Raw genomic sequence first — 114,298 nt, 5'->3', positions numbered from 1 at the left:
TTCGAGTAAAAAGCGTAAATTATCAATCAGTTCCTCTCAATATACTTTAAAAACTCTTTTTCGTATCCAGGAGTGATCAGTAACTGAATACTACGAAAGCGGAAGATGTTATATCCTCCGCTTCCTATCCATCACCTTACAATACACCACCGCCACCAACGTACTCACTGCTGTCGCCGCAATCCCGGCCCCTACGATTCCCGCCGGATTCACGCTTCTGTACTGGCTCCGGTACGGTTGTGTCAAGCTAAGACTAAAAAATTTGATGGTTACATATTTTTTAACCAGTAGATGAGTAGGTTGAAAAATTTATTATTTTTGTTTTAATAGATCCCATAAGGTCATTTCTTTTCTACGAATTTTTGATATCCGTCTATATTCATGCAACGCATTTATTAAGATATTTATATCAGAAAAATATTCATAAATAAAATCATAACTTTTTACTTTGCTATATTTCAAAGCACGCTTACAATATGTACTTGGTTTCTCTCCTGAATTTTTAAAATCTTTGTATCTGTCTTCATTACATATTATAAGCATTTCAATTTCAGGAGCTGTAACTACATTTATAACATCTACCTTCTTTTCATATGCTTTGCGTAGCTTAAAATTTTCATTTCTTGAATCTAAAATTCGATAAACTGTTATTTTTTCGGAAAAGCCTTTCTTTAGGTACTTTTCTTCAAAATCTCTTCCTCGTCGGCATTTTAACACTTCTTCTTCAATTAGATCTTCTCTCTCAAAAACTAAGCTATGGTTGTCCAGTAATAAATCTAATATTGCGTGTTCGGCACCGCCTTCGCATATACATGCTAAATATTTTGCCATTTTAAAGCCTCCTATCTTAATGATATTAGCGCTTTTTTCAGAGCAATATAAGATTCATAAGCAGGTACGGTTCCCTCAAGAAAATCACTATCGTATATCTCACTTTTTTTAATATCATTTCTTTTCAAAATACCAGAAAGTTTTTCGGCAGTAATCCCATCTTTGTTTTTTGTAATATAAATACTGTCGTTCCTTTCAAATTCATCTAGCAATTCTGAATAATGAGTTGAAAAAATCAGAGTTGCCCCTTTTTTATTGACTTTTTTATCCATGAAAAATCGTATTAATGTTGAAACAATTTCTTTGTTAAAATGATTTTCTAATTCATCTACAATCAAATATCCCCCTTCCAAAAATGAAAATACTGCCCCCATAAATACACTCAGACCTTTTATTGTACCTGAAGAAAGATATCTGTTAAGTGCTAACGGACTATTTAACGTTAGCTCTTCTTTTTCATAAAATTTCAATCTGATATCAACTTTTTTTTCAGTTGGTTCACAGCTAAGGGTTTCGATGCTAGGATCCAAAAAAGTTAATATTTCTTTCGGATACTGGCCTAAAAAATTCAACATATTATGATCTGTGAAATCTGACATATCATATAAGGAAAAATTCGTGTCTTGTTCTTTATTTAAAGCAACTATAATACTAACATCTTCTATTAGATACTGTTCATTTTTATTTCTTCGGATTTTTACTTGGGCATCATTAAAATCATAAAGTCTTTTTTTCGTTTTTATCTTATGAATTTCTTTTTCCCATAATGTTTCATCTATAATTACAAATTTTGTATTGCCATCAATAGCATTTCTTTTTCTTCCTACTATTGTTTCCAATTTATATACAATGCCATTATGATAAAAATAAGCAGTAAAAATCATATTTTGTTTACTATCTAAGTCGTCCAAAAATTTTTTAGAGGAAATACTATTAATAGGTTCATTATTTAATAATCCTATAGCAAAAGAAATCAATTTTAGGATTGTTGTCTTACCAGATGCATTAATCCCAATAAAAGATAATGTTGGACTTGTATAAACATTAGAAAACACATTGAACATTTGTTCTCTGGCATCATTGTCTACTCTTTGTTGTGCAACGAAGTCCACATCTAAAGTATTTTTTAAATTTTGTAAACCTTTTATGGATAGTTTTAAGATTTTCATGTCCTTCCCCTTTTTTCCACGTTATTTACGTTTTTATTATGTTATTATATATACTTTTTTGTGTTATTTCAACTATTATTTCCGATATTTTTGTAATTATACTGATTTCCTATAAAGGGGAATTTTTTAAAGAAAGCAGGGAATTCTACGTTCCCCGCTTCCTATCCATCACCTTGCAATACACCACCGCCACCAATGTACTCACCGCCGTCGCCGCAATCCCTGCCCCTACGATTCCCGCCGGATTCACGCTCCCGTACTGGCTCCGGTACGGTTGTGTCAAGCTAAGACTAAAAATTCCTTATCCTTTTCAGATATGTTTTAACTGTGATACATCTTTTACATTTTAGCGAAATGCCCTATCGTATCTTTCAAATCATCACTAAAATCATTCAGATCATCCATCGTGATTGCACCATCGTTCAACAATGACATCATAACTCAAACTTCGCACTTGAATAAGTGCCTATGCCCCTTGAAAATTCAATAAAAACTGGCAATAAAATAGCATGAAACACTCTGTTTTTGGTATAATTGAATTGTCCAGAAACAACATACCAGCGGAGGCTCATGCTATGAATAACAGTATAACACAAGACAACCAGAATGATAACCAGATTTCTAAAACCATCAAAAGATTTTTCGCCAGATTCCATGTGGCGTCTGCCCTGAAAACGGCGGGCGTTTATCATAAGAAAGGTACACCTGTGACACAGATTTTTCTGTATCTGTTCCTTCTGATCTTTTCAAACAGAAGCATGTACATGAATCTGCTGTCGGGAAGAAATACGCCGGCTTTTGCTAAAGATACGGTATACCGCTTTATGAAATCAACACAGATCAACTGGATCAGGTTCACAACGATACTTGCATCAAGAATTATCAAGGATGCCGTTGTCCCACTAAATAACGCGGACAGGGAAAATGTTCTCTGCATTGATGATTCTATGTTTGAAAGAAACCGCTCCAAGAAGGTGGAACTCCTTGCAAAAACTTACGACCATGCAAAACATGCTTATAAGTTTGGGGTCCGTATGCTGACCCTGGGATGGACTGACGGAAGTACGTTTCTTCCAGTCAACAGCATCCTTTTATCCACGGATAATAAGAAAAACCGTGTGAATGAAGCCGTCAGCCTTGATAAAAGGGCCATCGGTTATAAGCGCCGCAAGCTTTCCATGACCAAAGGGACGGAAGCTATGTTAGAACTTCTGAAAGCCGCTAAAACAACAGGGATTCCTGCAAAATATGTCCTCTTTGACAGCTGGTTTTCTTCTCCCAAATCGCTTCATGCTGTAAAAAATCTTGGCTATGAAGTGATTGGAATGATTAAGAAAACCCCGAAAATGTTCTTCCGGTACAATGGAGAAGAACTCTTCCTTATCGATATCTACAAGAGGAACAAAAAACGCAGGGGACGTTCCAAATACCTCTTATCAGTGGATGTGGAAGCCATCAAAGATGAGAAAGCGATCCCGGCCAGGGTTGTTATATGTCCGCAACAGGAATAAGCGCAAGGAATACCTCTGCCTTATCACAACAGATACATCCTTATGTGAAGATGAAATCATCCGCCTTTATGGAAAACGCTGGGATATCGAAGTATTCTTCAAAGTCTGCAAGAGTTATCTCAGGCTCAGCAAAGAATGCCATTGCCTTTCTTTTGATGCAATGACCGCCCATACGGCAGTTGTTTTTACCAGGTATATGATGCTGTCCATCGAAAACAGGGAATCAAACGACAGCCGCTCACTTGGAGAACTGTTTCTGTACTTTTCTGACGAAATGTCTGACATCACATGGATGCAGGCATTTCAAATGCTGCTTCAAATGTTCCGGAAACTTTTAGAGGAACACTGTGATCTTGTTGATGAAAAGATAGATGAACTGATTGACACTTTTATCAGCACCCTGCCATCCCTGCTACAATCCCAATTAATAGTAGCATAGTGTTCCAAAAGGCTGTTCTTTGATAATAAAATTATTGCCAGATATTGAATTTTCAAGGTGCATAGCTAAAATCCATGTGCGAGGTTTGAGTTTATAAATTTTTCCATTCTTGTGAAAGCGGAAATTTATAAGCCATGTCAAAGGCAGCAATGGCAGCTCTATTTACATCTAAAATTTCTGTAAAATCTCTGTCTTGCCCTCTGATTCCTTTTTCACTCAAACCGGCTAACAACTGCTCCGCCGTTGCTAGCATTACTAAATGAGCATTTTTTGTCTCTTGATAAGTGCTTCTTACACTACCCTGACATTGTTTTCTTAAACAATAAAGATAATGCCTAAATGCCTCTTTTTCACTAAAACCGGTAGACGACGGCAAACTTCCTTTAAAAAGCATTTCACTGTGTGAATTTTTCATTATATCTGGTGGTTCTATTCTGTCCAGCAACTTCATACGTTTTGCAATATCCAAAAAAGGAATCTTATACTCCGATAATGCCTGAGGACAATAGTACCACACCGCACGCCGACTGGGTTGATTTTCATCTATTGTTTCAAAATGCTCTGGTTGAAACCACCTTAAATTCAGAAAATTGCCCGAAGCTATCGCATCACATTTTGCTAATGCCATGCATAACAATTGATGGCTTGCATACCCCACAATAACTTTTTTTTGTTGCCTTTTTATTCCTGCAACTAAAGACATAATATTTGAAACCCATAATGGCCTATCAATTAAATAATATTTTCCCGGATGCTCACAAACAATATATACACCTTCCACATCCCATTCTTCAACATACGATATTACTTTTTCAATTTGAGTTTCATCATTAACAACATCACTCGACAATGCAACTGTGTGTATATAACCCATATCAAGTGCATATTGTTTAGCATTTTCTATTATCATTCGCTGTACTTTATCCCATAAATCATCAACCTTTTTTGCTGTAATTGATGGTAATAAAAAAACATCTGCATTACATTCTTTATTCAGCATTGATAATTCTTTTACAACTTTATCAAACTGCCCTAACTCTAAAGAGGTAATATTGTCTTGTGGCCAATATGTATATTGTGTTAATTTTTTCTGAAACTGTCTTGGATAATATAGCTGTGGATCAATAATAACTTTTCCGTTTTTCTTATGTACTTTTGAAACATAATTTTTCATGTTCTTTGGTAAAATATTCATAGGGCTAATAATAATAGTCCCTTCACCAAATTCATCTAAATGCTCTAATGCTAAAGACTGCGTACCATGCCCCATTTGTATAAACAGTTCCATATCCCTTTCCTCCTCATTTTTATCCGTAAACAAATGTCATTTTCGCCGCTTCAAGCCATTCCAATGCCTGGTCTGCAGTTTTAGGTCTACGCGAAGGATACTTTCCCATCATTGCTCCAAGTAAAGCCATAAATTGGCTTTGTGTATCCCCTTTGATTGTATGATGTACTGGTGTAATAGTCTCAGTTCTTTGTAAAACTTCAAGTGCATTTGAAGAACCTTCCCTAAACGGATTTTTTCCTGTAATACACTCGTATGTAACAACACCAAGCGAAAAAATATCTGCTCTGGAATCAATTTCTTTTTTCAAATTATTAAATTGTTCTGGAGCAGCATATCCCGGTGTATGCGGTCCCATTATCGCCTCTGTCCGTGTTAGTGAATCTGCCCCTAGTATGCGTGCTATTCCAAAATCCAAGAAAAACACATTTCCATCATCTTTTAGAATAATATTTTCCGGCTTTATATCCCTATGAACAATACCCTTCTTTTCTATACTTGCAATAAAATTAAGTCCCTGTTCTAAAAAGAATACCGCCTCTTTTAATGAAAAATGCAGTCCTTCATTAAGTACTTTTCTCAATTCCACTCCGCATACCTTTTGTTCAACTATATACAATGTTTCTGTATCTTCATATTCTATTGTACCAGTTTCATATATCCGAGGTACCATTGGCAAGTTTAAACCTTTTTCAATTTCTATCTCTCTCAATGAACGAGAATCATTAAGATGAAAATACAATTTTATAACACATTGTCCGTAAGATTTATGCACTGCATCAAATACAACTTTCTGCCCACCTCGTGCCAATAATTTCACTTTTTCAAATTCATTCTGACACATATCCTGAAATTTTTTCATATGCGTTTTCTCCTAACATAAATGTGAAACTGTTTTTCCAATCCATTCATTAAACTGTAAAGACTGGTAACTTGATGGTAAACTCAACTTCCTTGCCTCAACTATTTTCTTAAAACTTTTCTTTTTACAATATAACCCTATTCCTTGTCTTTCAAAATTTTTTATAGTGCCACTCTGTGGATTGGCAGAATTAGTCAGAGCATATGACTGAGAAGCAAACCATGTATTAATCAATGATTGCTCAGCTACTTTTTTCATATCCGTCATTTTGGCTTCTACTGAAACCAACTTTTTTATATTATATATCTTTCCTATATTTACTGGTTTCCACAATCCATGGACTCGGCAAATCAAATTTGCGTCTAGCAAATTCTCTATAGACTGCAATGTTACTCTTTCAGACATTTTTAGTCCTGATATTAAATCACTTCCTGTACTTCCTCCTGTCATAATCAAGTGGGACATCACCTTTAAATCATTAACAGTAAGCTTCTCTCTTTCCTCAGACCAATTATCCAATATTTTAGGTGAATAAGATGCAAATACAATATCTGGAAAACCCGATGCCACTTTAGGTTCAACAAATACTGCTAAATTATTTACTTTATTATTTTTTAAAAAGGCATGGATATAATAATCAATGAACTCTTCCACTAACTCCAATTCTTCCCCTTGAGTTGTTGGTCGCGTGAATAAACCAATATTTTCTATATTGTGGTCAAACATCATTATCCTATCCATACTATACATCTTCCTTCTCCATAATCTCGTATCAGTTATTTCTTAATTCAATTATATGATGCTGGGGTCAAAACATAGTGTTTTCTATGTTTGATACTCTGCAAGAACCTTGAAAATTTAATATTTTATAGTAGATTTTTTGTAAAAGAATTCATTGCCTTGGAATTGTTGATGTACTTCCGGCTTATTTCTATGCCAACACCGGGTTTTGTGCATAATTCCCCAAGCCCTTTCGGAATCCAAAGAGCTTTCTGAAGTTTAAGGCTGCTATTTTACTTCCAAAAAAGAATTTACCCCGTTGTTTACCTCTTGGAAGTTTGTCCAGATGGTAATTCTTTCGGATATTGGCCGGAATGGTTTCTACACCATTTCTCAGCCTTGCTAAATTGCTGAATTCCTCACTTTGCATATATCTCTGGCTTTTTGCTCTGTTGGATGCATTTTTTGAGGTAATAAAAGTGGCAACTTTTTTATAAATCTTGGGGCGGCACTGATCCTGATATGGACAGCCGACACAATGATTCCGGTCAAATGAGACTCTGCATTGCCTTGTTGTTTTGGTATAAGACTGGCTTGCCGGTTCATGACCCGCAGCACATTTCAGAAGACGGGTTCCATCTTCATTAAATTCGAAATCAGCCAAAGCATCCGGTGCTTCTTTGCCAATTAGTGCTGTAGTTACCAGTTTCACATTCTTTTCTTTCGCGAGAGCTACATTGTCCTGGCCATCATAACCGCCATCTGTAACCAGAATGATTTCTTCTTCAGACTTTTCCATTGCTGAAAGAGATTCCTGAAGGAAATGACTGTCCGTATGAGTGTTTTTATCAAACTGATAATCCGTTACTACAGAGCCATTCTTGCCAACCGTTTCTTCTATGTTTGCGGCATATCCTCTGTATGACTTGCCGGATTTGTTTCTGTAAGTGGCATCCGGATCAGATGGATTTTGAAGTGCCGATGAATTCATGGTGCCATCTTCCTTGGTCCTCAGACGACGTTTATTATTTTCAACAACTGTCTGGTCAGAAAGACATCTGACAAAAAGCTGGTATTCTGTCGTTTCTTCAAAATCTGTTTTGCACAGTTCCAGTAAACAGTCACTGTCTGCCAGCAAGGTTTGAATAATTGCTTCCATGTCATCATTTCTCTGATGATAGAAGATACGGTTATAATCATTCGGGTCTGCGTAATGCTTTAGTGGCTCAGGAACCATATCTGGCTGCTTCTTTGTAAGATAAACAACCAGTTTAAATATACAGGTATAGATCAGCTCCATACGGCTCAGAAAACGAATGTTAGCTTCTATCATCATGGAATCCATACGGCGTATGCGTCCATTCAGTTTCATTATCTTAGCGATTTTACCGCTGAGATCTTTTACACAGTCGTGGTATAAGTCCACACCATGAAGTGTCTCATAGTCATAGCATCTTTTACGGAAACGACTCAGGGTTTTGTCTGATATCGGCTGTTCTGCAAAGCTTGTGGTATGCAACGCGTATTGAAGGTGGAGATCAAGCATCAGATTCTCAACGATTTCATCATCAGAATAATCAAAAAGTTCCTTGATGATGAGCGCACCGATAATAACGTTTACAGGTGCATTAGGTCTGGATGCTTTATCACAGTACAGGACAGAAAAGCGTTCTTCATCTATAGATGGAAAAATTTCATCAGCAAAAATCTTCGCCCATGATTTTTCCAAAGCTTTTCTTTCGCGTTCAGTAAGAGCCGTAAAACTATCATCTAATGATAATTGCTGACAATCATTTGTTTTAAAAGACATAGAACATACCACCTTTCAGAAGTTATTATTATTATAACTTATAAAGCGATGAAATGCTTGTATTTACTGTAAAATATTAAATTTTCAAGGTTCTATTTCGTGGGCTTTTGACCCCAGCATCATTATATCAATTTAAAAATAGAAAAGCGATCAACAAACAATCCTTATCCACGTTTTCTGGATCTAATGAATCAACCACAGTACCTTCAATTGTAAGCTAATGTGTGATCATTTAACATATACTAAGATTTGTTTCTGCAATTTTCGCTTGAAAAAACAGGTACTTTGTATAATATTACCAAAGATATACCATAAATACAATTGACATTTTGCACGAATTATATAAATCATTTATATCATGTGTTTTCTGGCGAACATATTAACCTTGTCAAAAGTGTAATAAGAACTTCAAACTTTACATTACATTACCTACTTTTATCCATAATTTTGCAATATAAAACTGCTACAAATGTACTCACCGCTGTAGCTACAATCCCTGGCCCCACAATTGCCGTTGGATTCACGCTCCCATATTGTGACCGATACGGTTGTGTCAAGCTAAGACTAAAAAATTGTTCTCCTATCTGCCTAATTATTTTCCATTATCATAACAGCACTCCGGCTCTTCACGAAAAAGCGATTCATCTTTTCTAGATACTAAGTATCGAAATTTATAATATCTTAGGCTGGTGAATAATAATATAAATGTGCTTGTCTTTCATCTTTTCTTCATAACTGCTCTTAAAATTACAAGGGTTATCAATCAATTTTTCTTTATCATATATGAAAAAATAAATATTCTTAGCGCTATAATGTACCATATCTGCTTCTATTTCCTCGACCAGCTTCTTCAATACCATTCCTTTTCTCGTGCACTTTACTTCAATAGTATTTTTCGAATCCAACAAAATATCCGACCTGACTGCACCATATCCCGTATCCTCATTTACCTCTGCTCTTGCCATTGGATAGAGTGGTTTAAGATATGCATACAACAAATGTTGGACATCGTACTCATTTTTTATTCTTAATCCTTCTAACTGCTCTTTTTGAATCCCTCCTTTTTTATGAAGTCTCCTTTCGAAAAGATTTTCCAAAAAAAGATAAAAATTTTCCAGTACATCCAAAAGCAATCTGCCGTTTTCATTTACATTCATAATCTCATTCATGTACTCTATCACTCTCTTTTTGGCTTCAAGCATCTTTTCTTTTGTATCTTTATCAGAATATTCATTCGGGAGATAGTAGGCCCTTCTTTCCAAATCAATTAAATATTGCGAATCCATTCCTGTTCTTTTCATCTGCTCTTTTAAAGCGCTTATCGCGGCTTGAAATGACTGACTGTCCTTTGCGCACACCAATATTTCCATAGCTTGTTGTATGCTACCGGAATTACTAAACATCTTTATTTCCGCCCCCTTCCCAGCGTAAATAGAACAAAAATAAAGGGTCTAAAATATACAATACTCCTTCCTTCCAATCAAGAACTTTGAATATATCCTCCCGGCCATCCAATAATTCTTGTAGCTTAACCAAACTTTCTTTTATAGCTTGCGGAGTAGGTTTTTTACAATCATCAGCAATCAAACAATAAATACGCTCTTTAACATCCTCAAATTCCAATTTCATAATAGGTGGATTTTCTGCAATGGATTTTACAATCAATTCATAAAGATCATAATCCTTCCCATTATCTGCTCGAAATCTGTTTCTGCTTTTTCCTCTCATGTTTGGACCCTTTTGCATCAGGGATACCACATCACCATATTCAAAATTTGCAGTTGTATATCGATATGCAATATTCAAAATTTCCGGTTTTACACACGAAGCATCTCTACCTGACATTTCCAAAATCGTACAGATATTTAAGCAGATGTACTGCATCAACTGCGGAGAAGATAAACTTTCTACCGCAATCTGTGTTGCAACATTATCTTCAATCTGTATGCCCAGTTTTTCAAATCCTACTTTTGCAATTTCTTTTAGATCATTTACTTCCCATGATTCCATATTGATCATGCTTAATCGTCCTGAAAGGTCTGCGTTCCTGCGAATTGCTTCATCTGCCCTGTGGGGCAAAGAAACAACAATTGCCTTAAATCCTCTTCGGATTGCATCTTTAAGTTGCTGTGCAATCTGCATTCGTTTCTCTTCCTGCGCGTAATGGAAATCATCGATAACCAAAACCAGATTTTCTTTTTTGTAGTATTCTATAATTTTATCTTTTGTCAAAGAATAGGTTTCTTTTTTCGAATATTTATCTTTGGTATCAGCAATCATTTTCTCAGAAGAAAACTCTCCTTCATAAGCCAAACCAACTTTTGCGGCAACCACTTTCCAAAAATCTGTCTCTAAACTAAAATCTGCTCCTGAGACTTCCACAATCTTTTCAAATCCTATAACCTTTTCACATAAAATCGTTTTTCCCATTTTAGAAGGGCCTACCAAAGAAGTCAAAAAGCCAGACACCTTTATTGCCTGCATTAAACGAAATTCATATGGCAGATCTGAAACTGCAGATTTACGTGATATATAAGTATATTCAGGAAATGCACCTGGTCTGAACACATCTTCCGCCTTTAATCCCATCATCAGTTTCTCCTTTTCCATTTTTATTTATTATACCACTTATATATTATAATTAAACCTTTTTTATCCAATTTAATACATTTTTATTAGTTTTATACACTATAAATTATTTTTATCACAAAAACGGAGAGCCTCACACTCTCCGCTTCCCATCCACCATCTTACAATACACCACCGCCACAATCGTACTCACCGCCGTAGCCGCGATCCCCGGTCCCACGATTGCCGCCGGATTCACGCTCCCGTACTGGCTCCGGTATGCAATCACATTCACCGGGATTAATTGCAGTGACGAGATGTTGATAATCAGGAATGTACACATCTCATTGCTGGCAATCCCCTTTTTCCGTGCTTTCCCCGGCAGCCGTCCTTTCCTGCGGTCATCCTCAAGCTTAGAAAGCTCTTCCATCGCCCGTAATCCTGCCGGCGTTGCCGCCCACCCAAGCCCCAGCACATTGGCAATGATGTTCGTGGTAATATGCTCCTGCGCCGGATGATCCCCGGGAAGTTCGGGGAACAGGAAGCGTACAAGGGGGCGTATCCTGCGGGACGCCCCGCGGATGATCCCGGCTTTTGACGCAATCTCCATCAACCCCACCCAAAAAGACATGACGCCCATCATGGTAATACAAAGGGTAATTGCTTCTTTGGATGAATCAAGGGCCGCATTTGTAATATCCGGCATCCGTCCGGTAAAAGCGGCAAAGATAATCCCAATCAAGATCATACCCGCCCATAGGTAATTCAACATTTACTGCACCTTCTTATGGCTTTTACTTCTACCATATGCAGCTCATTTCCGTAATAGAATATAGTTGATTTCCGTATATTTTCATATTATATTATTATAACAGACGCGGCTGAGATAAGAGAGACTTGGAGGGGATATTGTGGAAAATCTACGAATCGAACTGCCTGAGAGAGTAGACAGGATTATTACCATATTACAAAATCACGGATACGAGGCATATGCAGTGGGCGGCTGCGTCAGAGATTCCGTCCTCGGAAGAGAACCGGAAGACTGGGACATCACTACGTCGGCGACGCCTGAGGAAACGAAAGCGCTGTTCTGTAAGACTTTTGATACAGGAATCCAGCATGGGACAGTCACGGTACTCATGGGGGAGGAAGGCTTTGAGGTGACGACCTACCGGATTGACGGGGAGTACGAGGACAGCCGCCACCCCAAGGAGGTGACGTTCACCCGCAGCCTGCGGGAGGACCTGCGAAGAAGGGATTTCACGATCAATGCCATGGCATATAATGAGAAGGACGGGCTGGTAGATATCTTCGGCGGAATACGGGATATTCAGGCAAATATAATCCGGTGCGTGGGAAATGCAAAGGAGCGGTTCTTAGAGGATGCGCTTAGAATCCTGAGAGGGCTTCGTTTTGCGGCACAGCTTGATTTCGGCATTGAGGAGGATACAAGGCGGGCAATGGGGGAGCTTGCCCCCACCCTAGGGAAAATCAGTGCGGAGCGGATTCAGGTGGAGCTTGTGAAAATGATTACGTCGGACAGGCCGGAGTTTTTAAGGGATGCGTACGAATTGGGCGTCACCCGGGTATTCCTGCCGGAATTTGACCGTATCATGGTAACAGGACAGGAAACGCCCCACCATATGTATTCCGTGGGGGAGCACACGCTTCATGCGATGAAAAATATCCGGGCGGATAAGGCGCTAAGACTTACGATGCTGCTGCATGACATGGGTAAACCTGCACGAAAGACGGTGGATGAGCAAGGGGTGGCACATTTTAAAAAGCATGCCGCGGAAAGCCAGATAATTGCAAAGGATGTGCTGAAAAGGCTGAAATTCGACAATGACACACTGAATAAAGTAACAAGGCTGGTCTGTTACCATGACTACCGGATGCCTGCGGCGGCGAAGAATGTGCGCCGTGCAATGAACCAGATTGGGGAAGATATATTCCCTTACTATATGGAAGTCCGCCGTGCAGATGTCTTGGCACAGAGTATGTACCGGCGTGATGAGAAGATAAAGAATCTGGATGAGATTGAGGCGTTATACCGGGAGATTATAAAGGAGAAACAGTGTGTAACCCTAAAGGGGCTCGCCGTATCCGGGAAGGATTTGATAGCCCTGGGAATGAAGCCGGGGAAGGAGATTGGAGCTTGTCTGAACCAATTATTGGAACGGGTCATTGAGGAGCCGCAGTGGAATGAGAAAGAGAAATTATTGGAGTTGGTATCTGCTGTTAACGCGGAAGCAGACCATGATAGAAAGAGCATAGAGTAAGCCGCTTAGGTAAATAACACCCGGGAACCTTGCATATTTCCCCGCATTCAATCATACGTTAGAGAGAATATGTAATGTAAGTGCAGGGGATGGATATGCAGGAGTATGAACTAAATGTATTAGAACAGTATGATGTAGAAGTCAGCGGCACCCGCAAGACGAGGGGTGCTGTTTTATGCGACTCAGACCAGGGGCTTCTGCTGCTGAAGGAAGTAAAAGTGTCAGAAAAGCGTATTCCTGCGTTGTATGAGTTGCATGAGTATCTGAATGCCCAGGGATATACCAGGACGGACAGAATCATACGGACGAAGGAAGGGGAATATCTCGCCGTGTCGGAAGACGGAAGCCAGTATTTGCTGAAATCCTGGTTCCAGGGGCGGGAGTGCGATATTAAGAAACCGGCTGAACTGCTTGCGGCGTCAGGAAACCTTGCCAAGCTGCATGTGTTGATGTGCAAGAGGTTAGAAAACAGCGTGGCTCCGGGGGCGCATCTGGGGGAGGAATACCTCCGGCATAACCGGGAACTAAAGAAAGTGCGGAAATTCATGCGTGGGATATCGCCTAAGGGAGAGTTCGAGTCGGCTTTCCTGAAATATTTTGAGCAAATGTATCAGTGGGCGGACTGTGCCGGCCATGAGCTGAACGAATCCGGCTATGACGAGATTTACCGGGAGAGCGTGGAGAAAGGATGTATGACCCACGGGGAGTACAACTACCACAATATTTTAATGCTCTCGGGAGAACACTGTTACAGGAAAGAGCCATGCCAGATTGCGGTTACGAACTTTGAAAAATTTAAAAGAGATGTACAAGTGGAAGATTTGTACTATTTCCTGCGGAAAGTGATGGAAAAACAAGGATGGAAAGTCAGGCTGGGCGATAATATGCTGAATGCTTACTCGGCAATCCGCCCGCTTTCCAGGGAAGAGATGGAATATCTCAAAATCCGGCTCATTTACCCGGAAAAATTCTGGAAGGTGGCGAATTCCTACTATCATTCCAACAAAGCATGGATTTCTGCGAAGAGTATTGAGAAACTTAGCATGGCTATCCGGCAGACAGAGGAAAAGAAGAGGTTTTTAGAAGAGATATTTTCTTTTCATTTGTAGATTCCTGTTGTATAATAGAATCATTAAGGACAGGAGGTACAAAAATGGAATACCGTGAAAGATATGAGGGATGGTTGAACGACCCATATTTCGATGAAGCAACAAAGGAAGAATTAAGAAGCATTGCAGAGGATGATAACGAGATCAAGGAACGTTTTTATAAGGATTTGGAATTCGGGACGGCTGGTCTTAGGGGAATCATCGGTGCGGGGACGAACCGCATGAACATTTATACGGTAAGGAAGGCGACTCAAGGGCTTGCAAACTATATTATCAGCAAGGACGGACAGAAAAAGGGGGTCGCAATCGCGTATGATTCCCGCCGGATGTCTCCGGAATTTGCAGATGAGGCGGCGCTTTGCCTTGGGGCGAATGGAATCAAGGCGTATGTATTCGAGTCTCTGCGCCCGACGCCGGAGCTGTCTTATGCAGTGCGCTCTCTGGGATGTATCGCAGGAATCAACATTACGGCAAGCCACAACCCGCCGGAGTACAACGGATACAAGGTCTACTGGGAGGATGGCGCCCAGATTACGCCGCCCCATGATAAGGGTATCATGGATGAAGTGAAGGCTGTTGTGGATTACAGCACGGTCAAGACCATGGGGCTTGAGGATGCGAAGGCAGCAGGCGTGTATGAAGTAATCGGTGCGGCGGTGGATGACGGTTACATAGCAGAGCTGAAAAAGCAGGTTATCCATCAGGATTCGATTGATGCGGTGGGGAAGGAACTCAAGATTGTATACAGCCCGCTCCATGGAACAGGGAATATTCCTGCAAGGCGGATTTTGAAGGAGCTTGGATTCGAGAATGTCTATGTTGTAAAAGAGCAGGAGCTTCCCGACGGTGAGTTCCCGACGGTTTCTTATCCGAACCCGGAGGCAAAGGAAGCTTTTGAGCTGGGACTTAGGCTTGCGAAGGAAGTGGACGCGGACTTGGTGCTTGCCACAGACCCGGATGCAGACCGGCTTGGCGTGTACGTGAAGGATGCGAAGTCAGGTGAGTACAAGGTACTGACCGGCAATATGTCCGGCTGTCTCCTTGCCGATTATGAGATTGGGCAGCGCAAGGCTTTGAAGGGGCTTCCGGACGACGGCTGTCTGATTAAGACGATTGTTACGTCCAATCTGGCGGACGCCATTGCGAAGGGGTATGGAATCGGCTTAATTGAAGTGCTGACTGGATTCAAGTTCATCGGGCAGCAGATTCTTGGATTCGAGACGACAGGCAAGGGTTCCTATCTCTTTGGGTTTGAGGAGAGCTACGGCTGCCTGATTGGAACCCATGCAAGGGATAAAGATGCGATTGTTGCGACTATGGCGCTGTGTGAAGCTGCGGCTTACTATAAGACTCAGGGCAAGACGCTGTGGGATGCAATGGTGGACATGTATGACAAGTATGGCTATTATAAGGATGATATTCAGTCTATCACGCTGAAGGGAATCGAAGGCTTGCAGAAGATTCAGGAGATTCTCGAGACGCTGCGCAAGAATCCGCCTACAGAGGTTGGAGGTTATCAGGTTGTGAAGGCAAGAGATTATCAGGCTGAGACGGTCAAGGATATAGCGACAGGGGATGTGACAGGAACAGGCCTGCCTAAGTCCAATGTCCTGTACTATGACCTGACAGACGATGCATGGCTGTGCGTAAGGCCGTCCGGAACGGAGCCGAAAGTGAAGTTCTACTATGGCATTAAGGGAAGCTCTCTTGCGGATGCAGATGAAAAATCGGCAAAGCTCGGAGAAGAAGTTCTGTCTATGATTAACAAGATGCTGTAAGAGTCCCAAAAACCTTGAAAATAGCTGAAAATACGGCGAAAACCCAAGAATTTGCCTTGACATTTATCGGGAAAGAAGTTATAACTGTATCTATAGGTCTTCATGCGACATTTGTATGAGGCCGCAGAATAGATAATAGAATAAAAATAAGGGATTCTATGTGTAGACAAGAGGAGGAAATTATCCATGAATAAGACAGAATTAGTGGCAGCGATTGCTGATCAGGCAGAATTATCCAAGAAGGATGCTGAAAAAGCGTTAAAGGCTTTTATTGATGTGGTAACAGATGAATTAAAGAAAGAGCACAAGGTTCAGTTGGTTGGATTCGGAACTTTTGAAGTGAGCAAGAGAGAGGCAAGAGAGGGAAGAAATCCGCAGACTGGAGAGACGATGAAGATTGAGGCTTGCAAGGCTCCTAAGTTCAAAGCCGGAAAAGCATTGAAAGACGCTGTCAACGAGTAATTCATTTTGTATAGGAAACCGGCGCGGGATGGAGTTGGATTCGGATGAAAGGAAGAGCTGATTCCGTGGCGGGGACTGACATGGGGATTAGGATGCCGCGGGGGTCGGATAAGACCTCTGGGCATCTTTTTTGTTGTAGGAAAGGAAAATGATTCATGAGATTAGATAAGTTTTTGAAGGTGTCACGGCTGATTAAGCGCAGGACCGTGGCAAATGAAGCGTGCGACGCAGGACGTGTGACCGTCAACGGGCAGGTGGCGAAGGCCTCTGTGAAGGTGAAGGTAGGAGACGTAATCGAGATTCAGTTCGGCACGAAGACCGTAAAAGTGGAAGTTTTAGACATTCAGGACACCACAAAGAAGGAAGAAGCAAAAGACTTGTTCAAATATTTGTAATATTTGGCGTCAGCCTTTCATATGATTATTAAGAAAGGTTGTGAAGCGCATGGAAGAAAGAACCATACAGAAAAATCATAAGCTGGTAATCAATAACCGGAAGACCAGCATGGTGACCGGGGTAATCGACGTGTTATCTTTTGACCTGAATGAAATCCTTCTGGAAACGGAACAGGGGATGATGATGGTGAAAGGGTCGGATCTGCACGTCAACCGGCTGAGTGTGGAAAAGGGAGAAGTGGATCTCTCGGGAAATATTGACAGTGTCGCCTATTCTGATGTCCAGGCGCACGCAAAACAGCAGGAGAACCTGTTCTCGAAGTTGTTCAGGTGACGCTATGCCGGGAATCAGGGAGGAAATGATGGTGTTTCTGGCAGCAGTGGTGTCCGGTGCCATTGTCCGGCTTGTCTATCAGTGCATCCGGTGTTTCCGCCGGATTGTCAGCCATACCCTTGCGGCAATCGGCGCGGAGGATTTGATTTTCTGGCTAGGCTCTGCTGTCTATCTATTTGTGCAAATTTACCATACAAGCGATGGTAGTATCCGTTGGTATTTTGTACTAGGTGTTGTGCTTGGCGTGGCTTTCATGTGGGTTTTCCTTGACAGGGAGGAAAAACTGTTCAAAAAGATTTACGGCAGGAAACAAGAAAGTTATCGTCAGGGACTTGATAAAAAAGAAGAAAAAAGTTAAGATAAGAAAGAATAAGGGTGAGTATAACAGGCAGGGGTGCCTGTGAATAAGGGTGAATCGCATATGGGGAATACGGAAAAGAGACGTCCGAAAAGGCATCGGAAGAGACGTATGCAGCGTCATAAGAGGAGCGTACTGGCGGTCAGCGCGGTCGTTCTCCTTTTGTTTGCAGTCGTGACGGCGAATAGTATATCGCTTAGGGCCAAGGAGAAGGAGTACTTGGACCAGGAGCAGGATTTGGAACAACAGATCGAGGAAGAGAAAGCGCGCGCAGAAGAGATAGAGGAGCTTCGGGAGTACGTGGGGACAGACCAGTATGTAGAAGACATTGCGCGGGAGAAACTAGGGTTAGTTCACGAGAACGAGATCATACTGAAAGAAAAATAATGGACAGAGGATAAGCTTTAGGATAGGTTCCTAAGGCTTTTTATTTTTTGTTTTTTGAAAATTATGTCTGAAAACCGTTGAAAGGGGAGCAAAGAATGGTGGAAATAAAGGAAAAGACGGCATTTATCAACCCATATGTCGTACAGATGGACAAGTTTGCAGATTCTTTGGTGCATTTGTCAAAAACATTCCTTACGCTGGAGGATTATAAGGGGACATTTTCTAAGGATGAGGTCGAGGAAATGTTCCAAAAGGTCACGGATAAAGTTTGTGAGAACTGTGAGAAGCGGCAGTGGTGCATGGGGGAGAACCGTGTCCATACATACCAGATGCTATATGAGATTCTATGCACGGTGGAGGATTTCGGCGCAGAGCTGAGCGTAGAATTGAAACGAAGCCTGCAGAAACGGTGTATACGGGCGCCCAGATTCTTGCGGGAGACGTTGGAGACATATGAGAACGCCAAGAAGATTATGATGTGGAGCAATAAGATGGTGCAGAACCGGGAGGGGTATGCGCAGCAGCTGAACCGCTTTGCGGAAATGATCCAGCATACGACCCGTGAGCTGGACGCCGGTATTTTTGAGGACGAGCATCTGGAAAAGCGGTTGAAAACCCAGCTTCGCAAAGGCGGGGCGAGGATGCTGTCGTCGGTGTTCTATATGACGGCCCAGGGGAAGTATGAGATTCATCTTACCGTGAAATCTATGAAGGGGCATATGATTGCCACGAAGGAGCTGGCGTCTGTCGTGGGGGCATGTACGGGAAGGACGATGACGCCCCAGATGGGGGAACGCCCGCTGGTGGGGGAGGAATATTGTACGGTGGCGTGCGTGGAGAGCGCCAGATACCATACGCTTCAGGGCGTGGCGAAGATAGGGAAGGGGTGTGCCAAGATATCCGGGGATACTTTCCTTATGACGGACTTGCCCGGGGGGAAGAAAGGGATTGCGCTGTCGGACGGCATGGGTTCCGGGGAGGAGGCTTTCAAGGAGAGCAAGATGGTGGTGGAGATGTTAGAAGAGCTTCTGGAAGCTGGCTTCCCTGTGACGATGGCGATCCAGCTTATGAATACGGCGCTGGTGATTGCCCGGGAGGAGGTTCGCTTCTCTACCATTGACGCAAGCCTGTTCGATTTGTACAGCGGGACTTGCGAGTTTGTCAAGGCGGGGGCTTCGACTACATTTATCAAGCGGAAGGACGAGGTGGAGACGATTACTTCTACGTCCCTGCCTGTGGGAGTAATCCGGGAGCTTGAGTTAGAACCGGTGGAGCGGCAGCTTGAGTCGGGGGATTATGTGATTATGGTGACGGACGGGGTGCTGGATGCATTGCCGGTAGGGGAGCAGGAGACGTTGATGCGCAAATTTATAAAGGATGCGGATATCGTGAACCCGAAAGAGCTGGCGCACCATATTCTTGAGCAGGTGTTGGCATGGACGGAAGAAGAGCCGGTGGATGATATGACGGTGTTGGTAATTGGAATGTGGAAACTGTAAAGATATATAAAATACTTGATTTTTACACAGGATTTATTTATATTATAACTGTTTTCCAGGGTAAAAATGTACAGAATCAGATAGAAGGATAAATATATGTATCAGCGGGTGAAAGAGTATATCCGGCGTTATCATATGCTGGATGGGAAGGATAGGGTAATAACAGGCGTATCGGGAGGTGCAGATTCCATATGCCTTCTTTTCATGCTTAGTAAGATGAGCCTGGAGTCAGGGTTTACGATAGTTGCCGTCCATGTGCATCACGGGCTGCGGGGCGATGCGGCGGATGGGGATGCGGCATATGTGGAGGATATCTGCAGGGAACTGGGGATTAAGCTTCGGACATTTCATGAAGATGTGCAGGGATACGCCCGGAAAAAGGGGCTGACTCTGGAAGAGGCGGGACGGGATGTAAGACGGAGGATATTTGAAAAGGTGTTGGAGCAGGAGAAGGGGACGAGGATTGCGCTTGCACATCACCAGAATGATAATGCGGAGACGCTGGTCTTGAATCTGTGCCGGGGATGCGGGCTTCGTGGGCTTGGAGGGATTGCGCCGATTGCCGGGGCGTGGATTCATCCTCTTTTGTGCCTGAAAAGGGAGGAAATTGAATCATATCTGGGAAATCGGGGAATATCTTATTGTACGGATGAGTCGAACCTATCGGATGATTATACCAGGAACCGGGTCCGTGCTCATGTGCTCCCGTATCTTGAGGACCAGGTCAACAGCCAGACTGTCCGCCATATGTCGGAGACGATGGAGCAGATGCGGCTGGTGGGGGAGTTCGTGGATCAGGAGGTCAGCCGGTATGAGGAGAGGTGCGTCCGGTACGGGGGAGGCAAAGCCGTACTTATGGAAGCGGAATTCCGGCAGGTTCCGGACGCACTTCGCAGGTTCGTGCTTCAAGAAATGCTTTGCCGGATAGCGGGAAGAAGGAAAGATATAGGGAGTGTCCATATTACAGCGTTGGAAGAGCTGGGGAAACGTCAGGTGGGCAGGCAGGTAGATTTGCCTTATGGGATGCGTGCAAGGCGATGTTATGAGGGAATCGAAGTGTTTATCCGTAAACCGAACGGAGAAGGGTGTTTGGAATTCGAGCTGTCTGCAGAGAAAGGGCTGATAAGCTGTAAAGAAATGACGGAAGGTGCAGTTTGCGAATGCCCTGCCGAGGCAAGGGTATTTGAGCGGACGGCAGATATGGTAATATTTCCGGAAAACCCCTACACGAAATGGTTTGATTATGATATAATTGAAAATACTGTTAAAATCAGGCATCGCCGGCCAGGAGATTATATTACCATCTCGAAGGAAGGCGGCACCCAGAAGCTGAAACAGTATTTTATTAATGAAAAGATACCGGGCGGCCTGAGGGACAGGATATGGCTTGCCGCAGACGGGCAGCATATTATGTGGGTTGCCGGGTACAGGCAGAACCAGAAGTATCAGATTACAGACAAGACCAGGAGAATCCTGGAATTGAAATTTTACGGAGGACAAGACGATGGGAGAAAGCGTCAGAGTGATGATTTCGGAGACGGAGGTTGCGAAAAGGATTGAGGAAATGGGACGGCAGATCAGTGAGGATTATGCAGGAAAGCAGATTCATCTGATTTGTATCCTGAAAGGGGGCGTGTTCTTCATGTGCGAGCTTGCGAAGCGTATCAGCGTCCCGGTGTCTATGGACTTTATGAGCGTGGGCAGCTATGGAGACGGGACGGCTTCCAGCGGCGTGGTAAGGCTTGTGAAGGATTTGGATGAGTCGTTAGAGGGCAAGGACGTGCTTGTGGTGGAGGACATCATTGATTCCGGAAGGACATTATACTATCTGCTGGATGTACTGAGGAAGAGACAGCCGAATAGTATGAAGTTATGTACGCTTCTTGACAAGCCGGACAGAAGGGTAAGGGATGTCAAGGTGGATTATGTGGGATTTGAAATCCCAGATGAGTTCGTAGTGGGTTATGGGCTGGACTATGCCCAGAAGTACAGGAATCTGCCGTATATCGGGATTGTAGAAGGCGTGGAATAGAAAGGGGCTTGAGACATTGAATGATAGGAAGGTAAGGGGACTGAGCGGAGCCACGGTCCTGACGTTAGTAGTATTTCTGTTTGTCATATTGTGGCTGACCAATCAGTTCGACCAGAAGGAAGAAGAGATAAACTGGAAGGAATTTGAGGAGCTGGTGACGAGCGATAATCTGGGAAATGTGGTCGTGAACCAGAACAAGAATGTTCCGACAGGGCGGGTGGACATTGAGCTGAAAGATAAACTGGGCGAGCTGAAATATCTCTATGTGTCGGATGTGAATCAGGTTCAGGATTATCTGCAAGAGAAGAATATCAGTTATGAGATGCCGGACGTCCATGAAGACAGCTGGTTTGTGACGGTGGTTGTGCCGGTCGTGCTGACGCTGCTTGGAGTGATGCTGATTTTTACCGTGATGAACCGCCAGAGCGGAGGCGCAAACGCAAAAGCGATGAACTTTGGGAAGAGCCGTGCAAGGCTGAGCATGGGCGGCGATAAGAACATTACGTTTTCACAGGTTGCAGGCCTGAAAGAAGAGAAGGAGGAATTGGAGGAAATCGTGGATTTCTTAAAGTCTCCTAAGAAATATATCCAGGTGGGAGCGAGGATTCCCAAAGGCGTGCTGCTGGTGGGACCTCCGGGAACAGGAAAGACGCTGCTTGCCAAAGCGGTGGCCGGTGAGGCGGGAGTGCCGTTCTTCACGATTTCCGGTTCTGATTTCGTGGAGATGTTCGTGGGCGTTGGCGCGTCCCGTGTCCGTGATTTGTTCGAGGAGGCGAAGAAGAATTCTCCATGCATCATCTTTATTGACGAGATTGACGCTGTGGCGAGACGGCGCGGAACAGGAATGGGCGGCGGCCATGACGAGAGAGAGCAGACGTTAAATCAGCTTTTGGTGGAGATGGACGGATTCGGCGTCAACGAGGGCGTCATCGTGATGGCTGCTACGAACCGTGTGGACATCCTCGATCCTGCAATCCTGCGTCCCGGAAGGTTCGACCGCAGGGTCATGGTGGGCAGGCCGGATATTCAGGGAAGAGAGGATATTCTCAAGGTCCATGCCAAGGGCAAGCCGCTTAGTGAGGAGATTGATTTAAGGCAGATTGCCCAGACCACGGCTGGGTTTACGGGGGCAGATCTTGAGAACCTGCTGAATGAGGCGGCGATTCTGGCGGCGAAGGAGAACCGGATTTATCTGAAACAAGAGGATATCAAGAGGGCGTTCGTCAAAGTCGGAATCGGTGCGGAGAAGAAGAGCCGGGTGATTTCGGACAAGGAAAAGCGGATTACGGCGTTCCATGAGGCGGGACATGCGATTCTGTTCCATGTGCTGCCGGATGTGGGACCGGTCTACAGTGTGTCGATTATTCCCACCGGAGGGGCAGGAGGGTATACTATGCCGCTGCCGGAGAATGACGAGATGTTCAATACAAAAGGAAAGATGCTGCAGGATATCACAGTCGCACTTGGGGGACGTGTGGCGGAGGAGGAAGTGCTGGACGACATTACCACCGGCGCATCTCAGGATATCAAGCAGGCAACCAGCCTTGCGAAGTCTATGGTCACGAAGTTCGGGATGTCCGAAGCGGTCGGCTTGATTAATTATGACAATAACAGTGACGAGGTGTTTATCGGCAGGGATCTTGCCCACGCGTCAAGAGGCTATGGGGAGAGCGTGGCTACGACCATCGATCAGGAAGTGAAGCGTATTATCGATGAGTGCTATGTCAGGGCAAGGAATGTGATTAAGAAATATGACGATGTCCTGCATGCGTGCGCAGATTTGTTGTTGGAGAAGGAGAAGATTTCAAGAGAAGAATTTGAATCATTATTTGCAGGAGAGGTTTCGGAAGCTTAATAATTAAACAGAGTACAGAGAATAATAATTAGGGGGATTACGGCATGAATACACAGGCATTATTTTGTGATGGGACAGCAGGTTATGTGATTCCACAGGAGCCCCGGGAAAATGAATCTGTGAGATTACGTTTCCGCACAGCCAGAGATGATGTAAAAAGAGTACGTCTCATGACGGCTGTCGGCGGTTATGATATGGAGAAAGAAAATGGAAACGGCAACGGCAGTGAATTTGATTATTATGCGATTACATGGCGGTTAAATGAGAATCCGTTCCGTTACTGTTTTGAGATTCAGGATGGAGAAGAGACATGGTATTATGGAAGATGCGGCGTGTCGAAGGAGATTGTGGAGTTCTATAATTTTGTTATCGTACCAGGATTTTCGACGCCTGACTGGGCGAAGGGCGCGGTGATGTACCAGATATTTACCGACCGTTTCTACAATGGAGACAAGTCTAACGATGTGGAAACGAATGAGTATTATTATATCGGCGGGTACAGCCGGAAGGTGACGGACTGGTACAAATACCCGGATGCGATGGGAGTCCGGGAGTTCTATGGGGGCGACTTGAAAGGCGTCATGGAGAAACTGGATTATTTGCAGGAGCTTGGGGTAGAGGTGCTGTACTTTAATCCATTGTTCGTGTCTCCGTCGAACCATAAATATGATATCCAGGACTATGATTATATTGATCCGCATTACGGAGTGATCGTAGAAGACGGCGGAGAGGTCCTGCCAGAGGGAGAGACGCAGAACCGTAAAGCGACGAAGTACCAGAAGCGGGTCACGGATCTTAGGAATTTAGAGGCGAGCAATCAGTTATTTATTGAGCTTGTGGAGGAACTGCACCGGAGAGGGATGAAGATTATCCTGGACGGTGTGTTCAATCATTGCGGTTCTTTTAATAAGTGGATGGACCGGGAGCGGATCTATGAGGGACAGGAGGATTATGAGCCTGGGGCTTATGTGTCGCCGGATAGCCCATATAAGAGTTATTTTCATTTTAACAATGACAGTGAAGAGAACTGGCCTTACAACAATAGCTACGACGGGTGGTGGGGGCATGATACGCTGCCGAAACTGAATTATGAGGATTCTGTGAAACTTGAGAATTACATTTTATATATCGGAAGAAAATGGGTGTCTCCGCCCTACAATGTGGATGGATGGAGGCTGGATGTGGCGGCAGACCTTGGGCAGTCCAATGGGTATAACCATCATTTCTGGAAGAAGTTTCGTAAGGCGGTCAAGGATGCCAATCCCAATGCGCTGATTCTTGCGGAACACTATGGGGACCCCAGCGAGTGGCTTCAAGGAGACGAATGGGATACGGTGATGAACTATGATGCGTTCATGGAGCCGGTCACTTGGTTCCTGACTGGGATGGAGAAGCACAGTGACGAGCATCGGGAAGAACTGCGGGGAAATACGGATAATTTCGTTGGTTCGATCACACACCATATGGGGAATATGCTGACGCCGTCCTTGCAGGTGGCGATGAACGAGCTGTCAAACCATGACCATTCCCGTTTCCTGACGCGTACCAATTATATGGTGGGACGTGTGGAGAATCTTGGACCGAGGGCGGCGAATGAGTATGTGAACCTTGCCGTCATGCGGGAGGCGGTGGTGATGCAGATGACTTGGATCGGCGCTCCTACCGTGTATTATGGCGATGAGGCCGGGGTCTGCGGATTCACGGACCCGGATAACAGGCGGACGTACCCGTGGGGGTATGAGAATCAGGAATTGATTGCATTTCATAAGGAGATGATTCGGATTCATAAGGAGCATCCGGCGCTGCGGACGGGGTCGCTGAATATATTAAGCGGCTCGATTGGGGTGTCGAATGGGGATGAACATAATATACTTGCATATGGGCGGTTCGAGGGGGAAGACCGGGTCGTGGTGATTGTGAATAATCGGTGCGAGCTTGCAGAGGTGACTGTTCCGGTGTGGCTTGCCGAAGTGCCGGTGAAATGCAGGATGAAGAAGCTGATGTATTCCTATCAGGAGGGGTATTCTGTGGATTATGAGGAATATCTGGTGGAAGATGGGGAAGTGGTTGTGAATATGGGAGCGTATTCAGCGTTGGTGCTGTGCGGGTAAGGAAGAGGGCGTGGTTGCGCCCTCTATTTCTACTTATAATCTCTTTTTTGATTTTTAACAATTCCATAGCGCAAATAAAATCAGCAGCCTGTAGGAGCCTATATTTTTGTGGCGCAGCCTTTCTAAACTCAACACTTGAAAACTGTATCGAAAATACAGCGTTTAGAATTGCACTAAGCTCGTTCTGGCCATTGTCATAATATACAATAATCTTATCAAAATTTGCAAAGAAATCTTGATGTATATCAATTTCCTTATTAATTGCCTTAGCCAATTTACCTGACAAAGAAACTTTGTCTTTTGCTTCTTTTCTATCCACAACAACTGTCAGATAAGTAATCGGACATGTATTAACGAAATTTAGCATCTTATATAGCAACTTTCTTCTTTCATTAATAGAATATCTTGCAAAGACTTCTTCTCTGCGAATGACGGGTCCTGTATGTATATACTCCACATCAAATCCCGAAAGTTTTATACTCTCCTCCAATTTTGCAACTTGCTGATCTATGTTATTCTCTTGAGCGTGAAAAACAAAGGTAACCAAATAGTATGCAGGACGTTCCTTTACCTCTCCAAAATCACCGGATTCATCAATAAAAACACTTAATTCTTGCATCTGAGTTCTCCAATATATTAGAAATGGCGGGAAATTCTTCCCGCCTACGGTGGTCCAAAGAGCTTCTGCCCAGACCGAACTGTAATGCATTACAGTTTTATTCTATTCACACTATACCATATTTATGTATAGCTTACAAGTATATTTTTAGGAAATCTGTTATTTTGATAACACTTCAATACCGGTTTCCGTGACCAGCACCATATATTCCACCTGTGCGGACAGCCCGTCGTCGATGGTATAAACGGTCCAGTCATCATCCTCGTCAACAAAAAAGTCAGGGCTTCCCTCATTGACCATAGGTTCGATGGTAAACATCATACCAGGAACCAAAACCATCTCACTGCCCTTCGGCGTTACATAGCTGACGAAAGGTTCTTCGTGGAAGTCCAACCCGATTCCATGGCCGCCGATGTCTTCAACTACGGAGTAACCATGCTTTTTGGCATGGCTGTTGATTGCATAGGCAATGTCGCCCAAATGCCCCCAGGGCCTTGCCGCTTTTAATCCAAGGTCTACGCATTCCTGGGTCACACGGACAAGCCTCTCGGCTTCCGGGGAGATGTCTCCGATGGTGAACATCCGGGACGCGTCGGAATAATAACCGTTCAAGATGGTGGATACGTCTACGTTGAGGATGTCTCCTTCTTGCAGGATTTCATACTCGCTTGGGATTCCGTGGCAGATGACGTTATTGAGGGAAGTACATACGCTCTTGGGAAATCCGTCATAATTCAGCGGGGCGGGGATGCCGCCATGTTCTGTGGTAAAGTCGTAGACCAGGCGGTCGATTTCTTCCGTACACATGCCTTCGTGGATATGGGACGCTACATGGTCTAAGACGGCGGTGTTTAACGCCGCGCTTCTTTTGATGGCTTCGATTTGGCGGGGCGTTTTGAGCATGGAACGTTTTGGAACGATCTGGCCTTTGGCTGCCAGTTTCCATAATTTTATGTCTAATTTATCCAATGTGATACCTCTTTCTGACTGAACATATTCTCATCTACTATTATATCACCCTTGTCAAGAGGGAAAATTTGTAAATCATGTATGTATAAAAAAATTAATGTATGTATAGGTGAAAATTGGTATAAATATTTACAAAAAGGTGTATTAAAAGTGTATTTCATAGTATAATCCTTTTATAAGAGACGATATATCAATGTAGAATGAATCGGAAAGGAGGTCACTTTTTATGGAATATACATTTAGCTCAGTTTTTTCATCCGCAACTTTTCCTGAATATACTTATGTTAATAGGAAAAGTTCCGGAGATTTTACATATGAAGAGAGATTAAGGATGGCACTGGAACAAAGGGGGCATTTGATTGTCATAGACGGTCCGTCTAAAATTGGGAAAACGGTGTTATGCGAGGCAGTAATAGGAAGAAATCTTATAGCAATGACGGGAAATGATTTCAAAGGAGAAAAAGATTTTTGGACGGTGGTCGCGAAGAAGGTGGATATTCCGCTGATGGGCGAAGTACAGAATGAAAATACTGTCCATGACCAAGGCGAGCAAATCGGAACGAGGTATACTTCTCAATACCAGACGAATAAAGAGCGTGTAATGGAATATTTCCTAAACAACAATAAAGTACTTTTGCTGGATGATTTTCATTATGCGGATGAAAAAATGCAGCATGATGCGGCTTGTCAGCTGAAGGAGGCTATTCGGTATAATTTAAAGGCAATTGTAGTGTCGCTTCCCCATAGAGTGGATGAGACGGTCAAGAATAATCCGGATTTACAGGGAAGGATTATGAATATTACGATGCAGCCATGGAAAAGTAAAGAATTGGCGGAAATCCCAGAGAGGGGCTTCCATATGCTTGGCGTATATGCAACGCAAGATTTAATTGAAAGGCTTGTGATGGAATGTATTGATTCTCCGCAGACTATGCAATCTATTTGTGAGAGTATTGGATATTATATTGATGAAGACAAGGTACTAAAAGAAGAAGATATTGTAAAGAGCTGCTATTTAAGAGCTGATTTCCTCACATATCAGGAATTATATGCGAAACTGTTGGCCGGGCTTTCGTCCAGAGGGCAAAAGCGTGCAGTTTATTATCTGGCTGATGGTTCAGAAGTAGACCGCTATGGCCTTGTGCTAGAGGCGTTGAAAATAGACCCTCCGTTAAAATCGATTTCCATATCGGAGATTTACGAGCGGGCAAAGAAGATTTTGGATAAGACGAAAGAGATGCAGAAATTGACCACCCAGACAATCAGAGGGACGATGAACTCTATGTTGGTGATATTGGAAGAGAGTGGTTATGAAGCGGATAGAGTATTTGAGTGGAATGAAAATGTTTTGACTTTTAGGGAACCACTGTTTTTGTTTTATTTAAGATGGAGGAGAGATGAATAAGGAGCAATTAGTTCAAAAAGGGTGGGAAATAGATAAAATTACAGAGTTGAAAGAACTTTGTGGAAAGTATGAAGAGTGGAAAACAGAAGTTTTACGATATGCAGAGGCAAGTGGGACGGATGTGGGAAAGTATCGGATGGCATTGCACGCGGTTAACGTCCCGTATGAATCTCGGGAAGATAAAATTGGCAAATACCGTACTTCTATAAAGAAAGCAATCTGTTTTTTGCAGGACGAAAGTCAAAGCGTTAGACAGGATGAGGATGCTTTAGAAACAATTGTCAGGAATTTTGAGGAAGTGGATGCCATAATTGAGATAAAATGTACCGGCAAGAATCATACGGAGAAAAAAATCTTTCGTGAATTGGGCGAGGATGCATTTTTTTATAAATGTGAAAAATTAATCATGTATGTATATGACAAGCACAATATCATTCATGATATAGATAATTTTGTCAGGGCTTTAGAAAAAAATAAAGGATCGGCGGGAAAAAATATTAAAGTATATGTGGAACAAAATAGAAAATTAATTTGACTTGGGGATTCTATGCATTTTTATATATTGCGGAAATAAAGAGGATATTGTATGTATTAAGAAAATAGGTTATAATCAGAATAAGTGTTCAGCAGCAAAGCTTACCGCTGCCCATATGACACAAAGAATGTAGAATGACGGAAAGAAGAAAGGAGCGCCACATGTTAAGAATAGGAATGCTTACAAGCGGAGGAGACTGTCAGGCTTTGAATGCCGCTATGCGCGGCGTCGTAAAGGGAATCTGTTCCAAGAGGGACGATGTTGAGATTTACGGGTTTCAGGAGGGGTATAAGGGACTGATTTATTCCAATTTCAAGATGTTGACTTCCAGAGATTTCTCGGGAATACTGACCGTAGGAGGGACGATCCTTGGGACATCCAGACAGCCGTTCAAGATGATGCGGGTGCCGGATGAGAATGGCCTTGACAAGGTGGAGGCTATGAAGCATACATATCATAAGCTGAACCTTGACTGTCTGGTGGTACTTGGAGGGAATGGCACCCATAAGACGGCAAATATGCTGAGGGAAGAGGGACTGCATGTTATTACGCTTCCTAAGACGATCGACAATGACCTGTGGGGAACGGACATGACCTTCGGGTTCCAGAGTGCGGTGGATATTGCGACGGATACCATAGACAAGATCCATACGACTGCAACGTCCCATAGCCGGGTATTTATCGTTGAAGTTATGGGGCATAAAGTGGGCTGGGTGACTCTGCATGCCGGTATTGCCGGAGGCGCCGACATCATTATGCTTCCAGAGATTCCTTATGATATTAACGTGGTCGTTGACGCTATCAATAAGCGGAAGGCCGCGGGCAAGAAGTTTACGATTATTGCGGTGGCAGAGGGCGCTATTTCCAAAGAAGATGCGAAACTGTCTAAAAAAGAGCTGAAAGCAAAGAAGGAGAAGCAGAAATATCCGTCTGTTGCCTATGAGGTGGCGGAGAAGATTCAGAAGAGGACCGATCAGGAAGTGCGTATTACGGTTCCGGGACATACCCAGAGGGGCGGTTCTCCATGTCCGTACGACAGGGTGCTTTCTACAAGGCTTGGCGCTGCGGCGGCAGAAGCGATTCTGGACGGTGATTATGGATATATGCTGGGCGTCAAGAAGAATGACATCGTGCGCGTCCCGCTTTCCGAAGTTGCCGGAAAACTAAAATATGTCGATCCGAAATCCAGCATTATCAAAGAGGCTGAGATGACGGGCATCAGTTTTGGTATCAAAGAAAAGTGAAAGATGACGGGGAGTATGATAAGGGGAGGAGCTGTGTAGAAGATGTCTTATATGGCATTGTACCGGAAGTTCCGTCCGGATGCGTTTGAGGATGTGAAGGGGCAGGACGCCATTGTGAAGACCTTGAAGAACCAGATTAAGGCAGAACGTATCGGACATGCCTATCTGTTCTGCGGGACGCGGGGGACGGGGAAGACGTCCGTTGCGAAGATATTTGCAAAAGCGGTGAACTGTGAGCATCCGGAGGACGGAAGTCCTTGCGGATCGTGTGCCATGTGCAAGGCAATCGCGTCGGGGGCGTCCATGAATGTAATTGAGATTGACGCGGCGTCCAATAACGGCGTGGACAATATCCGGGAAATCCGGGAGGAAGTTGCGTACCGCCCGACGGAGGGCCGGTACAAGGTATATATTATCGATGAAGTCCATATGCTGTCTATAGGGGCTTTTAACGCATTGTTAAAGACTCTGGAGGAACCGCCGGAGTATGTAATCTTTATTCTGGCGACGACGGAGGCTCACAAGATTCCGATTACGATATTGAGCCGGTGCCAGCGGTATGATTTCAAGCGTATCACGATTGAGACCATTTCCGGGCGGCTAAAGGAGCTGATCGGGAAGGAGCAGTTGGATGTGGAGGATAAGGCGGTCCGCTATATCGCGAAGATGGCGGACGGTTCCATGCGTGATTCCCTGAGCCTTCTGGACCAGTGCGTGGCTTTCTATATCGGGGAGCGGCTGACTTATGACCATGTGCTGGAAGTCCTGGGGGCTGTGGATACGGAGGTGTTCAGCAGGCTCTTGCGGGAGCTGATTTCCATGGATGTCCACAGGGTAATCGGGACGGTGGAAGAGCTGGTGATGCAGGGCAGGGAACTGTCCCAGATGGCGGCTGATTTCACTTGGTATCTGAGGAATCTTTTGCTGGTGCAGGGGTCGGAGCATATGGAGGATATTCTGGATGTATCGACGGAGAATCTTGCCCAGTTGAAAGAAGAGGCGCAGATGATAGACAGTGATACGCTGATACGGTATATCCGGATTTTTTCTGAGCTTACGAATCAGCTAAAATATGCCACCCAGAAGAGGGTGCTTCTGGAGGTAACGTTAGTCAAGCTGTGCAGACCGGCGATGGATATGAACCAGGACGCGCTGCTGGATAGAATCCGGGCGGTGGAGAAGCAGTTAGAGGCTGGTGTCTCCATGCAGGCGGCGCAGATGAAGGAGGCTTATGCCGGTCAGGAGGGTGCTTCCTCTGTGACCCAGGCGAAGCCGGAGCTTCCTAAGGCGCTGAATGAGGATGTTAAGGCGGTGGCGAAGGATTTCCGTTCGATTGTGAATGATGCTTCCCAGATGCTGAAAGTCTACTTGAAAAAGGCGAGGCTCAGCGCAGGGGAAGGAAACCGTCTGTTGATTGTAATGCCGGATGAGATGAGCGCAGGCGTGGTCGGTTCTGAGGAGCATAAGGCTGAGATTGCGGACTTGATTCGGGAGAAGATTGGGAAACAGGTGGATATCGAAGTTCGTCAGATGGAGGAAGGAAGAAGGTTCGAGGATCATTTTGTGGATATTGAGAATCTGGAGAGTCTGATTAATATGGAGATTACGGTGGAAGATGAGTGATGCCGCAGGATTTGGAGAATGACAGTGAAAAGATAGAATTCAGGAGGGTATGGATATATGGCAAAAAGAGGTGGATTCCCGGGAGGCGGAGCGATGCCGGGGAATATGGCGAATCTGATGAAGCAGGCGCAGAAGATGCAGCGTCAGATGGAAGAGCAGGCGAAGGAAATGGAGACAAAGGAATTCAGCGCGACGGCGGGAGGCGGAGCGGTGGAGGCTACGGTTTCCGGAACGAAGCAGCTTATGAAGATCAGCTTGGATGAGGAAGTGGTTGATCCGGAGGATATTGAGATGCTGGAAGATTTGATCGTGGCGGCTGTGAACGAGGCGCTAGAGAAGGTGGATGAGGCTTCTGCTTCCGCAATGTCGAAATTTACCGGCGGTATGGGCGGACAGATCCCGGGATTATTTTAATACAGGAGCGTAGGAGATGGATTACTATAGTAACCAGATTAGCAGGTTAATTGAGGAGTTGTCATGTCTCCCGGGCATAGGTTCAAAGTCAGCGGCAAGGCTGGCTTTTCATTTGATTCATATGCCTGTAGAGGATGTGGGCCGTCTTGCGTCTACCATGGTGGAGGCGCGGAAGAATGTACGCTACTGTAAGGCTTGCTGTACGCTGACCGACCAGGAGCTATGCCCCATCTGCAGTAACAGCAAGCGTGATCATAAGACGATTATGGTGGTGGAGAATACCCGGGACTTGGCTGCGTATGAGAAGACGGGGAAATATGATGGGGTCTACCATGTGCTTCACGGGGCAATCTCTCCCATGCTTGGAATCGGGCCTGAGGATATTAAGCTGAAAGAGCTGATTGAGCGTCTTCAGGGGGAGGTGGAAGAGGTAATCATTGCGACGAATTCAAGCCTTGAGGGGGAGACTACGGCAATGTACATCAGCAAGCTGATTAAGCCTGCCGGAATCAAGGTCAGCCGGATTGCCAGCGGAGTCCCTGTGGGCGGAGATTTGGAGTACATCGACGAAGTGACGCTGCTTCGGGCTTTGGAGGGGCGTACACAGCTCTGAGCCGATATACCGGGGATGGAGGCTGGCGTCTGGAACGATACGGGACAGTAAGTATACCGGAGACGGCGGGGCGGAGGTGGAAAGGTGAAGAAGAAAGTCACATCAACAGATATTGCAAAAGCGGCGGGGGTTTCCCAGTCTACCGTGTCGATGGTCCTGAATAAGAAATATAATGTTTCATTCTCCAAAGAGACCATAGACAAAGTAGAACGTGCGGCGAAGGAGTTAGGATATGTCCCGCCGAAACGTAAGACAAAAAAGGGAGTAAAAAAGGAAAAGCTTCTGGTGGTGTTCTGCTCGAATCTGACGAACCCTTACTATGTCATGCTGCTGCAAGGCATTGAGCTTAGGGCAAAAGAGCAAGGTTTCGGGCTGTTCGTGTGTAATACCCAACGGGATTTGAAGATGGAAGAGCGGTATCTGAAAATGATGTGGGAGCTTCGCCCCTTAGGAATCATCTATACCTGTAATCCCAGCCATTGTTTCATGGAGCTTGTAAAGGAACTGGCACAGAAAATCCCGGTGGCGGTTGTGAACAACCAGAATGAGAAGATGGATGTGGATGCGGTAGAACTGGATAATTCAAAGCTTGGGCGTATCATGGCAAGACATCTTTTGGAGCTGGGGCATCGGAAGGTGGCATATATCGCGCCGCCCCTGACTGCGCGCCAGAAGCAGCGTTCTAAGCGTGTGGAGGGATTTTTAAAGGAGTACGAGAAGGCTGGATTGAAGGGAAATGTGGTTATCAAAGCGGCAAAAGAAGAGCTTGACCTGAATGTTGCCCATATTGATTCAGAGTATAAGATTGGGTTCGACCTGACACGGGAACTACTGGGGGAAGAGTCGGGGATTACGGCAATCGTAGGATTGAATGATATGATTGCATTTGGGATTCTGGATGCGCTCCATGAGGCGAAGATACGCGTACCGGCCGATATGTCGGTCATGGGCTGTGATAATACGTTGTTTGCACGTATGCATAAGGTAGAGCTGACGACCATAGAACATTTTGTTATTTTCAAGGGACGGGATGCCTGTGATATTATTATGAAGAAAATCGCTTCCCACACCTCTTCTTATTCCGGGATTGAGCCGATTAGCACGTATCATGTAGAGTATGAACCCCAGTTGATTGTGAGGGGGACGACAGGATATGCGAGGGAATCTGGAAAAGGGGTAAAAAAAAGAAAAAATTAATGTATTCTCACAGATTATTAATAATAATTTGTGAGATTTTTCTTTCTGGAAATCCGCAGAAGCCCGAAAGCCGGAGGCGGGGATTAACGGCAGAGGGGACGAGGCGGATATATAGAATAGATACTGTGGCTTTTCGTTTGGGAAGGGATTAATAATACATATTTATTAATTAGAAAAATTATTAATAAAAATGCACACTATTGACCAAAGTTCCAGAAATAAGTTATAATCTGACCATACGATAAATATAGTGTAGTTTTACAAATGCATCATTTAAAAAGGAGGAAGAAACATGAAATTTTTCATTGACACAGCCAAGGTAGAGGACATTAAGAAGGCAAATGACATGGGAGTCATCTGCGGCGTGACCACGAACCCATCCCTGATCGCAAAAGAAGGCAGGGTGTTCGAGGAAGTTATCGCTGAGATTGCCTCTATCGTAGACGGCCCGATCAGCGGTGAGGTGAAGGCTACGACTGTGGACGCAGAAGGGATGATTGCAGAGGGAAGAGAGATTGCAAAGATTCACCCGAACATGGTCGTTAAGATTCCTATGACGGTTGAGGGATTAAAGGCTTGCAAGCAGTTGACGGCAGAGGGGATCAAGACCAACGTGACGTTAATTTTTACGGCAAACCAGGCGCTTTTAGCCGCAAGGGCGGGTGCGACATACGTATCGCCGTTCCTTGGGCGTCTGGACGACATTTCCGTAAGGGGGACGGATCTCATTGCAGAGATTGCCCAGATTTTCCAGGTAGCGGGAATTGAGACGGAAATCATCGCAGCAAGTGTGCGCCACACGATGCATGTGACGGACTGCGCATTGGCAGGCGCTGATATTGCTACCGTACCATATTCTGTCATTGAGCAGATGACGAAGCATCCGCTGACTGACGCAGGAATTGCAAAGTTCCAGGCTGATTATAAAGCAGTATTTGGCGAGTAAGGGGAGGTTCAAAATGGACAAATTGGAGTTAATGAAGACGGCAAATGAAATCCGCAAGAGCGTCGTGACAGCCGTACACAGCGCGAAATCCGGGCATCCGGGCGGCTCTCTGTCTGCGGCAGATATTTACACCTATCTGTTTTTTGAGGAAATGAACGTAGACCCGGCAGACCCTAAGAAGGCAGACCGGGACCGTTTTGTGCTGTCCAAAGGGCACACGGCGCCGGGGTACTATTCCACGCTTGCGCACCGGGGATTCTTCCCGGTTAAAGACCTTACGACGCTGCGGAAAGTAGGGTCATACCTGCAAGGGCATCCAGACATGAAGCATATCCCAGGGGTGGATATGTCCAGCGGTTCACTTGGACAGGGAATTTCTGCGGCGGTAGGCATGGCGATTTCTGCCAAGTTATCCGGCGACAGTTACCGGGTATACACCTTACTTGGAGACGGTGAGATTCAGGAAGGGCAGGTATGGGAGGCGTCCATGCTTGCGGCGCACAGGAAGCTTGATAACCTTGTGGTCATCGTGGATAACAATAATCTCCAGATTGACGGTCCAATCGACGAGGTGAATTCCCCTTATCCGATTGATAAGAAATTTGAGGCATTTAATTTCCACGTAATCAATATTAACGGAAATGATTTCGATGAAATTGACGCAGCGTTCAAAGAGGCGAGAGAGACAAAGGGACAGCCTACGGCAATCATTGCGAAGACGGTTAAGGGCAAGGATGTTTCCTTTATGGAAAATCAGGCGGCATGGCATGGAAACGCCCCGAACGACGAGCAGTATGCGGTTGCTATGGCAGATTTAGAGAAAGTAGGTGAAGCATTATGTCAGATGTAAAGAAAATCGCAACGAGAGAGAGCTACGGCAATGCTTTAGCCGAATTAGGAAAAGAACACGAGGATATCGTCGTGCTGGACGCAGACCTTGCGGCGGCGACTAAGACGGGCGTATTCAAGAAGGCGTTCCCAGAGCGCCACATCGACTGTGGAATCGCAGAGAGCAATATGATGGGAGTCGCAGCCGGAATCGCTACTACAGGTAAGGTTCCCTTTGCAAGTTCATTTGCAATGTTCGCGGCGGGACGTGCATTCGAGCAGGTTCGCAATTCCATCGGATACCCCAAGCTGAATGTGAAGATTGGGGCGACCCATGCAGGAATCTCTGTGGGAGAGGACGGGGCGACCCACCAGTGTAATGAGGATATTGCCCTGATGCGTACAATCCCGGGAATGGTGGTCATTAACCCGTCGGACGACGTGGAGGCAAAGGCGGCGGTGAAGGCAGCTTACGAGCATGTAGGACCGGTATATCTCCGTTTTGGAAGGCTTGCAGTCCCAGTCATCAACGACAATGAAGATTATAAATTTGAGCTTGGGAAAGCGATTACGTTAAGGGAAGGGACGGACGTCGCCATTATCGCCTCCGGGCTTACGGTATCTGAGTCTCTTGCGGCGGCCGAGAAGCTGGCGGCAGACGGGATTCGTGCGGAAGTCATCAATATGCATACCATCAAACCGCTGGACGAGGATGCTATCGTGAAAGCGGCTAAGAAGACCGGCAAGATTGTGACGGTGGAAGAGCATTCTGTCATCGGAGGCCTTGGCAGCGCGGTGTGCGACGTGGTGGCAGAGAAGGCTCCGGCAAAGGTGATGAAGATTGGCATTAACGATGTATTCGGCGAATCCGGCCCGGCTGTTCAGCTGATTCAGAAATATGGCCTGGATTCTGAGAGTATTTATGAGAAGATAAAAGAATTTTTGAAATAAAAAATATTCACTGACATGGAAGGTGGATGTCCCGGCGGATGAGATTCGTTTCGGGCATCCGCCTTTTTTGTATATACAATCCGGCATTCTCATGATAAAATATAAAAACTGACAATTTCGTTTGAGACAACCCGTCGAAAATAACTTAAACGTGCCGGAAATTTCCAGGGACAAGTCCCACCGATTGATAAAATATGCAAAATCCATATGCTATCATTAGCAAAAATATGCAAAATGAGGTGACAAGTGTATGGAAAGACAATTTCCGAAAAACGTAAGGCAGATAGGCAATGTCGGTGACGAGCCTAAGATATACGTGGAAGATTATGTGGATATTTATCTGAACCAGCAGGAGCAGCAGACGGAAGAGACTCCTGTCGGGATAATCCTCATTGGTGAGATACTAAAGCTAGAAGGGCAGGATGTGGTGTGCATATCCGGGGCGATGGGGATTCGGGATATCCGGATGAACGGTACGGAGATTGTCTTAGAGAAAGAGACTTTTAAGAGGTTAGAGGAAGAACGGAAGAAGTATTTCCCATCCGGAGAGGCCGTGGGCTGGTGCTTGATTGAGAATGGGCATCCGTCAAGGCAGGACAGGGAAGTGCGGAAAATCCACCATAAAAATTTTGCAAGGCCGAATACGGTATTTATCTGGAAGGATGCGCTTGATAAGGAAGAGACATTCTACGCTTACCGTAACGGCGAGCTTGCGCAGATGGACGGGCATTATATTTATTATGAGAAGAACCCGGACATGCAGAATTATATGATTATGACCCGCAGACAGAACGGCGTTACGCCCTGCGAGGTAGTGGAAGACCGTGCAGCGAAGGATTTCCGCAGCGCCGTCCGGTCAAGGATTGAGGAGAAGGAGAGGCAGAGTTCCAGGCTGATTTATGCTACCAGCGCGCTGCTTGTGGTGGTCGTGCTTGCGATTGGGATTTCGACGGTCAATAATTTCGATAAGATGGAAGCAGTACAGGATTCCCTTGAGTCTCTGTCACAGTCGGTCAACCAGCCTAAGAGCCGGACGGATACCGTAAGCGAAGATCAGGCGGCAGTCCCGGCGGGGCAGCCCATAGAAGGGACGCAGCCGGATACGGGTGGGCAGGAGAGTGCAGAAGACGTACCGGAGCCGGCAGAGACAGGCGGGACGGTTCCGGACCCATCTACGATTCAGGAACAGCTTGGAAGTGAGAATTATTATGTGGTGGAGAAAGGGGATACGCTGGACAGCATCAGTGTGAAAATATACGGCGATACGTCCCACGTCAAGGCGATTTGCAAGATGAACGGGCTGTCGGACGGTAATTTAATCTATATTGGGCAAAAATTATTATTACCTTAGGGAGAAAATATGTTACAATAAATAGGACTGTATAAGGCAGAAGTACGAATGAATAGCAGTGAAGGGGAGATGGATGAAACGGCAGAGAGATAGAAACCTTCATGTTGTCAGAGAACAGGAAGATCCAACGGACAGGATTGTAAGAGAGATTTTAGACGAATTGAATAGTGAGGATGATTTTCAGGACGTGGAAGATGCGGGCAGGAAGAAAAAGAGAACCCTGCGGCGCAGGTGGGTTGCGGGTATCGTTTTGCTGCTTGCAGTGGCAGCAGGCGTATATCTTCTGGTGAATCTCCAGACCTACGGCAATGTACGGGTGACGGATTCGTACCCCGGCGGCAAAGCGGCGAACAATAGTTACCGTGAGTTTGCAGGCGGCGTACTGAAATACAGCAGGGACGGGATTTCCTATCTCGACCAGAAGGGTGAGGAGCAGTGGAACCATTCCTACCAGATGAAGAATCCATATATTGAGGCGGGAAAAGCGTCGGCTGTCGCGGCGGACAAAGGAGGCAATGACATTCTGGTCATTCAGGAGGACGGGGTCAGAGGCGAGATACATACTGCGATGCCAATTGAGAAGGTGAGCGTGTCAGAGCAGGGAATTGTCGCCGCAGTACTCAAGAATGATTCTTCGGCAGAGATTCTGTGTTATGATATTGCGGGAAATATCCTCGTAGAGCATAAGACTTCCTCTGTGGGGACAGGCTATCCGCTGGATATCGCCTTGTCGGAGGATGGCAAAACGCTGCAGGTCTTATATTTTTATACACAGGACGGGGCGATTACGTCGAAGGTCATGTATTATAATTTCGGAGAGGCCGGGAAACAGAAGACGGATAACCAGGTGAGCAGCCATGAGTATAAAGATACGATTATGGCGTCGGGATTCTTTCTTGATTCGGATACGTCGGCCGCGGTGGGAGATAATTGCCTGGCGATTTACCATGGGAAAGACGTCCCGGAAGAGAAGGTGCGGATTGCTATTGACAAAGAGATTAAGAGCGTCGTCCACAATGAGCGTTATATCGGGCTGGTCCTCAAGAATGAAGGGAAGGAAGGGTATGAGCTGCGCCTGTATAACGGAGACGGGAAAGTGGTCATTTCCAAGGATTTTAACGGAGATTACAGTAATGTGAAGCTTTGCGGCAGGCAGGTGATACTGTATGAGGGAAAGAAATGCAGTATCTTTATGAGGAATGGGATACAGAAGTTCGACGGTGAGATGGAGAATAGTATCATGGAGATATTTCCTGTGGCGGGCGTAAACAAATACATTGTGATGAGTGCAGACGGGATGGAGAAAATCCGGCTGGTAAAATAAGGAGAAGATATGAATTGGTTGTTGGTTACAGTAATGATAATCTTTCTGATTTCGATAGTGGTAGGGGCGGTCAGGGGTGCGATTAAGATTCTCGTCTCCCTTGTGACGACACTCGTTACTTTTTTGATTGTGTTCTTTGCGACGCCTTATGTGTCGGATGCCATTGCGAAATTCACGCCTCTGGACGAGGCGATTGAGACGCAGGTGAGCAATGCGATTGCCAATGCGGCGGTGTCCCAGCTTGCGGGGGGCAGTGAAGGCGGGATGACGGCAGACAATGTACGCAGGGCGTTAGGCGCGGCGGGTCTTAATGAGGATACCCTTGCGCAGTATGGAATTACGGTGGAGGATATCGTGAACGGCAATATCAGCAAGAGTGAGCTTTCTAAGTATGGAATATCCGGAAGCGTCCTTGACGGCCTGATTGGTGGGCAGCAGGCGGCTGCAGAGGCAATCGAGGGGGCGGAGATTCCCCGGGAGATGCAGATGGAGGCGATACAGAATGCGGATTTGCCGGATGTGTTCAAAAACCTTCTGACGGTGAATAATAACAGTGAAATTTATAAGCAGTTGGGCGTGGAGACATTTGCGCAGTATGTTGGAGGGTTCATGGCGAAGCTGTTTATTGATATCGTTTCTTTTCTTTGTACGTTTCTGCTGGTGACGATTATCCTGCGGGCGATTGTATTTGCGCTGGATATCGTGGCAGACTTACCGGGAATCGGTGCGGTGAACCATCTGGCCGGCGCGCTGATGGGCGCGGCCGGCGCATTGGTGGTGGTCTGGCTGATGTTTTTGGTTATCACGTTGATGTTTACTACGTCGATTGGGAAAGAAATGTTCCGGATGATAGAGGCGAGCGGTTTCTTGCAGGTGTTGTATGATTATAACCCGGTGCTGAAATTGGCGACGCTGTTTCGGTAATTTATGGAAAAAAAGGAGATGCTGCAATATTTGCAGCGTCTCCTTTTTAGACCCGGCGAAAGAAAAGACGGGGGGATGGTATGGCCTGCGGAAATGCGGATTCTTTTGCATGTGGCAGGGTTCGTGCCAATGAGTCCAATATGATCTCATTATGGGTGTATTCATTTGCCTAAATGAAAAGTGCTAATATATTGAAGGTAATGTGAGAGTTACTGTTCACTCCGGGACTGTGCACCACGCTACACGGTCACAGACCAGTACATTGCCGGGGCAGGAATCCGGCCTCTTGCCGTAAGGCAACTTGGAATAGGCCGGATTCGTTGCTGTGAACGCCGTAGGTGTGAACAGTAACATGTGGGATGAAAAAAATGACAAAAAAGCAAAAAAAGGGGTTGACTTTGGAAAAAAAAGGTGATAATATCAATAAACGTCGCAGGTATGCGGCAGAGTTTTCTACAAAGAAATGTAATAACGCTTTGTAAAAAGAAAATTAAAAAAGTTGTTGACAAGCGGTGGGAGATGTGATAATCTAATATAGCTGTCGCGAGAAACAACAGCAAAGAACCTTGATAATTAAACAATAGACAACAACCCTGAAAATTTCTTGAGAGAAAATTTCAGAACGTGGAATTGAATGGACGAAGAAGTTCGGCTAGGCTAAATGGATTTGAAAGTTCAAGACCAACCTTATAAACAGTAATAACGGGAAAAGAAAAAGCGAGCATTTTTCTTGACCGAGATTAAACGAAAAGGATGCTTCGCAATACTAAGCTCGTGGGAGACCTCGCTAAGTATTGTGAAGCGTAATACGACTAAGGTTCGTGAAAGACCGAACCCAAGTCTTTATTACGAGAGTTTGATCCTGGCTCAGGATGAACGCTGGCGGCGTGCCTAACACATGCAAGTCGAGCGAAGCACTTTGATTGGATTCTTCGGATGAAGATGATTGTGACTGAGCGGCGGACGGGTGAGTAACGCGTGGGCAACCTGCCTTACACAGGGGGATAACAGTTAGAAATGACTGCTAATACCGCATAAGACCGCGGAACCGCATGGTTCTGAGGTAAAAACTCCGGTGGTGTAAGATGGGCCCGCGTCTGATTAGGTAGTTGGTGAGGTAACGGCTCACCAAGCCGACGATCAGTAGCCGACCTGAGAGGGTGACCGGCCACATTGGGACTGAGACACGGCCCAGACTCCTACGGGAGGCAGCAGTGGGGAATATTGCACAATGGGGGAAACCCTGATGCAGCGACGCCGCGTGAGCGATGAAGTATTTCGGTATGTAAAGCTCTATCAGCAGGGAAGAAAATGACGGTACCTGACTAAGAAGCCCCGGCTAACTACGTGCCAGCAGCCGCGGTAATACGTAGGGGGCAAGCGTTATCCGGATTTACTGGGTGTAAAGGGAGCGTAGACGGTCCTGCAAGCCAGATGTGAAAGCCCGGGGCTCAACCCCGGGACTGCATTTGGAACTGTAAGGCTAGAGTGTCGGAGAGGCAGGCGGAATTCCTAGTGTAGCGGTGAAATGCGTAGATATTAGGAGGAACACCAGTGGCGAAGGCGGCCTGCTGGACGATGACTGACGTTGAGGCTCGAAAGCGTGGGGAGCAAACAGGATTAGATACCCTGGTAGTCCACGCCGTAAACGATGACTACTAGGTGTCGGGTGGCAAAGCCATTCGGTGCCGCAGCCAACGCAATAAGTAGTCCACCTGGGGAGTACGTTCGCAAGAATGAAACTCAAAGGAATTGACGGGGACCCGCACAAGCGGTGGAGCATGTGGTTTAATTCGAAGCAACGCGAAGAACCTTACCTGATCTTGACATCCCTCTGACCGGCAAGTAATGTTGCCTTTCCTTCGGGACAGAGGAGACAGGTGGTGCATGGTTGTCGTCAGCTCGTGTCGTGAGATGTTGGGTTAAGTCCCGCAACGAGCGTAACCCTTATCTTCAGTAGCCAGCATTTAGGATGGGCACTCTGGAGAGACTGCCAGGGATAACCTGGAGGAAGGTGGGGATGACGTCAAATCATCATGCCCCTTATGACCAGGGCTACACACGTGCTACAATGGCGTAAACAAAGGGAAGCGAACATGTGAGTGCAAGCGAATCCCAAAAATAACGTCTCAGTTCGGATTGTAGTCTGCAACTCGACTACATGAAGCTGGAATCGCTAGTAATCGCGAATCAGAATGTCGCGGTGAATACGTTCCCGGGTCTTGTACACACCGCCCGTCACACCATGGGAGTCAGTAACGCCCGAAGCCGGTGACCTAACCGAAAGGGAGGAGCCGTCGAAGGTGGGACCGATAACTGGGGTGAAGTCGTAACAAGGTAGCCGTATCGGAAGGTGCGGCTGGATCACCTCCTTTCTAAGGAAAAAGACTTTTTCCGTCTGGAGCAAACCAACTAAAACGGAAGAAGAAGTAAGGGAAATGTTGTCTATTGTTTAGTTGTCAAGGCTGTCAAAAGTCTAGATGGCGATGTCTGGTGGCGATGCGCTTGGGGGACACACCCGTACCCATCCCGAACACGATGGTTAAGCCCTAAGCGGCCGATGGTACTGCACTGGAGACGGTGTGGAAGAGCAGGTGGCCGCCAGACTTTAAAATCTTAAAAAAGGGCTTATAGCTCAGCCGGTTAGAGCGCACGCCTGATAAGCGTGAGGTCGGTGGTTCGAGTCCACTTAAGCCCATTGGAACTATCAAAAAGGAATCAAGTTTTGTTTAGATACCTGAATGGGGGATTAGCTCAGTTGGGAGAGCGCCTGCCTTGCAAGCAGGAGGTCACGAGTTCGAATCTCGTATTCTCCACTGGATGTATGATTGAGAATTCATGATTCATGCATCCCATGTACCTTGAAAACCGCATACAAGAAATATGATAAGAGAAATATCTTAATCAAGACATCCGAGGTAATTGTTATTAACAGAGTAACATCTGGTTATGTAATGATGATTACATCCAATTCGAGAAAACGAATCAAAAAAACAACCTATGAAACCAACGCCGATAACGCTATATCGGTGAGGACTTACGGGACATCCCGTTTCCGCAAGTCAGTTGGTCATGCTAGAAAGAGCGTATGGTGGATGCCTTGGCACTAAGAGCCGATGAAAGACGTGATAAGCTGCGAAAAGCTTCGGGGAGGAGCAAATATCCTACGATCCGGAGATGTCTGAATGGGGAAACCCACTTGAGGGAACCTCAAGTATCCTTAACCCAATCCATAAGTTAAGGAAGGGAACCCGGTGAACTGAAACATCTAAGTAGCCGGAGGAAGAGAAAGAAATATCGATTCCCAAAGTAGCGGCGAGCGAAATGGGAAGAGCCCAAACCGGGATGCGTGCATCCCGGGGTTCGGACCGCAAATTTGATTCAGAAGTCTTAGCAGAATGGTTTTGGGAAAGCCAGCCAGAGAGGGTGAAAGCCCCGTAAGCGAAAAGACGGATGACATGGCGGAATCCAGAGTACCACGAGACACGTGGAACCTTGTGGGAAGATGCGGGGACCACCCCGTAAGGCTAAATACTCCTTAGTGACCGATAGCGCATAGTACTGTGAAGGAACGGTGAAAAGAACCCCGGGAGGGGAGTGAAACAGAACCTGAAACCATATGTTTACAAGCTGTGGAACATCCGTATGAGATGAACCGCGTACTTTTTGTAGAACGGTCCGGCGAGTTGCGCCGGCTGGCGAGGTTAAGCCCCGAAGGGGTGGAGCCGAAGGGAAACCAAGTCTTAACAGGGCCAGAGTCAGTCGGAGCAGACCCGAAACCGGGTGACCTATCCATGTCCAGGATGAAGCTGCCGTAAAAGGCAATGGAGGTCCGAACCCACATCCGTTGAAAAGGGTGGGGATGAGGTGTGGATAGGGGAGAAATTCCAATCGAACCCGGAGATAGCTGGTTCTCCTCGAAATAGCTTTAGGGCTAGCCTCATACAAGTCTAGCGGAGGTAGAGCACTGAATTTCCTAGGGGGCGTCAAAGCTTACCGAAGAATATCAAACTCCGAATGCCGCCAAGATGGTGTATGGGAGTCAGACTGCACGAGATAAGTTGGGTAGTCAAAAGGGAAAGAGCCCAGACCTACAGCTAAGGCCCCAAAATGTGTGTTAAGTGGAAAAGGATGTGGGATTTCAGAGACAACTAGGATGTTGGCTTAGAAGCAGCCATACATTCAAAGAGTGCGTAATAGCTCACTAGTCGAGAGGTCCTGCGCCGAAAATGTCCGGGGCTGAAACACACTGCCGAAGCTTAGGAATCAGAAATGATTGGTAGAGGAGCATTGGATACTGGAAGAAGCAGTACCGGAAGGAGCTGTGGACGGTATCGAAGAGAGAATGCCGGAATGAGTAGCGAGAGGAAGGTGGGAATCCTTCCGGCCGAATATCCAAGGATTCCAGGGTAAAGCTGATCTGCCCTGGGGAAGTCGGGGCCTAAGGCGAGGCAGAGATGCGTAGTCGATGGATAACAGGTTGAAATTCCTGTACCACAATCCAACAGAACTGTGGGGACACACGTGGAAAGCATGAGCCGGGAATGAAGAGACCGGTGCAAGCGAGGTAGGGGGTATACTGGCAAATCCGTATATCAACCTGAAGACGTGATGCGGACCGAAGTAAGAGTAGGGAAGCATGTGAGCCATGTGTCAAGAAAAGCCGCTATTGTTTGGGTTGTGCCCGTACCGTAAACCGACACAGGTGGATGAGGAGAGAATCCTAAGGCCGACGGGAGAAGCATTGTCAAGGAACTCGGCAAAATGACCCCGTAACTTCGGGAGAAGGGGTGCCAGGGAGACCTGGCCGCAGAGAATAGGCCCAAGCAACTGTTTAGCAAAAACACAGGTCTGTGCGAAACCGAAAGGTGAAGTATACGGGCTGACGCCTGCCCGGTGCTGGAAGGTTAAGAGGAGAGGTTAGCGAAAGCGAAGCCTTGAATTGAAGCCCCAGTAAACGGCGGCCGTAACTATAACGGTCCTAAGGTAGCGAAATTCCTTGTCGGGTAAGTTCCGACCCGCACGAAAGGCGTAATGATTTGGGCACTGTCTCGACAATGCACCCGGTGAAATTGAAGTACCAGTGAAGATGCTGGTTACCCGCGCCAGGACGGAAAGACCCCATGGAGCTTTACTCCAGCTTGATACTGGGATTCGGTATTGCATGTACAGGATAGGCGGGAGGCAAGGAAGTGGTGACGCCAGTTGCCATGGAGCCGCTGTTGGGATACCACCCTTGCAGTATTGGATTTCTAACCAACAGCCGTGACCCGGCTGGGGGACAATGTCAGGTGGGGAGTTTGACTGGGGCGGTCGCCTCCGAAAGGGTATCGGAGGCGCTCAAAGGTTCCCTCAGAATGGTTGGAAACCATTCGGAGAGCGCAAAGGCAGAAGGGAGCTTGACTGCGACACCGACGGGTGGGGCAGGTACGAAAGTAGGACTTAGTGATCCGGTGGTAGAAAGTGGGATTGCCATCGCTCAACGGATAAAAGCTACCCTGGGGATAACAGGCTTATCACTCCCAAGAGTTCACATCGACGGAGTGGTTTGGCACCTCGATGTCGGCTCATCGCATCCTGGGGCTGAAGTAGGTCCCAAGGGTTGGGCTGTTCGCCCATTAAAGCGGTACGCGAGCTGGGTTCAGAACGTCGTGAGACAGTTCGGTCCCTATCCGGCGCGGGCGAAGGATATTTGAGAGGAGCTGTCCTTAGTACGAGAGGACCGGGATGGACTGGCCGCTGGTGGATCTGTTGGCTAATCAAGGCCATGGCAGAGTAGCCAAGCCGGGAGGGGATAAACGCTGAAGGCATCTAAGCGTGAAGCCCCCCTCAAGATGAGATATCCCTGCGTAGAGCAGTAAGACCCCTTGAAGACGACAAGGTAGATAGGGCGGAGGTGGAAGTGCAGTAATGTATGGAGCTGACCGCAACTAATCGGTCGAGGGCATGACCAAAGGTGGATAGGAAAGAGGATGAAATTTCTTGTATGCAGTTTTGAGGGTACATGAAAAAACACTTGCTATATAAGATACGAAGGGGTATAATATAGTTAGTGTTTTCTTGGATTAAAAGAATAGAGAATAATCCTCGATAGCTCAATGGTAGAGCACACGGCTGTTAACCGTGGGGTTGTTGGTTCGAGCCCAACTCGGGGAGTTATATGAAGCCTATAAATGTAAATGTTTATAGGCTTTTGTGTTTTAGAAAGAAATTGTAAGCAAGGCTAATAGGAAGATATATATTGCAATTAAGTATTTGATTACATTTTATCTATGATTTCAAGTAATATCATGGTACAATATAAGAAAATAGAGGGAAAAGAGGAGAATTTTAATATAGACATGGATATTTATGATTATGAGGTTCTGGATAGAGCAAATCAATTTCAAAGTGCGGTAAAAGTATTAAAGAATTTGAATAAAGGAATTCCTTTAGAATTAAATGCATGTTTAGCTTGTGAACTATATTTAAAGTATTTAGTTTATTTTAAAAAAGATCATGTTGATAAAAAACCAGTAGCGCATTTAAAAAGAGTACATGATTTAAAAGCCTTATATGGTGAATGTGATGATAATACGAAAATAGAAATAAAAAAGAAAATGGGAATGGATTTTGAAGATAAATTAGAGAACGTAAAAGAAAATTTTAAAATAGTTAGATATGATTATGAATTTGAGAACGTTGTTTATTCACCGGGGTTTTTAATTAATTTTATGAATGTATTGTCTGAAATGTGTAATAGTTAGAGTGAATCTTATTAGAAAGAAGAAAATGATTTTTGGAGAGAGGTAGATTGTATGAATGAGAATAAGGTCAAAGAGTCAAATATGGTTGCAAATGGTTTTTTGGATGCAGCATACTATTTAAAGAAATGTGAAGCAAAAGACATGGTTTTGTTGGGGGTGTATGCTCCTGCATATACAGCCAATCTTGCATTTGCATGTGAATTATATTTTAAGCAGTTATTGTATATTAAAGGAATAGATGTTACACGGATACATGGTTTGAAAAAACTATACGAAAAAATTCCACAGGATATGCAAAATGAAATTATCATAGAGTATCAAAGAAATCTACAATCAGAAGAAAAAGAAATACAATCTATGACTATTCAGGATTGTCTTGATAGATATGATACTGCTTTTGAAGATTGGAGATATATTTATGAGGGCAATAAGAAATGTAATACAACAGCAGAGAAAGATTTTTTTTATATGGTAGAAGCAGTTAAAATTATTGCAGATAAGAAAATAATATAACACTAAAATTTTGTATGCAATAAAAAGTATCCATTTGTACTTTTGAATTATATGTAGTTATTCATATATAATGAAGTACAGAAAGGATGGTGTTAGATATGAGAGAAAAGAAAATACGTTTGTGTTTGAATAGTGAAGAAAAAGCAATTTTGTTAGATTGTCTTGTAGATTTGAAGAATCGGATGATAGAAGAAGGAAAATTGTCAGTGAAGAAGAAGCCAAAAGGATAGATGAAATTTTAGAACATAGAATGAAAATTGATGAAGATAAACGTCAATTAGCGTTACGGACGAAGGGAGAAGCAATGCTTTCCGGTAATATTTTTTGTGCGCATTGTGGTGGGAGAATTACAACGACACATCATAAAGATCACTATTTTAGGAAGGATGGTAGCGAATATTTAAAGGATGAATTGAAATATCGTTGTTATCATAAGGCGAATAAGTTGTGTGAATGTGAAGGTCAGACAAATTATATTGCCGCAAGGGTAGACGAAGCTGTTTGTCAGATTATGCGACAAGTGTTTGCAAATATGGAAGGTGCGCCGGAAGAAGAAAAGTATCGTGCAATACTGAAAAAACAACAGGCGGCACATACAGCCAGTAAGCGGAAGATTACTCTTGAGCTTAATAAGAACCGGAAACAGTTGGAAATATTGCAGATGGAGATAGGAAAGACATTATTAGGGGATAGCATTTATTCACCGGAAGATTTGAAAGAGGCAATTAATGTTATAAAAGAAAGGGTTGCTTGCGGTGAAGAACAGTTGGAAAAGCTGGAAAGTGATATGCTGGAGAAAAAGGAAATGGTTGAAGCGGTTCTTCCGGCATATAGGAGGTTCAAGAGTTGGGCGGAAGAATTTGATTCTGCTAACTTGGAACAGAAGAAAATGATTGCTTGTCAGATATTTGACCGGATTGAGATTGGAAAAGGGTATCAGTTGATAATTCATATGAATGTAACTTATAAGCAGTTCTGTTCAGAATGGGTGAAAGAATATATTGAAAAGATAGCGTGATTTGTTTTTCGGGTGGTATGTGGGAGTGGGGGATACAGGGAAATAGGGGAAAGGGAGAGGGGATAGACCATATTGCAGAGATATCTGTAATATGGTTTTTTTATATAATTATTTCTAACAGTGGTTGAAGTTGTCCATTGATTTTAGTATAATGAAGAATCAGAGAGAATAAATATCGACCTTTTGAAATGTATGAAGTAGGAGGGATGATGTATAGATAAACATCAGATAAAAAAAGTTGCCATTTTTGCCAGTGTAAGTTGTTTAATTGTCTTTGCGGTAATTCCTTTATGTGTTAATGGACTTTTTAAGTGCAATGCACCAATAGAGTTTTTACGTGCAGAGAAATCGGCAGGTGATCTTTTATCATATGTGTCTGGTGCTATGGCATTTGTGGGAACAATGTTTTTAGGATGGATTGCATATAAGCAAAATGATGATTTGAAAAATATAGAAGAAAGCAATTTCATTGCGAATAACTCCTGTATAGATTTGTTGAGAGCAGTGTCATTATATAACAAGAGATTTATAGATCCGGATGAATATTTTAATGAACAAATTGTAATACAAGATAAAGTGGAATCAAGTAATCAAGGTTTTTATATTAAGTTTGTTATGGATAGAATGACGAATATTCCTGCCTATGTACATGTTTCTAATATTATGATGTTTTTTACTAGTGGGAAAGGTAAGGAAAGAAATTCTACTTGTTTTTTGGCAAATGCAAAAGATGAATGTTATTCAGCAGTTGCGATTTCAAAAAATAGGGATTTTTTTAGTCTTACAGTATTAATGAAACCAGAAACAAAGTTAAAGTTTTTAGAATATTTGCAAAAGACGGGAGCATTAACGTTGGAGATAGAGATGGAATTAGTGTCTCCTAATTATGTAAAGACTAAAATGAAGAATCGGGCAACCTTTTCAAATACAAATAAAATAGATAAAATTAATTTTAAATTAATTGATGCAAAACCGTTGTCTTTCTGGAGAGGTAGCGAGATTACCTCAAAAAAGAAACTAATGCTTACAAGAAAACCTAAAACAGATGAGAGGTGTAATAATATATAGTGGATTATCAAAGTGAGTTTATAGAGATACTATAAGACGGGTGAAAAGTTTTCGGTGTGCGACCGTGTCAATGGTAGAGCACACGGCTGTTAACCGTGGGGTTGTTGGTTCGAGCCCAACTCGGGGAGTTTGAAAAGGCCCGTAGACAGTAGTGTTTGCGGGCTTTTCATATCCGAGGATAAGAGAGAAGAAATTTTGGCAGGCAATATACTGTTAACCGAGATAGGCAAGCCTTAATAACTCAATGAAATAGTGACATTTGTTAAAAGCCTGGTGTTTTACACAAAGGAATGTACGAAAGCGAGGGTAAAGCTGTGGCTTTCCATTTAAAGAAACCTTGTATTGACTTGTACGGGGTCTCTTTTTTGTATGAACGGATTGAAGCTAGGAGGAGAATAGATTATAATATAGAAATAATCAAATAAGTGAAAGCAGGAAAGAAAAAAGTTAGAGCATCAAGGCGTTGAATGGAAGGAAATTTGGAAAGATGAATATTTGAAATATTATCGTAGTGGTAGTACCATGCAGGAAATAAAAGGAATTGAATTATTAAAATTCCTTTATGAGAAGCAAGGAAAAACATGGGATAGCGTACCTATACCAGGAGAAACCGTAGATTCTTTGAGTAAGGAAGCATTACAAGAGTTCAGAAAAAAATCTGTTTATAAAAAACGGTTAAGTAAAATTGCGGTAGAGGTCAATGACAAATTATTGTTAGAGAATTTAAAATTATTTGAGGGAGAGAATTTGATACGAGCGGCAATTTTAATGTTTCATCCTGATCCAGAAAAATGGGTAACAGGCGCATATATAAAAATTGGATATTTCGGAGATTCTGATTCTGATTTAAGGTATCAAGATGAAGTTCACGGGCCATTAATTTTACAAGCGGATAAAGCGATAGAGTACCAATCAGACTGGCTGTCGTGCAATGTCCACATGCTGGAATTCTTTGGCGGGACACCTGTAAGGATTGTCTGTGACAACCTAAAAACAGGCGTGATCAAACACCCGAAACATGGAGAGGTCGTGCTGAATGATTCCTATTTATCTTTTGCAGAACACTACCAGGTTGCAATTATGCCGGCACAGGTAAAGAAACCCAAACAGAAAGCAAGTGTCGAAGGCGCGGTGGGAAAAATTGCAAGAAAGATCATCGGCATGCTCAGAAATGAAACTTTTCATTCTATAGAAGGGCTTAATTCGGCAATCAGAAAAGTGCTTGACAGGCTAAATGACAAACCCTTCCAAAAGAGAAACGGCAGTAGAAAAACAATTTAATAACTTCTCGGAATCTCAATGAATGAGATTCCAACCGAAAATTGACAACTGAATATCGTGCAGGAAAAGAAGTTTGAGAAAAATGGACATAAACATTGGACATAGCGGGTACTATGCCTTGAAAAATCTTATGGGATCGCTTAAGATATCATTATTAGGCGGCTAATCCTAATAATGATTCTTGAAATGCCTTAATCGATGGCATTTCCCAGGCATCAAGGTGTTGTAGCATCATGATGCCGTAGAGGCGGCAGTACCACATCTTCGTAGATCGGTGCCTGCCGTCTTCTAATTTATAGTCCTCTTTCTCGCGCTTGTTGGAGCGTTCCACGGAAGTCCTTCTGTCATATTCCTTTTCCCATGCTTTAGAGTCCCTTGGCGGTATGTTAAATAACCTTGGATTGTCATCGGTAAAGATATGTACGGTCCTGCCGTATTTAGCCGGTGAACAGGGATGCTCACAGAAGCAGCCCCGTTTTCGGTTGGCTTTTGGGCATCGGTATTTCGCCCGGTGTTTGGCAGCTTCATATCCATCTTTATGCATACGTAAGCCCAACTTACAGACAGGGATCCCATCGTCATCGATTGTGAAATCGTCCTTATAGGTAAAATGCCCGGTATGTCCGGGGTTGAGGTCGATAAACGGCGTGATGTTTTCCCGTGTGCAGTATTCATAAACAGGGCAAGCGTCATGGGCAGAATCCAGAAGGAGTTTTTCAATACGGAATTCCGGAAGGTATGCTTTCATTGTGAAAAAGGAATGGAGAAAGGAAAGCATGTCATGCCGGGAAGCCCGTTCCAAAAGTGGAAATACAGGGAGGTCGCTATAGGAATCGGAAGCCACATACATGTAGAGGTGGTAGCCGAAGAAATAGCATTCCCGGTGGGAGTCCCATCCCCAGTTACAGTCAGGCTGGGAGTAATGGCGCTTACAGTTACAGGAAGGACAGCCTTTTTCCTTACAATCGCAGATACGCTTTTTTCGTTGCTGTGCGGCAGTACGGACAGGGGTGCCGTCACCGGCAAGAGCCAGACGGTCTGAGTCGATCAGCCCATTGCGGATAGAAAGGTCCAGGAACTGCTGCTGATAGAGCCGGAAAACAAGGGAAAAAGGGTTATCCGGTTTCAGATGCCAGCGTTCCAGCAGGGGAAGGAGTTTGGAAGCCGTGCTGGAAGAGTCGCAGGGAGTCTTATCGCCTTTCTTTTTGCCTTTGGGAGTTTTCTTTATCTTAGGGAAGCGGTCTTTCGGGGAAAGGTTGCTGGAGTCATGCTGCCAGATGCGGGAAAAGAAATCATAAAAAGTACCGACACCAGGGGTATCACCGAAAGAGAAACCGCTGAGGATGGCATAAAGGGGAGTTTCCTTAAGCATGCGGCACCAGACAGTGATGGAAGAGACTTTCAGCTTCAAAGCAAGCAGGTAGGAGCGCAGCATGCAGGAAGGGAGCCTGGGTTCCGGGCCAAAAACAGAGTAACAATCCTGCATGATAGAATCAGTCTTGGAAAGATCGAGATACCAGAACTGCACGATATAATCCCAAGTGCTTTTGGGAAGCGCAAAGGGATCCGGGTAAAATTTAAGGAACTGGGATACGAAAGTATCCTGAAAGGCGGCATGACCGCCAGGATTACAAGGTAACATCAAAAATCGCCTCCAATCAAAAAATGTACTTATTGATCAAGGGCGCGAAGCGCCGCATTTTTTGACTGGTTTGTCAAGTGTTTTTGCAAAAAAAGTGGGTGATTTTTTGAAGCAAGGGTCTGAAAGCCTTATAAAGTAAGGGCTGAAGATTCCGAGAAGTTATTTTATGAGCTGGAGGAAAAACCATATCTCAGAACCCTGCCAATGCTTCCCTTTGAGATCTGTGAGTGGTCATATAATCACAAAGTAGGCCCGAATTCCCATATATGGTTTCACAAGGGACAATACTCTGTTCCAAGCAGTTACATAAATAAATACGTTGATGTGCAGTATAACAGTTCTCTTGTTTGTATCTACGCCTCACATCAATTAGTAGCTGAGCATAAACGTATTCCCACAGGCATTCGGAATGCGAAAAGAACAGAGATGTCCCATCTTCCATATCCAATATACACTCCGGATACAATGGAATCAACGCTGAATAAAGCAGAAGCTATTGGCAACAGTACAAGAACCGTGATAGGCAGGTTGTATGACAATGCAAAAGTAAAAGAACAGGCTCTTGTAGATGCAAGAACCGTATTGGATATCGCTGGTGTATATGGTAAAGATATCCTTGAAACAGCTTGCAGCCTTGCACTTAAGGACTTTCATCTGATTACTTACAACACGCTTATGCCTTATGTGAAAAGAGCTGCAAAAAACAGAAAAAATGATCTTACAAAAAAGAACGTAAAAGATCATAAGCAGGGAATCGTAAGAGGTGCGGATTATTATAGAGAGGATGGTAAAAATTTATGAATACAGAGATCAAGAAACAATTATCAGTATTAGAACTCAGTGATTTAGTGGCTGTGATCGAGGCTCAGGAAAAAGAAGTATCTTTTGTTGACCTGACTTACAATGAGAGACTTTAGCATCTGCTCTCAGCTCTAATAACAGAACGGCAGAACAGACTGATCACCAGGCTGACAAAGATTGCAGATTTAAAGTATCCCAATGCAAGCCTTGAAACTTTAGACTGTGATGCACGAGAGAGCAGTAGGGAGAAAATCGCAAATCTTGCAACCATGGGATTCGTAGGTGCTGCAACAAACCTGATCATTACAGGCCCGACGGGTGCCGGGAAAACCTATCTTGCATGTGTCCTGGGTGTAGAAGCATGTAAACAGACTCTCCGGACGTGTTATATCAGAATGCCGGATATGCTGGGACATTTTCAGGCCCACAAAGATAACCTCAGAGAGCAGGTACGATACCGGAAGAAACTGGGAAACTATAAAGTGCTGATCATAGATGAATGGCTGAACTATAAGATCAATGAGAAAGAGTCAAAATTCATATATGAGTTGGTAGAACAGCGTTGTGGAAATAATCCGACGATCTTTGTCGGGCAATACGAGGTCTGTGACTGGCATGAACGGTTAGGCGGCGGAACCCAGGCCGATTCTATTATGGACCGGATCATACATAACTCTTATTCCATACCGACTACCGAAAATAACCTCAGAAAGCTGTACGATTCTCAAAAAGCCAGAAAACTTATGGAGTCCTTAAACTCATAAAAACGCAGATTTATTTTTGTATGTGGCAGACGATAAATCAACCGTTAGCAGGAAACACTGATGACTCTTTAGATGCCACAACATTTATTCCTTTTATCAGGAGGTTTTTAATGAAAATAAAGTTAGACGAACCGACCATTCCTAATGATATTCGACAAAAAATACGAAATCTACGAGTATTGCTTGATCTGGCAGACAATTTAAGGGATGAAATCCTGGCATGGTATACAGCCGAACTAAAATCTTATGATTTCAGAGCTGATGCACAGCAAGAATTATTTAATCCTGGAACAGGAACCACTGTTGAAGGGATATCAGAACTTGCCATCATGGAGGCACTTTCCGAGCTTCAGATTTTTAATGAAGTAAGAAAGAAAAAATGAGGTGAAATTTATTTGCCATTAATTTGAAGCTGTTATTTTAAGCTTTGTTCAAGTTTTATGCAAAAGATTGTCTCGGTGATTTCGATTAGCAGACAAAGAGAGGGAAGAGCCGGTCATCAAAGGTTCTGTCTTCTTTCGTTCAAAAAGAGAATATGCTGGAAAAATAAGATTTCGAGGAATTTCGTATCAGCATAGCTGGCCAAAGGTCTGCTTTGTTATTTCTTAATTTTATTCAGGAACATTCCCAAATTACTCTGGACAATCCATGATATTTTCAGTACAACTATATCTTGTATCTTATAGATGGCCCCCAAGCATTAAAATCAGGACGGATTTTGGGTGGCTCTCAAGCTTTAAATTGGTGGCTCCCAAGCATTAGAATAATCAACATAGCTGTGTATTTTGATGTATAGGCTTATTCGCCTTCAATTAGTCCCAGAATCCATTCAATCCAACCTCTGATTGTTGAGGCTCGGCGTTTGAACGTTTCGGGAGAGCCAACATTGTAAACACCACAATTTTGCATAATTTGCACGATCATATTTATGTTCGGCATTTCACCGCACTGAAGATGAATTTTCAGCGTTTCATTAAAAGCTCTATGACGAAGAATAGCTGTAGCAATTGCAATTTGCCGTTCCCGGTAAGGCATTTTCATTACGCGGTGACCAACATCAGACAGAGAAAAATAGACAAAGCCGTCTGAATGCCTTTCGCCTTTCTCTATAAAGCCGAGGTAATGACCAGCAGTAGTATAATAGTTTGTCTGCCGCTCTCTGAAAATGTACCTGTTGGTTATGTCCTGCTTCGTCATATCTCTTTCTGATAACATTTCCATAAGATTGACAATTCTTTTCATGCTGTCTGCTTGAGGGAAAGCCACTTCTGCCTCTGAACAGATTGGAGTATTCTCAACAATAGTTTGTATGTCAGCAAGTGTAATTTCCGGAGAAAGGATGTAGTTCTTTTGTTTTACAAGCGACAAAGAATTATAATTTTCCGGATCGGTAAATTCATATTGATACAAATAGAACACACCATTTGAAAAAACGAGAAAAACTGGTTTGATTTTTTTGGTAACACGCCCGCACCACGCCCGAAAAGGATAGTAAAGCTGCCTCACCAAGAAATCATTTGATATATCGCGCTTTGCCTCAAATAAAGCAAGGCAACTACGGCCTTCGTATGCTGCATCAATCTCAATTTGCGAGTTGCGGACATCAACGGCTTGCTGCTTTCCATCAGTTGAAATATTAAAACTAAACTCCCCGGAACTCATGCGCCCACTCACGGTAGGAACGAGGTTTTCATCTTCAAGAAAATCTTCAAGAATCCCGCAGGCGTTTGCGCAGTTAAGCGCAATTGCCTCACTTACAATATACTGTGGCAGAAGGCTTTGAATGCCTAATGGCAAATTGACCCTTTGACATTCAAGTGCGCTTCTTTCAAAATCGTGATACGCCGAAAACTTTGATATAATATAATCTCCACGAGTTACAGGAAGGATAGCAAGATCATTATCCTTAAAGATTGATGGGAGATTAACTCTATGGTCGAATTTCGTCATCAGCCGTGGCTCACGCTCAACTTTGATCTGGTCGGCAGTAATCCGAAACATTCCTGCTTTTGCAATTTCCTCAAGTATATTATGACGGGCAAACAAGATTTCCCATGCAGTATCATTCAATCCCATAATTCCTGATTAGAACCTCCTCAACGGCTCCTCGTTTGCTTGCATCTGAGTTTACAGCACGTTTAGCATGAACAGTTTCAACAGTGTACCCGGCGTACAGATTTTGAATAAATAGGGTGGCAGAATTAGAAAGCAGAAATCGCACTCCACGTGCGGTCAATCCATCGCAACAACGTTTAAGTCTCTCTTGCTCCTCTCGACCAAATCCGCCTCGATTGTAACCGGTAAAACTGGCGGTATCTGAAACAGGGTCATATGGGGGGTCAAGGTAAACAAATGCCCCTCTGGGTACTTGTCGAAGCACTTCCTCAAAATCCATATGAAAGAGTTGAATATGATTTGCCGTCAAGTATTTGCTTACCGCTCTCAAAACAGAAGCATTTACAATGTTCGGATTTTTATAATATCCGAAAGGAGAATTGAACTCTCCTGATGAATTTACCCGAAAAAGGCCATTGTAGCAGGTTTTGTTCAAGTAGATAATACGAGAAGCACGATCAATTGCAGACATCTCACGATAAGCATCCTTGTCACGATCCAGATCGCGAATACTGTAAAAATACTCTGATGTGTTTTCGTGTTTTTCCAATGATGTAATCAACAGTTCAACATTATCTCGGATAACCTCATAAACAAGCATAAGATCAGCATTAAGATCATTCACAATGGCGTTTTTGGGCTGAAGTGAAAATAAAACAGCCCCTCCACCCAAGAAGGGTTCGCAATATGTGGTAACTCGCTTGGGAAACCGTTGTGTAATCTCTTCAAGGAGTTGGCGCTTACCTCCGACCCACTTTACAACTGGTGTCACCAATTTATTCTTAGCCATCGCCCCTCACCCCTGTCCAAGATATTTTTACTATTATAACATAAGCCACCTAACTTCGCAATCGTTTTTCGCCCTGTTCGGCAAATTTGGATGTAGGGGAGAAAATATCCTTGACAAATCGCATCTTGGTTCACAATGCTGTTGCTGTCGCCCTCTAACGTATCTTCCTGCGAAAGACGGGCGTATAATGCTGTTATCTGTCCGGGCTTATATGTATTTGCTGTCATATGTTCATTCCTCCTGTAATGAATGCCCGACAAACAGTATGTGCAAAATATCAAAAAATACCGTAGCATTTTTTGATATTGTTATTATAGCGCATTTATCCCTGTTTGTCATTGGGCGGTTTGACGGTTTCCGATTTTATGAGCCGTATCATCTTGTCGCGGAGCCGTTCCGAACCGCCGCAGGAGGTAGACACTTCATAGTATGTGCCGCCGATTTTGTAGCAGACGGTTTCCTCTGTCGGTTTCCCTTTTTTCGGCAGATAGCCGCTGTCCTTGATTTCTGGTTCCCAATCCATTCTTTTCCCTTCCTTTCCGCATTTGCTAAAGTGAAAAGTTTCGGAGCAAGCATATGAATGAGTTTTAATAGGAACACTGTAATATCAAGGCTTTTCGGAGCCTACACCCACAAAAAAATATTATTTGAGCTATCACATTACGCAGAAAGCCGTCCGGCATGAAAAAACGGGCGGCTTTTTTGCGTGGATAGCCGGGAGGGAGGCGAAAAAATAGTAACAAATTTTTAGCGCAAGATTTGTGCAACATTCACGAAATTAAAAAAGGAGGTAACGAATGGCAGACGAAAAATTAAACGTGAGCCCGGAGGAAAATCCCCAGCCCAGCTTGTTCGATGTCGGCCCGGAGGGTGCTCCTGCCCAGGACGCTCCCACCCCGGAGCCCCCGGCCCCGGAGAACGCCCCCGAGCAGACTGGCGGCGAACCACCCGCCCATGATGCCCCGGCTGGGGCCCCCGGCGCGGTGAATGTCTCCGCTGACCAGATTGAAAAGCTGATGGCGGAGCGGCGGGCGGCGGAACGTGCGGAGGTGGAAAAGAACGAGCCGCCCGAACCGGAACAGCCGCCCACCCCGGCCCCGGAGAAAAAGGCCGTCGAGGAAAAGGGGCCCGCCAAAAAGGACAAGGCCCTCAAAGAAAAAGCTCCCGAGCCGGATAAGTCCAAGGGCAGGCGGGGCCGCAAGCCCAAGGAAGAAAAAGCGGGGCCCGGTGAACCGGGAGGGACGGGGGCCCGCCGTGGCCGCCCGGCCAAGGCTGACAAGGCGGCCACGGACAAGCCCCCGGCTCAACCTCGAGACAAAATGTCCCAAGGCAAGGGCGGAAAGGCCGCCACGGTAAAGGGCAAGGAAGAGGCTCCCGCCGCTCCCCCGCCTGCGCCGGAAGTGCCGCCCCAGCCCCGTGACGCGACCCGCGCCGAAAAGGAAGAGATTGTTTACCTCAACCTCTCGGAGCTGTTCCCGTTCAAAGACCATCCCTTTGGGGTGCGGGACGATGCGGAAATGAAAGGGCTTGTGGAGTCCGTCAAGGACAACGGCGTACACCAGCCCGCGCTGGTGCGTCCCCGGGAGGGCGGGGGCTATGAAATCATCGCGGGCCACCGCCGCCAGCGGGCCAGTGAGCTGGCCGGGTTTGCAAATATGCCTTGTATCGTCCGCAACATGACGGATGACGAGGCCATCCTTGCGATGACGGACGACAACCTGCGCCACCGGGAAAAGATTCTGCCGATGGAAAAGGCCCAGTCGCTGAAAATGCAGGTGGAGGCCATCAGCCATCAAGGGACGAAGATGGAGGGCGTGGCCGCCGGGGACGTTGGAAAACGCTCCACGGAAATCGTGGGGGAACGAAACGGCATGAATTACAAGCAGGTACAGCGGTATATCCGGCTGACCGAGCTTGTACCGGAGCTCCAGTCTATGGTGAATGAGAAAAAGCTGTCTTTCACCCCCGCCGTGGAAATCTCGTTCATCAAGCCCAAAAACCAGAGGTTTATCGCCGTTTCCATTGAGGGCGAGCAGGCATCCCCCTCGCTCTCCCAGGCCCAGGAGCTCCGCAAGCTGGATAAGGACGGGAAACTGAACGGCGATGTGATTGACGGCATTTTGAGCCGTGAAAAAAAGGAGGTAGACAAAGTGATTATTTCCGCCGCTGAATTGAACAAGTATTTCGGCAAGGACGCCACGCCCCGGGAAATGAAAGACCAGATTATGTCCCTGCTGGCCGAATGGAAAGAGAAACAGCCCCCGGAGCGCACCGCCCCGGATGTCGGACGGCAAATTGATGGAAACGCAAACAGCGAATTATTTTTCCGACATTTATCCTATTGACTGCGCAGTGCTGTCTGCAAATGCACAATCCTGTCAAAAATGCTGCACGTTGTTGTCGGTATTGTTTTGCGCCTGAAATGCAAAAGGCCATGGATCCCTCATGAGACACATGGCCCATATGAAAAATTTAGTTTTTCCCCTGCCTGTCGGCCAGAACAGGAAGATGAACCAGGCCGGTGGCGACAGTCACCGCATCCACCTTCCGCATCAGGGAGCCGATCCTTTCTTCATTCCAAAAGATATCGGAGAAATCGGAGAGCTCGCACCCTACATCATGGTTAGGGATGCACAGGTAGTTCCCATATTTATGCCGTCCGGCGAGGATGTGGAAGTAAGTCCCCCGCCCATTGATCTCAGCTTCATACCATCCGTTCCCCGTGCTCAGCAGGATGATCTGCCCCGTCCAGGTCTCCTTGCGGGAACCGCTTTTCAGGATACAGGTATAATTCATGTTCCATTCCTCCTATCCGAGATTCTGGCTGCTGACAGAAGCCAGGATGACATCCGTATCGATCACTTTCTTGTCCATCTGTGCCCCCAGAGTCAGCGCGTCGGTCATCAGGTTGTCCACCAGGCGGGGGCTCCCCTGGGAGTGACTGTGGACGGCAGAAAGCGCTGCCTGGTCGATGATGGAGGCTGCGCCTCCGGCACAGGCGATCTTGTGGAGGATATACTGCGCCACTTCCGAGTCTGAGAGACCGGAAAAGTTGTAGTGTACGGTGATGCGCTGGCGCAGGGCCTCATGGACGGGCTTTTTCAGGGTGCTGTTCAGGTGGGGCTCCCCACAGAGGATGAGCGTGAAGCAGTTCAGGGAGTCATACCCGTAGTTCATGAGCATCTTGATATCCTCCAGGATGCCGGTGGAGAGGTATTGTGCCTCATCGACTGCCAGGAGGAGGGGCTGCTTCTTGTCCTTGTAGAGGTAGAGTATCTGCTCCTGTACGGCGCGGAACATCCCAGGCTTGCCGCCCCTTGGCTCTAGCCCCAGAACAGAGCAGAGCTGGCGGTAGAACTCCATGACGCTGACCGTGGAGAGGCAGATGTACTCCATATGGTAGAGGTTGGGGTTGAGGCACTTTGCGAAGCAGCGCAGGGCGAAGGATTTGCCCATGCCGGGGCGTGCGGTGAACAGCCCGATTCCCCTTGTGTCCTTGAGGTAGTCCAGCCGGGACGTCATTTCCGAGATGTCCTTTGAGAGGAACCGGTCCTTTTCTCTTGCGTTCTGTTTGTCAAAGGGATTGAAGGAAAGCCCATAGTAGGAACGGAACATCAGCTCTCACCCCCAATCCTTGAATAATCGATGGACGGCGTGTTATTGCGTTTCGTCCTGCAGTTCTCGTTTTTATCCGTAGGCCGTATGGGATAATGTTCCCCCTCATAAAGGATGAAGGCACTGGACATGTCGTCTGGCAGGAAGCGGATCTCCACTTTTGAAGAAATGAACTGCATGGGAACGTCATAGGACACCTTGTCGATGGAGACGGTAGAGTCCTTGTTCACCTTCCTGGTGATGCGGTTCAGGAAACATTCCTCCAGCCACTCCCTGGACTTAGGGTTCCGGATGGAGGAGCGTGACTGCTGGTAGCGGTCCATGGGCGTTGTGCCGATGCCGGAATGGACAGATGTATTGTAGGTGCGCATATAGTCTTTAAGCAGCCGGTTGAACTGTGCCAGCGTGGTGATGGAATCCAGATCCAGCGTATAGAGCCAAGTCTCCTTGAGCGTTCTGAACTGGCGTTCTATTTTGGCTTTGGAAGCACCATCACGAATTTTTGTGTGTAAAAGTACGGTGCCGATGGAGCCGCAGATGAGGGAAAGCTGCTCATTCGAGTAACTGCAGCCATTATCGACATAGAGCTTCGCCGGGATTCCATGGGCTGCCACAGCGTCCTTGAACACCTTCTGGAAGTTATAGGCATTATCGTTATAGAAGAGGCCGCCGCCCACCAGAAACCGGGAATGGTCATCAATAATCATGATGCAGTAGACTCTCCTGCGCTGGCCGTGCTCCGTGATATAAGGCAGGTAACAGGTATCTGCCTGCCACATCTTCCCAAAGGCGTCTTCTTCAAACGCCTTCCTGTCCCGCATGCCTGGGTTGCGTGCTGATTTCAGGTCATGTTTCTTCACGAAGCGCTGGACGGCGCAGACGCTGACTGTGGCAGGGATGAAGGCTTCTTCAACGAGGTGCCGGTGGATCTGGGTGGAGTTCAGCCGTGGGAAGGCTTCCTTGAGGCGGTAGATCTCCTCGATGGCCGTGTCCGGGAGCACCCGGGTGGAGCCCTTATCGGAACGCTCCTGCGGCATGAGGGCGTCGATGCCACCGTTCTGGTAGAGGGACACCCATTTGCTGAGGGTCTTTGGGCTGTACTGGAATACCGAGCCGTCAGGCAGGGTGAGCGGTTTTTCGGTGATACGCAGGTAGTAAGCGTTCCTGGACGCATCCGGATAAAGGCCATGGATGACCGGCGCTATGAGAGCGAGGCGGAACTGTGCCATGGCGGCTGCGTCCGAAAGTTTTTTTGGATTGTTGTCCATAAAAATGTCCTCCTTAGGTGGTTTTCCACCATTATGCAGGAGAGAAGGGAGGGAAGCCATACCCGTGGCGTGTGGCCGACGGAAAAAGGGTCAGGGGCCGAACACCTGCTGGCAGTAAAGTGTCGGGTTTTTATGGGACTGGAGGAAAGACTTTGTAAAACGGCGGACAAAGGCGGAGGCGAAATCCGAATAAGCCGGCTGCGTGAGCAGGGACTTCAGGAAGGAAAGGCCGGAAACCTCCATGGAGGAAAGCACGCCGAGCCAATCTTCCTTCTGCACCCGAAAGAGCTGCAGCCACCGGCGCAGCTGGGAAAGGGTGATGCAGAAGCGTTCGCATAGCCTTTCCACAGTGGAAAGGCGCAGGAAATACTCCGCCAGGACACGTAGAAGGAAGAACAGGCCATAGCCGGAGTAGGGAATGATGAAGTCCGGGAGGATGGCATGGGTATGGCCACAGGTACAGATGAGGCGCATGATGCAGAGGCTGTGGCGGACCTGGGTGCCGCCAATGAAGTCCACCAGGGAGCGGTCATAGTAGGCATGGATGCGGCAGGATCCCTTTACCCCACAGCAGGGACAGGTCTGTAGTTCCGAACGGAATCCAGCCATAAAGGAATCGAACAGGATCTTTGATGAACTTTTTATACGAACCAGCTTGCAAAACAGGGAGTTTTCTCTTATCATAGTATATGTCGGTGTTGCCGGAGCCTCACGAGTGGGATACGATCCCGTATATGGCAGGCACACTGGTATGTGAGAGAAAGAACGAACTGTGGAAGGTGCTGTTCTTTCTCTTTTTTTTGTTCCATAAAAACTATATCGGAATGACATGGGATGGTCAAGAGGAAAACGTGCCGCCTCCTGTAGCACACTTTTATAGACAGTGTTTAAAAACTGAGATTATAATTTGACGTTTTTGTGCGGGAGATAGGAACTTTAATTTGCTGGGCTACACCCGGAGAAAAAGACCGACCGGGAAAAGTAAGCCTTGAGACATTTTGTCCCAAGGCTTTTCTTTTTCCCGCGCCCCTCCCCCGCGCCTTGCATAGCGTTCTTTTAGAGAGGGGCTCTGGTGGTATATCCCCCGTCGCCGCCTGCTACTGAGCACAGCCGGGAGTGGGCGGTCAAGGGGCGGAACGCCCGCCGCCTGCGGCGGCTTGCCCTTGACGGCCCGCCCCGGCTGTGCCACCCCTCCCGGCGCGGCGGGGGATATATCCTCCAGAGCCGCCCCCTTTCCCATGAATGGGAAAGGGCGGGGGGATAGGGTTGAACGACAACTATTAAAATATCGGAGGTAAACGACTATGAAACGACCCCTTGCTTACATCACCGCCGCTTGGTATGGCGGCGACACGGAAAATGCGGAGCTGGCCGCGCAGTACTGCCGGGCGGTTTACGATGCGGGCTTTGCCCCTATCTGTCCGGCCTTGTTCCTGCCCCTTTTCCTCAATGACGCGGTTCCCGAGGAGCACAAGAGCAGCATCGACATTGGCCGCGACCTGCTCCGCCGCTCCCGGGTGCTGGTGGTGTGCGGGCATACCGTCACCGAGTCCATGAAGAACGACATCGCCGTGGCCCAGCGGCTGGGCATCACCGCCACCACCCTTGAGGGCATTTTGACCGTCAAGGGACAGGGCCGCCGCTGACGTGGCCGCGCTGTTCGAGGCGTACATCACCAATCTGGGGAAATACAACGAGGGCGAGCTGGTGGGGGAAACGCTGAAATTCCCCACCAGCCCCCAGGCGGTGGAGGCGCTGTTAAAGAATATCGGCGTGGACGGCATACGCTACGAGGAATTTTTCATCACCAGCTTTGACGGCGATGTGCTGGGGCTCTATGACTATCTGGGCGAGTATGAAAATCTGGACGAGCTGAACCATCTGGCCTGCCTGCTTTCGGAGCTCCCCCAAAGCGAGATTGAAAAATTCGAGGCCGCGCTCCATATGGGGGCGCATACCTCCAGCGTGGCGGACATCATCAACCTTGCGGAAAATCTGGACTGCTTTGAATTTTACCCGGAGATTGAAAGCGAGGAGGATTTGGGCCGCTACTATGCGGAGGACTTGCCGATCCCCGCCGAGCTGAAAGACTACTTTGACTATGAGGCATACGGGCGGGACATATCCATCAACGAGGACGGCCACCTTGCCCCCGGCGGCTATATCGTCCAGACGGGCGATATTAAGGAAGTCTACCACGGGATAGAGGATATTCCCAAGGAGCACAAGGTTTTTGCCCTCCCCCGGCTCTCCATCCGGGAGCAGATGGCTGCCTACAAGGAAGTGATTGACCGTTCCTCTCTGGAGGCTGAACGCAAGCACCCGGAAACGGGCCGGGAGGAGCGGTGACTTCGAGACATTTTGTCCCAAAGGCCGGAGGGCCTATCCCCCATGAAAGGAGGCGGTTTTGATTGATTGACGAGGATGTTTCCCGGCGCACTATCGCGTTATCCATGCGGACGGGAAAGCTGACGGCCCGGGTGCTGGCCTATGCGCTCCGGGCGGCTGGCCGGAAGATACAAAAGGAACGCCGGGCCCACCAGACACCCCACGGCAGGCAGTCCGTGAAAAAGCTCATGGCCCACGGCGCGGCCACGAACAGCATCGAGCTCACCGGGGCCCCAAAAGAATTTGACCGGGTGGCCCGGAAGTGGAATGTTGACTATGCCTTTTATAAGACCGGGCCGGACAAGTATCTGCTGTTCTTCAAGAGCGGGCAGGCGGATGCAATCACCGCTTGTTTTGGGGAGTATTCCCGCCGGGTGCTGGATAAGGCAAAGACTGACCGCGTACCCATCCGGGAACAGCTCAGACGGGCCGCCGCCGAGATACTGCGCCAGCCCGCGCAAAAGAAAGACCGCGTAAAGGAGGCCGCCCATGAGGACAGATAAGCTGAAAAAGTACCTTTTGCCAAACCTCCCCTATCTGTTCATCGCGTGGGCCTGCCTGAAAGTGGGGACGGCCTACCGGCTGGCGGCGGGGGCGGATTTGGCCCACAAGCTGGTGGGGATGGTGGCGGCCCTCGGCCCGGCCTTTGCCGACTTCGCGCCGGGGCTCAATCCTTTTGACTGGCTCACTGGCATCGCGGGGGCCGTGGCGATCCGGCTGATTATCTACCAGAAAAGCAAGAAAGCCCAAAAGTACCGCCGGGACGAGGAGTACGGCTCCGCCCGCTGGGGAACGGAAAAGGACATCAAGCCGTTCACCGACCCCAAGTTTGAGAACAACATCATTCTGACCGGGACGGAGTTTCTCACCACCAACACCCGGCCCGCCATCCCCGCCAATGCCCGGAACTTGAATTGCTGTGTAGTCGGTTCTTCCGGCTCCGGCAAGACCCGGTTCTGGCTTACCCCGCAATTACTCCAGGCCCATTCCTCCTATGTGGTGGTAGACCCCAAGGGCGGGGTGCTGGAGCAGGCGGGCTTTTTCCTGCAACGGAAAAAGGGATATAAAATCAAGGTTTTTAACAGCATTGATTTTTCCCGCTCCATGCACTACAACCCGCTGGCGTACATCCGCAACGAGGCCGACATTTTGAAATTCGTCAATACCTTAATCGCCAACACCAAAGGCGAGGGCAAGGAGGGCGACCCGTTCTGGACGAAATCAGAAACGCTTTTATACTGCGCCCTTATCGCCTATATCATTTTCGAGGGCCCGGACGAGGACAAGAACATGAACACGCTGGTAGACATGATTTCCGGCATGGAGGTCAAGGAGGACGATGACGATTTCATGAACGCGGTGGACTATATGTTCGCCGGGCTGGAAAAGCGCAAGCCGGACTGTTTCGCGGTCAAGCAGTACAAAAAGTACAAGCTGGCCAGCGGCAAGACGGCGCGGAGCATACTTATTAGCTGTGGCGCAAGGCTGGCCCCATTTGACATCCCGCAACTCCGGGAGATTATGAGCTATGACGAGATGGAGCTTGACAAGCTGGGGGACAGACGGACGGCGGCGTTCTTTATCATCAGCGATACCGACACCACCTACAACTTTATCGTGGCCCTTGCCTTTTCGCAGATGTTCAATCTCTTGTGTGAACGGGCGGACAACGTACACGGGGGCCGCCTGCCCCATCATGTGCGGGTGCTGTGGGACGAGGCCGCCAACACCGGGCAAGTGCCCAACCTCGAAAAGCTGGTGGCGGTCATCCGCTCCCGGGAGGTGAGCCTGACGCTGTTCTACCAGCAGTTGGCCCAATGTAAGGCCATCTACGATAAAAACGCGGAAACCATTTTAGGCAACATGGACAGCGTGGTATTCCTCGGGGGCCGGGAGGCCAGCACCATCAAGGAGATTTCCGAGAACTGGCTGGGCAAGGCCACCATCTCCATGCAGACCGAGGGCCGCTCCCGTGGCCAGTCGGAAAGCTACAACCAGAACACGCAACGGCTGGGCCGGGAGCTTATGACCCCCGCCGAGCTTGCCACCATGCCCGGCGACAGGTGCATCCTGCAACTGCGGGGCCTGCCGCCGTTCTACTCCCGGAAATACGATTTGAAACAGCACCCCAACTACCGATACACGGCGGAGGCGGACAAGAAGAAAAACGCCTTTTCGCTGGAGCGGCTTATCTGCCGCCGCATGAAAAAGCTCAATCCCAACGAGCAGTACACCGTGTACGAGGCGGACGTGCCGGACGGAACGCCCATAGACGAGGACGAGGACATCCTCAACTATGACGATTTGGACGACCCGGACGCTTTTGTATAGCTTTGGGACATTTTGTCCCGAAGTGTCACCTGCCGCCTGCACCGGGCGGCTTTTCTTGTGCCCGGGAAAATCCCGGAGAAATGGAGGACTATATGGCATTTTTCGCATCCGCTATCACCACTTTGCAGACCCTTGTTATCGCGCTGGGCGCGGGCCTCGGCGTTTGGGGCGTTGTCAATCTGCTGGAGGGCTACGGCTCGGACAACCCCGGCTCCAAAAGCCAGGGCATGAAACAGGTCATGGCTAATTAGAGGTAATCAAAAGAGGAAAGGAAAAGCACAATCCAGACGGAACCGGCGATACCGTCAAGAAATATTTGTGAGTTAGCAAGAAACCTGATATAATGGGGGCAAGCGCCCATCCGGGGCAGAAAGGCAGGGAGAAACATGCACATCAGCTACAAACCGCTCTGGCACACACTGATAGAGCGCAACATGAGGAAAGAAGATTTAAGGCTTGCCGCTGGCCTGACCACAAATATGATTGCCAACATGGGCAAAGAAGGGAAACATATCAGCATGGACACACTTGCCCGTATTTGTGAAACACTGGATTGTGGCATTATGGACGTGATTGAGCTGGCCAGTGACGAGCCTTCCGCCACAGGAGGGAACGATAATGGAAAAACTGAAAGAAAGAATCACAGAGAACGGCATTGATTATATTCTGGCAGGTGATTACTATATCCCGGACTTGAAGCTGCCGGAGGAGAACCGCCCCATCGGACGCTATGGGAGGCTGCACCGGGAATATCTCAAACAGGAGCATCCGGCACGGTACAGTTCCCTTATTTTGACCGGGACATTATGGATATACCTTGCCGACCTGAACGAGCAGGCGGAAGAACGGCTTAACTTAATCATTGAGCAGATGAAAGCCGCCGAAGGAGTGACCGAGGAACTGAAAGCCCGGAACCAGCTTGAATGGGTAGGCCGGATGAACAATATCCGCAACCGGGCAGAGGAAATCATAAACAGTGAGTTGATTTATATTTGATTGGATGTGGAAAGACCAGCCGACTACCCGGCTGGTCTTTCTAACCTTCCCTGCGCTCCAATACCGCCCGAATCATGGCAACGGCGATTTCCTGCTGGCTGGGCGACGTGCTTTCCCACAGCTCTGCCAGCTCCCGTATCTTGCTGACCTCATTATCTTCCAGCGCATCCCGCAGCAGATAATCAGGGGAGATTTTCAGTGCGTTGCAGATATTGATAAATACGGGCAGACTGGGAACCTTTATCCCGCCTTCAATCTGCCGGAGGTAAGTTGCGTTGATATTGCACAGCTCCGAGAGCCTGTCCGCCGTGAATCCCCGGTCTTTCCTCACCATGTTGATACGTTTGCCTAATCCTTTACCTTCCATAATGCCACCCATTTCATAAGCTATTAGCATTTATTTTGTACACTTTTAGACTACATCACACTTAGGGATTGCAATAGATTCTAAAAGACTATATAATATTAGCTAGTAGACTATAAACTATGAAAGGGGAACAACAGAATGGAACTGAACTATTTTAGGGACAGGCTTTTTGATTTACTAAACGACAGTGAAGGGATGGGGATTGTTGACCTGAACGCAGATGAGCGGAACAGCCTGCTCACTGTCAGGACAGAGGACGGGAATGTATTTGAAATCGTATGCCGACAGGCAGCGGGGAAGGAGGACGGATGGACGACCGCAAACTGACTGTATGCTATGGACGTGGCAATTACAAGCAATCTCCGCCGCAGATTCTTTTACAAGGTAAGTGGCTGGAACAGGCTGGATTCTCCGCAGGGGACAAAATCACCGTGAAATGCCAGCAGGGGCAGCTTATCATCACAAAAAACGGAACAAGAGCAGATTCAACAGAATAATGTTTATGATACAATGATTTTTTCGGAAAATCTATTCCCTCTGGAAAGTGACTGCGGTATAATGAAGCTATCGACAAATCGGAATAGGGAGGTAAATTTATATGAGTGATTTTGCTATTCGTTTTCTTAATAGTGAAGGGGAACCTATTACACAAGAAACTGTAGACAAACTGGTGTGCAAAATTCGGGAAAATCATTGTAGGTCTGCATGGTTAGCTTTGGATGAATATGGCGAAGAGGATTTTCTATCTGTAGATATTGAGAATGATTGGGCGGCTCTGGCTTTTAACACATATGGTGAAGATGAAGAGGCTCATATGTATATGCCTGTCAATTCCGAATATGGTACATCCAAAGAGGACGCTCCTGTAAATATCAGCGGACAGACTCCAGTTCTCAAGCGAAATGCGCTCAATGATTTGAATCTGGTTGCTGAATGTGTTCTCCATTTTGCTAAAACAGGAGAGCTGTATCCAAAGTTGAAGTGGGAGGAAGTAGCGTAAAAAACACAACTTCCAGTTTGTGCGCTTAAAAATTGAATAAGAACCACCCAAAATGCCGTTGCATGGAAAAATCCCAAGCAACGGCATTTCCTTATCTCCGTTTCATTCTGCTCAACGGTGAATCCTTATATGCCGGAGTTTTCTTCATAACATTTTTCAGAACCGTGCGCTCCTGCTCCGACAGCTTCTCATACCGGATTTGTAGCTGCGTACACATCAGGGCAGTGAACACATCCAGATAGGAACCCGGCACGGCCAGCGCCTTCTTTGCGTCCTTGATTAGCTTCATGCCATTGGAGCCGTCCGGCGCACTATCCGTATCATTCTTGTGCGTTTCCCTTATGGCATGGAGGATAGTGTCCCAAGTCCGGTGCGTGACCTGACAGAAATAATCTTCTTCCTGTACCTGCATAGCTTCCAACGCCTTTAACGCAGCATCTTCCTCCACCGGCTGATATTGGGAAAGGACTTGCCCCCGCAGGACTTCCAGAAGGCTGTTGAAGTTTTGGAAGTGGGCGGTTGCCACACCATCTACATAAATTTCCGTGTCCGTCATCAGGGTAATAAAATCCTCATGTGTGGCAATCTCACACAGCAGCCGGTTGTTGATACGCCCGCTTTTCAACAGCTCCACCATGCTGTCACTCAAATGCAGCTCCGTAAGTTCCATGCCCGGATGGTTCCGGTTCTCTGTCAAGCAGAGCAGGTAATCCGTTGACACACCGTAAAACTTTGCCAGCTCCACAAGGTTTTTGTGGCTGATTTCCTTTAGTTCGTCATTCTCATAGCTTCCCAAGGCTGATTTGGAAATCCCCGTAACCGCCGCCAGTTCCTCTAATTTTAAATGCCGCTCCGTCCTTAAATCCTTTAACCGCTCCTGAACCGTTATCCCCTGTTTCATGGCTTCCTGCTCCTTTCCAGCGGCCAGCTTTTGCCGCCATCCCCATTGTACCACATATCCATGCCGGGCGCATTTCCCTTTGTGATTCTTTTCAAAGGCGCAAAATGCGCTTTTGATTTGCCCGGATTTTCAGAAGTGCAAAATGCACATCTGATTTTTGCACCCGTCCAGCAGGAAGCCTTTTCCGCAATCGTGGAATTTTTCAGATTTTGGGCTTCATTCCTGATTCGTGGACATACGGCACATGGTACAAAAATGTCATATGATATAGGCAGTTCATCGATGGATTATTCCAATCGAATGACCGGCCTGTATGGGATATGCTCCCCGGCGATGTAACGCAACGACTTCCGGCAGGGAAACGGAGGAACCCTGACCGGAACGAGCGTACCAAGGAGAGCGAAACGCCGCCAAAGACGGGGGCAGGAACGACAGCAGAGGGAACCGGCAAAATGAACACCGAAACGATACCGAAACACAACAATTTCACGGGGCATAGTCTGCCCTGTCCGTAATACTAAGGGGGATTTTGGGGCGGCTCTACGGCTGTATTTCCCCTGAAAATCGCCCCGAAACGATACACAAAAAACCACTGCCCGCCCATTCCGGCTGTTACTGCTGAATCGGGCGGTTTTTCTATGAAGGAGGCACCATGCCGAGAATGTCAAAGAAGTTGAAGAAAGAGCTTGCTTTCTTCCTGAACGACCGGGGGCGCAGAAGCTACAATGAACTCTGCCGGAAATGCCAGCATGAATGTAAGCAGGGTTTCCGGGCTGTCATTATCGACTGCCCCCGCTACCAATCCAAACGAGCCAAAAGGAGGACACCATCCAATGAATTGTGAATTTATGATAGCCAGTACGCCCCTGCCGCCCTGTATGCCGCTCCCAAAGGCAATGCTCCGGCTTCCGGTCAGCAATACGGCAAAGGTCATGTACGCCCGCCTGTTGGATGAAATCCTGACAAGGGGAACCGAGGACAGCAACAGGATTCTGTTCATCCGCTTCCCCGTCATGGAGATAGCGGCGGCACTCTCCCGAAGCCCCCAGACCTGCAAGCGTTCACTGAACGAGCTGGAACAGGCCGGGATGATTATGCGTGTCCGTCAGGGCATCGGGGAGGTCAGCCATATGTATATCCTGCTCCCGAAGGAGGACACCGCCCATGAATGAAAAGCTGGAAAAACTGAATCAGGAAATTGAAAAGACCGAAGCCAGACTGCGGCGGGCGCAGCATAAGGAGAAAATGCTGGAACACCAGATAAAGACGCTGAACCGGAAGGAACGGACACACCGGCTATGTACCAGAGGGGCTATGCTGGAAAGCCATCTCCCCCACCCGGAATCCGTGACGGATGGGCAGGTCAGCACCATCTTAAAAGTCCTGTTCTGCCGGAGCGACACCAAACGTCTTGTGGAACAGGTTCTTGCAGAAAACTGGAAGGAGGACGCAGAGTGAAATTTTCAAAAAGTGAACTGGACATCATCTATCAATATGCCGCACCGACCAAGGCGGAAACCCTTGCGGGCATGAAAGAAACCGTGCCGGTGATAAAGGACTTACTGACAAAGGCAATCGTGGAGAACGCCATCCGAAAGCTGGAAAAGATACCGGAGCCGGAGTGCAGCCAGTTTGTTGCCGCCACAAAAGCCCGGTTCCTTGCAGAGCGTGACAATTCCATCCGCCAGCGGCTTGCGGCGGCAAAGGCACAGGAGCCAATCATGCAGGGGCATGACCTGTTAGGGATAGAACGGTTCCACCCGGAAACCCGGCACATGATTACGCTGGAAGTACAGAAGCAGTGCTTTGTCGGTTTTAAGGGGGAGCGGTTCCGTTTCTTCCTCTCCGATGAAGGCTACCGGAACGCAAAACGCAGCGAGCAGGAAGGGGAAATCAAGATAAAGAGTCATGCTGCCGTTGTCGCCGGGAAGCTCTATCCCGACAAGAAGCCGAAACAGCAGGAACGGTAAAAAGCCCGTTCCAGAATCAAAGTGCGCCGGGCGCGTCTTGATTTTGCAAGGGAAGTTTTAACGTGGACGAGTCAGGCGCGCTCACATTGGCGGCTTTCCATGTGTGAAAAATCAGAACGAGCCGGGCGCGTTCTGATTTATGCCGCCTATGGCGTAATTGGTACGGCTGATTTCCAACTGCCATAAACTCCACTTGCAATTTTGGCTTCCAAAGCGACAAGCTGGAAAATCCCCCTCTGAAAGAGGGCGCATTATCCGAGATTTTTAATTATCCGAGGAAATTCTTAAAAACCTTTTGTATGCGGGGGTTCATGCAAAAAATCTCGGATAAAATTTATCCACATGGGCATAGTACAGTTAAAGCTATCAAACAGGAGGTTTTAACTATGGGTTACCATACAAGGGAAACCAACACAGTGCCATGCGGATACCACGAATTGAATCCGGAAATGGAGGCTCTTTTAGCGGAGTACCTTGAAGACGGGAAACGCAAGGGGCTTCAGGAAAGCAGCATCCATCTTCACGATAAGATTGGGCACTACTTTTTATCCGCCCTGGCTGATACAGGCTGCGCAGCGCCGCAGGCAATGAACGCCCAAAATGTAGGAGCCGCGTGTTTAATGGTCAGCAGCAAATGGTACCTTTCACACATCCGGACATTCCTCAGATATGCATATCAGGCCAGACATACCGACAGGGATTACAGCGGCATCGTTCCTCTTTTCAAGAGGCCGCAGCCGTACCCTTCTGTTTATACAATAGAAGAAATCCTGAAAATTGAAAACAGCGTAGACCGGGACTCCCCACATGGAAAGCGTGATTACGCAGTGCTGCTTCTTGCGACACGGCTGGGGATCAGGAGCGGGGACATCTCATCCATGACATTCCGGGAACTGGATTTTGGCAGGAACCTGATTCTGCTTACACAGCACAAAACCGGCGTTGACATTGAACTTCCCATGGTCCCGGATGTAAAGGCCGCCCTGAAACAGTATTTAGAGGAAGAACGGGCCTGCTATGACAGCCCGTATGTATTTCTCCGCATCGTTCCCCCTTACAGCCATATCTCTGTGCAGGCAATCACCAAGATCGTCAGGACTGCCATTATGGCAGCTGGAATTGATCCGGCGGGACGCAAACAGGGCGCACATGCTTTCCGGTCGTCCCTGGCAAGTTCCATGGTCAATGACAACATCCCTTATGAGGCGGTAAGGAAAGCCCTTGGGCATACAGACCAGAACGCCATCCAATCCTATGCCAGTCTGGATGTGGAGCAGCTGCGGAACTACGCCCTCCCGGTCATGGAGGCGACAGGTACATTTGCCGCTTTTCTGGAGGGGAGGTGGAGCCTGTCATGACACAGTTCCAGTCGGTTTTCAAACATGAGCTTGCAGAATATCTGGAAATCAGCCAGGGGACTGTCAGCGATGATACTTTGCGGAGTACACGCAGAACCCTTTTTTCGTTCGATTCACTGCTGGTGGCAGAAAACGCCGACAGGGTTACGGAAACAGCCATCAATCACTGGATCAGGGAACTCCAGCAGATAAACGCGCCCAAAACGGTCAGCGATAAGGTAAGCTATCTCCGCAAATTTTTGCGGTACCTTCAATACAAGGGGTACAGTGTTTTCATGCCCGCCTGCCCCAAAACATCAGACAGCTATGTCCCATATATTTTTTCGGACAGGGAAATCCAAACGCTTCTGTCCTGCGCCGACAGCTGGGCCAACAGGCATACAGACCCGAAAACCCGCCGGACGGACATGGAGTTCTGTATGCTGCTCCGGATGCTCCTTGGGTGCGGGTTCCGCCTGGGAGAACCGCTTGCCGCCAGGGTAAAAGATATAAATTTCCGCAATGGGACCATCCTGATCCGCCATGCCAAGAACAACAAACAGCGTGTTGTTCCAATGGACAGGACATTGACAGAGATGCTGGAAAGATACTGCATTGCTATGGGGATCAAAACAGAACCGGAAAGCTGTCTGTTCCCGGCAGCCAGGGGCCAAGAGTTTTCCGTCAGTAAAGGAACCTTTGATTTTCGGTTTAGGAACCTCTTGCGGGAAACCGGCCTGTATGTACAGGAAAAATCCCATTCCAGAGGGCAGTGCCTTCATTGCTTCCGTCACTATTTTGCCATCCATTCATTTGCGCAGGCAGAGAAAAACGGACGCCCGACAGATGACTCTGTTCCTTTCCTGTCAGTCTATCTTGGGCACCATGACATGGACGAAACGGAGAAATATCTGAAATTCAGTGGTGATATGTTCCCTGAATATACGGAGCTGTTTGAAGATTATGCCGCTGGCGTATTCACGGAGGTGGCGTATGAGGAAAAATAAACTTCCTGAATTCATGCTCCTCCTGGAACAGTTTTTTACGGAATATATGCCGCTCTCGTCAGGGCTTTCCCCTAATACCACGAGATCCTATAAACATGCCTTCCGCCTTTTGTTCCAGTATGTTTATCAGGAAAAGAAGAAAAATGCTGGCGAAATCCTCTTCCGGGATTTGAATTTCGAGACTATTGACGGCTTCCTGAAATGGATCGAAGCAGAACGGGGATGCTCAGTATCCACAAGGAATCTCAGGCTTTCAGCATTGGCCTCTTTTGCCGGTTACGCACAGAACAGGAATTTTGAAGCAGCGACTGTGTTTGCAAATGCGGTGAAAAGAGTGCCTGTAAAAAAAGAGGCCGTCCAGCCGAGGATCACCTTTACGCTTGATGAAGTTTCAATCCTGCTCCGGCTTCCTGATCCCGGGAAACGGATGGGCTTCCGTGACCAGGTCCTTTTGAACCTGATGTATGCCAGCGGAGCCAGGGCACAGGAAATCTGCGATCTCAAAGTCAGGGACTTCCTGGCCGAGAAAAACCTCTATAAGCTTACAATTACTGGAAAGGGAAACAAAACCCGGAGGATCGTGATTGCAAGGCCTAGCGGAACTCTCCTGGAACGATATCTGGAGGAAACGGGAAAGGCCGGTCGGTTGGAGGCCTACATCTTTTCCAGCCAGACCCATCCGCAGATGAGCATTTCCTGTATTGAGGAGATTTATAAAAAATATATCATGCTCGCAAGAACCGGGCATCCGGAAATGTTCCTTGAAAAACGCTACACCCCGCACACCATGAGGCATACGACCGCCACACATATGTTGGAAGCCGGGGTACCAATTATGGCAATCAAAAATTTTCTCGGACATTCCTCGATCTCCACAACAGAACGGTATGCTGAACTTTCACAGGGAACCGTAAACAGGCATATCCGGGATTGGAACGAAAAGTGGTTTTCCCATCAAAAAGAAAATCCTGTTACACAAAAGAAAGAGCATCAGCTCCCTGACTTCCTGAAATAGTTCTTACATTATCCGAGGCAACTTCTCTGAAAGCCTTTTATGCTGGAGGTTTTGAGAGTTTCCTCGGATAATTGATTATCTCGGATAATGCGCCCTATCCAAGAACTCGGATAGGGCGCAATTATACACCACCCAGAGGTTGGTGAATTGCGTTCTCCGAAGGCTCCTTGCCGGAGGGCTGTGATTTTCCGCAGTCATGGTCTGCTCCAAATCAAACAGGGGACGCTACGCTTCCCCTGCACTGGCTGCCGCCAGCTACCCTTTTGCCTTTGAATAATCGAATAAATTTATTAGTTTTTTGTTGTGCTTATTCTATAATGATATTGACATAAATAAAAAATATAGTAGAATATGCACAAAAAGAGGAAAAGGGAGGGATACTGATGATTTTATAAAATAAGCCGTAATTGTAATCTATGTGTAATAATGATTAAGGAGGATACCCATGAAGAAGTTTTTAACATTTTTATTAACTTGTGTTCTTTTTATTACATCTTCAATGCCAGTTTTTGCAATGACAAATGATAAAGTTTCTACAGAAACGCAAGTTGAAATTCCAGTTTTACAGTTTGACAGTAAGGAAGATTTTGAACAATATTGTTATACTCTTTCAAAAGAGAAATCAACCAGAGGGGCAACCGTTATTTATGCTTCCGTGATTAGAGATGGCACAAGTGAGGATTGTGAGTTATACCTATTGTGGGAAGGTGACGAAATGTACAATGCTTTTAGATATAAAAAAATACAGGTTAAAAGTGCTAACCTATTATCAAGTAAAGTTTATAAAACATTTGGAGACGGCACCAATTACACTACCAAAAATACAACCGCTGCGTCTGTTGGGTCTGTAAAAATAGGTGATTTCAAATTAGATAGTGATATTGAAAAAGTTAAAGTAACTTCAAAAGGCTTACAGGGGTATAATATGAAATCTCTATCATGGTTATCAGGAGTAGAATTTTCGGGAACTGTTACCATTAATTAAGCAGGAAAAATATATATTATGAAGCAAAGATATGAATTTATAAGAAATTATAAATCTCAAATTATTCCGGGTTTTAAATCTTTTGAGGAAACATTGAAATGGTTGTCTGAAAAAGTTGATATTATAGAAATACCATTAAGTAGTTTTACAAATTTCTTTTTAGAAAGCCAAAAATTTAATGCTATAAATGCAATTACTAATAACAATTTGCATTTATCTTCAGAAGATTTTGAGTTTATAGCATACAAATTACTATCTACATCAAAAAATGAGGCTTATAATGAAAAATTAGAAGATGAAAAATTTGTTTATATTTTATTTGAGCTAAGAACAAGGTATGTTATAAGCAATAGTGCTAAACTTCAATTAGAAATAGTGATTCAGCAAGGTATTGGTCAATATGATTATGAAAATAATACAGAATATTTGTTGTATTATATTAGCTGTATTGATAGACTAAAAAACAAGGAATATTAAGCAATAAGCAGGAAATCTGAAAAAAGGTCTCCTGCTTTTTTTCTGCCCGGAATCCGGGAGAAAGGAGGGCGCACACTTGCCATGCCCGCACTGTAAAATCACAATCATTAAGCGGAGCAACAATGAATCCGCTGTTTCTGCCGCCGCCTACCAGAGCGGCGAGAAACTGTTCTCTGAATACGACCAAGAGCAGAAACACTATCCCTACAAGAACGAAGTCACCCACAAAGAAATCATGCTCCCGCCCCATGTGCCGCCGGAGTATGCAGACCGCAATACTTTATGGAACTCTGCCGAAGCACAGGAAAAGCAATGGAACTCCCAGCTTGCCCGGAGGTTCGTGCTTGCCATCCCAAGGGAAATCCCATCGGAACAGCACGCCGACCTTATCCGTGACTACTGCCGGGAGTATTTTGTTTCCAAAGGCATGATAGCCGATTTTGCCATCCATGACAAAGGGGACGGCAACCCCCACGCCCATATCCTGCTCACCATGCGGGCGATGGACGAAAAAGGGAAATGGCTCCCCAAATGCCGCAAGGTATACGACCTTGACGAAAACGGCGAAAGAATCCGGCTCCCGTCCGGCAGATGGAAAAGCCATAAGGAGAACACCGTGGACTGGAACGACCAGAAATACGCTGAAATCTGGCGGCAGGGATGGGCGGACACGGCTAACCGTTACTTAGAAGCCAATCACCGCCCGGAACGGCTTGACCTGCGCTCCTATGCCCGACAAGGGATTGATAAAATCCCCACCGTCCACATGGGGCCAGCCGCCTGCCAGATGGAGAAGAAAGGAATCCAGACCAGCATCGGCAACCTGAACCGGGACATCAAAGCCGCCAACTCCCTCATGCAGTCCATCCGCCAGATGGTGCGCCACTTAAAAGGCTGGATTGCCGATTTAAAAGAGAAAAAAGCCGCCCTGATGGAAGCATTGGAGCAGACGAAGGAACCGGCCATACCGGAGCTGCTCTCACAGTATTTAGAACTGCGGAGCGGACAGCGTGCCGGCTGGACTTCCAGAGGGAAGCTCAAAGGCACAGTTGCCGACTTCAACAAGGTACAGGCGGCAATGGATTTTCTGCAGGAAAAAGGAATCTCCACCGTGGAAAGCCTTGACACCCGGCTGGACGAAATCAGCCAGACCGCCGTTTCTGTCATGGAGAGCGTGAAAAAAAGCGAGAAGCGTATCAAAGCCATCGACACCATGCTGTCCTACATTGACAAATACGAAGCCAACAAGCCAGTCCATAAGGAGTACGCCGCCATCGGCTGGAAGAAGAAAAAAGAGCAGTTTGCGGAGAGCCACCGGGAGGAACTGGACGCTTACAATGCCGCCATCCGGTATTTGAAAGCCAACCTGAAAGGCAATTCCTACTCCCGCAAAGATTTGGAAGCGGAACGGGAACAGCTTACTTCTGCCCTGCCGGAACAGGGGGAAGAGCTGGAAGCGGTTCAGGCAGATGTAAAAGTGCTGCGGGATGTGCGCCGCTGGCTCAACCAAGTGTTGCCATCCGAGCAGTACCGACAGACCGCCGAGCCGGGGAAGAAACCGTCCGTACAGGGGAACCTGAAAGGGCGGCAGGAACGCATCCGGCAGGAGCAGGCAGAGAAACGCCAGCCGCCCCGGACACAGAAACAACAGAATATGGAACTTTAAACAGGCACTTGTTTTGTGATTTGAAATCGCTGGCAGGTGCCTTTTCTTTTTAAACAAAATGGATTTACAGACAACGTGAACGACATTGTGCCGCTCACGTTGGGATTATCAGGAGGAAACGCCTATTGAACGTATTTGAAGCCGTGAAGCAGTCCGTCACCACAAGGCAGGCTGCGGAGCGTTACGGAATCAAAGTAAACCGGAATGGGATGTGCGTCTGCCCGTTCCATAACGATAAGAACCCAAGCATGAAGGTTGACCGCCGCTTTTACTGTTTCGGCTGCGGAGCCACCGGGGACGTGATTGACTTTGTTTCCCGTCTTTATGGAATCGGCAGTAAGGAAGCCGCCCTCATGCTGGCGCAGGACTTCTCCATCCCCTATGAGGATAGAAAGAACACCGGAAAGCAACCCATCCGGCCACGCTTACGGAGGGAAAGCGAAGAACAGAAATTTAAGCGCATGGAGCGGCACTGCTTCCGGGTACTGTCCGACTATTACCATCTCCTGCGCCGCTGGAAGGAAGAATACGCCCCTAAACAGCCAGATAAAGCATGGAATCCCCGGTTTATAGAAACCCTGCAAAACATGAGCCGTCTGGAATATCTGATGGACGTACTTTTATCGGGGGAACTTCCAGAGCGGGCAGCCCTTATCACAGGACACGGAAAGGAAGTGAGGAACCTTGAAAGACGAATGGCAGAACTTACCGCCCCAGATACGGCAGGAAGTAAAGAACATGGCAGAAAACACCGAGCCGCCCCGGAGCGTTGAGGACGTCAAAGCCTTGCTGGAAACCACCGAAAAAGGCGGCTTCCGAAACAGTATCCGCAACTGCCTGACCGTGTTTCAGTGCGACCCGCTCCTTTCCGGGGCGGTTGCCTATAACCTGCTGACCGACCGCACCGATATTTTAAAGCCCATCGGCTACCAAAGAACCCCAAACAGCCCCATGACCGACACGGACATGAAATATATCCGGCTGTATCTGGAAGAAACTTACGGTCTGACCAGTGAAAAGAAGATACAGGACGCTGCCGACCTTGCCGCCAACGAGAACAGCTACCACCCTGTCCGGGAGTATTTAAACAGCCTGACATGGGACGGAACCGAACGGATACGCTCCTGCCTGCGGCACTTTCTGGGAGCCGGTGAGGACGATTACACTTACCAATCCCTGCGCCTGTTCCTGTTGGGAGCCATCCACCGGGCATTTGCCCCCGGCTGTAAATTTGAAATCATGCTCTGTCTGGTAGGCGGTCAGGGAGCCGGGAAGTCCACCTTCTTCCGACTGCTGGCGGTCAAAGACGAGTGGTTTTCCGATGATTTACGAAAGCTGGACGATGACAACGTATACCGCAAGCTGCAAGGCCACTGGATAATCGAGATGTCGGAGATGATTGCCACCGCAAACGCCAAGAGCATAGAGGAAATCAAGTCATTTTTGAGCCGCCAGAAGGAAGTCTACAAGATACCCTACGAAACCCACCCGGCAGACCGCCCAAGGCAGTGCGTGTTTGGCGGTACGTCCAATGCCCTTGACTTCCTGCCCCTTGACCGCTCCGGCAACCGCCGCTTTATTCCCATACAGGTATGCCCGGAACAGGCGCAAATCCATATCTTAGAGGACGAAGCCGCTTCCAGAGCCTATTTAAACCAAGTGTGGGCGGAAGCGATGGAGATTTACAGAAGCGGCAGATGGAAGCTGACATTCAGCCCGGAAATGGTGCGCCATCTAAAAGAACACCAGCGGGACTTTATGCCGGAGGACACCAAAGCCGGGATGATTCAGGCTTTCCTTGACAGCTACCCCGGCGATACCGTCTGCTCCAAACAGCTTTACAAAGAAGCCTTAAACCACGCTTTTGACGAGCCGAAACAATGGGAGATACGGGAAATCAACGAGATAATGAACCAGTGCGTCACCGGCTGGAAGTATTTCTCCAATCCCCGGATGTTTGCCGGATACGGCAGACAAAAAGGATGGGAACGGGAGCAGCCGACAACGGACACCGGCAACGGGGCGGGAAAAACCCCGGAGGGATTTACGCCGGTGCCGGAACAGATGGAACTTCCATTCTGAAAAAATCCGGCAAAAGACAGCCCGTTGCACACTTCGTTGCTATCCCGTTGCCGGGCCGGTTGCCGGGGAAAATCCCGTAACTATCGGCTTTTCTCCCCTTTAACAACCAAAGCAACAGAAAAATAAAAGAAAAAGTATAAAATAACCCAACTGCCAGACAAGGATTCGTTCCAAGGTTTTTTGAAGCCCGTTGCCGGACTTCGTTGCCGACCTTCCCTGTCTGGCTGTTTTCATGTATGGAGGACAACTGCCTATGGCGAAAAATAAAACAGAGATTCATGTCACCACAGTATTTGACGGCGAGCTGGACGCTACGGACGTTTTCGTGAGCCTTATCGCACAGAAGCACAGCAGAAAAATAGATAAAGAATATCTTGCTAAAACACAAGAAATGAGATATAATAAAGACGAGGTTCAATGTGACCGTGTTCCGTCTGGATTGTGCGGGTAAACGGTTATGATGAACACTTTTGAATATGCAGGGATGGACACACTTCTTGCCGGGAGCTTCCGGGCGGCTATCTATTGCAGGCTGTCCAAGGATGATGAGTGTTCATTTTGGTATAAAGGGCGTTTACTCTAACGCCCCCACAAACTTATAATAAATCGTAACGATTTTCTCTTTTCCTTTGCGGTAACGCCCCATGTTGGGTGTTTCGTAGATTGTGATTTTCTCAATCAGCTCATGGAGCATGAAGCTGTCGAGTTCCTCAAAACTGGTGTACTTCTGGATTAGCTTTGAGAAACGCTCCACGTCAGACCTTGCGGCATTGGAAGCGTCAATGCGTTTTTCCAGTTCACGGATGGTTCGCTGCAATGTTTCTTTTTCTTCATCGTAGTTCCCGATAAGCATCGTGAAAATATGGTCTGGCAGCTTGCCAGAAAGATTGTCCTCATACGCCCGTCGGAGCTTTGCGTCAAGCCCTGCAAGCTGATTCCTTGAAGCAGTCAGCTCGGATTTCATCTGCGACATTTTCTTCTGGTCGTCAGAGCATTTCTTTTCTGTCAGTTCCCTTACCGCCCGTTCCGTATCCTCTGTAAACAGGACGGCGTTTCTTTTTATGTCCTCACGGACAAGGCGGGTAATCACATCGCAGTTGATGTAATGGCTTGAGCAGGCGAATTTCCCCTGCTGGTGGTGGCGACCGCATACATAGTAAATATATTTCCCATTATGTGTGCGGTGTTTCCGCATTGCCGTCCCGCAGGCTTCGCAGCGGAACAGTCCAGAAAAAACATCGGGGTCTACATGGTGTGGGCTGTCCTTGCGGGGTTGGATTTTGCGGGAGTGGAGTGCTTTTTGCGCCTGCTCAAACAATTCCTCGGAGATAATCGGTTCGTGCATACCCTTGACGACAATCCAATCCTCCCTGTCATTCTTCACCCGTTTTTTTGTGCGGTAGGACGGTGTGTACTGCCTGCCCTGCACCATGCTCCCAATAAACATCTCATTCTGCAGCATGGTTCGGATATACGTTTGACACCAGTAGCGTTTGCGGACAAAAGCCCCGTCTTTCTCTGGGTCGTGGTTTTTAAATCGGTTGTACTCTGCGGGGGAGAGTACGCCCTCATTGTTAAGGGTGGTCGCTATGCTCCTTGAACCCATGCCGCCCGCACACATCTCAAAGATGCGTTTTACGATGGGGGCTGTTTCCTCATTGACAAGCAGCTTGTGTTTGTCTTTCGGGTCACGGACATACCCGTAAGGGTCGAGCGCACCCAGATACTCGCCACGCATCGCTTTCATGTGCAGCGAGGATTTTATCTTTGTGGAGATGTCCTTTGCGTACATGTCGTTCAGGATGTGCTTGAAGGGCGTGATGTCCATGCTGCCCGTGTTATTGATGGTGTCAACATTGTCATTCACCGCAATGAAGCGCACGCCCTTTTCGGGGAAGTAAATCTCGGTGTACTGTCCGCACATGATATAGTTCCGCCCAAGCCTTGATAAGTCCTTTACGACAACCATGTTGATTTTGCCGTTTTCAATGTCGCCTATCATCCGCTTGAAATCTGGTCTTTCAAAATTCGTCCCAGAGTACCCGTCGTCGATATAAATATCCCCGACTTCCCATCCCTGCCTTTTCACATAGTCGCTGAGCATCGCTTTCTGGTTTCCGATGCTCATGGACTCATGCTCGGCAGAATCCTCGGACGACAGCCTGCAATAAATCCCTGCGGTATAATTCTGCTGTTCTCTCATAAAATAAATGCCTCCTTTTTGGGAAACAGCAGGAAAGTGTAACCTACGCTTACAGTATATAAGTCTGTAGCGGCACGGTCAAATGTGCGCCTGCTGTTCCCGTCATGCATACGGGTTTTCGTAGAGGATTTTTTTGACAGCCGCCTGGTGTATGACCTCGCTTGCCGTCCTTGCCCCGTTGAAGATGCTGACAACACGGATGTTGTCTTTTGCGTCAAAGGTTTCCCTCTGATGCGGGAAAGAGCCTGCACCGCTACAAGCCCCTTTGTGGGTAACGTGTCCCCTTTCTGGAATTGTTTCCATGCCATTCCTCCCATCTTTCCTGCGGGTCATTCCCGCCCGTCTGTTTTCGGGATGACTTCATAATCAAAGCCCATCCGCTGGTTGCAGTATGTGCAGACGTCTTTCTCGGTCTGCCCTTTGTCAAGCCTTCGCAGGATGTAAGCACCTGTGCTGTAAAAATTGTCCGCACAAGTTCTGCATAAGCAGAGCTGAAGCCTGTTTGGGACGGGGGAGATAAGACCGATGCTGACCGCCAGCGCATGGTTTACGCCACGGATATGTTTTTTGTCCAGCCGTCCGATATACCCCTCAAGCCGCTGCTTGCTGACCGTGCGGAGCTGCTCAAGAAGCACGATGGAAGGGAGCTGCAAGCCGCATTCAGCGTCGATAAAGTAGTGGGTGGGCAGCTTCGGCTTTGCATCAACCTTGCTTGAGATGGATGCGACAATGACGGTAGTGCTGTGGCGGTTGCCTGTGTTATTCTGGATGATAAGGACGGGGCGGTAGCCTTCCTGCTCCGAGCCTATCCCTTTCCCCAAGTCGGCGTAGTACATATCGCCCCTTTTATATGTTCTTTCCATGTTATGTGAACCTCCTGTGAAATTTAGGCGGTGAGAGCCGCCTATGTAGCAGCCAGACGCAGGGAATCGTTTAAGGTCGGGAGAGTGTGAAAAACCCATTTTCCATTGACCGCCCCGTAATCTGGCTTGATTATGAATAGAGAGCATTTTCTATTTGTCCCCGACACCCCGAAAATGCTGATGCGTATAACGCAAGGGAAGTCACCAAACGGTCAGCAGCGTACTGACGCCACGGGAGTTGCACCCCAACTGTCGGTCTGACAGAGCCGCCCCCATTGCCTGCGGCGGACTGGTTACCGCTCGGACTGTGGCTGGACGGGAGTATCATTGTCCTCTTTGTGGGTCTTGGCGGAATCGGGAGCTGCCCGATATTTTCAGTCGGTATTTTCCGCTTGCCGTCTTTCGGCGGGTCATGGCGTACCGCTGCATACGCTTATGCTTATTACAGCCACAAAGAGAATGTATTTGGTGAATGGTTATTCGGTTTTCAAAGAGCCGTCCCGTTTTCGCCATACATAGGAAAACTGGGTGAGAGTTTTTTGTCCTCTCACCCAGTAGCCGATGGGAAACCCCGAAATATTAGATGGTTATAAAATATTTTTTAATTTTTCTCTGAGATGCCAGACACGGAAGTTGACTGCGCTTACAGATAAGCCGCATTTCTCTGAAATCTCCATGCTGCTGTAACCATCCATTTTCCATAAGGCAATCTGGATGGTAAGCCTGTCCACCTTAATCAAGACTTGATAGAGCCGCTGGTTTTCAATACTGTCCAAAAATTCCTCAACCGTTTTTGCTTCGGGCTGTGCTGTGTCCTCTGCCACTTCTTCAAGATATGTACCTGCATCCTGCAATTTCTCATAGTACCGTCTGTCGGAATTGAATACCGCCCAATCATGGACACGGAGCTTTTCAATATCGTTCTCACTGACACCCAAGCTCCTAAGCTGCTTTTCCTCGGCTTCTTTCCATAGCCGCCATTTTCTTTCTTCTCTGGCTTTGTTGTACGCCATAATCCGTTACCTCCAATCTGAATTTTTTTTGGATAATCCAGATTGAAAGGCGGAGAACGGCATCTCACGCTAGAAACAGCCCTGCGGCGTATTCCGACAAAAAACGACAAAAGAAAAACCGCAAGGGCTGTCGTGCCTTTACGGTTTTTAGATATATTGGTTCTTATATGTAGAGATTTGACTTCTACTTCTTGGATAGAAAGCCCCCTTGCACTGACAAGGATTTTTTTAACAGGCTGTCCACCCATCCCCGATATGATATATGTAAATAGAATTTGCTATTTGCAGGCAATAAAAATCCCTCCAAGCTTAAAACAGGTTTGGAGAGTGCTTGTTAAGTCTTTCGGGCATAGCAATACCGCCCACCAAATCGCCGTTTTTTTTATTTGGTGGACGTATCTGCATTTAATTAAGTAAAATGCAGAGCCGATAAACTGTGGTTTCATTCATTCCACACATTCATCGGCTCTGCATCTATGTGTCTGGCTCTGTGATGATAAATACTTGCATATTTTTTGCGTTAATTATCGTTTCCCGTTTACATTTTGGACAATAAAGCGGATAGTTTTTCAAAACAGTATCTTCCCTAAATTTGTTATGCGTCTTTTTTTTGCAAATCGGACAATATATCCACTCGTATTTCATATTTGAAGCAACCTGCCTTTTTTTAACTGAAAAACGGTATCCGCTTGTTTTACAAGGTCGTTGGAGTGGGTAACAATAATTACGCATTTATTCATCTGATGGGCGCAATTTTTCAAAATCCCCGTAATTTCTGCGGCAGTATCTTTGTCTAAATTTCCCGTTGGTTCATCCGCTAAAATAACAGGGGCATTCGATACCAGTGTACGGGCGATTGCCACACGCTGCTGCTGTCCTCCCGACAGTTTCATTACATTTCGTTTTGCTTCATCCTCCGTCAATCCAAGCTGCTTTAATATTGGCAGGGCGTCCTGTTTTGCAGTCAATTTTACGTTTTCAATCGGCGTCATATAATCAATAAGATTGTAATTCTGGAATATGACAGAAACATGATTGCGCCTATGGTATTCAAGTCCCTGCTCCGATATATCCCTGTCATGAAACATAATTTTTCCTTCCTGTGGAATATCAAGACCGCCTATCAATGATAACAGGGTCGTTTTCCCAGAACCAGATGCGCCAAGTATCGCATACATTTTTCCTGTTTCAAATTGAGTTGTTATATGTTCTAAGACCTTTGAGCCTTTTTCATATTGATATGTTACGTTTTCACATATTAGCGTTGTCATCTTTTTCTCCTCCTAACTCATGCGGGATAAAATTTCACGCGGCTTCAAACGCATGACCGCAATAGACGATATCATAACAGATACAATGATAATTACAAATCCAACAAGATATAACTGTAATAAATTTTCTATGCTTACAGAAACTTCAATATCCGTTTCCAAATAATCTGTATTTTCTGCACCGCTCAATTCTATATTGTCTACACCTCCTAATGCTGTACTTTCAAACGATTCTATCGCAATGTCATCTTGCTGCACGTCATTCGGTTCTTCTATTTTATTCTGTATATCCTGCTGTAAAAGCACATCGGCGATACGGTTTGAAACCATATTACTTGTAAAAAAGGAAATCCCAAAAGCAACGATTGCAATCAGCAATACTTCTGTCAGATATTGCCCTATAATGTCTGTCTTTTTTATGCCAAGCGAGAGGAACACACCTGTTTCACGGACACGTGATTTTCCCCATAGAGTAAGAATAAGCGATAAGATTACAACGCTGACAAGGATAGCCGCAATCAGCAGACCTATCACCAGTTTATCCATACTTTCCAGAGAGGAAGCCGTATTTTCATAAGTTTCATTGTCCGTATCAATCGTAAATCCATCCTCTTTAAATCCAGGCGTCTTTTTCACTTTTTCGATAATTTCATCCATTTCTTCTGGGTCGTTTATGGTAATTGAAACTTCTGAAAATCCCTGAACTGCAGGGGTGTTCTCGATAAGAATTGCCGACGCTATATCTATAAACACCCGATTCTGTATTTTATTATAGCCCTCTATATTCTTGCCGATTTTTTCTGTTTCCATTGCTGTAAACAATCCAACGATTTCCAGTGTCATGCTGCGCCCATCCATAGACCTCGTTTTCAGCATATCGCCTATCCCTAAGCCATTTTTATCAGCCAAATCTTTACAAATAATTGCTTTCCCCGTATCTTTTTCTGTAATATGCCTGCCTTCCGTTAGTTTGACAACACCATTTGTAAACAAATTGTGTTCTTCGGAACGCCATAGACTTACCGTAGTCGTGCTATTCCCTAATTCTTCCTCCAAAGGAATTGTCCCCTTGAAAAAAGACAACTGTTCAAAATCCAGTAATGTTTCATCAAATGCATCGCAATATTTCACTCCTGCTATATCACGGATATTTTTCACCATATCAGAGGATAACTGCTCTGTGGAATACATGATATATCCAGTCCCTCCACTTTCATCCTCGTCCGATTCTTTATGCAGATAGGGGTTATTATCTGTGTAGTCCGTCCAGACATGAAAAGAACCGCCAAGGCTTTGACGCAGATTTTGCTGTGCTTGTTTTGTAGCTTTCCCGATAGACAATCCCGACAAGACAAAGGTTGCCATAATAAGCAATATACAAAAAAGCACTATGCTTTTCCCTTTTTTTCGAGTAACATATAACATTGCCCGTTTTAAAAAATTCATATTGATACCTCCGTTTTTTATTTTTTGAACACAATATTAAAATAACATTCCTATATGGAACGTATATGGAATATCTGTGAAAAATAAACGGAAGAAAAAAATCCTCCGAAACATCGGAGGGTTTTTCATCATAAATATATAGTAAAACACATTCTTTGCGGATTGTCTTTCGCTTGAAATGTATATGGAATAGAAAGTGCAGAAAAAATAGTGTCCACAATATACAAGCCTAAGCCATTTCCTCCTTGCTCTCTGCTTCTTGCATAATCAAGACGGTAAAATGGCTCAAACAACCGGGGGATTTCGGATTGACGAACAGGGACACATTCATTTTCAACAACAAGATTTCTGCCATCCATAGAAACAGAAATCAGCTTCCCGCTTTCTGTATATGCAACTGCATTTGCAAGAATATTAGAAACTGCCTTTTCAAATAAGGAAATGGGTATACTGACTGTAAAATGTTGTGGCAGGCAGACAGAAAAATTTATCTCGTTTGCAGCGGCAATCAGTTTATATGGCTCACAAAGGTTTGTGAGCAGTTCTGGCAAATTTATTTCGGTCGGTTTTTCTTCATTTGTAATATTCATTTTGGATGTTTCTAAAATTTCATGTATCATCTCGGAAAGCTGTTCTGTTATTTCTTTGCACTCTGGCAGATATACGTCATAGTCTTGATATTTTCCTACTCCAAGTATCATATTTTCAAGAGTGGCGTTTAAAGCAGTAACAGGCGTTTTTAATTCGTGGGAAGCCGCACGTAAAAAATCTATTTTCAATTTCTCGCTTTCCTGCACATACTTTTTTTCTAATTCAAGATTATGGATTGCCTTCAGCAAATTCCTATAAAGGCTATTGATATTCTCTGCCAAATCTTCAATTTCATCTCCCGAAGTTACAGAACATATCGCAGATTTATCCATTTTTGTCATGCGCTGCGCTGTTTCTGATAAATGACAAATATTTCGTGTTATGCTTCTGGAAAAAAGTGCAGCACAGACAATGGCAATCACGATACAACAGGAAACAGAAACAGGCAGGGCACGTTTTATCGTAAATGTTACAAACTGTGAGGCATCTACGTCCGTACTGACGAAAAATCCGTCCAGTTCCATTCCTTTCTCGCCAACAAGCCCTAAAGATATTTGCGGGGCAAGAACATACATGATGCCATGTGCAGTTATTACAATAAATATCAAGACGCTCAATGTATATAAAAATGTTTTAGGAAATATTTTTATTCGTGCCATATTAGTCCACCTCATATTTATATCCAATTCCTTTTACAGTAACAATGCAGTCAAGATGCAGTTTTTTTCGCAGGTTTTTTATATAAGTATCTACTGTCCTGTCAATAATAGGATGGCTGTCGCCCCATAAATCGTCAAGTATCTGAGAACGGGTCAGAACCAGTCCTTTATGCTCCACAAACAATTTCAGCAAGTCAATCTCTTTTGGAGTAACGTCGATTTTTCCATTGTCATCTTTTGCTGTATAACCTAAAAAATCTACAATTACATTTCCAAATTCGATTGTATCTGGTAAAATCCCCTTTCCGCTTCTTCTTAAAAGTGCAGTAATGCGCCGCCCTAACAAAATCATGGAAAAGGGTTTTACGATATAGTCATCTGCCTGTCCGTCAAAGCTGGAAACTTGTGTATATTCGTCCCCTATTGCTGTTAGCATAAGTATCGGGACAGAACTTTTTTCTCTGATTTCATGCAAAACAGAAAGCCCCGATATTTTTGGAAGCATAATGTCAAGTACAATTAAGTCAATCCTGCTATTGCTAAAACATTGCAGCGCAGATTCCCCGTCATACGCAGGAATTAATTTGTGTCCCGCTAATTTCAAATACTCGCAAATCGCTTCATTTGTTTTTCGGTCATCTTCAACAATAAGTAATGTCGCCATATAAATCACCTCTTTTTTCAGTTTAACACTCCAATATGGAGCGAATGTGAAATTTTAGAAAGAACATCCATTTATGTGCTAATTTACATCTATTATAACCGCTTATATAAATAGCAACAATTATGCAAATAGGATTTCACATCGTTTAGTAGGATACCACACCTCTGTAAAATATAAGGGTAAAAGTTTTCAGAGTACAGGTGGTGAACGCATGGACAAAAGAAACAACGATTTTGACTTTGATTTCAGACCGTTAGGACTGGCAATCAAAAAAGCCCGTAAAGCTCAAGGCGTGACCAGAGAACAGTTTGCGGAGATTATTGATTATAATCCCAGACATCTTCAAGCTGTTGAAAATGAGGGGCAGTATCCAAGCATAGAGCTGTTTCTTCAACTTATCACAATGTTTGATGTATCAGTTGACGAACATATACATACTGAGGAAAAAGCAAAGAAAAGTTCTATCCGAAGACGTTTGGATGCTATGCTTGACCGACTGGATGACAAAGAACTGTCTGTTGTCGAAGCAACTGTAAACGGGCTATGTAAAGCAAAAGAGCCAGAGGATTGACCTCTGGTTTCCTTTTGCTCCGCCCAACTAATAGTTTGGGCATCCGTAGCCGTATATTGAGCCGCTCCCAACTGGATAGCTCTGCTGTTTGCAGGCATCCCCAGAGTTACCCTCCACGGTGTAAACCGTCCCATTCTCGCATCTCTCCACGATTCCCACATGGTCGATTGAGCCGTTGCTCCCCCAATCAAAGAAAATGAGGTCGCCTGCCTGCGGCTCATAGTTCTTGTCCTGCCACTGTCCTTTGCCCTTGAACCAGTTTACGCCGTCCGAGCAGAGGGAGAATTTCGGCACAATTCCGCTTTCCAGATAGCCGCACTGGTCGGCACACCACGATGCGAAGCAGGCACACCATTCCACACGCCCGCCAAATCCATACCAGCTCCAATAAGGCTGCCCGCCCTCGTTGCCGAGCTGTGTTAAGGCAACTTCTACAATGGCTTGGTTTCCTCCGCTTGTGAATGCCCGCCCGTATGGGTAGTAGCGTAACACATGGGCGGGGTACTGCGTGTCACCGTATTTCTCCCAACCGAGCCGCTGTGCCTGCATTGCGGAAAACTCCACCGCATTTGCATAGGAATAGCCGCCGTAGTTGGTCTTTGCCCATGAGATATACCCGTTGCCGAAGTTGTATCCCTGCAGGGCGAGCTTGATACGCTCCATGTCAATCGGGCTTTCCACTTCGGCTGATGTGAGGGCGGCTTTTAATTCCTGCACGCCGCACTCAATGGAATATTCGGGGTCTTTGATGCCGTTCGGCTGATGGGGGTACTTTTTGTTGAAGCTCCCCTCCGCCGCCTGCATCGGGTCGTTGCCTTTACCGCCAGATTCCTGCATCATCACCGCCTTGATAAGCTCCACATATTCGGGGATTCCGTACTGCTTCGCATACTTCTGTATCAATGGCGTGTAGGCTTCGACCTCCGCACTGACAGGGGTATAGGATGTGCTGTCGCTGCCGCCCCCGAACAGGGAAACGGCGCACCCAAGCAGGACGACGATGAGGATTATCACGACGGCAATCCAGCCGCCTGCGATAAGGGCAGAAATCAACGCCTTAGCCCCTGCGATAATCGCCTTAACTGCCGCAATGGTCGCCTTGACCGTGCCTTTCGTTGCTTCGGCTGTCGCCTTTGCGGTGGCTTTCGCTGTCTGCGCCGCTTTCTGGGCGGCTTTGGCAGACGCTTTCGCCGTTTTCTGCGCCGCCTTTACGGTCTGCGACCTGGTCTTAATCGCTGTCTTGGATGTCGCCTTTGCGGTTTTCACGCCTTTTTCCGTCGCCTTGACCGTGCCTTTGGCTGTGGTCTTGACGGTTTTTTCCGCATTTCTGGCGGTTGTCTTTATCGTCCGCTTTCCCTGCTGTCTGGTCTTTATCAATGAGTTTGCCGCCGTCTGGGGCGTTTCGGTCTTGGTAGAAGTAGCAGAAACAGCGGGACGGCTCGCAGTCCCTTGTATTTCCTGCAAGCCGTCCTGTCCCATTGTACGCATGGCGTTTTGTCCTGCCTTATTCCGCATTGTTTTCTGCTCTGCGGCTTTCTTCGCCCGCTTTGCCTTAAAGTCGGCAATTTTATCCTTTGCCTTACCGATATTTTCCCTTGTGGCTTCAGCGTTTTTCTGCCCCTGCTTATTAAATTGGTGGATGCCCTCGTCCTTGATACGCCCCGAAGCATGGGAAACCTTGTCGGCGGCATATTCCGTGGGGGAATTTTCCTCTGCATAATATCCCTGCTCCGCCTTGTCCTTTGTCTTGGTGTAAGCGGATTTCATGCGTTCCCCTGCAACAGCCGCCTTATCAAGCGTCTTAATTGTGCCTTTAACCGCATCTCTGGTCTTTATATCAGCCATAAAATCCGACCTCCTTTCCCAGAAGATTTGCGGTCATGTCAGTTTACCTTTTTTGCCACGACGACAAGCCTGCCGTTCTGTGCCGAGTATTCGCAGGTGGAGAGGGTAATGAGCCTGTCGCCGTATTGGGCTGTCACGCCCGTATCATACAAGGCAAGCTCCTTGCACTTCCCGACAAAGGCATCAAATTCTTTTTCATTCTCCGCATTGACAAAATCATAGTAGCGGTAGCCCTGTGAGCTGTACGCCACGGTCTTAAACACGGCAATGATTTCATACTGCGCCTGCTCCGTGAGGGTGTCAAACTGAATGGTCTTATGCTTCTCATAAAAGTTCTTGGATTTATAATCTTCCAATGCCCCGAACATCCTGCCGCCTTTGATGTGGTGTCCGTAGATAACCAGATTGTCGCTTGTTAGGATGTCGCAGTCCTCTTGGATATACGGCACGCCTAAGTCGCTGTATTCCTTTTCAAAGCTGTGTTTCAGATAGAAGTTGGGATTGTTCTTGCTCTGCATGACGGGGTAGTTGATGCCTGTTCCGTCAATGGCAATCCACCCGACCATATCCTCATTCTGCAAATACAGTTCCTTGTATTTTGCCAATATATCCTCGCCCTCGCTGACGGACGTATCCTTATCTTTTGGCGGTTCTTCCTCTGGCTCGGCGTTCTCCACAACCTCGGCAATCTCCGCAAAGGCTTCGGTCTGCTCGTCTATCTGCTGGTAATGGCTGTAAATCTTAAAGCCGCAAAAAACCGCCGCTCCCAAAAGGACGACAGCGGCGGCGGTACAGAGAATACATTTATAGTTTATCAGATTCATAAATTATTCCTTTCTTTATTCTTGTTTTTTTATTTTCAGTTACCGTGTATGCTCCGCCTGCTTCTTGGGCGTGGGTAAGTCCCTGCAATATTCTGGATACCGTGCCTTGATGCCCTCCATGAAATACGGGGCGAATTCGCAGCAGAACAATTCCTCTGGCGTGAAAAGTTTCTCACGCCCCTCCTCGGCGTAACCGTTCCAGAGGTTAAAGGCAAGGTGGCAGACCTTGACCGTGCCGCTTGTCTGCCATCCTGCGTGCATCCCCTCTGGCTTGATGCAGTCCGTCTTAAAATCGAACATGGCGTTGATGTTCTGCCTTGTTTCCCCCGCAATCCCCATCACATAGAAAAACGCCCTGTGGTAGCAGTCGTTGACTTTGCATTTCATCATACTTTCCAGAAAAAAATCACGGTGGGCTGCGTTGCGAAACCTTATCTCTGACATAAAAATCCCTCCTTTTAGCACTCCCCAAATTTCGTTGTCATCAGCTTATACAGCTCCGTATTGCGTGGGAATTTGTTGACGAACGGCACGAGGGAGCTGCCGACTTTCAATAATCCCTGCCCCGCACCGACATTCGTGATATAGCTCATCTGCAAATCGGAGATGTTAAGGAGCTTCGCAAGCTCGATACGGTCTGTGGATGCTTGGTTCAGCATGATGATAAATTCAGAGTTGGCAAGCATCGTCCTCGCCGTATGGCTCTGCAAGAGGTCGTCCACATTCTGTGTGATTCCAGTGCAGTACGCCCCGTACTTACGCACACGCTTCCAGAGGGTAAAGAGGAAGTTCGCCGAGTATTCATGCTGAAAGAGCAGATAAATCTCGTCAATGAAAATAAAGGTGTTCCTGCCTTTCGCCCTGTTCTGGGTGATGCGGTTTAAGATGCTGTCGAGGACAACAAGCATACCGATAGGCTGTAACTGCTTGCCCAAATCCAGAATATCGTAGCAGATAAGGCGGCTGTGGGTGTCCACGTTCGTATGCTTGGCAAAGGTGTTGAGAGAGCCGTCCGTGAAAAGCTCAATCGCAAGGGCGATTTCCTGCGCTTCTGGCTCGTCCTGCTTTAACAGCTCCTCACGGAAGTCCTGCAAGGTCGGCGGCGTACCCATATAGTTGCCCTGCTGGTAGTAGCGGTAGACGCTTGCCGTGCAGCGGTCTATAATGGATTTCTGCTTTGCCCCAAGGCTTGCCCCGCCAATGAGCTGTTCGCACAAAGACAAAATAAACTCTGATTTCAAGATGACGGGGTTCGCACCATCGCCGTAATCAGAGTTCATGTCCATTGCGTTGATGTGGTTGTCGCTCGTCGCCGAGATGTGGACGACCTCGCCCTGCATTGCCTTTACAAGCGGGGAATATTCTCGCTCTGGGTCTATAACCAAGACATCGGCGTTGGGGTCGGTCAGAATGATGTTCGTCATTTCCTCCTTTGCCGTGAATGACTTGCCTGCACCAGACACGCCGAGGATAAAGGAATTTCCATTCAGCAGGTGGCGGCGGTTGGCGATTATCATATTTTTACTGATGACGTTCTGCCCGTAATACACGCCGTCCTTATGGTAGATTTCCTGCACACGGAAGGGGATAAATACGGCAAGGCTCTCCGTTGTCAGCGTCCTCAACGCATCAATCTTCCTCACGCCGAACGGCAGGGCGGTGTTCAGACCGTCCATCTGCTGGTACTTCAGCACGGCAAACTGGCAAAGATGTTTCCGTGCCGTCGTAAGCAGGGCTTCCGTGTCATTGTCAAGCTGCTCTTTGGTATCTGCGGTATGCACCATCGTAAGAACGGCAAACATCATCCTCTGGTCACGGGTCGTCAAATCGTCGAGGAACTCTTTGCTCTCTTTTCTCTGCTGCTCCAAGTCGTAGGGGATGACGGCGGAAAAGTTGTTGTTCTGGTTCTGTTTCCTCTGCCAGTTCGTGATGTTGGTTTCCACACCGAGCAGGCGGTTTTCCACCTCCCGCACGGCTTCGTCCGTCGGGACAGGAACAACATCCACGGAGAGCATCATGTTACGGTTTAATTCGCAAAGCTCCGCCACCATACTGTCCTTGATATAGGCGGCGTACTCTCTGAGGAATATCACACGCCCGTAGCGGTTTCCCATCTTAAAATAATCTTTCTCGAACTCAAAGGAGTCGGGGCAGATATAGTCCTTGAAATCGTGACCTTTCCGCATGGTCTGTGCCATGTCAAAGGAGAACGCCGTTTCCTCGCCCGTGCGGTAAAAATCATGGAAGATACGCAGCTTGTCGTTTGCATCCAGTTCCGTACACTTCGAACCTAAGCGGTTGAAATGCCCGATAAGGTCAGCCCCGACACGGGCAAAATAATTCCTCGCTTCCTCGATGTTCTTCTTGCAGACGGAAACGGTTACATATTTGTCCTGCACGGTGGAGTTTGCCCCCGTCGCCTTGTCAAGCAGCATCTTGTTGTATTCCTTACGGTATTTATCCAAATCGTCCTCCGCCATCGGGATTAAGATGGTCTGCTCAAAATCCGCCTTATTGAGCCTGCGGTTGTTTATCGTGATTTTCGTGGTCGCCCCGCTGTCGAGGGCGTTAAGAAGCTCCGAGTATTCGAGGAACATCGCTTCCTTGTCCTCACGGCTCGCCACGGCGTAGTTGATGTCCTCAAACTTGAATGTCTTTGCGTATTTGTTCCTGCCCACAAGGAAGATGCCGTCCTCCCACATGGTCTTTAACGGGATGACCGTCTGCACCGACTTTGGCACAATGAATTTCTCCCTGTCCTGCTTGAACAGCGTTTTCAGCGTCTTAATCATAGTCTACCTCCTTACGCTTTCTTAATTTCTTATTTTTCTTTCTGGATTTTTCAGCCTGTTTTCTCCGCTCCTTTGCCGCATTGCGCCTTGCCCTCCTGCATTTTTTCTTTTTCTTATCCTGCACGGCGGGCAAGCCTTTTTCATGTGCGTCCAGTGCCTGCTTCACCGCTTCGTAATATAAATTCTCTGGAACAAACAAAATCTTCTTCGGCATCAGAAACTGCGACTTTATCCACGCCCACACAAACTGCTCGGCGGTCATGCCGTTGTACCTTACAAAGCCCATGACCGCAAAAGGGGAAGCCCCCAAGATGCACATCCAGCTCAATGTTTCCGTCCCGAACCTGCCACGGAGCAGGAAGAACAAGCCGACCGCCACGCCGCAGGCAAGCACGGAAAACAGGAACTGCCGCATCGACAGCCCGAAGAACATGGATTCCGTGTAGTTGCGGATTTCCTTATTTATCTTGACTTCCATATCAGCACCCCTCCTCCCCGACATCCCCCGTCGAAATAAAGAGGATGCTGCGTTTTGGGATATATGCAAATCCAGAAATGGCATCCCCGATTTCAAATATCTCGTTATCGTCAGCTTTTTCAAATTTTCCGACCAGCCCTTTTTCCGCAGGCAGGTCATAGGCTTCAGAAGCCCCGATGACTTCTCCATTTAACAAATGGATATCATAATTCTGGCAATACTTCGTTTCTTTTTTCATTTCAATTTTCCTTTCCTGTTGGATAATTACAAGCCCATCATTTCCCTTACCACACGGTCTGCCATCTTGACCGCACCGACAAGGACGAGCATATTGAATACCAATTCCCCGATATAGCCCCATACCATCGTGACCGCCGCCGCATCGGGGTTGACTGCGGGCGGGGACGCCGCAAACACCGAGAAGATGATGCAGGCAAGCACGATGATTGCCCCCTCAAGGCACACGGCGGAGTAGCTCTTGATGAAGCTCTTTCCCACGCTCTGGCTCGGCTCTCCTGCAAACGAGGACAGCGGCACGGGGGCGATGGCGGTATATAAATATAGCTTGAAAAATCTCCCATACACCGACATTATCATAATGAACGACAATACCGTGATAAACAGCCCGCCTATCAGCGTGACTGCCCATAAGGGGATGCTCTCGAAAAAGCCGCAGTCCTCCACGGCTGTCACAATCTCCTGCGGCAAGACGGTCTTTTGCGCCGAGCCAAAGCCTGCGGCTTTCATAATGGCGGAAATCACGCCCTGCACGATTTTAAACAGAGCTATCATCAGCTCCAAGCCGTAAGTGACCGCACCTTTCGCAAGGGCGAAGCGGATGAACAGCTTCAAGGCGTGTTCGGGCTTCTTCACGCTTGCGAAGTCGCCGCAGGTACGCATCACGCCCACGACAAAGAACAGCACGAGCAGGGCAAGCCCGATAGCTTGCAACGCCCCGTGGATGTCAACGATGACTTTCCATATCGCACCGCCCTTAAAGGTTTCGGGGGATTGGGTGATGAGCTGCCATATCTCGGCTAACTTTTCATTCCATGTGTCAAGGGCGTTCTCCAAGTTCTGGACTACCCAGTTGTCTGACATTCGACCACCTCCGTTCTTAAAATTTGATAGCGGGGCAAGTCCCGAAGAGCGGATCTGCCCCGTTATCCTGTCTTGTGTCAGTCTGTTATTTCAGTCTGTTTTGGATTAGCCTGTGATGAGGGTCAAAATCTCCTTTGCAAAGGTAATCACAACGCCGCCCGCCAGCGTGAGGAAGCCGTTCGCCCTCTGGGACGGGTCGTGGGATTTCAGCGACAAGCCGACCTGCACGATGCCGAAACCGAGCATAATCATCCCGACCGCCCGTATCAGACCGAAGATGAAATTGGAGAGGTTGTTGACAACGGCAATCGGGTCATTGGCGGCAAAGGCAGTCATGGATGTGCCAAATACCATCATAACGGCAAGCACCGCCACGCAGTAATGGCGGAAGCCCTTTTTTACCTTGCTTGTCATCGGCAGTTTCTGGGTTGCTTTCTTCTCGTTTTTCTGAAAAAGTTTCATAGGGTAAATCCTCCTTATAAATTGAATATTTCTTCCAAGTCCTCATCGGACAGAAGCTCATAGGAAGTGCTGACAGGATTAAGCGCAACAGCGTCTTTTGGAATATCCCCGCCAAACACAAAGGTTGCGACCGCCTGCGTCGGCTCGCCGTGGATATACGGCGGCTTCCCGCCGTCGGCGGTCAGTTTCACGTTCGGGTGTTTCAAAATGTCGTACTTCAAATCCATGACGGGGCGTTCCCCACGCACAAAAAGAAGTGCGTAGCGGTTGTCTAGCATACGCACCTCGTCTGGTGTTAAAAGCTCACGCCCCGAAATCTGGTAGTTGGTGGAATAATTGCCGCTCCGCCCAGAGCTTTTCCCGTAGGTGTTCGTGTCTATCGTGGCTTTTCCAAGAAGCTCACTTACAAACTTATGGGTACTCTGCTCGTTGCCGCCCAGGTAGAGGAACTCATCGGCGTTCCCGACGATGCTTTCCCACTGTTTCTCAAACAGGGCTTTAAGCTGTGCCAGATTTTGCAGGATAATCGAAACGGACACGCCCCTTGACCTCATAACTGACAGTATCTTGTCAAAGTCATCGGGCAAACTGACGTTCGCAAATTCATCCATAATGAACTGGCAGTGGACGGGCAGGCTCCCGCCGTATTTATGGTCTGCGAGATAAAATAGCTGTTGGAATAGCTGCGTGTATAACAGCGACACAAGGAAATTGAAACTGGTGTCGTTGTCTGGTATCAGTGCGAACAGTGCGACTTTCTTCTCGCCCAAAGACGGCAAATCCAGCTCGTCCGTAGCGGTCAAGGATGCAAGGCTTTCCAGATTGAACTTCTCAAGCCTTGCGGCAAGGGTTATCTGGATGCTCTTTAGCGTCTTGGCACTCCCGCTGTGGTAGTCACGGTAATATTTGAGGGCGATATGCTCTGGGTTCACCATTTCCAAGCGGTCAAACAGCTCGTCAAGCGGGCTTACATAGCTGTCGTCGTCCTCCCTTACCTCGCCCGCCCTTAAAAGCTCCATCACCATCGGGAAATTCTGCTCGTCTGGCGGGGCTTCGTATTTCAGATAGAACACGAGGGACAATAGCAGCATACTCGCCGCCGTGTCCCAGAACGGGTCTTGCGACTGGCTTCCTTTCGGCGTGGTCGCCTTAAATAAATTTGTTACCAACCTCTGCACGTCGTTGTCGTTTCTTAGATACACAAACGGGTTGTAGCAGTGGCTTTTGTGCATGTTGATTAAATCAAGCACACGCACCTCATAGCCTTTCTTTTCCAGAAGCCCGCCCGTGTCACGGACAATCTCGCCTTTCGGGTCTAAGATTACCATTGACGTGTTGCACTGCATGACGTTGGGCTTACAAAAAAATCTGGTCTTTCCTGCGCCAGAGCCGCCCACCACGAGGATATTTAAGTTCCTGCGGTGTTTCTTCCCGTCAAGCCCGATGCGGACGCTCTGGGTCAGCAGCTTGTTTTCCGATGCGTCTTTATCTCGGTACTTTTTATTGAGAGTGCCTGCGTTGCCCCATTTAGCAGAGCCGTGTTCCTCCCCTTTGCGGTAGTTCCTGCGTGTGGAGAAATAAACGCCGATTCCCATGCCGTAGGCAAGCAGGAAAATAAGGACAGTCCTTACGCTGTCCCCGCATACCGTTATGGAAAACGGATTCTCGATTGCTGCGGATAAGTTGCCGATTATCTCCACGATGCCGCCGCTGACATAAGGGGCAGTCAGCAGGGCAAGCCACACGACAGGAACAAGCCCGCATAAAGAGAGGATTAAGCCCGCCTTATAATCATCACCGTTCTTCATGGCACTTGCACGGGGCGACCTTTACTTTCTTGGTCGGGGCGAATGCCACCCTGCTTATCAGCTCGTCAACAGGCTCGGTGGGGCGTTCCTCCTGTATCTGCTGTGTCCGCAGGGTGTTGAGGGCGTTGAGGACGATATTCTTATCATATTTATCCAACGCCAAGTGATAGCGTTCTTCTTTCATAGTCTGCACCTCCGATTAGCGTTCCTGCTCTTTGGATTTGGGCGGCTTGTTCTTTTCAAGGCTCTTATACATATCCGACTGGATTTCGCCGAGTACGTCACGCATCGAGCCGAGCTGCCCTTTAAATTCCTGCGTTTCCATGCCCTCAAATTCTTTCGGGAGCTTGTCAAAATTAAAGCCCTTTGTGTCCACGCCGTAGCGGGAGCTTACCATATAGGCGACGCAGAACGACTTGAACTCTGAAGCGTCACGGCTCTCCTTATGCTTGAAGTCAAAGACCGCCGCCGACACTTCCTTTGCCATGCTGACAAAGAGCTGTTCCTCATTCAATCCCGTCTTGATGAAGATGGTCTGCTGTGCGCTGTCGTAGAACGCAGGCAGCTCAAGGTCGTCCACTGGCACAAAGGAAACGGGGCTTGCGTCAATCATCGCCGACACAAGCTCCCGCATGGTTTTGGCTTCCTGCGGCTGCTGCCTGTCCTTTGCCGAGGTCTGGGAAATGTCGTAGACCACTTTTGCGTTATAGCCGACCGCCTTTGAGCCGTCCTCCCGCTCGTATTCTTTCCCTGGCTCAAGGATGGTGATTTTCTGTGCGTCCCTGTCCACATAGGCACGGCTCTGTTTCCAACTGCCGTAATCCTTAAGCTGCGTCGCTTCGGGCATCTGTGCCGACACCAAGATGGCGTTGTTGACGGAGTAGCGGTCAAAATGCCCCTGCACGTCAAGATACTGGCGAAAGCTGTCGCCGTTTGCCATCATTTCCGAGCAGGTGTTGTCTATCAGCTCATAGGCTGCTTTCCGCTGCTCCTGTTTCTGGGCAGCCCATTCCTCTTTGTTAAAAGGTCTGCCGCCGCTGAATACGTCATAAATGCTCATGCTTATCTTGCTCCTTTCGATTTTGCTTTCCGTTTCCGCTTCTGGGGCTGCTTATGCTCCGTCTTTCCTGCGGTCGGTTTCTTTGCCCTGTCGGAAGATTTCTCTTTTGCAGGGGCGGCGTCCGCTTCCTGCTCCTTTCTGCCCTCCTTTATCTTCCGCAGTTCCTCCCTGACTGACGGCTTTTGTGCCTTAGTCATAGTAGCCCCCTCTGCGGGCTTCCTTTGCTGCTTTAAGGTAGGCTCGGACAGAGGGGATTTTTCTGTCTTTGCCACCGAGGGGTTTGGGGCGTTTTCCTCTTTCTGCATGGGCTTTCCCATAAGGGCATCCATGAGTTTGTCTTTCTCCGCCTTTTCCTCCACGCCGACGTCTGGCTCTGGCTGACCGTCCTTTGCCCCTGCATCTTTTTCTCCTGCGGTCTTGGCATCTTTCGCCTTTCCCTTTGCCCCTTTCGATTTCTCCGCCTCGGTCACGATGGAAGCGGTGTCTACCGATGCAAGGCTGAACCGCTCCACGATGCGGCTGATTTTCGATGCGTCCTCCGCACGGGCAATCACGTCCACCTCCGCATCGGGGTCTTTGTTCTTACGGTCTGCGAGGACGCAGTAGAGTACGCCGTATTTTTTCGCTTCCTGCGTGAACTTCTTCAAGTCGCCGCTCTTTACGGTAAAGACTTTTAATTCTTTCCCAGAGCGGAGCATATTTGTGAGCCTTGCCTTTCCTTTGGTTTTCTGTTCTTCCTTTAAGATGGAGTAGAGCAGGATGGCGATGTTCTTCGCACCCGCCCCCGTGATTCTGGCTGCGACCTCAAATCCCTCCAAGCTCATCCTTACGATTTGCTCCGCCGCTTCGCCGCCTGTGTTCATGCTTCATCAGCTCCTTTCCTTTTTCTTTGTTCTCATCTGCCCGTATGGTCTGCAACTTCTCTTTGATAGTGCCGCTGCGGGCTTCGATTCCCTCACATAATCTGACCTCCCTCCTCAGTATTTTCATACGCCCCGTGATTTCCGACAGCCGAGCCTTGACCGCTTCTTTTTCTTTGCCGACTGATTTGCGGCTCTGGGAATAAAGCCCCTTGCGCTGTTCGGTCAGCTCCTGCATCTCGGATTCCAGAGAGCCTTTATAAGACAAAAGCTGCTCCGCTGTGTCAATATGGTTGCGGCAGAGCAGCCTTGTTTCGTTGGTGATGGCTTCCATCTTCATCAAGTCGTCCTTTAGAAGATAGTGAAGCCTTGCGTAATTCTGCTGTTTCTTCTTTGGCAGGATGCCGAGCTTATAGCAGTAATGGAGATACAGCCCACGCAAGCCGCCGATTTTCTTTGTGTCTTTTAATGTGCCTTTTACCTTTATCACTCTGACCTGTGGCTGCTCTTTGGAAAAACTCTGGAACTTGACCGCATAGGAGTTTTCCCGTATGCGTTCCGTTATCCTTTCATTGGTGTAATCTTCGCCGAGCTTATAGAGCCGCTTCGGTCTTTGCCACCCTTTCCCGATAATCGTCCAGTATCTTCGGTTGAGGTCAAAATTAATGCGGTATCCCATTTCCGACAACTGGCGGTCAAAGTCTTTCAGTGTGAATGATTTTGAGATTGCTTCGTCCACCGCCTGCCGTGCCACGCTGTCCCTTGTAGGCAGACCGTTCTTCTCGGCTTGGCAGAGGACATAGGGCTTCTTCCTGCCGCTTGGGTGTTCGATGACCGATAAGGAATACTCACGGCACAATTCATCCGAACGCTGGCGGAGCAGCCGCAGGTTTTTCTTGTTGTCGTGGTAGTGCCTGCCGTCAATATAAGAAACTGAGTTGACGACAAAGTGGTTGTGCAGGCATTCCGTGTTCAGATGCGTCGCCACGATTACTTGAAACCTTTCTCCCCACATCTTTTCCGCCAGCTTCACGCCGACCTCATGGGCAATCTCTGGCGTGACCTCGCCCGCCTTAAAACTCTGGAAACCGTGGTAGCAGACAATCTCGCTTTCATCGTTCCATTGGGTTTTTGCCATCATCATCTCATCCCTTGCGGTAGTCGGGTCGCAGTTTACGCCCGTGACAAAAAACTGCCTCTCGGTCTTGTCCCCGTTGGTGGCATACTTCACCACGTCGCCCATCGCCTGCAAGTCCGCATCCGTGTATTTTGGGTTGGCGGTCTTTTCTGGGTTCTCCGCATAGTCGATGGGGTGGTCGAGCCTGCCTTTCACGTCCCATATCTCGCAGACCGCCATCAGCCAGACGTCTTCCTCGGAATAAGGTAGCACCTGCCCACGTCCAGACGGAAGTCCCGCCACCGTTTGGCTTCGTCGTAGAGCATCGGCGTGTCCACGAAGTTTAAAGCGTTCGCCTTTGCCGCAAGCTGGTTGATGCGGTTGCCGATGGCGGACAGCTCCCGCATGATTTTATAAAACTCTGGGTCTGGCTTCTCGCACAGGCGGTAGCCCATGACCATCGACTGGAGCAGGGCTTGTCTGGAGTGCCCCGCCCTCTCTGCAAGGGAGCAGAGGTATTCAGCTTCTTCCTCGGTCAGTCGGAACAGTATCTGCACGTTTCGTTTCCGCATCCAAATCCCCCTTTCCCTCGGACAGCCTGTTAATCTGCAGCACGCACATACACGCCACGCCGACCATGCCGCCGAGCGTTGCGCCGAGGATAAAATATATAAATTCACTCATTCTTGGATTCCTTTCTGTGACCGCCGTGCCGCACATGGCATGGCGGTATACTTTGGCATTGTTCTTTTTACGGGGTATTAGGGGAGCTTTCCCCTAACAAGCGAATTTTGTTTCCATCGGCAGATGGATAACCAAATTCAGTGCTTGGTAAGACGTGTCTTTAATCCCCGCCCTCTTGACAGCATCCTTTACACACCGTTCTGAAGCACGGACAGCCCGAACAACAATCGTCCTCAAAATCCTCTCCCTCGGATTCGCTTTCTTCCCCTGCGTCCTCCATAGGGTCGTTAATCTCGGCTTCGCCGCAGACAAAATCCCCATCGGAAAACTTCACAAGGTCGGTGTCAAACAGTACAGTCTTTAACTTCTCCGCCGCCTGTTCGGGGCTGTCGGCATGAATGGAAACGGTCTTTGCATAGTGGGCGACAAGGGTCGCTTCATAGTTTTTCAATCGTTCTTTCCTCCCTTTCGGTCTGAAATTTTGTTGTGGTTACGGTCATTTTTTACTGAAAATCTTCATTCAGTCAGCGGGCATCCCTCCTTTCATGGCTCGGTTTCTGCCTTGCAATCCCCAGATAGGACATTAAAAAATCGTTGAAGTCCTTGCCGATTGGCGGCGGTTCATCAACGATTCGGTAGTCTTTCTGCAATAATTCTTTCAAGGCGGCGGTACATAGCCGACCTGCCCTGTCCTTATCCAGATGCAGAAATATAGTTTTAATTTGCGGGTCTGCTTCCAAAAAAGTCGTGAGGGCAACGGGGATTTTGCTTTCTTTCAGCTCTTTCTTCGGCTGATATACGCCCGACAGGGAGAGTAGATTTTCCATTTTATAATCTTTCCCCTCGCATTTTAAATAGGTGGCGTAGGATAATAAATCAATGGCGGCTTCAAATAAATGCACGGCATCGGTCGGCTCTTTTGCCAAAAGCCGAAACGAGTACCGCTTGTCGCTGCCCGATGCGTCTCGCTTGAAGCTCCCCACCGTGCCACGGCAGGCGGCGTATTTTGGTGTTCCGCTTTCATCTTTCCCGATAAAAACGGCGTTGTGGTAGTCGGCACTCTCAAATATAATTCCCTCGGCAACGCACTCTTGAATAAGCTGATAGTCAATGCCACGCCCGAAAAGATACTCGGTCACTCTGCCGCAGTCCTTATTCTTCGGCGGCAGGAGCAGCACCTTTGGCTCGTCCTTTTTCACGGCAGGGGGCGGCGGCTTCCAGTCCGCCATCGTCTGCCCTGTGAGGGTTTCCACGGCTTCCACAAAGCCGTATTCCTTGACTTTCATCAGATAGTCGAGGGCAGAATAGCCGCCGAAGCCCCTCGACCACCAGTACCATTTGCCGTTGGAAATCTTCAAGCTGTCATGTTCGGCGGTACAGTAGACGTTCGTCGTGCCTTTGACTTTGACAAGGTTGCTCGGCTCATAGACTCTAAGATAGGAGAGTAAGTCTATCTGCCTTGCCTGCTCAAGCACGTCTGGGTCAATCTGTACATAGGGTTTAGATGCTCTCATTCAATAAAAATCACCTCCAAAAATAGAATTAGCCGAGGGGCTTTCGGTAGGGAAAACCTCTCGGCTATGTAAAAAGTCTGCTTTGTATTTCATGCCATCTTAAACACAAACTCTATAACACTTAATGCATTAAGAAGCTGAACGCATTCAAATCTCTCAATATTTCTTGTGCATTTTCCGTGCAAGAGCCAATTACGGTTAATATATGGCGGTTCATTTTTGCTATCAAGTGTATATATTCCATCTACAAATAATCTATTCAGAAATTCAATCAAAGATGGATACATATCTAAAAACAGAAATCTCTTTGTAAAAACAGAATCTGTTTTTACAAATACTTTTTTTAAATGTTGTTCAAAACCATCTTCAGAGTATTTTTTTGAATAGGACATTTTTCTTGGGTAATTCATATAGTCATTCGTCCTTGATTCTAGTAATGCAACTAAATACATAGCAGCCGTCATATAATCTTCCTTATCATATGCTTCTATACCCTTATTATAGTAACGACAACTAGGTGCTTCTACATAGGACTTTGATAGACCACTTCTGATACTCCTTAGACTATTGCTATTATCTGCATCAAAATATTCTATTATTTCGGCATCCTTTCCTTGAACTATAAGTTGATACCACTCTTTGATTTCTCTTGGATTAGAATGCTCCGATACAACCCAACCTGCTTTCCCAACTGTTTTGCAAATATCTATTTCCTCTCCATATTTATTCAAAAAATCTTCGTGCGACAAATTTTCACTTGCTTTTGCTTCAACAATAAATGCTTTTACTTCCTCTGAAATTGGAAATGTCCTTAAATTTGACATTGTATCCTGTATTGCTTTCATCTGAGGAAGTATGTTGTTCAGTTGGAAGTTACGGGTAATCTCGTTTGCTATTTTCTGCATAGTTTCAGCTAAACGATTATAATCTGCGTCTCTATTTTTCTCGCTCATATTGCACCTCACATTTTTTATAAATTTCGTTGTTATTCAACCTCTAAGCAATATACAAAAACCAAATCACTTCGATGACCTCTTTAGCAATTTCACTCTGTTTTTATCCATAAAGCCTCTGGGAATTTTCATCTAATCATTTTATTGAACCTCCTAAACTAATCAATAAAAAAACACATTCCAACACTTATCAATAAATATATGCACATGTTTTTCGTGCTTTATCTTTAGTGTTTTTAGAATGTGTTCTCTCTGGTATTTTTATCCAGACTAAACCTTTTGCAGAAGCTTGTCAATACTTTTTTACGATTATCAATGAAAAAAATCGGGTTATAGGATTTCTTGTCTGTTTCGGCTATGTAAAAAGACGGCATCTGCACTCACGCCGACACCGCCTTTCCCTTGGTCAGTCCGTTATAAAATCCCTGCCTTTTTCAGATACCCCACGCTGTCATAGCAGCCACGGAAGTAGACCGACTGCATCTCCATGTCCGTAAGTTTGTTTCTAAGCTCCATTACTTCAATCAACGCCGCACATTCTTCCTCGGTCAGTTCCTCCGCTGTTTCCGTGTCAAACACGCCTAAGACTTTCGGATACTTTTCATACAAGCCCTCAATTTCGGCTCTCACGGCACGGTATTCCTCGTTTTCTCTGGACAGCTTTGCCACGACAGAGCCGAGATATTCATTAAAAACATTGTCATGAACATCTACAAAAGTTTCAAATCTGAACGCATCAGACATTCTTCCTCACCTCCGATTTTTTCTAATCGTCCTTATTATAATACCCCAAAATCAGCAGTACAAATGTGCAAACTGGATTTTAACGCTCCCTGTCCGTGCATTTTTTCTCTGGCTGCCCGTCATTTTGCTCTGGCTCATCGTCAATAACAGACTTATCTTTTTCATTCAGATTCAATTCGATATTGAGGGCGTTCAGCCGTTCCGTCTTTTCTTTCAGCTCGTTTTCAAAAGCAAACAGCTTCTTCACTTCCTCTTTTGCGGTTTCAAGCTGTGCAATGGTTTCCTCCTTTCTCGTCTTGGCGGCTTCCAATCTTGCAGGAATTTTGGCAATCTCATTCTCAATTCTCGTTAAATTGCCGAGGGCATCCGTTCCTAAATCCACCTTATATTTTCTCATTCCGCAAAGGTTCAGACAATAGTGTGCATTGACGGTATCATAGAAAACCTCCATCTGAAAGCCACGGTAGCTACCGATTTGTATCGGCTGTGACAGCGGGTTTTCCTTGCAGATGGCAAGCAGCATCCCGCCTGCGTCCGCTTTTTCTTTGTAGGTCACGCCGTTTAAAGTCATCGGGCAGAACTTGTCCTCGCCCTGCGGCATATGCTGGCTTGCAATCTTGGCATCGTTTTCGTAACCTACAATGCGTTCCTCATACTCCTTAATCTCCTGCGGGTAGTGCTTCAGTATCCTGTCCTCAAGGTCGTAATGCTCGGAAAGGTAGCTCTGCTTCAAGACTTTCAGCTTCGCCACCTGCATATCCAAGTCCATTTTTTCCTTGAAACGCTCGTCGCCCGTGGCAAGCATTTTCACCTCCGCAAAAGAGAGGGCGACTTCATCCACGTCCTCGGCAGAACGCACGGGGCTTTTGCTCGTCATTATCTGGGAGATGAATTTCTGCTTTCCCTCCACGAGCTGATAGAGGTACGCATCAAATGTCTGCTCCGTCACATAGCGGTAGACTTCCACCTCTGGAAACATATTGCCCTGCCTTTCCAGACGACCTTGACGCTGTTCCAAGCACGACGGCTTCCACGGGCAGTCGAGGTTATGAATGGCAATCAATCTGTCCTGCACGTTTGTACCTGCGCCCATCTTCTGGGTAGAGCCGAACAATATACGCACCTCGCCGCTCCTCACCTTTGCGAACAGCTCCTTTTTCTGTGCGTCAGTATTCGCTTCATGGATGAAACGCACCTGCTCCGCAGGGATGCCACGCCGTATCAATTTTTCCCTCATGTCATCGTAGACGTTGAACATACCGTCGTTTTTCGGTGTGCTGAGGTCGCAGAACAAGAGCTGTGCCGCCTTTGTGTCGGCGTGTCCCTCCCAGATGCGGTACATATTTTCCACGCAGGCGTTGACTTTGCTGTTCGGGTCGTCTGGCAGCATCGGGTCAATCAATCTCTGGTCTAGGGCAAGCTGCCGCCCGTCGTTTGTCACTTTGAGCATATTATCTGTTTGTGGCTTTACCAGTTTGGCTCGGATTTTCTCTGCCCGCTTCGCAAGCCCCGCCACCATTTCCGTCTGGATTTGGCTCGGCTTTGTCTTGACATTGTGGTAATTGACCTTTGGAACGGGCAGCTTTAACATATCGGCGGTCTGGATGTCCGCAACCTCACGGAACATCTGCATAAGCTCTGGCAGGTTGTAGAACTTCGCAAACCTCGTCTTGGCTCGGTAATTCGTCCCCTCTGGGGCGAGTTCCAGAGCCGTGACCGTTTCGCCGAACGTGGAAGCCCAACTGTCAAAATGCTGCAACCCATTCCTTGCGAGGGTGTCATACTGCAAGTACCTCTGCACGGAGTACATCTCGACCATCGAGTTACTTATAGGCGTTCCCGTTGCGAATACTACGCCACGGTTTCCCGTGATTTCGTCCAGATAGCGGCACTTCATAAACAAGTCGCTTGACTTCTGGGCTTCGGTCTGGGCGATGCCGCCCACGTTCCGCATCTTGGTAAATAAATAGAGGTTCTTATAAAAATGACTCTCATCTATAAAGAGCCTGTCTATGCCCAATTCCTCGAAGTTTATCACGCTGTCTTTCCGTTTGGTGTCGTTTAATTTATCGAGCTTCGCCTTAATCGCTTTCCTCGTTTTCATGAGCTGCTTGACCGTGAACTGTTCCCCGTGGGATGCCTGCACGTCGTCAATGCCACGCTCAATATCGTCAAGCTGGCGCATGAGCTGTTCCCTCTGGCGTTCCTCGCTGATGGGGATTTTCTCGAATTGGCTATGCCCGATAATCACCGCATCATACGCCCCCGTCGCAATCCTGCCGCAGAACTTCTTGCGGTTTCCCGTTTCAAAATCCCGCTTGGTCGTGACAAGGATGTTGGCAGATGGATAGAGCCTTAAATACTCCGACGCCCACTGCCCGACAAGGTGGTTCGGCACGACAAACATGGATTTCTGGCATAAGCCGAGCCGCTTGCTTTCCTGTGCGGCGGCGACCATCTCAAAAGTCTTGCCTGCCCCTACTTTGTGTGCAAGGAGCGTGTTGCCGCCGTAGAGGATATGGGCGATGGCATTCACTTGATGCGGTCTTAGCTGGATTTCTGGGCTGATGCCGCCAAATGTGATATGGCTTCCGTCATATTCACGGGGTCGGATAGAGTTAAATGTGTCATTGTAGTAGCGTACAAGCCTGTTCCTCCGTTCTGGGTCTTTCCAAATCCAGTCCCCAAACGCCTGCTTTATCACCTCCTGCTTTGCCTGCGCCGCCGTGGTTTCCTTATGGTTCAGCACCGCTTTTTTATTGTTGTGTTCGTCATAAACATAGTCAAAGATGCGGGTGTCACGGAGATTCAAGGTGTCCTCCATGATGCGGTATGCGCTCGCCCGCTTCGTGCCGTAAGTGCTGTCCGCCTTGACATTCCCAATGTCGGAACTCTTATTCTCAATGAACCAGTCGCCGTTATATGCCGTGTAGCGTACTTTCAATCTGCCCGCCGCATAGCTTGACGGCGTTAAAAGCTCCACCATGAATTGCTGTATATCCTCCTGCGGTATCCACGTCGTACCCAGACGGACGGAGATTTCGCTTGCGGGCAAATCCTTCGGGATGACCTTTTCCAGAGCCGCCACGTTGACTGCAAGCTCTGGGTCTGACTTTGCCGCTATCTCTGCGACTTTCAGTTTCTCCCGCACGTTGCCCGACAAATATTCATCTGCGGTCACATACCTTGCAGGCTCACAAGACGGGACTTTATAAATAACTCCCTGCAATTCCTTAATGATTTCTTCCTCCGACCTGCAGGTGAGCCGTGCCATATAAGATAAATCGACATGGGCTTTCTCCCCGATGGAGAGGGCGAGGGCTTCGCTGGCGGTTTCCACAAAGGTCACTTCTCGGTGGGGCTTTATCGTCCGTTTCGTGAACATATCAGCCTTGCGTTTGAATTTCCCCTCGTCGTCAAGCACTTCAAGGGAGCATAAAAGGAAGTAGCTTTCGTCTGCTGCAAAAGCGAGGTAGTTCCCCCTGCTGTTGATTAAGCCGTACTTTTTTTTAAAGGCATCGTATAATCGGTTTAGGTTTTCCTGCTCGGTCTGTATCATTTCCTCTGGGCAGTCGTCGGTCTGGTACTGGATGAGCTTCCTCACGCAGTCACGGATTTCCAGCAGCCCCTTGATGCGGTTCTCCGCCGTCATGGACACGTTAGCGGGGGTCATTTCGTTATTCTCTCGGAAGTAGACCTTGCCGCCCACAAGGGCAAACGAGAAGTTCCGCACGTTCGGGTCAGCGGGGATGACTTTCTCCTGTTCGTCAGAGATACGGTCAACCTCATTTTCAATCTCTGGGATTTCGCCGTCTATCCGCTGCATGGCTTCATGGAGAAGCCCCGCAAGCGGCATATCGGGGTAGGCTTTGCAAACGCTGTCCATGCCGAACCTTGTGCTTTCCATCCTCATCTCGCCAAGCACCATCTCTGGATGCTGGACAAAGTAGCTGTTCATCGTGACACCGTTCCCGTCTGTGTCGAGGTGTACCCATTCTGGCTCTATCTCTATCATGCGGTCACGTTTCTGTAAAATAAGGATGTCGCTCGTGACCTCCGTGCCTGCGTTTGCTCGAAACGTGTTATCTGGCAGGCGGACAGCACCTAAAAGTTCGGCTCTCTGTGCGATATATTTCCGCACCTCTGGGCTTGCCTTGTCCATCGTCCCCTTAGAGGTGATGAACATCACAACGCCGCCTGCCCGCACCTTATCCAGAGCCTTTGCAATAAAATAGTCGTGGATTAGGAACTTCTGGGCGTTGTAGCGGCTGTCGTTGACTTTGAACTCCCCGAACGGGATGTTGCCAAGCACCACGTCAAAGTGGTTATCTGGGAGCTTTGTTTCCTCAAATCCCTCAATGGCGATATTGGCTTTCTGGTAGAGCTGCTTCGCAATCCTGCCCGATAACGGGTCAATCTCAATGCCGTGCAGCTTTGACTTTTCCATGCTGTCGGGTAACAACCCTAAAAAATTGCCCGTGCCACAGGACGGCTCTAAAATATTCCCCTGTGAAAATCCCAGACGGTCAAGGGCTTCATACATCGCCTTAATGACAATAGGCGGCGTATAAAAAGCGGTCAGCGTGGATTCCATAGCGGCATGGTATTCCTCATCGGAGAGTGCTGATTTTAATTCCTTATATTCATCTGCCCAAGCCGCATTATTACCGTCAAACGCCATCGACAGACCGCCCCACCCAACATATTTTGCAAGGGTTTCCTGTTCTTTGGGCGTGGCAAGGCGGTTTTCTATCTGAAGGTCGTGGAGAAGCCTTATTGCGGACATGTTGTTGCGGAACTTCTCTTTTGCGCCGCCAACGCCTAACGCATCATCAGTAATGCGGTAGTTGCGGCGGTCATGGGAGAGGGCAGGGGCGGACGGTTTCGCCGTAATAGGCATTTCTATTGTCTGCCCATGCTCTGGCTCGTCAAAGCGTATCTTCTCCACCACAATGTCATAAGGAAGCCCGTTCTCCACGGCGGGATATTCCGCCACGGTTTCCGTGGTCGGTTCAGCGGGGGATTCTGATTTTTCTTCGGGCTGTGGTTCTTTCTCTGCCTGCTCCAAGAGCCTGCGGACATAGCTCACTTTCTCCACACGGTTTATCGGGAAGCCCATGTTGTTCTGAAATGTGATGTCACGCATGGAAACATCGCCGCTGATTTTCCCGACGCTCTCGATAAGATAACGGCGGTTGTCAATCATAAGCTCTTTGCCGATAAGGTCAGAATTATCCTGCTTTTCATCCGTCCCAGACGGGGCAGGCTCTGATTTCTGCTGTTCCTCACGCTCCGCATCTTTCGCTGCAAATAGCTCCGTGATATGCTCCGCACTGTTTAAGGTGTCGGCGTATTCCTGTGCTTCTTCCTCGGTTTCAAAGGTCTGGTAGATGCCGCCTACGTCGTAATATCGGTCGGCACTGTCCTCTGGGGCTTCATTATTCCGTATGATAAATGGGTCAGCAAAAGCATCGGAAGTCTGCTCTACCGTGTAATGGGGCTTCTGTTCTGTTTCATCAGAGATGATGTCTGGGCTTGGGTTTTCAGCCGCCTTTTTGTTTTCCTCCCGATAGAACGGCTCAAGCTGTTCCTCCGTCAAGGACACTAAATCGTGGTAGTACAGATTGGAAAGTGCGTTCTGGATAAGGTCGGCAAGGTCACTGTACTGCGTATATTCTGCAAGAATGCCGTCCACATACGTTTCCATGCGGTACTGTAAGAGGTTGACGGATGCCTGTATCCCGTGCAAGCCGTCCTCGGTATTCCGAAAGGCAATCTTGACGTTGGACAAATCCGTATAGTCCACTTCGGCGTCGCCGCCAAACTCCGCATCGCAGTATGCGTCGATGCAGCCTTTCGCCTGTTCTAGTAGTTCTTCCTCGGCAGGCTCTTTCCTCCTGTGAAACCAGTCCCCCTCGGTAGCCATTATATCGCCAAGCCGCTTTTCATCCTCTGGGGTCAGCTCGGTGTTCCGCTCCAAGAACGGGATAAACACGTCACGCCCCAGACGCAGGGATCCCATTTTCTCTCGGTAGTAATCTTCGCCCTGCCGTTTCCATTCTGGGATAAACGGGCAGTCGGGGGAGAGGGAATATTCATAAAAATTTCGGATATGGGCGATTAAATCCCCCTCGCCGTCGCCGATGTCAAACCGCCCTTCATAATTAAATTCCTCGCCGCCGATGACGGCATGGATTTCAAAATCGGTCTTATGATACCATCCGACATGGTTTTCCTCATCCTCCCTTTCCCGATGCTGTTTTTCGTCCAGAATGCCGAGCAGCTTATTTCCCAGAGCGAAACTCAAATCCGTAAATCGGTCGTTTAGCTCCTTGTCATAAAAGGCGGGATGCTCGGAAAATCCAATAGAAAGTGTAATGCTGTCTGGCTTTTCCTCGGCAAGTGTTTCTGTTTTCTGGCTCTCGGTAATGACCGTTTTTAAATGGTCGTTTGCAGGGTTCTCCTTTAGCTTTTCTTCAAAATCGGCTCGGCTGAACTCCTTTCCAAACAACGGGAACTCCGCATTTCGCAGGGACACGGCATTCTCATCAAAGGCGGTGACCTCATATTTGTCCGCCCCGATATACACCACGTCGCCCTCGTGGTAGAGGTAGCGGAGAGGGTACAGCTCCGTAAGCTCCTGCGAAAAACGCCACGCATTGCTGCGGCTGTAAACGCTGGTCGTCTTTTTCTGCACAAGGGAGAGGAAGTCTAACATCTCCTGCACGTTGTCGGGATGCTGCAATGCCTGTTCCATAAGGTCGGCGGGCATATCCGCAAAATCCCTGCATCCAATTACGCCCAACAAGTCTTTCTCATAGCCGTCCAAATCACGGATGAAGTCGGAGAGCCGCAGGGCGAGCGTGTCCCGCTTGTCCGCAGGGGGCAGCTCCCTTTTTTCCTCAATAAAACGCTGCCTTGCCAGTTTCCTCTGGGTGTCGATTTCATGCTGCGGGGCAGACACGCTTTCCAGATAGTCGGCGTAATGGTCTTTCTCTTTGGGATTGAGGTAGCGGTTATCCTTAACCAGCTCCCGCAGCCGTTTTTCCACTTTCGACCAGCTCAAAACAAGGTCGTGTTCGGTGGAAATGCCGTCACGGTCAATGGAGATGCCCTTGCCGCTGTACCACACATACCCCTCCGTGCCGTCTGAAAAATTAACAAAAAATCCGCCCGTGCCGTATTCCCTTTTCAGAAAATCAATGTTCTTCTTTTTATCTTCCTGCTTCTGGAACTGGTGGTAAATGCGGTATTTCCCGTTCGCAACGCTGTTCCCTTTTACAAGGACGGCATCAATATCCTCCTGTGAAACGGCAAAAGCAGAGGCTTTTTCGTCCTCTGCTTCAGCAATCATTTCAATCTGTTCATCTACGGTCGGGAGATTGGCGGCAACTTCTTCCTCATTGGCAACGCTGCCTTTTTCGTTTTCCGTCTGTTTTTCTGGCTCTGCTGTCTGTGCCGTAACTGTTTCTTCTTCCTGCCCGCCGCCGTCCGATTGCGGCTCTGGTTCTGAATTTCCTAATTGTAAATCAGTTCTTCCAGTATCACTTCCTCCGCTTGGCTGCGGATATTGTTCATCATGCCGAGCCACTGCATCGGGGCTTTCTCTTTCAGTTCCTCCGTCACTCCCTGCTCGGCTGCTAACTGCTTCGTCAGAAGCTCCAGCCGCTGCAACGCCGTCTGTTCGGTCTGGTGTAAGTGTTCGTTCAGCCTGCCTGCTGTCAGCAGGTTGAGGTACGTCACCCTCTTGTGGTTTTCCAGATAATCCCTGTGCATCAAAGCGTACCTGCCAAGCGGAAGCTCTGGCTCTGTCGGTAATGTCAGGTCGGGTATAAGGTAGTCCGCCTGTTTCGTATAAGTGATTTCGCTCATTATCTTCGCTCCTTTCG

At 47.1% G+C, this 114,298-nt stretch carries 113 protein-coding genes, 3 tRNA genes, 3 rRNA genes and 6 pseudogenes; 70 read left to right on the top strand and 55 right to left on the bottom strand.

Going from position 1 to position 114,298, the window contains the following annotated elements:
* Nucleotides 1–108 precede the first annotated feature (108 nt).
* The 4 genes and pseudogenes from AC6I3O_RS25925 to AC6I3O_RS25910 form a co-directional block, all read right to left on the bottom strand.
* Nucleotides 109–234, bottom strand: a pseudogene (locus tag AC6I3O_RS25925) (nucleoside recognition protein); the annotation flags it as partial.
* Nucleotides 235–312: 78 nt separating this feature from the next.
* Entirely contained in the window at nt 313–831 is a 519-nt protein-coding gene (locus tag AC6I3O_RS25920) for a hypothetical protein (protein ID WP_016222053.1), read from the bottom strand.
* Between the two features lie 11 nt (nt 832–842).
* Nucleotides 843–2,000 carry an AAA family ATPase gene (locus AC6I3O_RS25915; RefSeq protein WP_016222054.1) on the bottom strand — a complete coding sequence of 386 codons (1,158 nt, stop codon included), beginning with the start codon at nt 1,998–2,000 and terminating at the stop codon, nt 843–845.
* 145 nt (nt 2,001–2,145) lie between these two features.
* A pseudogene (locus AC6I3O_RS25910) lies at nt 2,146–2,271 on the bottom strand (nucleoside recognition protein); the annotation flags it as partial.
* 304 nt (nt 2,272–2,575) lie between these two features.
* Between AC6I3O_RS25910 and AC6I3O_RS25905 the strand changes: the two are divergent.
* Nucleotides 2,576–3,950 (top strand): annotated as a pseudogene (locus AC6I3O_RS25905) (IS4 family transposase).
* 91 nt (nt 3,951–4,041) lie between these two features.
* Here AC6I3O_RS25905 and AC6I3O_RS25900 read toward each other — a convergent pair.
* From AC6I3O_RS25900 to AC6I3O_RS25865, 8 genes and pseudogenes are all read right to left on the bottom strand, one after another.
* Nucleotides 4,042–5,238, bottom strand: coding sequence for a hypothetical protein (locus AC6I3O_RS25900; RefSeq protein WP_497853310.1), 1,197 nt, complete (start codon nt 5,236–5,238; stop codon nt 4,042–4,044).
* A 19-nt stretch (nt 5,239–5,257) separates the two neighbouring features.
* Nucleotides 5,258–6,100: a serine/threonine-protein kinase gene (locus tag AC6I3O_RS25895; RefSeq protein WP_497853309.1), complete on the bottom strand. Its 843-nt coding sequence runs from the start codon at nt 6,098–6,100 to the stop codon at nt 5,258–5,260.
* 12 nt (nt 6,101–6,112) lie between these two features.
* Nucleotides 6,113–6,841 (bottom strand): hypothetical protein, encoded by a 729-nt coding sequence (locus AC6I3O_RS25890; protein ID WP_497853308.1) that lies wholly within the window; start codon nt 6,839–6,841, stop codon nt 6,113–6,115.
* A 190-nt stretch (nt 6,842–7,031) separates the two neighbouring features.
* Nucleotides 7,032–8,630: a transposase gene (locus AC6I3O_RS25885; protein ID WP_497853307.1), complete on the bottom strand. Its 1,599-nt coding sequence runs from the start codon at nt 8,628–8,630 to the stop codon at nt 7,032–7,034.
* Between the two features lie 425 nt (nt 8,631–9,055).
* Nucleotides 9,056–9,175, bottom strand: a pseudogene (locus tag AC6I3O_RS25880) (nucleoside recognition protein); the annotation flags it as partial.
* Between the two features lie 126 nt (nt 9,176–9,301).
* On the bottom strand, nt 9,302–10,033 hold the full coding sequence (locus AC6I3O_RS25875; protein ID WP_497853306.1) for a PD-(D/E)XK nuclease domain-containing protein: 732 nt from the start codon (nt 10,031–10,033) through the stop codon (nt 9,302–9,304).
* The gene (locus AC6I3O_RS25870) at nt 10,026–11,222 is read right to left on the bottom strand and encodes a TniB family NTP-binding protein (protein ID WP_497853305.1); all 1,197 of its coding nucleotides are present in this window, start codon (nt 11,220–11,222) and stop codon (nt 10,026–10,028) included. Before AC6I3O_RS25870 ends, AC6I3O_RS25875 begins: the two co-directional genes overlap by 8 nt.
* Before the next feature lie 130 nt (nt 11,223–11,352).
* Nucleotides 11,353–11,970, bottom strand: coding sequence for a nucleoside recognition protein (locus tag AC6I3O_RS25865; RefSeq protein WP_497853304.1), 618 nt, complete (start codon nt 11,968–11,970; stop codon nt 11,353–11,355).
* A 139-nt stretch (nt 11,971–12,109) separates the two neighbouring features.
* Between AC6I3O_RS25865 and AC6I3O_RS25860 the strand changes: the two genes are divergently transcribed.
* The 13 genes from AC6I3O_RS25860 (at nt 12,110) to AC6I3O_RS25800 (ending at nt 25,800) form a co-directional block, all read left to right on the top strand.
* Nucleotides 12,110–13,480 carry a CCA tRNA nucleotidyltransferase gene (locus AC6I3O_RS25860; RefSeq protein ID WP_497853303.1) on the top strand — a complete coding sequence of 457 codons (1,371 nt, stop codon included), beginning with the start codon at nt 12,110–12,112 and terminating at the stop codon, nt 13,478–13,480.
* A 95-nt stretch (nt 13,481–13,575) separates the two neighbouring features.
* Entirely contained in the window at nt 13,576–14,589 is a 1,014-nt protein-coding gene (locus AC6I3O_RS25855) for a CotS family spore coat protein (RefSeq protein ID WP_497853302.1), read from the top strand.
* 44 nt (nt 14,590–14,633) lie between these two features.
* Complete coding sequence (locus AC6I3O_RS25850; protein ID WP_497853301.1) at nt 14,634–16,367, top strand: phospho-sugar mutase; 1,734 nt, start codon at nt 14,634–14,636, stop codon at nt 16,365–16,367.
* Nucleotides 16,368–16,553: 186 nt separating this feature from the next.
* The gene (locus AC6I3O_RS25845; protein WP_497853300.1) at nt 16,554–16,829 is read left to right on the top strand and encodes an HU family DNA-binding protein; all 276 of its coding nucleotides are present in this window, start codon (nt 16,554–16,556) and stop codon (nt 16,827–16,829) included.
* Nucleotides 16,830–16,984: 155 nt separating this feature from the next.
* Nucleotides 16,985–17,224 (top strand): RNA-binding S4 domain-containing protein, encoded by a 240-nt coding sequence (locus AC6I3O_RS25840; protein WP_159749018.1) that lies wholly within the window; start codon nt 16,985–16,987, stop codon nt 17,222–17,224.
* 49 nt (nt 17,225–17,273) lie between these two features.
* Nucleotides 17,274–17,558 (top strand): sporulation protein YabP, encoded by a 285-nt coding sequence (gene yabP / locus AC6I3O_RS25835; protein WP_497853299.1) that lies wholly within the window; start codon nt 17,274–17,276, stop codon nt 17,556–17,558.
* A gap of 4 nt (nt 17,559–17,562) precedes the next feature.
* Nucleotides 17,563–17,916 (top strand): spore cortex biosynthesis protein YabQ, encoded by a 354-nt coding sequence (gene yabQ, locus AC6I3O_RS25830; protein ID WP_497853298.1) that lies wholly within the window; start codon nt 17,563–17,565, stop codon nt 17,914–17,916.
* A gap of 42 nt (nt 17,917–17,958) precedes the next feature.
* Nucleotides 17,959–18,303, top strand: a complete 345-nt coding sequence (locus AC6I3O_RS25825) for an FtsB family cell division protein (protein ID WP_497853297.1) — start codon at nt 17,959–17,961, stop codon at nt 18,301–18,303.
* A 95-nt stretch (nt 18,304–18,398) separates the two neighbouring features.
* Entirely contained in the window at nt 18,399–19,802 is a 1,404-nt protein-coding gene (locus AC6I3O_RS25820) for a SpoIIE family protein phosphatase (protein ID WP_497853296.1), read from the top strand.
* Nucleotides 19,803–19,898: 96 nt separating this feature from the next.
* Complete coding sequence (gene tilS, locus AC6I3O_RS25815) at nt 19,899–21,362, top strand: tRNA lysidine(34) synthetase TilS (protein ID WP_497853295.1); 1,464 nt, start codon at nt 19,899–19,901, stop codon at nt 21,360–21,362.
* Entirely contained in the window at nt 21,307–21,834 is a 528-nt protein-coding gene (gene hpt / locus AC6I3O_RS25810; protein ID WP_497853294.1) for a hypoxanthine phosphoribosyltransferase, read from the top strand. The genes tilS and hpt overlap by 56 nt, the downstream gene beginning before the upstream one ends.
* A gap of 16 nt (nt 21,835–21,850) precedes the next feature.
* Entirely contained in the window at nt 21,851–23,689 is a 1,839-nt protein-coding gene (gene ftsH, locus AC6I3O_RS25805) for an ATP-dependent zinc metalloprotease FtsH (RefSeq protein WP_497853293.1), read from the top strand.
* 44 nt (nt 23,690–23,733) lie between these two features.
* Nucleotides 23,734–25,800, top strand: coding sequence for a glycoside hydrolase family 13 protein (locus tag AC6I3O_RS25800; protein ID WP_497853292.1), 2,067 nt, complete (start codon nt 23,734–23,736; stop codon nt 25,798–25,800).
* A gap of 82 nt (nt 25,801–25,882) precedes the next feature.
* On the opposite strand, the pseudogene AC6I3O_RS25795 reads toward AC6I3O_RS25800, so the two are convergent.
* Together AC6I3O_RS25795 and map are read right to left on the bottom strand one after the other, a co-directional pair.
* Nucleotides 25,883–26,419, bottom strand: a pseudogene (locus tag AC6I3O_RS25795) (hypothetical protein); the annotation flags it as partial.
* 159 nt (nt 26,420–26,578) lie between these two features.
* Nucleotides 26,579–27,388 carry a type I methionyl aminopeptidase gene (gene map / locus AC6I3O_RS25790; RefSeq protein ID WP_497853291.1) on the bottom strand — a complete coding sequence of 270 codons (810 nt, stop codon included), beginning with the start codon at nt 27,386–27,388 and terminating at the stop codon, nt 26,579–26,581.
* Nucleotides 27,389–27,719: 331 nt separating this feature from the next.
* Here map and AC6I3O_RS25785 point away from each other — a divergent pair, with 331 nt between their 5' ends.
* The 25 genes from AC6I3O_RS25785 to AC6I3O_RS25665 all read left to right on the top strand — a co-directional run bounded on the left by AC6I3O_RS25785 (nt 27,720) and on the right by AC6I3O_RS25665 (nt 51,369).
* Entirely contained in the window at nt 27,720–28,793 is a 1,074-nt protein-coding gene (locus tag AC6I3O_RS25785) for an ATP-binding protein (protein WP_497853290.1), read from the top strand.
* Entirely contained in the window at nt 28,786–29,328 is a 543-nt protein-coding gene (locus tag AC6I3O_RS25780) for a PD-(D/E)XK nuclease domain-containing protein (RefSeq protein WP_497853289.1), read from the top strand. Before AC6I3O_RS25785 ends, AC6I3O_RS25780 begins: the two co-directional genes overlap by 8 nt.
* Before the next feature lie 161 nt (nt 29,329–29,489).
* Nucleotides 29,490–30,572: a 6-phosphofructokinase gene (locus AC6I3O_RS25775; protein WP_497853288.1), complete on the top strand. Its 1,083-nt coding sequence runs from the start codon at nt 29,490–29,492 to the stop codon at nt 30,570–30,572.
* A gap of 42 nt (nt 30,573–30,614) precedes the next feature.
* On the top strand, nt 30,615–32,195 hold the full coding sequence (gene dnaX, locus AC6I3O_RS25770; protein ID WP_497853287.1) for a DNA polymerase III subunit gamma/tau: 1,581 nt from the start codon (nt 30,615–30,617) through the stop codon (nt 32,193–32,195).
* Nucleotides 32,196–32,252: 57 nt separating this feature from the next.
* Entirely contained in the window at nt 32,253–32,609 is a 357-nt protein-coding gene (locus AC6I3O_RS25765; RefSeq protein ID WP_497853286.1) for a YbaB/EbfC family nucleoid-associated protein, read from the top strand.
* A 16-nt stretch (nt 32,610–32,625) separates the two neighbouring features.
* Complete coding sequence (recR, locus tag AC6I3O_RS25760) at nt 32,626–33,222, top strand: recombination mediator RecR (protein WP_497853285.1); 597 nt, start codon at nt 32,626–32,628, stop codon at nt 33,220–33,222.
* Nucleotides 33,223–33,306: 84 nt separating this feature from the next.
* Complete coding sequence (locus tag AC6I3O_RS25755; RefSeq protein WP_497853284.1) at nt 33,307–34,419, top strand: LacI family DNA-binding transcriptional regulator; 1,113 nt, start codon at nt 33,307–33,309, stop codon at nt 34,417–34,419.
* A gap of 292 nt (nt 34,420–34,711) precedes the next feature.
* Complete coding sequence (fsa, locus tag AC6I3O_RS25750) at nt 34,712–35,365, top strand: fructose-6-phosphate aldolase (RefSeq protein ID WP_497853283.1); 654 nt, start codon at nt 34,712–34,714, stop codon at nt 35,363–35,365.
* A gap of 13 nt (nt 35,366–35,378) precedes the next feature.
* Nucleotides 35,379–36,215: a transketolase gene (locus AC6I3O_RS25745; protein ID WP_497853282.1), complete on the top strand. Its 837-nt coding sequence runs from the start codon at nt 35,379–35,381 to the stop codon at nt 36,213–36,215.
* Entirely contained in the window at nt 36,203–37,144 is a 942-nt protein-coding gene (locus AC6I3O_RS25740; protein WP_497853281.1) for a transketolase family protein, read from the top strand. The genes AC6I3O_RS25745 and AC6I3O_RS25740 overlap by 13 nt, the downstream gene beginning before the upstream one ends.
* 250 nt (nt 37,145–37,394) lie before the next feature.
* Nucleotides 37,395–38,495 (top strand): LysM peptidoglycan-binding domain-containing protein, encoded by a 1,101-nt coding sequence (locus AC6I3O_RS25735; RefSeq protein ID WP_497853280.1) that lies wholly within the window; start codon nt 37,395–37,397, stop codon nt 38,493–38,495.
* 73 nt (nt 38,496–38,568) lie between these two features.
* Entirely contained in the window at nt 38,569–39,819 is a 1,251-nt protein-coding gene (locus AC6I3O_RS25730; protein ID WP_497853279.1) for a DUF5711 family protein, read from the top strand.
* A 9-nt stretch (nt 39,820–39,828) separates the two neighbouring features.
* On the top strand, nt 39,829–40,743 hold the full coding sequence (locus AC6I3O_RS25725; protein ID WP_497853278.1) for a CvpA family protein: 915 nt from the start codon (nt 39,829–39,831) through the stop codon (nt 40,741–40,743).
* A gap of 844 nt (nt 40,744–41,587) precedes the next feature.
* Nucleotides 41,588–43,118, top strand: a 16S ribosomal RNA gene (locus AC6I3O_RS25720).
* A gap of 114 nt (nt 43,119–43,232) precedes the next feature.
* Nucleotides 43,233–43,350, top strand: a 5S ribosomal RNA gene (rrf, locus tag AC6I3O_RS25715).
* A 17-nt stretch (nt 43,351–43,367) separates the two neighbouring features.
* Nucleotides 43,368–43,441: transfer RNA gene (locus AC6I3O_RS25710), tRNA-Ile, on the top strand.
* Between the two features lie 45 nt (nt 43,442–43,486).
* A tRNA-Ala gene (locus AC6I3O_RS25705) sits at nt 43,487–43,559 on the top strand.
* 252 nt (nt 43,560–43,811) lie between these two features.
* A 23S ribosomal RNA gene (locus tag AC6I3O_RS25700) occupies nt 43,812–46,697 on the top strand.
* The 16S, 23S and 5S rRNA genes sit together here with 3 tRNA genes alongside, the layout of an rRNA operon.
* A gap of 130 nt (nt 46,698–46,827) precedes the next feature.
* Nucleotides 46,828–46,899, top strand: a tRNA-Asn gene (locus AC6I3O_RS25695).
* Between the two features lie 185 nt (nt 46,900–47,084).
* Complete coding sequence (locus AC6I3O_RS25690) at nt 47,085–47,489, top strand: hypothetical protein (RefSeq protein WP_497853277.1); 405 nt, start codon at nt 47,085–47,087, stop codon at nt 47,487–47,489.
* Between the two features lie 51 nt (nt 47,490–47,540).
* Nucleotides 47,541–48,002, top strand: coding sequence for a hypothetical protein (locus AC6I3O_RS25685; protein ID WP_497853276.1), 462 nt, complete (start codon nt 47,541–47,543; stop codon nt 48,000–48,002).
* A 98-nt stretch (nt 48,003–48,100) separates the two neighbouring features.
* Complete coding sequence (locus AC6I3O_RS25680; protein ID WP_497853275.1) at nt 48,101–48,232, top strand: hypothetical protein; 132 nt, start codon at nt 48,101–48,103, stop codon at nt 48,230–48,232.
* 20 nt (nt 48,233–48,252) lie between these two features.
* Nucleotides 48,253–49,020: a hypothetical protein gene (locus AC6I3O_RS25675; protein ID WP_497853274.1), complete on the top strand. Its 768-nt coding sequence runs from the start codon at nt 48,253–48,255 to the stop codon at nt 49,018–49,020.
* A 384-nt stretch (nt 49,021–49,404) separates the two neighbouring features.
* Nucleotides 49,405–50,088, top strand: coding sequence for a hypothetical protein (locus AC6I3O_RS25670; RefSeq protein WP_497853273.1), 684 nt, complete (start codon nt 49,405–49,407; stop codon nt 50,086–50,088).
* 495 nt (nt 50,089–50,583) lie between these two features.
* Complete coding sequence (locus tag AC6I3O_RS25665; protein ID WP_497853272.1) at nt 50,584–51,369, top strand: IS21 family transposase; 786 nt, start codon at nt 50,584–50,586, stop codon at nt 51,367–51,369.
* A gap of 154 nt (nt 51,370–51,523) precedes the next feature.
* Here AC6I3O_RS25665 and AC6I3O_RS25660 read toward each other — a convergent pair whose 3' ends face one another.
* Nucleotides 51,524–53,011, bottom strand: coding sequence for a hypothetical protein (locus AC6I3O_RS25660; RefSeq protein WP_497850768.1), 1,488 nt, complete (start codon nt 53,009–53,011; stop codon nt 51,524–51,526).
* 204 nt (nt 53,012–53,215) lie between these two features.
* On the opposite strand from AC6I3O_RS25660, the pseudogene AC6I3O_RS25655 reads away from it, so the two are divergent.
* The 4 genes and pseudogenes from AC6I3O_RS25655 to AC6I3O_RS25640 all read left to right on the top strand — a co-directional run.
* A pseudogene (locus tag AC6I3O_RS25655) lies at nt 53,216–53,392 on the top strand (Mu transposase domain-containing protein); the annotation flags it as partial.
* 84 nt (nt 53,393–53,476) lie between these two features.
* Nucleotides 53,477–53,812, top strand: a complete 336-nt coding sequence (locus AC6I3O_RS25650) for a hypothetical protein (protein ID WP_497853625.1) — start codon at nt 53,477–53,479, stop codon at nt 53,810–53,812.
* Between the two features lie 119 nt (nt 53,813–53,931).
* Nucleotides 53,932–54,576, top strand: a complete 645-nt coding sequence (locus AC6I3O_RS25645; protein WP_497853607.1) for an ATP-binding protein — start codon at nt 53,932–53,934, stop codon at nt 54,574–54,576.
* Nucleotides 54,577–54,686: 110 nt separating this feature from the next.
* Complete coding sequence (locus AC6I3O_RS25640; protein WP_125128212.1) at nt 54,687–54,959, top strand: hypothetical protein; 273 nt, start codon at nt 54,687–54,689, stop codon at nt 54,957–54,959.
* A 415-nt stretch (nt 54,960–55,374) separates the two neighbouring features.
* On the opposite strand, the gene AC6I3O_RS25635 is transcribed toward AC6I3O_RS25640, so the two are convergent.
* The 4 genes from AC6I3O_RS25635 to AC6I3O_RS25620 all read right to left on the bottom strand — a co-directional run bounded on the left by AC6I3O_RS25635 (nt 55,375) and on the right by AC6I3O_RS25620 (nt 58,004).
* Nucleotides 55,375–56,646, bottom strand: coding sequence for a type II restriction enzyme (locus AC6I3O_RS25635; RefSeq protein WP_497853271.1), 1,272 nt, complete (start codon nt 56,644–56,646; stop codon nt 55,375–55,377).
* The gene (locus tag AC6I3O_RS25630) at nt 56,639–57,481 is read right to left on the bottom strand and encodes a DNA adenine methylase (protein WP_300891207.1); all 843 of its coding nucleotides are present in this window, start codon (nt 57,479–57,481) and stop codon (nt 56,639–56,641) included. The genes AC6I3O_RS25635 and AC6I3O_RS25630 overlap by 8 nt, the downstream gene beginning before the upstream one ends.
* Entirely contained in the window at nt 57,460–57,708 is a 249-nt protein-coding gene (locus tag AC6I3O_RS25625) for a hypothetical protein (RefSeq protein WP_497853270.1), read from the bottom strand. The genes AC6I3O_RS25630 and AC6I3O_RS25625 overlap by 22 nt, the downstream gene beginning before the upstream one ends.
* A 95-nt stretch (nt 57,709–57,803) precedes the next feature.
* A complete protein-coding gene (locus AC6I3O_RS25620; RefSeq protein ID WP_300891205.1) occupies nt 57,804–58,004 on the bottom strand; it encodes a hypothetical protein in 201 nt (66 codons plus the stop codon).
* 274 nt (nt 58,005–58,278) lie between these two features.
* Between AC6I3O_RS25620 and AC6I3O_RS25615 the strand changes: the two genes are divergently transcribed.
* Nucleotides 58,279–59,826, top strand: coding sequence for a ParB/RepB/Spo0J family partition protein (locus AC6I3O_RS25615; protein ID WP_497853269.1), 1,548 nt, complete (start codon nt 58,279–58,281; stop codon nt 59,824–59,826).
* A gap of 127 nt (nt 59,827–59,953) precedes the next feature.
* Here AC6I3O_RS25615 and AC6I3O_RS25610 read toward each other — a convergent pair whose 3' ends face one another.
* The 4 genes from AC6I3O_RS25610 to AC6I3O_RS25595 all read right to left on the bottom strand — a co-directional run bounded on the left by AC6I3O_RS25610 (nt 59,954) and on the right by AC6I3O_RS25595 (nt 63,048).
* A complete protein-coding gene (locus AC6I3O_RS25610; RefSeq protein ID WP_302134599.1) occupies nt 59,954–60,277 on the bottom strand; it encodes a DUF6618 family protein in 324 nt (107 codons plus the stop codon).
* A 12-nt stretch (nt 60,278–60,289) separates the two neighbouring features.
* Nucleotides 60,290–61,096, bottom strand: coding sequence for an ExeA family protein (locus AC6I3O_RS25605; RefSeq protein WP_016222687.1), 807 nt, complete (start codon nt 61,094–61,096; stop codon nt 60,290–60,292).
* Nucleotides 61,096–62,364, bottom strand: a complete 1,269-nt coding sequence (locus AC6I3O_RS25600; protein WP_497853268.1) for a DDE-type integrase/transposase/recombinase — start codon at nt 62,362–62,364, stop codon at nt 61,096–61,098. Before AC6I3O_RS25600 ends, AC6I3O_RS25605 begins: the two co-directional genes overlap by 1 nt.
* A gap of 90 nt (nt 62,365–62,454) precedes the next feature.
* A complete protein-coding gene (locus AC6I3O_RS25595; protein ID WP_497853267.1) occupies nt 62,455–63,048 on the bottom strand; it encodes a DUF6431 domain-containing protein in 594 nt (197 codons plus the stop codon).
* A 388-nt stretch (nt 63,049–63,436) separates the two neighbouring features.
* On the opposite strand from AC6I3O_RS25595, the gene AC6I3O_RS25590 reads away from it, so the two are divergent.
* The 8 genes from AC6I3O_RS25590 (at nt 63,437) to AC6I3O_RS25555 (ending at nt 68,079) form a co-directional block, all read left to right on the top strand.
* On the top strand, nt 63,437–63,628 hold the full coding sequence (locus AC6I3O_RS25590) for a hypothetical protein (RefSeq protein WP_120390762.1): 192 nt from the start codon (nt 63,437–63,439) through the stop codon (nt 63,626–63,628).
* Nucleotides 63,629–63,668: 40 nt separating this feature from the next.
* Nucleotides 63,669–64,010, top strand: a complete 342-nt coding sequence (locus tag AC6I3O_RS25585; RefSeq protein WP_016316827.1) for a DUF7768 domain-containing protein — start codon at nt 63,669–63,671, stop codon at nt 64,008–64,010.
* Between the two features lies 1 nt (nt 64,011).
* Nucleotides 64,012–64,713, top strand: coding sequence for an antirestriction protein ArdA (locus tag AC6I3O_RS25580; protein ID WP_497853266.1), 702 nt, complete (start codon nt 64,012–64,014; stop codon nt 64,711–64,713).
* A 65-nt stretch (nt 64,714–64,778) separates the two neighbouring features.
* Nucleotides 64,779–65,255, top strand: coding sequence for a PcfB family protein (locus AC6I3O_RS25575; RefSeq protein WP_497853605.1), 477 nt, complete (start codon nt 64,779–64,781; stop codon nt 65,253–65,255).
* The gene (locus AC6I3O_RS25570; RefSeq protein ID WP_497853265.1) at nt 65,242–67,083 is read left to right on the top strand and encodes a VirD4-like conjugal transfer protein, CD1115 family; all 1,842 of its coding nucleotides are present in this window, start codon (nt 65,242–65,244) and stop codon (nt 67,081–67,083) included. Before AC6I3O_RS25575 ends, AC6I3O_RS25570 begins: the two co-directional genes overlap by 14 nt.
* Nucleotides 67,084–67,175: 92 nt before the next feature.
* Nucleotides 67,176–67,334, top strand: a complete 159-nt coding sequence (locus AC6I3O_RS25565; protein WP_199715147.1) for a Maff2 family mobile element protein — start codon at nt 67,176–67,178, stop codon at nt 67,332–67,334.
* Between the two features lie 135 nt (nt 67,335–67,469).
* Nucleotides 67,470–67,742, top strand: a complete 273-nt coding sequence (locus tag AC6I3O_RS25560) for a helix-turn-helix domain-containing protein (RefSeq protein ID WP_004060877.1) — start codon at nt 67,470–67,472, stop codon at nt 67,740–67,742.
* Complete coding sequence (locus tag AC6I3O_RS25555; RefSeq protein WP_103242552.1) at nt 67,702–68,079, top strand: TnpV protein; 378 nt, start codon at nt 67,702–67,704, stop codon at nt 68,077–68,079. Before AC6I3O_RS25560 ends, AC6I3O_RS25555 begins: the two co-directional genes overlap by 41 nt.
* 40 nt (nt 68,080–68,119) lie before the next feature.
* Here the strand turns inward: AC6I3O_RS25555 and AC6I3O_RS25550 are convergent, their stop codons facing one another.
* Nucleotides 68,120–68,446, bottom strand: a complete 327-nt coding sequence (locus AC6I3O_RS25550) for a helix-turn-helix domain-containing protein (RefSeq protein ID WP_103242553.1) — start codon at nt 68,444–68,446, stop codon at nt 68,120–68,122.
* Nucleotides 68,447–68,584: 138 nt separating this feature from the next.
* On the opposite strand from AC6I3O_RS25550, the gene AC6I3O_RS25545 reads away from it, so the two are divergent.
* The 3 genes from AC6I3O_RS25545 (at nt 68,585) to AC6I3O_RS25535 (ending at nt 69,446) form a co-directional block, all read left to right on the top strand.
* Nucleotides 68,585–68,773 (top strand): hypothetical protein, encoded by a 189-nt coding sequence (locus AC6I3O_RS25545; RefSeq protein ID WP_103242554.1) that lies wholly within the window; start codon nt 68,585–68,587, stop codon nt 68,771–68,773.
* Nucleotides 68,755–68,943, top strand: a complete 189-nt coding sequence (locus AC6I3O_RS25540; protein ID WP_016292393.1) for a SymE family type I addiction module toxin — start codon at nt 68,755–68,757, stop codon at nt 68,941–68,943. The genes AC6I3O_RS25545 and AC6I3O_RS25540 overlap by 19 nt, the downstream gene beginning before the upstream one ends.
* 101 nt (nt 68,944–69,044) lie before the next feature.
* Nucleotides 69,045–69,446: a hypothetical protein gene (locus tag AC6I3O_RS25535; protein WP_103242556.1), complete on the top strand. Its 402-nt coding sequence runs from the start codon at nt 69,045–69,047 to the stop codon at nt 69,444–69,446.
* Nucleotides 69,447–69,537: 91 nt separating this feature from the next.
* Here the strand turns inward: AC6I3O_RS25535 and AC6I3O_RS25530 are convergent, their stop codons facing one another.
* Nucleotides 69,538–70,347, bottom strand: coding sequence for a helix-turn-helix domain-containing protein (locus AC6I3O_RS25530; RefSeq protein ID WP_103242557.1), 810 nt, complete (start codon nt 70,345–70,347; stop codon nt 69,538–69,540).
* Between the two features lie 320 nt (nt 70,348–70,667).
* Here AC6I3O_RS25530 and AC6I3O_RS25525 point away from each other — a divergent pair, with 320 nt between their 5' ends.
* The 14 genes from AC6I3O_RS25525 to AC6I3O_RS25460 all read left to right on the top strand — a co-directional run bounded on the left by AC6I3O_RS25525 (nt 70,668) and on the right by AC6I3O_RS25460 (nt 81,337).
* The gene (locus AC6I3O_RS25525; protein WP_159749058.1) at nt 70,668–70,862 is read left to right on the top strand and encodes a hypothetical protein; all 195 of its coding nucleotides are present in this window, start codon (nt 70,668–70,670) and stop codon (nt 70,860–70,862) included.
* Nucleotides 70,863–70,999: 137 nt separating this feature from the next.
* On the top strand, nt 71,000–71,191 hold the full coding sequence (locus AC6I3O_RS25520; RefSeq protein ID WP_103242559.1) for a hypothetical protein: 192 nt from the start codon (nt 71,000–71,002) through the stop codon (nt 71,189–71,191).
* Entirely contained in the window at nt 71,181–71,519 is a 339-nt protein-coding gene (locus AC6I3O_RS25515; RefSeq protein ID WP_103242560.1) for a replication initiator protein A, read from the top strand. Before AC6I3O_RS25520 ends, AC6I3O_RS25515 begins: the two co-directional genes overlap by 11 nt.
* Nucleotides 71,512–71,805 (top strand): DUF3847 domain-containing protein, encoded by a 294-nt coding sequence (locus AC6I3O_RS25510; RefSeq protein WP_103242561.1) that lies wholly within the window; start codon nt 71,512–71,514, stop codon nt 71,803–71,805. Before AC6I3O_RS25515 ends, AC6I3O_RS25510 begins: the two co-directional genes overlap by 8 nt.
* Complete coding sequence (locus AC6I3O_RS25505) at nt 71,802–72,317, top strand: DUF5720 family protein (protein WP_103242562.1); 516 nt, start codon at nt 71,802–71,804, stop codon at nt 72,315–72,317. The genes AC6I3O_RS25510 and AC6I3O_RS25505 overlap by 4 nt, the downstream gene beginning before the upstream one ends.
* A gap of 386 nt (nt 72,318–72,703) precedes the next feature.
* Nucleotides 72,704–73,675, top strand: coding sequence for a tyrosine-type recombinase/integrase (locus AC6I3O_RS25500; protein ID WP_289695973.1), 972 nt, complete (start codon nt 72,704–72,706; stop codon nt 73,673–73,675).
* Nucleotides 73,672–74,661 carry a tyrosine-type recombinase/integrase gene (locus tag AC6I3O_RS25495; protein WP_016220306.1) on the top strand — a complete coding sequence of 330 codons (990 nt, stop codon included), beginning with the start codon at nt 73,672–73,674 and terminating at the stop codon, nt 74,659–74,661. Before AC6I3O_RS25500 ends, AC6I3O_RS25495 begins: the two co-directional genes overlap by 4 nt.
* Nucleotides 74,648–75,676: a tyrosine-type recombinase/integrase gene (locus tag AC6I3O_RS25490; RefSeq protein ID WP_016220305.1), complete on the top strand. Its 1,029-nt coding sequence runs from the start codon at nt 74,648–74,650 to the stop codon at nt 75,674–75,676. Before AC6I3O_RS25495 ends, AC6I3O_RS25490 begins: the two co-directional genes overlap by 14 nt.
* Nucleotides 75,677–76,121: 445 nt before the next feature.
* Nucleotides 76,122–76,661, top strand: a complete 540-nt coding sequence (locus tag AC6I3O_RS25485) for a hypothetical protein (protein ID WP_103242563.1) — start codon at nt 76,122–76,124, stop codon at nt 76,659–76,661.
* An 18-nt stretch (nt 76,662–76,679) separates the two neighbouring features.
* Nucleotides 76,680–77,138 (top strand): hypothetical protein, encoded by a 459-nt coding sequence (locus AC6I3O_RS25480; protein WP_103242564.1) that lies wholly within the window; start codon nt 76,680–76,682, stop codon nt 77,136–77,138.
* Between the two features lie 76 nt (nt 77,139–77,214).
* The gene (gene mobQ / locus AC6I3O_RS25475; protein WP_497853264.1) at nt 77,215–78,804 is read left to right on the top strand and encodes a MobQ family relaxase; all 1,590 of its coding nucleotides are present in this window, start codon (nt 77,215–77,217) and stop codon (nt 78,802–78,804) included.
* A 125-nt stretch (nt 78,805–78,929) separates the two neighbouring features.
* Nucleotides 78,930–79,577: a CHC2 zinc finger domain-containing protein gene (locus AC6I3O_RS25470; protein WP_497853263.1), complete on the top strand. Its 648-nt coding sequence runs from the start codon at nt 78,930–78,932 to the stop codon at nt 79,575–79,577.
* Nucleotides 79,543–80,886 carry a virulence-associated E family protein gene (locus AC6I3O_RS25465; RefSeq protein WP_497853262.1) on the top strand — a complete coding sequence of 448 codons (1,344 nt, stop codon included), beginning with the start codon at nt 79,543–79,545 and terminating at the stop codon, nt 80,884–80,886. The genes AC6I3O_RS25470 and AC6I3O_RS25465 overlap by 35 nt, the downstream gene beginning before the upstream one ends.
* Before the next feature lie 253 nt (nt 80,887–81,139).
* Nucleotides 81,140–81,337: a hypothetical protein gene (locus AC6I3O_RS25460; protein ID WP_103242568.1), complete on the top strand. Its 198-nt coding sequence runs from the start codon at nt 81,140–81,142 to the stop codon at nt 81,335–81,337.
* A gap of 123 nt (nt 81,338–81,460) precedes the next feature.
* Here the strand turns inward: AC6I3O_RS25460 and AC6I3O_RS25455 are convergent, their stop codons facing one another.
* The 9 genes from AC6I3O_RS25455 to AC6I3O_RS25415 form a co-directional block, all read right to left on the bottom strand.
* Nucleotides 81,461–83,089, bottom strand: a complete 1,629-nt coding sequence (locus tag AC6I3O_RS25455; protein WP_016221098.1) for a recombinase family protein — start codon at nt 83,087–83,089, stop codon at nt 81,461–81,463.
* A gap of 102 nt (nt 83,090–83,191) precedes the next feature.
* Nucleotides 83,192–83,392 carry a hypothetical protein gene (locus tag AC6I3O_RS25450; RefSeq protein WP_016221097.1) on the bottom strand — a complete coding sequence of 67 codons (201 nt, stop codon included), beginning with the start codon at nt 83,390–83,392 and terminating at the stop codon, nt 83,192–83,194.
* Between the two features lie 26 nt (nt 83,393–83,418).
* Nucleotides 83,419–83,952 carry a type II toxin-antitoxin system PemK/MazF family toxin gene (locus AC6I3O_RS25445; protein ID WP_016221096.1) on the bottom strand — a complete coding sequence of 178 codons (534 nt, stop codon included), beginning with the start codon at nt 83,950–83,952 and terminating at the stop codon, nt 83,419–83,421.
* 587 nt (nt 83,953–84,539) lie between these two features.
* The gene (locus AC6I3O_RS25440; RefSeq protein WP_497853261.1) at nt 84,540–84,965 is read right to left on the bottom strand and encodes an RNA polymerase sigma factor; all 426 of its coding nucleotides are present in this window, start codon (nt 84,963–84,965) and stop codon (nt 84,540–84,542) included.
* Nucleotides 84,966–85,439: 474 nt separating this feature from the next.
* Nucleotides 85,440–85,610, bottom strand: coding sequence for a cysteine-rich KTR domain-containing protein (locus AC6I3O_RS25435; protein WP_016221094.1), 171 nt, complete (start codon nt 85,608–85,610; stop codon nt 85,440–85,442).
* Nucleotides 85,607–86,236 carry an ABC transporter ATP-binding protein gene (locus tag AC6I3O_RS25430; RefSeq protein WP_016297405.1) on the bottom strand — a complete coding sequence of 210 codons (630 nt, stop codon included), beginning with the start codon at nt 86,234–86,236 and terminating at the stop codon, nt 85,607–85,609. Before AC6I3O_RS25430 ends, AC6I3O_RS25435 begins: the two co-directional genes overlap by 4 nt.
* A 12-nt stretch (nt 86,237–86,248) precedes the next feature.
* Nucleotides 86,249–87,682 (bottom strand): ABC transporter permease, encoded by a 1,434-nt coding sequence (locus AC6I3O_RS25425; protein WP_016297404.1) that lies wholly within the window; start codon nt 87,680–87,682, stop codon nt 86,249–86,251.
* A 128-nt stretch (nt 87,683–87,810) separates the two neighbouring features.
* Nucleotides 87,811–88,932 carry a HAMP domain-containing sensor histidine kinase gene (locus tag AC6I3O_RS25420; protein WP_016221091.1) on the bottom strand — a complete coding sequence of 374 codons (1,122 nt, stop codon included), beginning with the start codon at nt 88,930–88,932 and terminating at the stop codon, nt 87,811–87,813.
* Between the two features lies 1 nt (nt 88,933).
* A complete protein-coding gene (locus AC6I3O_RS25415; protein ID WP_016221090.1) occupies nt 88,934–89,596 on the bottom strand; it encodes a response regulator transcription factor in 663 nt (220 codons plus the stop codon).
* A 211-nt stretch (nt 89,597–89,807) separates the two neighbouring features.
* Here AC6I3O_RS25415 and AC6I3O_RS25410 point away from each other — a divergent pair, with 211 nt between their 5' ends.
* Entirely contained in the window at nt 89,808–90,167 is a 360-nt protein-coding gene (locus AC6I3O_RS25410; RefSeq protein WP_016221089.1) for a helix-turn-helix transcriptional regulator, read from the top strand.
* A gap of 27 nt (nt 90,168–90,194) precedes the next feature.
* Here AC6I3O_RS25410 and AC6I3O_RS25405 read toward each other — a convergent pair whose 3' ends face one another.
* The 21 genes from AC6I3O_RS25405 to AC6I3O_RS25305 all read right to left on the bottom strand — a co-directional run bounded on the left by AC6I3O_RS25405 (nt 90,195) and on the right by AC6I3O_RS25305 (nt 114,281).
* Nucleotides 90,195–92,012: a lysozyme family protein gene (locus tag AC6I3O_RS25405; RefSeq protein ID WP_497853260.1), complete on the bottom strand. Its 1,818-nt coding sequence runs from the start codon at nt 92,010–92,012 to the stop codon at nt 90,195–90,197.
* Nucleotides 92,013–92,050: 38 nt separating this feature from the next.
* On the bottom strand, nt 92,051–92,836 hold the full coding sequence (gene srtB / locus AC6I3O_RS25400; RefSeq protein WP_497853259.1) for a class B sortase: 786 nt from the start codon (nt 92,834–92,836) through the stop codon (nt 92,051–92,053).
* Nucleotides 92,837–92,875: 39 nt separating this feature from the next.
* The gene (locus AC6I3O_RS25395) at nt 92,876–93,280 is read right to left on the bottom strand and encodes a DUF6075 family protein (RefSeq protein ID WP_016303340.1); all 405 of its coding nucleotides are present in this window, start codon (nt 93,278–93,280) and stop codon (nt 92,876–92,878) included.
* A gap of 14 nt (nt 93,281–93,294) precedes the next feature.
* Entirely contained in the window at nt 93,295–95,628 is a 2,334-nt protein-coding gene (locus AC6I3O_RS25390) for a VirB4-like conjugal transfer ATPase, CD1110 family (RefSeq protein WP_497853258.1), read from the bottom strand.
* Entirely contained in the window at nt 95,621–96,106 is a 486-nt protein-coding gene (locus AC6I3O_RS25385; protein ID WP_257465225.1) for a PrgI family protein, read from the bottom strand. The genes AC6I3O_RS25390 and AC6I3O_RS25385 overlap by 8 nt, the downstream gene beginning before the upstream one ends.
* A gap of 1 nt (nt 96,107) precedes the next feature.
* Complete coding sequence (locus tag AC6I3O_RS25380) at nt 96,108–96,344, bottom strand: hypothetical protein (RefSeq protein WP_257465224.1); 237 nt, start codon at nt 96,342–96,344, stop codon at nt 96,108–96,110.
* Between the two features lie 26 nt (nt 96,345–96,370).
* The gene (locus tag AC6I3O_RS25375; protein ID WP_497853257.1) at nt 96,371–97,207 is read right to left on the bottom strand and encodes a VirB6/TrbL-like conjugal transfer protein, CD1112 family; all 837 of its coding nucleotides are present in this window, start codon (nt 97,205–97,207) and stop codon (nt 96,371–96,373) included.
* 105 nt (nt 97,208–97,312) lie between these two features.
* Nucleotides 97,313–97,669, bottom strand: coding sequence for a hypothetical protein (locus AC6I3O_RS25370; RefSeq protein WP_016221081.1), 357 nt, complete (start codon nt 97,667–97,669; stop codon nt 97,313–97,315).
* Nucleotides 97,670–97,683: 14 nt separating this feature from the next.
* Entirely contained in the window at nt 97,684–99,477 is a 1,794-nt protein-coding gene (locus tag AC6I3O_RS25365) for a VirD4-like conjugal transfer protein, CD1115 family (RefSeq protein ID WP_016221080.1), read from the bottom strand.
* Entirely contained in the window at nt 99,464–99,661 is a 198-nt protein-coding gene (locus tag AC6I3O_RS25360) for a hypothetical protein (RefSeq protein WP_016221079.1), read from the bottom strand. Before AC6I3O_RS25360 ends, AC6I3O_RS25365 begins: the two co-directional genes overlap by 14 nt.
* Nucleotides 99,662–99,676: 15 nt before the next feature.
* Nucleotides 99,677–100,537: a hypothetical protein gene (locus AC6I3O_RS25355; RefSeq protein WP_016221078.1), complete on the bottom strand. Its 861-nt coding sequence runs from the start codon at nt 100,535–100,537 to the stop codon at nt 99,677–99,679.
* Nucleotides 100,538–100,539: 2 nt separating this feature from the next.
* Nucleotides 100,540–101,400, bottom strand: coding sequence for a PcfB family protein (locus AC6I3O_RS25350; RefSeq protein ID WP_016221077.1), 861 nt, complete (start codon nt 101,398–101,400; stop codon nt 100,540–100,542).
* On the bottom strand, nt 101,342–102,787 hold the full coding sequence (locus tag AC6I3O_RS25345) for a relaxase/mobilization nuclease domain-containing protein (RefSeq protein ID WP_497853256.1): 1,446 nt from the start codon (nt 102,785–102,787) through the stop codon (nt 101,342–101,344). Before AC6I3O_RS25345 ends, AC6I3O_RS25350 begins: the two co-directional genes overlap by 59 nt.
* Nucleotides 102,754–103,086 carry a plasmid mobilization protein gene (locus AC6I3O_RS25340; protein WP_497853255.1) on the bottom strand — a complete coding sequence of 111 codons (333 nt, stop codon included), beginning with the start codon at nt 103,084–103,086 and terminating at the stop codon, nt 102,754–102,756. Before AC6I3O_RS25340 ends, AC6I3O_RS25345 begins: the two co-directional genes overlap by 34 nt.
* Nucleotides 103,034–103,198: a DUF3789 domain-containing protein gene (locus AC6I3O_RS25335; protein WP_497853254.1), complete on the bottom strand. Its 165-nt coding sequence runs from the start codon at nt 103,196–103,198 to the stop codon at nt 103,034–103,036. The genes AC6I3O_RS25340 and AC6I3O_RS25335 overlap by 53 nt, the downstream gene beginning before the upstream one ends.
* A 160-nt stretch (nt 103,199–103,358) precedes the next feature.
* On the bottom strand, nt 103,359–103,649 hold the full coding sequence (locus AC6I3O_RS25330; protein WP_016221073.1) for a hypothetical protein: 291 nt from the start codon (nt 103,647–103,649) through the stop codon (nt 103,359–103,361).
* A gap of 73 nt (nt 103,650–103,722) precedes the next feature.
* A complete protein-coding gene (locus AC6I3O_RS25325) occupies nt 103,723–104,712 on the bottom strand; it encodes a DUF3991 and TOPRIM domain-containing protein (RefSeq protein WP_016221072.1) in 990 nt (329 codons plus the stop codon).
* An 89-nt stretch (nt 104,713–104,801) separates the two neighbouring features.
* The gene (locus tag AC6I3O_RS25320; RefSeq protein WP_016221071.1) at nt 104,802–105,665 is read right to left on the bottom strand and encodes a hypothetical protein; all 864 of its coding nucleotides are present in this window, start codon (nt 105,663–105,665) and stop codon (nt 104,802–104,804) included.
* 414 nt (nt 105,666–106,079) lie between these two features.
* Entirely contained in the window at nt 106,080–106,409 is a 330-nt protein-coding gene (locus AC6I3O_RS25315; protein ID WP_016221070.1) for a DUF6664 family protein, read from the bottom strand.
* 79 nt (nt 106,410–106,488) lie between these two features.
* Nucleotides 106,489–113,127 (bottom strand): helicase-like domain-containing protein, encoded by a 6,639-nt coding sequence (locus AC6I3O_RS25310; protein ID WP_497853603.1) that lies wholly within the window; start codon nt 113,125–113,127, stop codon nt 106,489–106,491.
* An 800-nt stretch (nt 113,128–113,927) separates the two neighbouring features.
* Nucleotides 113,928–114,281 carry a TnpV protein gene (locus tag AC6I3O_RS25305; protein WP_081643981.1) on the bottom strand — a complete coding sequence of 118 codons (354 nt, stop codon included), beginning with the start codon at nt 114,279–114,281 and terminating at the stop codon, nt 113,928–113,930.
* Nucleotides 114,282–114,298 lie beyond the last annotated feature (17 nt).

The sequence above is a fragment of the Sporofaciens sp. St.21A7 genome, assembly GCF_059728535.1.
Note: the sequence above shows the minus strand (reverse complement) of the source record. Positions and strands in the feature narration are given on the sequence as shown.

What these genes read in the sequence shown, in the direction of transcription:
- AC6I3O_RS25920 (WP_016222053.1), bottom strand. Translation starts at nt 831, where the DNA reads ATGGCAAAATATTTAGCATGTATATGCGAAGGCGGTGCCGAACACGCA.
- AC6I3O_RS25915 (WP_016222054.1), bottom strand. Translation starts at nt 2,000, where the DNA reads ATGAAAATCTTAAAACTATCCATAAAAGGTTTACAAAATTTAAAAAAT.
- AC6I3O_RS25900 (WP_497853310.1), bottom strand. Translation starts at nt 5,238, where the DNA reads ATGGAACTGTTTATACAAATGGGGCATGGTACGCAGTCTTTAGCATTA.
- AC6I3O_RS25895 (WP_497853309.1), bottom strand. Translation starts at nt 6,100, where the DNA reads ATGAAAAAATTTCAGGATATGTGTCAGAATGAATTTGAAAAAGTGAAA.
- AC6I3O_RS25890 (WP_497853308.1), bottom strand. Translation starts at nt 6,841, where the DNA reads ATGGATAGGATAATGATGTTTGACCACAATATAGAAAATATTGGTTTA.
- AC6I3O_RS25885 (WP_497853307.1), bottom strand. Translation starts at nt 8,630, where the DNA reads ATGTCTTTTAAAACAAATGATTGTCAGCAATTATCATTAGATGATAGT.
- AC6I3O_RS25875 (WP_497853306.1), bottom strand. Translation starts at nt 10,033, where the DNA reads ATGTTTAGTAATTCCGGTAGCATACAACAAGCTATGGAAATATTGGTG.
- AC6I3O_RS25870 (WP_497853305.1), bottom strand. Translation starts at nt 11,222, where the DNA reads ATGATGGGATTAAAGGCGGAAGATGTGTTCAGACCAGGTGCATTTCCT.
- AC6I3O_RS25865 (WP_497853304.1), bottom strand. Translation starts at nt 11,970, where the DNA reads ATGTTGAATTACCTATGGGCGGGTATGATCTTGATTGGGATTATCTTT.
- AC6I3O_RS25855 (WP_497853302.1), top strand. Translation starts at nt 13,576, where the DNA reads ATGCAGGAGTATGAACTAAATGTATTAGAACAGTATGATGTAGAAGTC.
- AC6I3O_RS25850 (WP_497853301.1), top strand. Translation starts at nt 14,634, where the DNA reads ATGGAATACCGTGAAAGATATGAGGGATGGTTGAACGACCCATATTTC.
- AC6I3O_RS25845 (WP_497853300.1), top strand. Translation starts at nt 16,554, where the DNA reads ATGAATAAGACAGAATTAGTGGCAGCGATTGCTGATCAGGCAGAATTA.
- AC6I3O_RS25840 (WP_159749018.1), top strand. Translation starts at nt 16,985, where the DNA reads ATGAGATTAGATAAGTTTTTGAAGGTGTCACGGCTGATTAAGCGCAGG.
- yabP (WP_497853299.1), top strand. Translation starts at nt 17,274, where the DNA reads ATGGAAGAAAGAACCATACAGAAAAATCATAAGCTGGTAATCAATAAC.
- yabQ (WP_497853298.1), top strand. Translation starts at nt 17,563, where the DNA reads ATGCCGGGAATCAGGGAGGAAATGATGGTGTTTCTGGCAGCAGTGGTG.
- AC6I3O_RS25820 (WP_497853296.1), top strand. Translation starts at nt 18,399, where the DNA reads ATGGTGGAAATAAAGGAAAAGACGGCATTTATCAACCCATATGTCGTA.
- tilS (WP_497853295.1), top strand. Translation starts at nt 19,899, where the DNA reads ATGTATCAGCGGGTGAAAGAGTATATCCGGCGTTATCATATGCTGGAT.
- hpt (WP_497853294.1), top strand. Translation starts at nt 21,307, where the DNA reads ATGGGAGAAAGCGTCAGAGTGATGATTTCGGAGACGGAGGTTGCGAAA.
- AC6I3O_RS25800 (WP_497853292.1), top strand. Translation starts at nt 23,734, where the DNA reads ATGAATACACAGGCATTATTTTGTGATGGGACAGCAGGTTATGTGATT.
- AC6I3O_RS25785 (WP_497853290.1), top strand. Translation starts at nt 27,720, where the DNA reads ATGGCACTGGAACAAAGGGGGCATTTGATTGTCATAGACGGTCCGTCT.
- AC6I3O_RS25780 (WP_497853289.1), top strand. Translation starts at nt 28,786, where the DNA reads ATGAATAAGGAGCAATTAGTTCAAAAAGGGTGGGAAATAGATAAAATT.
- AC6I3O_RS25775 (WP_497853288.1), top strand. Translation starts at nt 29,490, where the DNA reads ATGTTAAGAATAGGAATGCTTACAAGCGGAGGAGACTGTCAGGCTTTG.
- dnaX (WP_497853287.1), top strand. Translation starts at nt 30,615, where the DNA reads ATGTCTTATATGGCATTGTACCGGAAGTTCCGTCCGGATGCGTTTGAG.
- AC6I3O_RS25765 (WP_497853286.1), top strand. Translation starts at nt 32,253, where the DNA reads ATGGCAAAAAGAGGTGGATTCCCGGGAGGCGGAGCGATGCCGGGGAAT.
- recR (WP_497853285.1), top strand. Translation starts at nt 32,626, where the DNA reads ATGGATTACTATAGTAACCAGATTAGCAGGTTAATTGAGGAGTTGTCA.
- fsa (WP_497853283.1), top strand. Translation starts at nt 34,712, where the DNA reads ATGAAATTTTTCATTGACACAGCCAAGGTAGAGGACATTAAGAAGGCA.
- AC6I3O_RS25745 (WP_497853282.1), top strand. Translation starts at nt 35,379, where the DNA reads ATGGACAAATTGGAGTTAATGAAGACGGCAAATGAAATCCGCAAGAGC.
- AC6I3O_RS25740 (WP_497853281.1), top strand. Translation starts at nt 36,203, where the DNA reads ATGTCAGATGTAAAGAAAATCGCAACGAGAGAGAGCTACGGCAATGCT.
- AC6I3O_RS25735 (WP_497853280.1), top strand. Translation starts at nt 37,395, where the DNA reads ATGGAAAGACAATTTCCGAAAAACGTAAGGCAGATAGGCAATGTCGGT.
- AC6I3O_RS25730 (WP_497853279.1), top strand. Translation starts at nt 38,569, where the DNA reads ATGAAACGGCAGAGAGATAGAAACCTTCATGTTGTCAGAGAACAGGAA.
- AC6I3O_RS25725 (WP_497853278.1), top strand. Translation starts at nt 39,829, where the DNA reads ATGAATTGGTTGTTGGTTACAGTAATGATAATCTTTCTGATTTCGATA.
- AC6I3O_RS25690 (WP_497853277.1), top strand. Translation starts at nt 47,085, where the DNA reads ATGGATATTTATGATTATGAGGTTCTGGATAGAGCAAATCAATTTCAA.
- AC6I3O_RS25685 (WP_497853276.1), top strand. Translation starts at nt 47,541, where the DNA reads ATGAATGAGAATAAGGTCAAAGAGTCAAATATGGTTGCAAATGGTTTT.
- AC6I3O_RS25680 (WP_497853275.1), top strand. Translation starts at nt 48,101, where the DNA reads ATGAGAGAAAAGAAAATACGTTTGTGTTTGAATAGTGAAGAAAAAGCA.
- AC6I3O_RS25675 (WP_497853274.1), top strand. Translation starts at nt 48,253, where the DNA reads ATGAAAATTGATGAAGATAAACGTCAATTAGCGTTACGGACGAAGGGA.
- AC6I3O_RS25670 (WP_497853273.1), top strand. Translation starts at nt 49,405, where the DNA reads ATGGCATTTGTGGGAACAATGTTTTTAGGATGGATTGCATATAAGCAA.
- AC6I3O_RS25660 (WP_497850768.1), bottom strand. Translation starts at nt 53,011, where the DNA reads ATGTTACCTTGTAATCCTGGCGGTCATGCCGCCTTTCAGGATACTTTC.
- AC6I3O_RS25650 (WP_497853625.1), top strand. Translation starts at nt 53,477, where the DNA reads ATGGAATCAACGCTGAATAAAGCAGAAGCTATTGGCAACAGTACAAGA.
- AC6I3O_RS25640 (WP_125128212.1), top strand. Translation starts at nt 54,687, where the DNA reads ATGAAAATAAAGTTAGACGAACCGACCATTCCTAATGATATTCGACAA.
- AC6I3O_RS25630 (WP_300891207.1), bottom strand. Translation starts at nt 57,481, where the DNA reads ATGGCTAAGAATAAATTGGTGACACCAGTTGTAAAGTGGGTCGGAGGT.
- AC6I3O_RS25625 (WP_497853270.1), bottom strand. Translation starts at nt 57,708, where the DNA reads ATGACAGCAAATACATATAAGCCCGGACAGATAACAGCATTATACGCC.
- AC6I3O_RS25620 (WP_300891205.1), bottom strand. Translation starts at nt 58,004, where the DNA reads ATGGATTGGGAACCAGAAATCAAGGACAGCGGCTATCTGCCGAAAAAA.
- AC6I3O_RS25615 (WP_497853269.1), top strand. Translation starts at nt 58,279, where the DNA reads ATGGCAGACGAAAAATTAAACGTGAGCCCGGAGGAAAATCCCCAGCCC.
- AC6I3O_RS25610 (WP_302134599.1), bottom strand. Translation starts at nt 60,277, where the DNA reads ATGAATTATACCTGTATCCTGAAAAGCGGTTCCCGCAAGGAGACCTGG.
- AC6I3O_RS25605 (WP_016222687.1), bottom strand. Translation starts at nt 61,096, where the DNA reads ATGTTCCGTTCCTACTATGGGCTTTCCTTCAATCCCTTTGACAAACAG.
- AC6I3O_RS25600 (WP_497853268.1), bottom strand. Translation starts at nt 62,364, where the DNA reads ATGGACAACAATCCAAAAAAACTTTCGGACGCAGCCGCCATGGCACAG.
- AC6I3O_RS25595 (WP_497853267.1), bottom strand. Translation starts at nt 63,048, where the DNA reads ATGATAAGAGAAAACTCCCTGTTTTGCAAGCTGGTTCGTATAAAAAGT.
- AC6I3O_RS25585 (WP_016316827.1), top strand. Translation starts at nt 63,669, where the DNA reads ATGAAACGACCCCTTGCTTACATCACCGCCGCTTGGTATGGCGGCGAC.
- AC6I3O_RS25570 (WP_497853265.1), top strand. Translation starts at nt 65,242, where the DNA reads ATGAGGACAGATAAGCTGAAAAAGTACCTTTTGCCAAACCTCCCCTAT.
- AC6I3O_RS25565 (WP_199715147.1), top strand. Translation starts at nt 67,176, where the DNA reads ATGGCATTTTTCGCATCCGCTATCACCACTTTGCAGACCCTTGTTATC.
- AC6I3O_RS25560 (WP_004060877.1), top strand. Translation starts at nt 67,470, where the DNA reads ATGCACATCAGCTACAAACCGCTCTGGCACACACTGATAGAGCGCAAC.
- AC6I3O_RS25555 (WP_103242552.1), top strand. Translation starts at nt 67,702, where the DNA reads ATGGAAAAACTGAAAGAAAGAATCACAGAGAACGGCATTGATTATATT.
- AC6I3O_RS25550 (WP_103242553.1), bottom strand. Translation starts at nt 68,446, where the DNA reads ATGGAAGGTAAAGGATTAGGCAAACGTATCAACATGGTGAGGAAAGAC.
- AC6I3O_RS25545 (WP_103242554.1), top strand. Translation starts at nt 68,585, where the DNA reads ATGGAACTGAACTATTTTAGGGACAGGCTTTTTGATTTACTAAACGAC.
- AC6I3O_RS25540 (WP_016292393.1), top strand. Translation starts at nt 68,755, where the DNA reads ATGGACGACCGCAAACTGACTGTATGCTATGGACGTGGCAATTACAAG.
- AC6I3O_RS25535 (WP_103242556.1), top strand. Translation starts at nt 69,045, where the DNA reads ATGAGTGATTTTGCTATTCGTTTTCTTAATAGTGAAGGGGAACCTATT.
- AC6I3O_RS25530 (WP_103242557.1), bottom strand. Translation starts at nt 70,347, where the DNA reads ATGAAACAGGGGATAACGGTTCAGGAGCGGTTAAAGGATTTAAGGACG.
- AC6I3O_RS25525 (WP_159749058.1), top strand. Translation starts at nt 70,668, where the DNA reads ATGCTCCCCGGCGATGTAACGCAACGACTTCCGGCAGGGAAACGGAGG.
- AC6I3O_RS25520 (WP_103242559.1), top strand. Translation starts at nt 71,000, where the DNA reads ATGCCGAGAATGTCAAAGAAGTTGAAGAAAGAGCTTGCTTTCTTCCTG.
- AC6I3O_RS25515 (WP_103242560.1), top strand. Translation starts at nt 71,181, where the DNA reads ATGAATTGTGAATTTATGATAGCCAGTACGCCCCTGCCGCCCTGTATG.
- AC6I3O_RS25510 (WP_103242561.1), top strand. Translation starts at nt 71,512, where the DNA reads ATGAATGAAAAGCTGGAAAAACTGAATCAGGAAATTGAAAAGACCGAA.
- AC6I3O_RS25500 (WP_289695973.1), top strand. Translation starts at nt 72,704, where the DNA reads ATGGGTTACCATACAAGGGAAACCAACACAGTGCCATGCGGATACCAC.
- AC6I3O_RS25495 (WP_016220306.1), top strand. Translation starts at nt 73,672, where the DNA reads ATGACACAGTTCCAGTCGGTTTTCAAACATGAGCTTGCAGAATATCTG.
- AC6I3O_RS25490 (WP_016220305.1), top strand. Translation starts at nt 74,648, where the DNA reads ATGAGGAAAAATAAACTTCCTGAATTCATGCTCCTCCTGGAACAGTTT.
- AC6I3O_RS25485 (WP_103242563.1), top strand. Translation starts at nt 76,122, where the DNA reads ATGAAGAAGTTTTTAACATTTTTATTAACTTGTGTTCTTTTTATTACA.
- AC6I3O_RS25480 (WP_103242564.1), top strand. Translation starts at nt 76,680, where the DNA reads ATGAAGCAAAGATATGAATTTATAAGAAATTATAAATCTCAAATTATT.
- AC6I3O_RS25465 (WP_497853262.1), top strand. Translation starts at nt 79,543, where the DNA reads ATGGCAGAAAACACCGAGCCGCCCCGGAGCGTTGAGGACGTCAAAGCC.
- AC6I3O_RS25460 (WP_103242568.1), top strand. Translation starts at nt 81,140, where the DNA reads ATGGCGAAAAATAAAACAGAGATTCATGTCACCACAGTATTTGACGGC.
- AC6I3O_RS25455 (WP_016221098.1), bottom strand. Translation starts at nt 83,089, where the DNA reads ATGAGAGAACAGCAGAATTATACCGCAGGGATTTATTGCAGGCTGTCG.
- AC6I3O_RS25450 (WP_016221097.1), bottom strand. Translation starts at nt 83,392, where the DNA reads ATGGAAACAATTCCAGAAAGGGGACACGTTACCCACAAAGGGGCTTGT.
- AC6I3O_RS25445 (WP_016221096.1), bottom strand. Translation starts at nt 83,952, where the DNA reads ATGGAAAGAACATATAAAAGGGGCGATATGTACTACGCCGACTTGGGG.
- AC6I3O_RS25440 (WP_497853261.1), bottom strand. Translation starts at nt 84,965, where the DNA reads ATGGCGTACAACAAAGCCAGAGAAGAAAGAAAATGGCGGCTATGGAAA.
- AC6I3O_RS25435 (WP_016221094.1), bottom strand. Translation starts at nt 85,610, where the DNA reads ATGAAATACGAGTGGATATATTGTCCGATTTGCAAAAAAAAGACGCAT.
- AC6I3O_RS25430 (WP_016297405.1), bottom strand. Translation starts at nt 86,236, where the DNA reads ATGACAACGCTAATATGTGAAAACGTAACATATCAATATGAAAAAGGC.
- AC6I3O_RS25425 (WP_016297404.1), bottom strand. Translation starts at nt 87,682, where the DNA reads ATGAATTTTTTAAAACGGGCAATGTTATATGTTACTCGAAAAAAAGGG.
- AC6I3O_RS25420 (WP_016221091.1), bottom strand. Translation starts at nt 88,932, where the DNA reads ATGGCACGAATAAAAATATTTCCTAAAACATTTTTATATACATTGAGC.
- AC6I3O_RS25415 (WP_016221090.1), bottom strand. Translation starts at nt 89,596, where the DNA reads ATGGCGACATTACTTATTGTTGAAGATGACCGAAAAACAAATGAAGCG.
- AC6I3O_RS25410 (WP_016221089.1), top strand. Translation starts at nt 89,808, where the DNA reads ATGGACAAAAGAAACAACGATTTTGACTTTGATTTCAGACCGTTAGGA.
- AC6I3O_RS25405 (WP_497853260.1), bottom strand. Translation starts at nt 92,012, where the DNA reads ATGGCTGATATAAAGACCAGAGATGCGGTTAAAGGCACAATTAAGACG.
- srtB (WP_497853259.1), bottom strand. Translation starts at nt 92,836, where the DNA reads ATGAATCTGATAAACTATAAATGTATTCTCTGTACCGCCGCCGCTGTC.
- AC6I3O_RS25395 (WP_016303340.1), bottom strand. Translation starts at nt 93,280, where the DNA reads ATGTCAGAGATAAGGTTTCGCAACGCAGCCCACCGTGATTTTTTTCTG.
- AC6I3O_RS25390 (WP_497853258.1), bottom strand. Translation starts at nt 95,628, where the DNA reads ATGATTAAGACGCTGAAAACGCTGTTCAAGCAGGACAGGGAGAAATTC.
- AC6I3O_RS25385 (WP_257465225.1), bottom strand. Translation starts at nt 96,106, where the DNA reads ATGGAAGTCAAGATAAATAAGGAAATCCGCAACTACACGGAATCCATG.
- AC6I3O_RS25380 (WP_257465224.1), bottom strand. Translation starts at nt 96,344, where the DNA reads ATGAAAAAAGAAACGAAGTATTGCCAGAATTATGATATCCATTTGTTA.
- AC6I3O_RS25375 (WP_497853257.1), bottom strand. Translation starts at nt 97,207, where the DNA reads ATGTCAGACAACTGGGTAGTCCAGAACTTGGAGAACGCCCTTGACACA.
- AC6I3O_RS25370 (WP_016221081.1), bottom strand. Translation starts at nt 97,669, where the DNA reads ATGAAACTTTTTCAGAAAAACGAGAAGAAAGCAACCCAGAAACTGCCG.
- AC6I3O_RS25365 (WP_016221080.1), bottom strand. Translation starts at nt 99,477, where the DNA reads ATGAAGAACGGTGATGATTATAAGGCGGGCTTAATCCTCTCTTTATGC.
- AC6I3O_RS25360 (WP_016221079.1), bottom strand. Translation starts at nt 99,661, where the DNA reads ATGAAAGAAGAACGCTATCACTTGGCGTTGGATAAATATGATAAGAAT.
- AC6I3O_RS25355 (WP_016221078.1), bottom strand. Translation starts at nt 100,537, where the DNA reads ATGAGCATTTATGACGTATTCAGCGGCGGCAGACCTTTTAACAAAGAG.
- AC6I3O_RS25350 (WP_016221077.1), bottom strand. Translation starts at nt 101,400, where the DNA reads ATGAACACAGGCGGCGAAGCGGCGGAGCAAATCGTAAGGATGAGCTTG.
- AC6I3O_RS25340 (WP_497853255.1), bottom strand. Translation starts at nt 103,086, where the DNA reads ATGCGGAAACGAAACGTGCAGATACTGTTCCGACTGACCGAGGAAGAA.
- AC6I3O_RS25335 (WP_497853254.1), bottom strand. Translation starts at nt 103,198, where the DNA reads ATGAGTGAATTTATATATTTTATCCTCGGCGCAACGCTCGGCGGCATG.
- AC6I3O_RS25325 (WP_016221072.1), bottom strand. Translation starts at nt 104,712, where the DNA reads ATGAGAGCATCTAAACCCTATGTACAGATTGACCCAGACGTGCTTGAG.
- AC6I3O_RS25320 (WP_016221071.1), bottom strand. Translation starts at nt 105,665, where the DNA reads ATGAGCGAGAAAAATAGAGACGCAGATTATAATCGTTTAGCTGAAACT.
- AC6I3O_RS25315 (WP_016221070.1), bottom strand. Translation starts at nt 106,409, where the DNA reads ATGTCTGATGCGTTCAGATTTGAAACTTTTGTAGATGTTCATGACAAT.
- AC6I3O_RS25310 (WP_497853603.1), bottom strand. Translation starts at nt 113,127, where the DNA reads ATGTTAGACTTCCTCTCCCTTGTGCAGAAAAAGACGACCAGCGTTTAC.
- AC6I3O_RS25305 (WP_081643981.1), bottom strand. Translation starts at nt 114,281, where the DNA reads ATGAGCGAAATCACTTATACGAAACAGGCGGACTACCTTATACCCGAC.